General features: G+C 46.7%; 84 protein-coding genes and 7 tRNA genes. 50 read left to right on the top strand and 41 right to left on the bottom strand.

Annotated features, from left to right (window positions below; all coding sequences use genetic code 11):
* Positions 1–44 precede the first annotated feature (44 nt).
* The 14 genes from FC652_RS15140 (at position 45) to luxS (ending at position 11,745) form a co-directional block, all read left to right on the top strand.
* Positions 45–121, top strand: a tRNA-Arg gene (locus FC652_RS15140).
* Between the two features lie 90 nt (positions 122–211).
* A tRNA-Arg gene (locus FC652_RS15135) sits at positions 212–288 on the top strand.
* Positions 289–332: 44 nt separating this feature from the next.
* A tRNA-Arg gene (locus FC652_RS15130) sits at positions 333–409 on the top strand.
* 95 nt (positions 410–504) lie between these two features.
* A tRNA-Arg gene (locus FC652_RS15125) sits at positions 505–581 on the top strand.
* A gap of 42 nt (positions 582–623) precedes the next feature.
* Positions 624–700: transfer RNA gene (locus FC652_RS15120), tRNA-Arg, on the top strand.
* Positions 701–1,204: 504 nt separating this feature from the next.
* Positions 1,205–1,462: an oxaloacetate decarboxylase subunit gamma gene (locus tag FC652_RS15115; protein ID WP_176299262.1), complete on the top strand. Its 258-nt coding sequence runs from the start codon at positions 1,205–1,207 to the stop codon at positions 1,460–1,462.
* A gap of 31 nt (positions 1,463–1,493) precedes the next feature.
* Positions 1,494–3,278 carry a sodium-extruding oxaloacetate decarboxylase subunit alpha gene (gene oadA, locus FC652_RS15110; RefSeq protein WP_176299261.1) on the top strand — a complete coding sequence of 595 codons (1,785 nt, stop codon included), beginning with the start codon at positions 1,494–1,496 and terminating at the stop codon, positions 3,276–3,278.
* 9 nt (positions 3,279–3,287) lie between these two features.
* A complete protein-coding gene (locus FC652_RS15105; protein ID WP_017421179.1) occupies positions 3,288–4,418 on the top strand; it encodes a sodium ion-translocating decarboxylase subunit beta in 1,131 nt (376 codons plus the stop codon).
* 119 nt (positions 4,419–4,537) lie between these two features.
* A complete protein-coding gene (locus FC652_RS15100) occupies positions 4,538–5,488 on the top strand; it encodes an NADP-dependent oxidoreductase (RefSeq protein WP_176299260.1) in 951 nt (316 codons plus the stop codon).
* Entirely contained in the window at positions 5,482–5,943 is a 462-nt protein-coding gene (locus FC652_RS15095) for a YqaA family protein (RefSeq protein ID WP_011079533.1), read from the top strand. The genes FC652_RS15100 and FC652_RS15095 overlap by 7 nt, the downstream gene beginning before the upstream one ends.
* 9 nt (positions 5,944–5,952) lie before the next feature.
* Positions 5,953–8,811 carry a pitrilysin family protein gene (locus tag FC652_RS15090; protein ID WP_176299259.1) on the top strand — a complete coding sequence of 953 codons (2,859 nt, stop codon included), beginning with the start codon at positions 5,953–5,955 and terminating at the stop codon, positions 8,809–8,811.
* A 156-nt stretch (positions 8,812–8,967) separates the two neighbouring features.
* The gene (gene gshA / locus FC652_RS15085; RefSeq protein ID WP_176299258.1) at positions 8,968–10,533 is read left to right on the top strand and encodes a glutamate--cysteine ligase; all 1,566 of its coding nucleotides are present in this window, start codon (positions 8,968–8,970) and stop codon (positions 10,531–10,533) included.
* Positions 10,534–10,570: 37 nt separating this feature from the next.
* The gene (locus tag FC652_RS15080) at positions 10,571–11,176 is read left to right on the top strand and encodes a hypothetical protein (protein ID WP_237286869.1); all 606 of its coding nucleotides are present in this window, start codon (positions 10,571–10,573) and stop codon (positions 11,174–11,176) included.
* A 50-nt stretch (positions 11,177–11,226) separates the two neighbouring features.
* Complete coding sequence (gene luxS, locus FC652_RS15075) at positions 11,227–11,745, top strand: S-ribosylhomocysteine lyase (RefSeq protein ID WP_176299256.1); 519 nt, start codon at positions 11,227–11,229, stop codon at positions 11,743–11,745.
* Positions 11,746–11,804: 59 nt separating this feature from the next.
* On the opposite strand, the gene FC652_RS15070 is transcribed toward luxS, so the two are convergent.
* A complete protein-coding gene (locus FC652_RS15070; protein ID WP_176299255.1) occupies positions 11,805–13,082 on the bottom strand; it encodes an HlyC/CorC family transporter in 1,278 nt (425 codons plus the stop codon).
* Positions 13,083–13,170: 88 nt separating this feature from the next.
* Positions 13,171–13,965 carry an inner membrane protein YpjD gene (locus FC652_RS15065; RefSeq protein ID WP_176299254.1) on the bottom strand — a complete coding sequence of 265 codons (795 nt, stop codon included), beginning with the start codon at positions 13,963–13,965 and terminating at the stop codon, positions 13,171–13,173.
* A gap of 213 nt (positions 13,966–14,178) precedes the next feature.
* On the opposite strand from FC652_RS15065, the gene ffh reads away from it, so the two are divergent.
* From ffh to rplS, 5 genes are all read left to right on the top strand, one after another.
* A complete protein-coding gene (gene ffh / locus FC652_RS15060; protein ID WP_176299253.1) occupies positions 14,179–15,555 on the top strand; it encodes a signal recognition particle protein in 1,377 nt (458 codons plus the stop codon).
* Positions 15,556–15,813: 258 nt separating this feature from the next.
* On the top strand, positions 15,814–16,062 hold the full coding sequence (gene rpsP, locus FC652_RS15055) for a 30S ribosomal protein S16 (protein WP_011079541.1): 249 nt from the start codon (positions 15,814–15,816) through the stop codon (positions 16,060–16,062).
* A 15-nt stretch (positions 16,063–16,077) separates the two neighbouring features.
* On the top strand, positions 16,078–16,626 hold the full coding sequence (gene rimM / locus FC652_RS15050; protein ID WP_011079542.1) for a ribosome maturation factor RimM: 549 nt from the start codon (positions 16,078–16,080) through the stop codon (positions 16,624–16,626).
* Positions 16,627–16,653: 27 nt separating this feature from the next.
* Complete coding sequence (trmD, locus tag FC652_RS15045; protein WP_176299252.1) at positions 16,654–17,403, top strand: tRNA (guanosine(37)-N1)-methyltransferase TrmD; 750 nt, start codon at positions 16,654–16,656, stop codon at positions 17,401–17,403.
* A 41-nt stretch (positions 17,404–17,444) separates the two neighbouring features.
* A complete protein-coding gene (gene rplS, locus FC652_RS15040; protein WP_176299251.1) occupies positions 17,445–17,798 on the top strand; it encodes a 50S ribosomal protein L19 in 354 nt (117 codons plus the stop codon).
* A gap of 208 nt (positions 17,799–18,006) precedes the next feature.
* Here rplS and yacG read toward each other — a convergent pair whose 3' ends face one another.
* From yacG to nadC, 8 genes are all read right to left on the bottom strand, one after another.
* The gene (yacG, locus tag FC652_RS15035; RefSeq protein ID WP_038941426.1) at positions 18,007–18,201 is read right to left on the bottom strand and encodes a DNA gyrase inhibitor YacG; all 195 of its coding nucleotides are present in this window, start codon (positions 18,199–18,201) and stop codon (positions 18,007–18,009) included.
* Positions 18,202–18,287: 86 nt separating this feature from the next.
* Complete coding sequence (zapD, locus tag FC652_RS15030) at positions 18,288–19,028, bottom strand: cell division protein ZapD (RefSeq protein WP_176299250.1); 741 nt, start codon at positions 19,026–19,028, stop codon at positions 18,288–18,290.
* A 32-nt stretch (positions 19,029–19,060) separates the two neighbouring features.
* The gene (gene coaE, locus FC652_RS15025) at positions 19,061–19,669 is read right to left on the bottom strand and encodes a dephospho-CoA kinase (protein ID WP_176299249.1); all 609 of its coding nucleotides are present in this window, start codon (positions 19,667–19,669) and stop codon (positions 19,061–19,063) included.
* The gene (locus tag FC652_RS15020; RefSeq protein ID WP_176299248.1) at positions 19,669–20,541 is read right to left on the bottom strand and encodes an A24 family peptidase; all 873 of its coding nucleotides are present in this window, start codon (positions 20,539–20,541) and stop codon (positions 19,669–19,671) included. The genes coaE and FC652_RS15020 overlap by 1 nt, the downstream gene beginning before the upstream one ends.
* Before the next feature lie 92 nt (positions 20,542–20,633).
* On the bottom strand, positions 20,634–21,860 hold the full coding sequence (locus FC652_RS15015; protein WP_176299247.1) for a type II secretion system F family protein: 1,227 nt from the start codon (positions 21,858–21,860) through the stop codon (positions 20,634–20,636).
* 46 nt (positions 21,861–21,906) lie between these two features.
* On the bottom strand, positions 21,907–23,595 hold the full coding sequence (gene pilB / locus FC652_RS15010; protein WP_176299246.1) for a type IV-A pilus assembly ATPase PilB: 1,689 nt from the start codon (positions 23,593–23,595) through the stop codon (positions 21,907–21,909).
* On the bottom strand, positions 23,595–24,032 hold the full coding sequence (locus FC652_RS15005; RefSeq protein ID WP_176299245.1) for a prepilin-type N-terminal cleavage/methylation domain-containing protein: 438 nt from the start codon (positions 24,030–24,032) through the stop codon (positions 23,595–23,597). The genes pilB and FC652_RS15005 overlap by 1 nt, the downstream gene beginning before the upstream one ends.
* Before the next feature lie 257 nt (positions 24,033–24,289).
* Positions 24,290–25,177: a carboxylating nicotinate-nucleotide diphosphorylase gene (gene nadC / locus FC652_RS15000; RefSeq protein ID WP_176299244.1), complete on the bottom strand. Its 888-nt coding sequence runs from the start codon at positions 25,175–25,177 to the stop codon at positions 24,290–24,292.
* A gap of 92 nt (positions 25,178–25,269) precedes the next feature.
* Here nadC and ampD point away from each other — a divergent pair, with 92 nt between their 5' ends.
* The 5 genes from ampD to lpdA all read left to right on the top strand — a co-directional run bounded on the left by ampD (position 25,270) and on the right by lpdA (position 33,318).
* On the top strand, positions 25,270–25,842 hold the full coding sequence (gene ampD, locus FC652_RS14995) for a 1,6-anhydro-N-acetylmuramyl-L-alanine amidase AmpD (protein ID WP_176299243.1): 573 nt from the start codon (positions 25,270–25,272) through the stop codon (positions 25,840–25,842).
* A 388-nt stretch (positions 25,843–26,230) separates the two neighbouring features.
* Positions 26,231–26,998, top strand: a complete 768-nt coding sequence (gene pdhR / locus FC652_RS14990) for a pyruvate dehydrogenase complex transcriptional repressor PdhR (RefSeq protein ID WP_176299242.1) — start codon at positions 26,231–26,233, stop codon at positions 26,996–26,998.
* A 53-nt stretch (positions 26,999–27,051) separates the two neighbouring features.
* Positions 27,052–29,712, top strand: a complete 2,661-nt coding sequence (gene aceE / locus FC652_RS14985) for a pyruvate dehydrogenase (acetyl-transferring), homodimeric type (RefSeq protein WP_176299241.1) — start codon at positions 27,052–27,054, stop codon at positions 29,710–29,712.
* 19 nt (positions 29,713–29,731) lie between these two features.
* Positions 29,732–31,633 carry a pyruvate dehydrogenase complex dihydrolipoyllysine-residue acetyltransferase gene (gene aceF, locus FC652_RS14980; protein ID WP_176299240.1) on the top strand — a complete coding sequence of 634 codons (1,902 nt, stop codon included), beginning with the start codon at positions 29,732–29,734 and terminating at the stop codon, positions 31,631–31,633.
* A gap of 257 nt (positions 31,634–31,890) precedes the next feature.
* A complete protein-coding gene (lpdA, locus tag FC652_RS14975) occupies positions 31,891–33,318 on the top strand; it encodes a dihydrolipoyl dehydrogenase (protein ID WP_176299239.1) in 1,428 nt (475 codons plus the stop codon).
* 131 nt (positions 33,319–33,449) lie between these two features.
* Here the strand turns inward: lpdA and FC652_RS14970 are convergent, their stop codons facing one another.
* Positions 33,450–34,064, bottom strand: coding sequence for a LuxR/HapR/OpaR family quorum-sensing transcriptional regulator (locus FC652_RS14970; RefSeq protein WP_176299238.1), 615 nt, complete (start codon positions 34,062–34,064; stop codon positions 33,450–33,452).
* A gap of 390 nt (positions 34,065–34,454) precedes the next feature.
* Between FC652_RS14970 and hpt the strand changes: the two genes are divergently transcribed.
* Entirely contained in the window at positions 34,455–34,985 is a 531-nt protein-coding gene (hpt, locus tag FC652_RS14965) for a hypoxanthine phosphoribosyltransferase (protein ID WP_176299237.1), read from the top strand.
* Positions 34,986–35,079: 94 nt separating this feature from the next.
* Here the strand turns inward: hpt and can are convergent, their stop codons facing one another.
* Positions 35,080–35,748 carry a carbonate dehydratase gene (can, locus tag FC652_RS14960; protein WP_013571146.1) on the bottom strand — a complete coding sequence of 223 codons (669 nt, stop codon included), beginning with the start codon at positions 35,746–35,748 and terminating at the stop codon, positions 35,080–35,082.
* Positions 35,749–35,989: 241 nt separating this feature from the next.
* Here can and FC652_RS14955 point away from each other — a divergent pair, with 241 nt between their 5' ends.
* The 3 genes from FC652_RS14955 (at position 35,990) to FC652_RS14945 (ending at position 39,523) form a co-directional block, all read left to right on the top strand.
* On the top strand, positions 35,990–37,660 hold the full coding sequence (locus tag FC652_RS14955) for a SulP family inorganic anion transporter (RefSeq protein ID WP_176299236.1): 1,671 nt from the start codon (positions 35,990–35,992) through the stop codon (positions 37,658–37,660).
* A 167-nt stretch (positions 37,661–37,827) separates the two neighbouring features.
* Positions 37,828–38,751: an ABC transporter ATP-binding protein gene (locus FC652_RS14950; RefSeq protein ID WP_176299235.1), complete on the top strand. Its 924-nt coding sequence runs from the start codon at positions 37,828–37,830 to the stop codon at positions 38,749–38,751.
* A gap of 1 nt (position 38,752) precedes the next feature.
* Complete coding sequence (locus FC652_RS14945) at positions 38,753–39,523, top strand: ABC transporter permease (protein WP_013571148.1); 771 nt, start codon at positions 38,753–38,755, stop codon at positions 39,521–39,523.
* A gap of 97 nt (positions 39,524–39,620) precedes the next feature.
* Here FC652_RS14945 and panC read toward each other — a convergent pair whose 3' ends face one another.
* The 7 genes from panC to sfsA all read right to left on the bottom strand — a co-directional run bounded on the left by panC (position 39,621) and on the right by sfsA (position 45,526).
* Positions 39,621–40,526, bottom strand: coding sequence for a pantoate--beta-alanine ligase (gene panC, locus FC652_RS14940; protein ID WP_176299234.1), 906 nt, complete (start codon positions 40,524–40,526; stop codon positions 39,621–39,623).
* A gap of 13 nt (positions 40,527–40,539) precedes the next feature.
* A complete protein-coding gene (gene panB / locus FC652_RS14935) occupies positions 40,540–41,334 on the bottom strand; it encodes a 3-methyl-2-oxobutanoate hydroxymethyltransferase (RefSeq protein ID WP_176299233.1) in 795 nt (264 codons plus the stop codon).
* Between the two features lie 23 nt (positions 41,335–41,357).
* Positions 41,358–41,843 carry a 2-amino-4-hydroxy-6-hydroxymethyldihydropteridine diphosphokinase gene (gene folK, locus FC652_RS14930; RefSeq protein ID WP_176299232.1) on the bottom strand — a complete coding sequence of 162 codons (486 nt, stop codon included), beginning with the start codon at positions 41,841–41,843 and terminating at the stop codon, positions 41,358–41,360.
* Positions 41,840–43,207 (bottom strand): polynucleotide adenylyltransferase PcnB, encoded by a 1,368-nt coding sequence (gene pcnB, locus FC652_RS14925; RefSeq protein WP_217904639.1) that lies wholly within the window; start codon positions 43,205–43,207, stop codon positions 41,840–41,842. Before pcnB ends, folK begins: the two co-directional genes overlap by 4 nt.
* Positions 43,208–43,287: 80 nt before the next feature.
* A complete protein-coding gene (gluQRS, locus tag FC652_RS14920; RefSeq protein WP_176299230.1) occupies positions 43,288–44,169 on the bottom strand; it encodes a tRNA glutamyl-Q(34) synthetase GluQRS in 882 nt (293 codons plus the stop codon).
* A 61-nt stretch (positions 44,170–44,230) separates the two neighbouring features.
* The gene (gene dksA, locus FC652_RS14915) at positions 44,231–44,677 is read right to left on the bottom strand and encodes an RNA polymerase-binding protein DksA (protein ID WP_176299229.1); all 447 of its coding nucleotides are present in this window, start codon (positions 44,675–44,677) and stop codon (positions 44,231–44,233) included.
* A gap of 132 nt (positions 44,678–44,809) precedes the next feature.
* Positions 44,810–45,526, bottom strand: a complete 717-nt coding sequence (sfsA, locus tag FC652_RS14910; RefSeq protein ID WP_176299228.1) for a DNA/RNA nuclease SfsA — start codon at positions 45,524–45,526, stop codon at positions 44,810–44,812.
* Positions 45,527–45,592: 66 nt separating this feature from the next.
* Between sfsA and hrpB the strand changes: the two genes are divergently transcribed.
* The 4 genes from hrpB (at position 45,593) to acnB (ending at position 55,681) form a co-directional block, all read left to right on the top strand.
* The gene (gene hrpB / locus FC652_RS14905) at positions 45,593–48,055 is read left to right on the top strand and encodes an ATP-dependent helicase HrpB (protein WP_176299227.1); all 2,463 of its coding nucleotides are present in this window, start codon (positions 45,593–45,595) and stop codon (positions 48,053–48,055) included.
* A complete protein-coding gene (gene mrcB, locus FC652_RS14900; protein WP_176299226.1) occupies positions 48,052–50,421 on the top strand; it encodes a penicillin-binding protein 1B in 2,370 nt (789 codons plus the stop codon). The genes hrpB and mrcB overlap by 4 nt, the downstream gene beginning before the upstream one ends.
* Positions 50,422–50,521: 100 nt before the next feature.
* Positions 50,522–52,813: a patatin-like phospholipase family protein gene (locus FC652_RS14895; RefSeq protein WP_217904641.1), complete on the top strand. Its 2,292-nt coding sequence runs from the start codon at positions 50,522–50,524 to the stop codon at positions 52,811–52,813.
* A 270-nt stretch (positions 52,814–53,083) separates the two neighbouring features.
* Positions 53,084–55,681: a bifunctional aconitate hydratase 2/2-methylisocitrate dehydratase gene (gene acnB / locus FC652_RS14890; protein ID WP_176299224.1), complete on the top strand. Its 2,598-nt coding sequence runs from the start codon at positions 53,084–53,086 to the stop codon at positions 55,679–55,681.
* A 62-nt stretch (positions 55,682–55,743) separates the two neighbouring features.
* Here the strand turns inward: acnB and FC652_RS14885 are convergent, their stop codons facing one another.
* The 3 genes from FC652_RS14885 to FC652_RS14875 all read right to left on the bottom strand — a co-directional run bounded on the left by FC652_RS14885 (position 55,744) and on the right by FC652_RS14875 (position 59,444).
* Complete coding sequence (locus FC652_RS14885; RefSeq protein ID WP_176299223.1) at positions 55,744–56,880, bottom strand: glycerate kinase; 1,137 nt, start codon at positions 56,878–56,880, stop codon at positions 55,744–55,746.
* Positions 56,881–56,894: 14 nt separating this feature from the next.
* Positions 56,895–58,160, bottom strand: coding sequence for a GntP family permease (locus FC652_RS14880; protein WP_011079576.1), 1,266 nt, complete (start codon positions 58,158–58,160; stop codon positions 56,895–56,897).
* A gap of 87 nt (positions 58,161–58,247) precedes the next feature.
* Positions 58,248–59,444 (bottom strand): sugar diacid recognition domain-containing protein, encoded by a 1,197-nt coding sequence (locus FC652_RS14875; RefSeq protein ID WP_176299222.1) that lies wholly within the window; start codon positions 59,442–59,444, stop codon positions 58,248–58,250.
* 70 nt (positions 59,445–59,514) lie between these two features.
* On the opposite strand from FC652_RS14875, the gene FC652_RS14870 reads away from it, so the two are divergent.
* From FC652_RS14870 to FC652_RS14845, 6 genes are all read left to right on the top strand, one after another.
* Positions 59,515–59,883, top strand: coding sequence for a YacL family protein (locus tag FC652_RS14870; RefSeq protein ID WP_176299221.1), 369 nt, complete (start codon positions 59,515–59,517; stop codon positions 59,881–59,883).
* A 191-nt stretch (positions 59,884–60,074) separates the two neighbouring features.
* Positions 60,075–60,413 carry a P-II family nitrogen regulator gene (gene glnK, locus FC652_RS14865; protein ID WP_176299220.1) on the top strand — a complete coding sequence of 113 codons (339 nt, stop codon included), beginning with the start codon at positions 60,075–60,077 and terminating at the stop codon, positions 60,411–60,413.
* A gap of 27 nt (positions 60,414–60,440) precedes the next feature.
* Positions 60,441–61,670: an ammonium transporter gene (locus tag FC652_RS14860; RefSeq protein ID WP_176299219.1), complete on the top strand. Its 1,230-nt coding sequence runs from the start codon at positions 60,441–60,443 to the stop codon at positions 61,668–61,670.
* 153 nt (positions 61,671–61,823) lie between these two features.
* Positions 61,824–62,837, top strand: a complete 1,014-nt coding sequence (locus FC652_RS14855; protein WP_176299218.1) for a Fe(3+) ABC transporter substrate-binding protein — start codon at positions 61,824–61,826, stop codon at positions 62,835–62,837.
* 99 nt (positions 62,838–62,936) lie between these two features.
* Positions 62,937–64,562, top strand: a complete 1,626-nt coding sequence (locus tag FC652_RS14850; RefSeq protein WP_176299217.1) for an iron ABC transporter permease — start codon at positions 62,937–62,939, stop codon at positions 64,560–64,562.
* Positions 64,562–65,590, top strand: coding sequence for an ABC transporter ATP-binding protein (locus FC652_RS14845; RefSeq protein WP_176299216.1), 1,029 nt, complete (start codon positions 64,562–64,564; stop codon positions 65,588–65,590). The genes FC652_RS14850 and FC652_RS14845 overlap by 1 nt, the downstream gene beginning before the upstream one ends.
* 67 nt (positions 65,591–65,657) lie before the next feature.
* On the opposite strand, the gene FC652_RS14840 is transcribed toward FC652_RS14845, so the two are convergent.
* The 14 genes from FC652_RS14840 to hemL form a co-directional block, all read right to left on the bottom strand.
* Positions 65,658–67,070 (bottom strand): phosphoglucomutase/phosphomannomutase family protein, encoded by a 1,413-nt coding sequence (locus tag FC652_RS14840; protein ID WP_176299215.1) that lies wholly within the window; start codon positions 67,068–67,070, stop codon positions 65,658–65,660.
* 70 nt (positions 67,071–67,140) lie between these two features.
* Positions 67,141–69,546 carry a N,N'-diacetylchitobiose phosphorylase gene (locus FC652_RS14835; protein ID WP_176299214.1) on the bottom strand — a complete coding sequence of 802 codons (2,406 nt, stop codon included), beginning with the start codon at positions 69,544–69,546 and terminating at the stop codon, positions 67,141–67,143.
* Positions 69,547–69,638: 92 nt separating this feature from the next.
* Complete coding sequence (locus tag FC652_RS14830; RefSeq protein ID WP_176299213.1) at positions 69,639–71,558, bottom strand: beta-N-acetylhexosaminidase; 1,920 nt, start codon at positions 71,556–71,558, stop codon at positions 69,639–69,641.
* A gap of 9 nt (positions 71,559–71,567) precedes the next feature.
* Positions 71,568–72,458: an N-acetylglucosamine kinase gene (locus FC652_RS14825; RefSeq protein WP_176299212.1), complete on the bottom strand. Its 891-nt coding sequence runs from the start codon at positions 72,456–72,458 to the stop codon at positions 71,568–71,570.
* 1 nt (position 72,459) lies between these two features.
* Entirely contained in the window at positions 72,460–74,181 is a 1,722-nt protein-coding gene (locus tag FC652_RS14820; protein WP_176299211.1) for a glycoside hydrolase family 9 protein, read from the bottom strand.
* A 75-nt stretch (positions 74,182–74,256) separates the two neighbouring features.
* On the bottom strand, positions 74,257–75,252 hold the full coding sequence (locus FC652_RS14815; protein WP_176299210.1) for an ABC transporter ATP-binding protein: 996 nt from the start codon (positions 75,250–75,252) through the stop codon (positions 74,257–74,259).
* A 37-nt stretch (positions 75,253–75,289) separates the two neighbouring features.
* Positions 75,290–76,273: an ABC transporter ATP-binding protein gene (locus FC652_RS14810; protein WP_176299209.1), complete on the bottom strand. Its 984-nt coding sequence runs from the start codon at positions 76,271–76,273 to the stop codon at positions 75,290–75,292.
* A gap of 2 nt (positions 76,274–76,275) precedes the next feature.
* Positions 76,276–77,301: an ABC transporter permease gene (locus FC652_RS14805; protein WP_176299208.1), complete on the bottom strand. Its 1,026-nt coding sequence runs from the start codon at positions 77,299–77,301 to the stop codon at positions 76,276–76,278.
* 2 nt (positions 77,302–77,303) lie between these two features.
* Positions 77,304–78,290: an ABC transporter permease gene (locus FC652_RS14800; RefSeq protein WP_176299207.1), complete on the bottom strand. Its 987-nt coding sequence runs from the start codon at positions 78,288–78,290 to the stop codon at positions 77,304–77,306.
* A gap of 168 nt (positions 78,291–78,458) precedes the next feature.
* On the bottom strand, positions 78,459–80,132 hold the full coding sequence (locus FC652_RS14795; RefSeq protein ID WP_176299206.1) for an ABC transporter substrate-binding protein: 1,674 nt from the start codon (positions 80,130–80,132) through the stop codon (positions 78,459–78,461).
* 812 nt (positions 80,133–80,944) lie between these two features.
* A complete protein-coding gene (locus FC652_RS14790; RefSeq protein ID WP_176299205.1) occupies positions 80,945–84,334 on the bottom strand; it encodes a response regulator in 3,390 nt (1,129 codons plus the stop codon).
* A 245-nt stretch (positions 84,335–84,579) separates the two neighbouring features.
* Entirely contained in the window at positions 84,580–85,602 is a 1,023-nt protein-coding gene (gene rsmC, locus FC652_RS14785) for a 16S rRNA (guanine(1207)-N(2))-methyltransferase RsmC (RefSeq protein ID WP_176299263.1), read from the bottom strand.
* Positions 85,603–85,675: 73 nt separating this feature from the next.
* Positions 85,676–86,761 (bottom strand): AI-2E family transporter, encoded by a 1,086-nt coding sequence (locus FC652_RS14780; RefSeq protein ID WP_176299204.1) that lies wholly within the window; start codon positions 86,759–86,761, stop codon positions 85,676–85,678.
* A gap of 249 nt (positions 86,762–87,010) precedes the next feature.
* Positions 87,011–88,306, bottom strand: coding sequence for a glutamate-1-semialdehyde 2,1-aminomutase (gene hemL / locus FC652_RS14775; RefSeq protein WP_176299203.1), 1,296 nt, complete (start codon positions 88,304–88,306; stop codon positions 87,011–87,013).
* Between the two features lie 287 nt (positions 88,307–88,593).
* On the opposite strand from hemL, the gene erpA reads away from it, so the two are divergent.
* The 3 genes from erpA (at position 88,594) to FC652_RS14760 (ending at position 93,354) form a co-directional block, all read left to right on the top strand.
* A complete protein-coding gene (gene erpA / locus FC652_RS14770) occupies positions 88,594–88,935 on the top strand; it encodes an iron-sulfur cluster insertion protein ErpA (RefSeq protein WP_176299202.1) in 342 nt (113 codons plus the stop codon).
* A gap of 131 nt (positions 88,936–89,066) precedes the next feature.
* On the top strand, positions 89,067–90,161 hold the full coding sequence (locus FC652_RS14765) for an efflux RND transporter periplasmic adaptor subunit (protein WP_176299201.1): 1,095 nt from the start codon (positions 89,067–89,069) through the stop codon (positions 90,159–90,161).
* A 10-nt stretch (positions 90,162–90,171) separates the two neighbouring features.
* The gene (locus FC652_RS14760; protein WP_176299200.1) at positions 90,172–93,354 is read left to right on the top strand and encodes an efflux RND transporter permease subunit; all 3,183 of its coding nucleotides are present in this window, start codon (positions 90,172–90,174) and stop codon (positions 93,352–93,354) included.
* Between the two features lie 61 nt (positions 93,355–93,415).
* On the opposite strand, the gene FC652_RS14755 is transcribed toward FC652_RS14760, so the two are convergent.
* A complete protein-coding gene (locus tag FC652_RS14755) occupies positions 93,416–94,708 on the bottom strand; it encodes a peptidoglycan DD-metalloendopeptidase family protein (protein WP_176299199.1) in 1,293 nt (430 codons plus the stop codon).
* A 127-nt stretch (positions 94,709–94,835) separates the two neighbouring features.
* Here FC652_RS14755 and tyrS point away from each other — a divergent pair, with 127 nt between their 5' ends.
* Complete coding sequence (gene tyrS / locus FC652_RS14750; RefSeq protein ID WP_176299198.1) at positions 94,836–96,023, top strand: tyrosine--tRNA ligase; 1,188 nt, start codon at positions 94,836–94,838, stop codon at positions 96,021–96,023.
* A gap of 44 nt (positions 96,024–96,067) precedes the next feature.
* Here tyrS and FC652_RS14745 read toward each other — a convergent pair whose 3' ends face one another.
* The 3 genes from FC652_RS14745 to FC652_RS14735 all read right to left on the bottom strand — a co-directional run bounded on the left by FC652_RS14745 (position 96,068) and on the right by FC652_RS14735 (position 99,085).
* Complete coding sequence (locus FC652_RS14745; protein WP_011079603.1) at positions 96,068–96,484, bottom strand: YbaN family protein; 417 nt, start codon at positions 96,482–96,484, stop codon at positions 96,068–96,070.
* Positions 96,485–96,558: 74 nt separating this feature from the next.
* Entirely contained in the window at positions 96,559–97,986 is a 1,428-nt protein-coding gene (dacB, locus tag FC652_RS14740) for a serine-type D-Ala-D-Ala carboxypeptidase (RefSeq protein WP_176299197.1), read from the bottom strand.
* A 94-nt stretch (positions 97,987–98,080) separates the two neighbouring features.
* Positions 98,081–99,085, bottom strand: a complete 1,005-nt coding sequence (locus FC652_RS14735; protein ID WP_176299196.1) for a porin — start codon at positions 99,083–99,085, stop codon at positions 98,081–98,083.
* A 551-nt stretch (positions 99,086–99,636) separates the two neighbouring features.
* On the opposite strand from FC652_RS14735, the gene greA reads away from it, so the two are divergent.
* The gene (gene greA / locus FC652_RS14730; RefSeq protein ID WP_176299195.1) at positions 99,637–100,110 is read left to right on the top strand and encodes a transcription elongation factor GreA; all 474 of its coding nucleotides are present in this window, start codon (positions 99,637–99,639) and stop codon (positions 100,108–100,110) included.
* A 73-nt stretch (positions 100,111–100,183) separates the two neighbouring features.
* On the opposite strand, the gene yhbY is transcribed toward greA, so the two are convergent.
* Complete coding sequence (yhbY, locus tag FC652_RS14725) at positions 100,184–100,480, bottom strand: ribosome assembly RNA-binding protein YhbY (RefSeq protein WP_176299194.1); 297 nt, start codon at positions 100,478–100,480, stop codon at positions 100,184–100,186.
* A 138-nt stretch (positions 100,481–100,618) separates the two neighbouring features.
* Between yhbY and rlmE the strand changes: the two genes are divergently transcribed.
* The 7 genes from rlmE (at position 100,619) to FC652_RS14690 (ending at position 106,394) form a co-directional block, all read left to right on the top strand.
* Positions 100,619–101,248: a 23S rRNA (uridine(2552)-2'-O)-methyltransferase RlmE gene (gene rlmE, locus FC652_RS14720; RefSeq protein WP_176299193.1), complete on the top strand. Its 630-nt coding sequence runs from the start codon at positions 100,619–100,621 to the stop codon at positions 101,246–101,248.
* A 107-nt stretch (positions 101,249–101,355) separates the two neighbouring features.
* Complete coding sequence (gene ftsH / locus FC652_RS14715) at positions 101,356–103,308, top strand: ATP-dependent zinc metalloprotease FtsH (RefSeq protein ID WP_176299192.1); 1,953 nt, start codon at positions 101,356–101,358, stop codon at positions 103,306–103,308.
* A gap of 57 nt (positions 103,309–103,365) precedes the next feature.
* Positions 103,366–104,196 (top strand): dihydropteroate synthase, encoded by an 831-nt coding sequence (gene folP, locus FC652_RS14710; RefSeq protein WP_176299191.1) that lies wholly within the window; start codon positions 103,366–103,368, stop codon positions 104,194–104,196.
* A gap of 29 nt (positions 104,197–104,225) precedes the next feature.
* Positions 104,226–105,566: a phosphoglucosamine mutase gene (gene glmM / locus FC652_RS14705; RefSeq protein ID WP_176299190.1), complete on the top strand. Its 1,341-nt coding sequence runs from the start codon at positions 104,226–104,228 to the stop codon at positions 105,564–105,566.
* A 261-nt stretch (positions 105,567–105,827) separates the two neighbouring features.
* Positions 105,828–106,160 carry a preprotein translocase subunit SecG gene (gene secG / locus FC652_RS14700; protein WP_176299189.1) on the top strand — a complete coding sequence of 111 codons (333 nt, stop codon included), beginning with the start codon at positions 105,828–105,830 and terminating at the stop codon, positions 106,158–106,160.
* Positions 106,161–106,177: 17 nt separating this feature from the next.
* A tRNA-Leu gene (locus tag FC652_RS14695) sits at positions 106,178–106,261 on the top strand.
* 56 nt (positions 106,262–106,317) lie between these two features.
* Positions 106,318–106,394: transfer RNA gene (locus tag FC652_RS14690), tRNA-Met, on the top strand.

Genomic DNA, 106,394 nt, shown 5'->3' with positions numbered 1-106,394 from the left:
TTATTTGTGATAGACTTCACAACTCTCTTGGTAGAGAACATTGCGCGCTCGTAGCTCAGCTGGATAGAGTACCTGGCTACGAACCAGGCGGTCAGAGGTTCGAATCCTCTCGAGCGCGCCATCTCTTCTACTGGAAATTTCTTTTACAGAATAAAGGGGCTAAGCTCCTGATATTGGAATAGCGAAAGCGGTTTTGATATCAAACACCTGCGCGTCCGTAGCTCAGCTGGATAGAGTACCTGGCTACGAACCAGGCGGTCAGAGGTTCGAATCCTCTCGGACGCGCCACTTTCTCTTTTGAAGGTGAAAAGGTAAATCAAAGAATATATTGCGCGCTCGTAGCTCAGCTGGATAGAGTACCTGGCTACGAACCAGGCGGTCAGAGGTTCGAATCCTCTCGAGCGCGCCATTTCTTCAAATGAATATTCTTTTAACGATTAAAGGGGCTTCGCTCCTGATATTGAAATAGTGTATGCGATTTTTTTTTTGATATCAAACACCTGCGCGTCCGTAGCTCAGCTGGATAGAGTACCTGGCTACGAACCAGGCGGTCAGAGGTTCGAATCCTCTCGGACGCGCCACTTTCTCTTTCGAAAGTGACAAGGTGAACAACAGATTATTGCGCGCTCGTAGCTCAGCTGGATAGAGTACCTGGCTACGAACCAGGCGGTCAGAGGTTCGAATCCTCTCGAGCGCGCCATCCTTGAAAACCCTGCATGAAAATGCAGGGTTTTTTCTTATTCCTCATTTTTGCACCCGCGAGCATTGGATTTTTAGGATCCCTCAGGCCTTCACTTCTGGACAATCGATTTATTCTTAGCGCGTCTTTCTCTTCTCATTGATCACCACCACTCTTTACAACGCTAAAAAAACAATGGGCATTTAAATGTTTCTAGATTGTTAATTTTTTGTTGTTTTTAATTCTTACAATTCAAAAGCTTATTGGTGTTCTTTTATCTCTATCGCAGTTTTGTTCGAACTTCTGCAGTAAATTGATGAATGTCCATATTAAGTATCAGGAATTTGGGCGAATATTTTAGTTTATGTGATCTATGTGGTGAAAAAAGCAACCAATAGTGTGGGAAGCTCTGAAACCTTTTTAAACAAAATTGACAATATTTAACCAATCTAGATAATCGGTTGGTCGGGATTGTGTATAAATCATGTCCTGCGTTATGTCAGGATGACACAGAAAGGAAGCAAGATGACAAATATTGGAAGCCTCTTAGTTGATGCGGCAGCCCTAATGGTAACAGGAATGGGGGTCGTATTTATTTTTCTTACTATTCTTATTTTCCTCGTTCGCTTGATGTCAAAAATGGTACCGCAAGAAGTACCACCACCGATCGCTACACCCAAAGCGGTAAAAAATCAAACCAATCACACTTCAACAGTGAGCCCACAGGTCGTCGCGGCAATTTCTGCTGCGATTCATCAGCATCGCGCCTCGGTTGCGAAGTAGTACAACAAAGGAATAAAAGGAGTTTATGAGCATGTCTAAGCCACTAGCAATTACTGACGTGGTCCTACGCGACGCCCATCAATCACTGTTTGCGACCCGAATGCGCATTGAAGACATGCTGCCTATTGCAGCAGAGTTGGATAAAGTGGGTTATTGGTCGCTCGAAACCTGGGGTGGTGCCACCTTTGATGCGTGTATCCGTTTCTTAGGGGAAGATCCGTGGGAGCGTTTACGTGAACTGAAGAAAGCGATGCCGAATACACCAATGCAGATGCTACTGCGTGGTCAAAACCTGCTGGGTTATCGTCACTATGCCGATGATGTGGTTGAGAAGTTTGTTGAGCGTGCTCATGCCAACGGTATGGATGTTTTCCGTATCTTTGATGCGATGAACGATGTGCGTAATTTCCAAAAAGCGGTTAAAGCGACGGTGGATGTTGGTGCACATGCGCAAGGGACGCTTTCTTACACCACCAGCCCGGTTCACAATACTGACACTTGGGTCGATCTTGCCAAACGTTTAGAAGACTTGGGTTGTCACTCGCTTTGTATCAAAGATATGTCTGGCTTACTTAAGCCTTATGAAGCGCAAGAATTGATTACGCGTATTAAATCCTCTTGTGATATCCCATTGGCGCTGCACTGCCATGCTACCACAGGGTTATCAACCGCGACGGCGATTAAGGCGGTAGAGGCTGGCATCGATATTTTGGATACCGCGATTTCATCCATGAGCTGCACCTACGGTCATACTCCAACGGAAACCGTGGTGGCGATGTTGCAAGGTACCGAGCGTGATACCAATTTAGACCTTGCTCAAATTGAACCTATTGCCGCGTATTTCCGTGAAGTCCGTAAAAAGTACGCTAAGTTTGAAGGTCAATTGAAAGGGGTGGATTCTCGCATTCTGATTGCTCAAGTTCCTGGTGGTATGCTGACCAACATGGAAAGCCAATTGAAAGAGCAAGGCGCGGCGGATCGTATCGACGAAGTTCTTGAAGAGATCCCTCGCGTTCGTGAAGATCTTGGATTTATTCCATTGGTGACCCCAACCTCGCAAATTGTCGGCACTCAAGCGGTCATTAACGTCCTGACGGGCGAGCGTTATAAGAGCATCACCAAAGAAACGGCAGGCGTTCTCAAAGGCGAATATGGCGCTGCACCAGCTCCTGTGAATGCGCAGTTGCAAGCACGTGTACTGAGCGGTGCTGAAGCTGTCACGTGTCGACCTGCTGATTTACTTGAAGCGGAATTGCATACACTGACAGACGAACTGCTGGCAAAAGCACAATCAGAAGGCATTCAATTGGCTAAAGAGAGTGTTGATGACGTTCTCACTTACGCACTCTTCCCACAAGTTGGCCTGAAGTTCCTTAAGAATCGTGGCAATCCTGATGCATTTGAGCCAGCACCGACTCTTGAGGTGGCTCAGCCAACGGCGACGAAAGCCGTTAATGGTGCCGTTGAAGCTTACAGTGTTCGTGTTGATGGCCAGGTATTCCATGTTGAAGTAGGGCCAGAAGGTCAATTGACTTCGGTGACACCAGCCGCTGCGCCAGCGAGTACTCCTATCGCGGCTCCTGTTGCGGCAGTACCAAGCGATGCAGAGGCTGTATCGGCTCCGCTTGCAGGCAACATCTTCAAAGTTCATGTTCAAGCAGGAAGCTCGGTTGAAGAGGGCGATATTCTGCTGATCCTCGAAGCGATGAAAATGGAAACTGAAGTCCGCGCTGCTCGTAGTGGTGTGGTGCATGAACTGAATGTGAAAGAGGGAGATGCCGTGACAGTAGGCTCACCTCTACTGAGTTTGGCGTAAGGATGTACCATGGATGGATTAATCACGCTTTGGTCTGAAACGGGGATTGCCCACTTTGAACTTGGGCAAATCTGTATGATCGCAGTCGGTTGTGTACTGCTGTTTTTAGCCATTAGTAAAGGCTTTGAGCCTTTACTTCTGTTACCTATTGGCTTTGGTGCCATTTTGGCTAATATCCCGAATGCGGGCTTTACCGAGCCGGGTGGATTGCTTTACTACGTGTATTACATTGGTATTGAATCTGGCGTTTTCCCACTGCTTATTTTTATGGGCGTTGGGGCAATGACGGATTTTGGTGCCTTGATTGCCAACCCTAAAACCTTATGGCTCGGTGCCGCCGCGCAGTTTGGTATTTTTGCCACGCTGTTTGGTGCGATTCTATTGAACTATGTGCCGGGCATGGAGTTTTCCATGGAGGATGCGTCATCCATCGCCATCATTGGTGGCGCGGATGGCCCAACAGCCATTTTCCTCGCCAGCCGTCTCTCTCCTGATTTATTGGGGGCGATTGCCGTAGCGGCATACAGTTACATGGCTTTGGTTCCTATTATTCAGCCGCCGATCATGAAGGCGCTCACGACGCCGGAAGAGCGTAAGATCAAAATGGCTCAACTTCGCCATGTCGGAAAAGTGGAGAAAGTGCTTTTCCCGTTGGCGGTATTGGTGATGACCATCTTGTTCCTTCCTTCTGCAACGCCGTTGGTAGGGATGTTCTGTCTGGGTAACTTGATGCGTGAAGCCGGTGTGGTGGAGCGTTTGTCAAAAACGGCACAAAACGAGCTGATCAACATTGTGACTATTTTCCTTGGCTTAGGTGTAGGCTCGAAGTTACAAGCTGAGCACTTCTTGAATGTGGAAACATTGGGCATTCTTGCATTAGGTGCTGCTGCGTTCAGCATTGGTACTGGCGCGGGCGTGCTGATGGCGAAGCTACTCAACAAGTTCTCGGAAGAAGACATCAATCCGTTGATTGGTGCCGCTGGAGTGTCAGCTGTGCCTATGGCGGCTCGCGTGGTCAACAAAGTGGGGCTGGAAGCAAACCCACAAAACTTCTTGTTGATGCATGCCATGGGGCCGAATGTGGCGGGTGTACTGGGCAGTGCAGTCGCCGCCGGTGTGCTGTTGGCTCTGGTTGGATAACTTCGCTGTGAAATGTAAGTCAAATTGTGTCATCACAATTAACTTCGGTTAACAAAATGGTTTATAGTCAAAGGGATGCTTCGGCATCCCTTTCTTTTTGTCCTTAGGAACGGCTGATTATGGAAAATAAGCAAATTGTTATTACAGAGTTTGGAGGCCCTGATGTATTGGCCATCCGTTCAAGTCAAATGCCTGAACCAAAATCTGGTCAGGTCGTCATTAAAGTCTATTTTTCAGGTATTAATCCTATCGATGTTAAAACGCGTGCAGGACTGGGGTGGGCAGCGGCACAAAATAAGGACAAATTGCCTTGGGTACCCGGTTATGACATTTCTGGCAAAGTGGTTAGTTGTGGTGAGAATGCTGAGCGCTTTGTCAAAGGCGATACCGTTGCTGGTTTTGTCGGTTTCCCATTAGAAGGTGGTGGTTACAGCCAGTATCTTTGTGTGGAGGAAGGTGCATTGAGCCTAGTACCAGATTCGATCACCTTAGAGGCGGCGGCGGTACTCCCACTAGCTGGGCAAACGGCAGCCCAAGCGCTGAACAAAGCCCAAGTGAAAGAAGGGGAGCGCGTGCTCGTTCTTGCTGGCGCAGGAGGCGTTGGCCATTTGGCCGTGCAAATCGCCGTGGCTGCGAAAGCCGAAGTGTATACGACGTGCAGTGAACGCAATTTAGATTACATGGCAACGTTGGGTGCTCATGCCATCAATTACCAATTTGCTGCTGCTTCAGAGCGTTTGAGTGATGTGGATGTATTGATTGATCTGATTGGTGGTGATGTTGCCCTTGATGCATTGAAGTGTTTAAAAGACAACGCCAGAGTCGTGACGGTGCCGACGCTGAGTGCTGAGATGATCTGTGAAAAAGCCAAACTGCTCGGGTTTGAGGCGACGGGGATGCTGGTGGAGCCCGATCCTCAGCAGTTGGATACATTGCTGTATATGGTGGGCGTTGGCTTACTTAAAACAGAAATTCAGCGTATCTATCCGATGCATGAGGTCAGTGATGCGCACAAACAAATCGAAACAGGGCATACCCGAGGAAAAGTACTACTGGATATGCAATGTTAGAAACCTTTAATGGATGGTTTGCAGAGGCGGCATTGTGGTTTTCCGACTCTGCACTTTGGGTATTGTTTTTCACTGGTTTTCTCAGTGCAACCTTATTACCTGGAGGCTCAGAGGCGAGTTTGATCGCGACCTTGTCTCTTAATCAATTTCCTATTTCACACATCATTATTGTCGCGACGCTAGGAAATACTCTTGGTGGGTTAACTAACTATTGGTTAGGTTTGCTGTTACCAAATCGAACTCAACAAGAAAAACATGGTCATACCGCTTTGAGGTGGTTAGCCAAATACGGCTATTGGGGGCTGTTTTTTAGTTGGCTTCCTGTGATTGGTGATCCTCTCTGTTTAGCGGCCGGTTGGCTGCGAATGAAATTTCTTCCTTGTCTGGTGCTTATCGCACTGGGGAAAGCGGTACGCTACAGCGTGCTGGCTATGCTTTATATCGGACTATTCTAAGGAAAAAGCATGAAAAAACTGATGCTGAGTGCCTGCTCTCTTTTTGTCCTCGCTGGTTGTTCTTCCGTAAAATCGGTTTCTGTGCCGTTTTTTTCTTCATTACCAGAAGGGGTGACTCTGATTGAAGAGTCGTCAGCGCAAGCGGGTAAAGTCAAAATCCCGTATGAAAAATATCGTTTAGAAAATGGCTTAACCGTCATTTTATCACCCGATCACTCCGATCCCTTGGTACACGTTGACGTCACTTATCATGTCGGCTCGGCTCGAGAAGAGATTGGTAAGTCAGGCTTTGCGCATTTCTTCGAGCATATGATGTTCCAAGGTTCGGAAAATGTGGGTGATCAGCAACACTTCAAGATCATTACGGAAGCCGGCGGAACACTAAATGGCACAACAAACCGAGATAGAACCAACTATTTCGAAACCGTACCAGCGAACCAACTTGAGAAAATGTTGTGGTTAGAGTCGGATCGTATGGGCTTTCTACTTGATGCCGTATCGCAACGTAAGTTTGAGGTGCAACGTGACACGGTGAAAAACGAGCGTGCGCAGCGCTACGACAATCGTCCGTACGGCCTGATCTGGGAAAAGATGGCCGAAGCGATGTATCCAGAGGGACATCCATATTCGTGGCAAACTATCGGGTATGTTGACGATCTTGACCGTGTAGACGTCAATGACCTGAAAGCATTTTTTTTGCGCTGGTATGGACCTAATAATGCGGTGCTGACCATTGGTGGTGATATCGATAGTGATCAGACATTGGAGTGGGTTAATAAGTATTTTGGCAGCATTCCACGCGGGCCAGAGGTTAATAACGCACCTAAGCAGCCTGCAAAACTGGATGAAAATCGCTTCATCACGCTGGAAGATCGTATTCGTCAACCAATGGTGATGATTGGCTGGCCAACGAGCTACAAAGGTGAGGAGCAAGAAGCTTCACTGGACGCTTTAGCCAGCTTGCTTGGTGAAGGGAACAACAGCTTGTTGTACCAAAACTTAGTAAAAACGCAAAAAGCCGTCGATGCTGGCGCCTTCCAAGATTGTGCTGAATTAGCCTGTACTTTCTACGTGTATGCGATGGGCGATTCTGGTGATCGAGGCGATTTATCCGGACTCTACCAAGAGCTGATGCATACGCTTGATGAGTTTAAGCAACAAGGTGCCAATGCCCAGCGGTTGGAGCAGATTCTCGGCAAAGCAGAAGCCGATGCCGTGTTCTCATTACAAAGCGTCAGTGGCAAAGTGAGTCAGTTGGCCGCCAATGAAACATTCTTTGCGACCCCTGACCGCATCGAATACCAACTTGATCAGTTACGTGCAGTAAGCACCGAATCAGTCAATCAAGCCTATCAGCAGTTTATAGATGGCAAAAACAAGGTCACATTAAGTGTGGTACCTAAAGGGAAAACAGAACTGGCGGTGCAAAAAGCCAACTTTGTGACGCCAAAACGCGATTTACCAGAATACGACAAAATTTCGGATGAACAACTCGCTTACCGAAAAGCTGAGGCGGATTTTGATCGCTCTGTGATGCCTTCGGCTGCCAAAGCAGTGAAAGCTGAAATGCCAGAACTGTATAAGCTTCATTTTGATAATGGCAGCGAGTTACTCGGCGCTGTCAGTGACGAGACTCCGACTGTATTAATGCAGTTCCGCTTTCCTGCAGGCAGCCGATTTGAAGTGTTAGGCAAGGAGGGGTTAGCGAAATTGACTGCATCCATGATGCAAGAGGGCACAACAAAACGCAGCGCAGAAGAGATCCAAGCGGAGCTGGATAAGTTAGGTAGTACCATTAGTGTTTCCGCGGAACGCTACAGCACAATGGTGACACTATCCGCTCTTGAGAAAAATTTGCCAGCAACTTTGGAAATTTTTCAGCAGATGATCCGGTCCCCTGCCTTTAACGAAGATGATTTCGCACGAGCGAAAAAACAGATGATTGAAGGCGCGGTCTATGAGCAGCAGCAACCAAGCTGGATGGCCTCACAAGCAACACGTCAGGTTCTTTACGGAGACTCACTGTTTGCTCGCTCTAGCGATGGCACTATGGCGTCATTAAACAGCTTGTCGTTGGATGACGTAAAGGCGTTCTACAAAGCGCACTATACACCGCAAAGCGCACAAATCGTTGTGGTGGGGGATTTAAATCGTCGTGATATGGCAAAGCAACTTTCATTCTGGAAAGAGTGGCAAGGTGAGGCTGCGCCGCTGTATCGTCCACAAGTTTTGAGGCCATTAAGTGAGTCAAAAATCTACTTGGTGGATAAGCCGGGAGCGCCGCAAAGCGTGATTCGTATGGTTCGTTTGGGCCTACCGTATGATGCTACGGGAGAAATGTTTTTGAGCCAGTTGGCGAACTTTAATTTGGCGGGTAATTTCAATAGTCGCCTAAATCAAAATTTGCGTGAAGATAAAGGCTATACCTATGGCGCACAAGGCTACTTTGCCAGCAATCTCGAAACTGGTGTTGTGGTGTTTGATGCGCAAGTGCGCGCTGATGCAACCATTCCTGCGTTAATGGAGATGGAGAATGAACTGAATGAGTTTTCTCAATCTGGAATGACGGATGACGAGTTACGCTTTATGCGCCAAGCGGTCGGTCAGCAAGATGCATTGAAATACGAAACGCCAAGCCAAAAAGCACAGTTGATTGGTAATATCTTGCACTACAGCCTGGATGAGGATTACCTCAAGCAGCGTAATGCTATTGTCGACAGTGTCGCTAAGGCGCCGTTGAACGATTTGGCTGAAAAATGGTTCGATCCTAAGGACTATCAGATGATTGTGGTGGGTGATGCGAAAACGCTTCGCCCACAATTAGAAAAGCTAAATAAACCTATAGTAGAGCTTGAAATCATCCGATAGAGTACACATTTAGTAGCGAAGAGAACTCCTCTTCGCTACTTGTTGTTGGTCTGGATACCCTTTTGTTCATCAGAAGGGTATCCAGACCAATTCGATTTCTGACAACTCAGTTTGCAGGTGTGACGCTGCAAGCTTCTGATATAAGTGAATTTCATTTTGACTGATTTTGCTGCGCGACTCGAGTTAGTTGCAAGAAACCCAGAAGTGTTTAAACAGTTTGGCCGTGGTGTGGAGCGTGAAACATTGCGCTACAGCCAAAATGGCCGTATTGCGACCACCATGCATCCTAAGTCACTTGGCTCTGCGTTTACCAATCAGTGGATTACCACAGACTTTGCTGAATCTTTGCTAGAGTTCATTACGCCCGTTTCCAACGATATTGATGTGCTATTGAGCCAACTAGAAGATATTCATCACTTCACCCAAACTCAGCTTGGGGAAGAGAAAATGTGGCCGATGTCGATGCCCTGTTTCGTGGAAAATGAAGATCAAATCGCTTTGGCGCAATACGGCAGTTCAAACTCGGCCAAAATGAAAACCTTATATCGTGAAGGCTTGAAGCGTCGTTATGGCAGCCTCATGCAGATCATTTCCGGCGTGCACTTTAACTTCTCATTTCCAGAGAGTTTTTGGGATGCGCTGCATGGTGAACAGACAGAAGAAGATCGCCAAGCAACGAAGTCTGATGCTTATTTTGGCCTGATTCGTAACTATTATCGCTTCGGTTGGTTGATCCCTTACTTCTTTGGTGCGTCACCTGCCATGTGTTCCTCATTCCTTCAAGGTCGTAAGACCTCTTTGCCTTTTGAAGCGTTGGGGAAAACCTTATATTTACCTAAGGCGACGTCACTACGCTTGAGTGATTTGGGTTACACCAATAGCGCTCAAAGTGTCCTGACGATTGGCTTTAACAGCATTGATGAATACCTAGAAGGGCTAAGTAAAGCCATCCGTACACCTTCGGCTGAGTTTGCCAAGTTGGGTGTGAAGGAAAATGGTGAGTACCGCCAGTTGAACAGCAATATTCTGCAAATTGAAAACGAGCTTTATGCTCCTATTCGCCCCAAACGTGTGACCCAAAATGGTGAGAAGCCATCCGAGGCATTAGCTCGTGGCGGTGTGGAATACATTGAAGTACGCTCGCTGGATGTGAATCCATTTACGCCAGTGGGTATCACGGAAACTCAAGTGCGTTTCCTCGATTTATTCTTAACATGGGCTGCCTTATCTGAGTCGCAACCAATGGATCAATGTGAACTGGCTTGTTGGCGGGAAAACTGGAACAAGGTGGTGGTATCTGGCCGTGAGTATGGCTTAGAGTTGCAGATCGGTTGTAAAGGTGAAAAGCTCAGCTTACAAGCTTGGGCGCATCGCGTGTTTACAGAGCTGCGTCAGTTAGCGGAAATCATGGACAGTGCTCATGGTAACAATCAATACAGCCTCGTTTGTAGTGAGCTAGAACAGTGGATTGATCATCCAGATAAAACCTTGTCTGCACAGCTGCTTACTTTGATTCAGCAAAATGGCAGCTTGGGCGCAACGGGATGCGAGTTGGGTCGTGAATACCGTGAGAAAAACTTAGCGCATCAATATCGCCACTTCTCTTTGCAGAAAATGGAGCAAGAGGTTGAGCTCTCTCTCATGAAACAGAGCCAAGTTGAGCAAGCCGATAAGGTCGATTTTGATACCTATTTGGCCAATTACTTCGCCTACTTGAAATAGGGTATCGGCAATGACTCGTGCCTCCGTTGAAAGAGGGATGGTGAAGATTGCTCGTTGTATGCTGTTGTTCGGTGTGGTGTGGTTATCCGGCTGTGCAACTACCCCGCCAGCACAGCAAAATAACTTATGTGACATTTTCCGTGAGAAACCTCGCTGGTATAAAGATGCCTTAGCAATGGAAAAGGAGTGGGGTACCCCGATTCAAGTCGCGATGGCGTTTGTCAAACAAGAGAGCAGTTTTCGCCACGATGCAAGGCCACCAAAAGACTATATACTTGGGTTTATTCCTTGGGGACATGTGAGTAGTGCGTACGGTTATGCTCAAGCGCAAGATCCGGCTTGGGAAGATTTTCAACGTGCGACAGGACATGGTGGCTCACGGACTAACTTTGATGACTCATTGATGTTCATTGGTTGGTATACCAGTGAAACACGTAAGCAGTTGGGCGTCTCCTTATGGGACCCTTATAACCAGTATCTCGCCTATCATGAAGGAAGAGGTGGGTACAAACGCAAGACATACCAAAAGAAACCTTCGTTGATCAAGGTCGCTCGCAAAGTGGAGCAACAGACCAAGGATTATGGTTGGCAGCTAAAGCAATGCCGCCAAGAATTGGAAGATAATCGAAGCTGGTTTTTCTAAGCCAGTAAAGTCCTCTGAGCATCAAGGACGAATAGAGCAGGAGAGAAGTAATGCCGTTATTAGATAGTTTTACCGTTGACCACACTCGCATGCATGCACCCGCTGTGCGTGTGGCAAAAACCATGCAAACGCCAAAAGGCGACACCATTACCGTGTTTGACCTACGTTTCACCGCCCCCAACAAAGACATTTTGTCTGAAAAAGGTATTCACACTCTAGAACACCTGTACGCTGGTTTTATGCGCAAGCATCTCAATGGTGCGTCGGTTGAGATTATCGATATTTCTCCGATGGGGTGTCGTACCGGTTTCTACATGAGCTTAATTGGTGCGCCGAGCGAGCAAGATGTGGCATCTGCGTGGACGGCTTCGATGGAAGATGTGTTGAAAGTGGAAAGCCAAAACAAGATCCCTGAGTTGAACGAGTACCAGTGCGGTACCGCGGCCATGCACTCTCTGGATGAAGCGAAGCAAATTGCTCAAAATATCTTAGTGGCTGGCATCTCAGTCAATAAAAACGATGAGCTTGCCTTGCCAGAAGCCATGTTGAAAGAGCTTAAAGTCGATTAATTCAGTTCATCATAAAAAGTTAAAGGCCCAGTGTTTCCTCTGGGCCTTTTTGATCGTCATTAGGCTGTTTTGCGTTTGCGCTTAGGAAACACCTTAACCAATTTTATTCGGTTCCCTTCCAGTTGCACAATCTCCATCGCATGCCCTTCAATTTTGATGCTCAAGTGGTTATCTGGAATATGTTCTAAGTGTTCCAAAATCAAGCCGTTCAAGGTTCTTGGACCATCGGTGGGAAGTTTCCATTTTAATCCTTTATTAATATCTCTGATATTGGTACTGCCCTCAATGAGAAAGCTTCCATCGCTTTGAGGCGTAATATCATCGGAGAAACTAGGTGCGATCGAGGTGGTAAACTCCCCAACAATTTCTTCAAGAATATCTTCAAGCGTCACTAGACCAATAATGTCACCATATTCATCGACGATAAGGCCAATACGTTCTTTATTGCGTTGGAACTTCAGTAACTGAACATTGAGCGGGGTGCTCTCAGGAATGAAATAGACTTCATCGGCAGCACGCAACAAGGTTTCCTTGTTGAACTCATTTTTCTCCAACATCAAACGATAGGCTTCTCGCAATCTCAACATACCCACAGCTTCATCAACTTTGTCGCGATAAAGAACAATACGACCATGTGGGGAATGCGCCAATTGGCGTACGATCGATTTCCAATCGTCATTGATATCGATACCAGTAATCTCATTGCGCGGGACCATGATGTCATTCACAGTGACGTGTTCGAGATCCAAAATGGAGACCAGCATATCTTGGTGTCGCTGAGGGATCAGGCTACCCGCTTCGTTCACCACAGTGCGCAACTCTTCAGAGCTCAGATTGTCTTCACTGTTATGTTGTGCTTTAAGACCAAGTAAGCGAATAAAACCATTGGTAATAAAGTTCACTAACATCACTAGTGGTGAAAGGATCTTCATCAGCGCAACCAACAGAATGCTGCTGGCATAGGACACACGTTCAGGATAGAGAGCTGCAACGGTTTTTGGGGTAACTTCCGCAAAAACCAACACGACTAAGGTGAGAGCACCGGTGGCAATCGCGACACCCAAATCACCGTACAAACGCATGCCGAGAATGGTTGCAATGGCTGAAGCGAGAATGTTGACAAGGTTGTTGCCGATTAAGATTAAACCAATCAGTCTGTCTGGGCGACTCAATAGCTTTTCAACACGCTTAGCCCCTTTGTGGCCAGAGTTAGCAAGGTGCTTCAAGCGATAGCGATTCAGTGACATCATCCCTGTCTCTGAACCAGAGAAATAACCTGAAATGACAATAAGACACGCGAGTAGCGCAAATAAGATACCCGTAGATATGTCGTTCAAAACTTAATTTTTCCTTTTACTGTTTCGAATAATCATTGCTTGATTGCAAACCGAAGTGCGACGACGTAGTCGCACACGTTTTGTCAACTTAGCTAAGAATGATCTCTTTAACAAAGCGACTGCCAAAGTAGGCCAGTGTAAGCAAGGTTGCGCCCGCTACGGCAAACCACGTGACCTTTTTTCCTCTCCACCCTTTCTGATAATGGCCCCAAAGAAGGATTGAGTAGACTAACCAAGCAATAAACGAAAGTATCGCTTTGTGTGCTTTGCCCTCTGCAAACATGTCGTACACAAAAACAAACCCAGTTGCCAACGTTGCGGTTAATAACAAGTTGCCAATTAAGATAATTTTAAATAATTGTCTTTCCACCATGAGTAATGGTGGCAAATTGGGGTTCATTATCAACGATTTCTTGGCCTTTAATTTGTAGTCAAGCCAAGCCAGTTGCAGGGCATAGAGTGCTCCTATTGTTAGCGTGGCGTAGGAAAATAGTGCCAAAGATATATGGAGCAGTAGCTTAGGTTCGTTTTCTAAGTGCTTGATGAACGTGCTGGGTAGAAACGCAGCAGCAGAGAGATTAATAACAGCAAAGCTATAGACAACAGGTAATAGGAACCACAAGCGATTTTTAAGCATAGCCGCGCTCATCACTAAAGAAATGATGAAACTGATTAAGGAGGCCACATTTAAGATACTGAGGTTTTGCCCGTAGCCGCCAAAAATGAGATCGCTTAACAGCCAAGCGTGAAAAAATAACGCTAAAGAAGCACTGACTAAAACGGTTTTGGCTTTTATCCCCGTTTGGTGGGCAAGTCCCGGAATAATCATAGCGATGGCTAAACCGTAGAGAATCGCTGCACCAATGGCAATTATGCTGTCCATATATCCTGAGTGTTGGGCAAAAGAATGACGCAAGTATACCTTGCAACGAGGTTCTGGGCTACGTGCAATGTTTAACAATACTGAGAGTTGAGATGTTGAAATGAATAACTTATCCCCAATAGTGTGGAATAGAGCCGTTTCGCGGGTATCTCTGATTCCGTGGCTAAGGTATACTCACCCCAATTTATCGCCGAATTTAGCGTAGAGAACCAAATGTTTGAGAATTTAACGGATCGATTATCCAGAACGCTGAAAAACATCAGCGGCAAAGGTCGTCTGACAGAAGACAATATCAAAGATACCCTGCGTGAAGTACGTATGGCACTACTGGAAGCCGACGTCGCTTTACCTGTAGTGCGTGATTTTGTTGCACGCGTAAAAGAAAAAGCGGTAGGTGTCGAGGTTTCTAAATCTCTGACTCCTGGCCAAGAGTTTATCAAGATCGTTCAAGGCGAACTTGAAGCGGTCATGGGTGAATCGAACGAAGCACTTAACTTAGCGGCTCAACCACCAGCGGTTATTTTGATGGCGGGTCTACAAGGTGCGGGTAAAACCACCTCCGTCGGTAAACTATCGAAGCTGTTAAAAGAGCGCGATAAAAAGAAAGTGTTGGTTGTGTCGGCCGACGTTTACCGCCCTGCAGCAATCAAGCAGTTGGAAACATTGGCAAGTGACATTGGTGTCGACTTCTTCCCTTCGTCTGCTGACCAGAAACCCATTGATATCGCCAATGCCGCTATCGATCACGCGAAAAAGAAATTCTTTGATGTCTTGATTGTCGATACCGCAGGTCGCTTAGCGATTGATGAAGCGATGATGGGCGAGATCCAACAGCTTCACAGTGCAATTAACCCAGTGGAAACACTGTTTGTGGTTGATGCCATGACGGGTCAAGATGCCGCCAATACCGCCAAAGCGTTTGGTGATGCGCTGCCACTGACGGGTGTGATTCTGACCAAAGTGGATGGTGATGCACGTGGCGGTGCGGCGTTGTCTGTGCGCCATATTACGGGTAAACCAATCAAGTTCTTGGGTGTGGGTGAAAAGACTGACGCACTAGAGCCATTCCATCCCGATCGTGTTGCTTCACGTATTCTAGGCATGGGTGACGTCCTGTCGCTGATTGAAGATCTGCAACGCAACGTTGATACTGAAAAAGCGCAGAAACTGGCGCAAAAGTTCAAAGAGAAAAAAGGCTTTGATCTTGAAGATTTCCGTGAACAGCTTGGTCAGATGCAAAACATGGGTGGCATGATGGGGATGCTAGACAAGCTACCTGGCATGTCTCAGTTGCCAGCTGACATCAAAGATAAAGTCGACGACAAGATGTTCAAGCAGATGGAAGCGATCATTAACTCCATGACGATGAAAGAGCGCCAAAACCCTGATCTTATTAAAGGATCGCGTAAAAAACGTATTGCAGCGGGTTCTGGTACTCAAGTGCAGGATGTCAACCGTCTTCTTAAGCAGTTTACCCAAATGCAGAAGATGATGAAGAAAATGCAAAAAGGCGGCATGAAAGGCATGATGCGCAACATGCAAGGTATGATGGGCGGAATGGGTGGTGGTTTTAACCCGTTTGGTCGCTAATCACATTTAGGCCCTAGTCTTCACTAGGGCCTAATTATTTTCTATCTCCAATTTCTCATCCCCGCCTGTTTTTCAACCTGTTATCTCCATCACAAATTGAAAATTGAATTTATGTTGGTGAAAAAGTAACAACCCCCTTGCAATACAGCTTAATAAGAGTAAAATTCCGGAGCTTTATTTTGGCACGAGACCCCAAACTGTTTAGTGATAGATGGTTTCTGGGGTTAATTTTATTTTTGAGAAAGCAAAGAGGACGACATGGTAACCATTCGTTTGGCACGTCACGGCGCTAAAAAGCGTCCATTTTATCAAATCGTAGTAGCGGACAGCCGCAATGTTGCAACTGGCCGTTTCATCGAGAAAGTTGGTTTCTTTAACCCAACTGCACAAGGTCAAGAAGAAGGTCTACGTATCGATCTAGATCGCGTTAACCACTGGGTTGGTCAAGGCGCATCTCTATCTGACCGTGTTGCTAAGCTAGTTAAAGACGCTCAAAAAGCGGCTTAATTAAGAAACTAGTGTATGTCGATGAAAGGTAAAGAAACAATGAGTGATGAGCGTATTGTTGTTGGTAAATTTGGTTCTACTTACGGCATTCGTGGTTGGCTCAAAGTTTTTTCCTACACAGACAATGCCGAAAGCCTATTTGATTACAGCCCTTGGTACGTTAACCAAAAAGGCGAGTGGGTCGAGTTCAAGGTTGAAAGCTGGAAGCGCCATAACAAAGGTATGGTGGCAAAGCTGGAAGGTCTCGATGTTCGCGAAGACGCGCATCTCCTGACTAACCTTGAGATCGCTATTGACCCTGCTGTACTACCTGAATTGTCAGAAGATGAATTCTACTGGCGAGAATTGTTTGGAATGCAAGTGGTAACCACCAATGGTTACGATCTGGGTGTCGTTACAGACATGCTAGAAACGGGCTCAAACGATGTTCTCGTAGTAAAAGCAAATCTAAAAGATGCTTTTGGGCAAAAGGAACGTTTAATTCCGTTCCTTGAAGAGCAAGTGATCATCAAAGTTGATCGCGAAGCTCAACGGATCGAAGTTGACTGGGATCCTGGATTCTAATCTCCAAAGCTACAGAGCGAGATAAACATGTGGGTTGGCGTCATTAGCCTGTTTCCTGAAATGTTCCGTTCTGTTACTGATTTTGGAGTAACAGGTCAAGCGGTTAAAAAAGGTCTTTTATCGATTGAGACTTGGAATCCTCGCGATTTCACTCACGATAAACATCGTACAGTTGATGACCGACCTTATGGTGGTGGCCCTGGTATGTTAATGATGGTTCAGCCTTTGCGCGATGCCATTCATGCAGCCAAACAAGCCTCACCAGGCAAGACGAAAGTCATTTACCTTTCTCCTCAAGGTCGTAAGCTCGACCAAAAAGGAGTGGAAGAATTGGCAACCAATGAGAACTTGCTTCTGATTTGTGGCCGATATGAAGGGGTAGATGAGCGCATCATTCAATCTGAAGTTGACGAAGAATGGTCAATTGGGGATTTTGTGATGACGGGTGGTGAAATACCAGCCATGACGTTGATTGACTCTGTCTCTAGGTTTGTTCCTGGGGTATTAGGGGATTTTGCGTCGGCAGAAGAAGATTCTTTTGCTAATGGCTTGTTAGATTGCCCTCACTATACGCGTCCTGAAGTGTTGGATGGCAAAGAAGTACCTGAGGTACTGATGTCCGGCAACCATAAGGAAATTCGTCGTTGGCGACTGAAACAGTCGTTAGGCCGCACCTGGCTAAGAAGACCAGAGCTCCTGGAAAACCTAGCTCTGACTGACGAACAGGAACAATTACTTGCTGAGTTCATTCAAGATACTCACTATAAGCGCAAGTAACCTATTTAATTTAGTATCAGTTTATTCTAGGAATTTTAAAAATGAGTAACATCATCAAAGCTCTTGAGCAAGAGCAAATGAAGCAAGACCTACCTAAATTTGCACCAGGTGACACTGTTGTTGTTCAAGTTAAGGTAAAAGAAGGTGACCGTGAGCGTCTACAGGCTTTTGAAGGCGTTGTAATCGCAATCCGTAACCGTGGTCTACACTCTGCATTCACTGTTCGTAAGATCTCTAACGGTGAAGGTGTTGAGCGTACGTTCCAAACTCACTCTCCAATCGTTGCTAGCATTGAAGTGAAACGCCGCGGTGCAGTACGTCGTGCCAAACTGTACTACCTACGCGATCTATCTGGTAAAGCTGCTCGTATCAAAGAGAAGCTTACTAAGAAGTAATGCTATAACTCGCATTCTCATAGTGTTAGCGGAGGCCATTAGGCCTCCGCTTTTTTATGTTTGCCAGTTCGTCAGCATGTCGAAATGGAAAAATAAAAAAAGGTTGATGCGAGAACATCAACCTTCTTTAATCACTAGAAACCTAGAAACCTAGAAACCTAGAAACCTAGAAACCTAGAAAACTAGAAAACTAGAAAACTAGAAAACTTTAATATTGCTCTTCAGACCAACCGTCACTGTCAGACATATCTGGTGCACCAGGAATGGTATTTTCTTCATCTGCCCATTCACCAAAATCAATCATTTGGCATTTTTTGCTGCAAAAAGGGCGGTGAGGGCTTTGCTCGCCCCATTCGACATCGGTACCACACTGTGGGCATTTTACGATGGTGATTTTTGTCATAAATAATAAAACCGGTATTCAATCTATTGATTAGCAAGAAAAGGGTTAGTAAACATAAAATAAAGCGAGGTGACTGAGCGTCAAATCTAACTGCATATCGCCAGTTCAAAGCCAACATCTTGGCTACAAGCTTGGCCAGTTTCGAAACTGATAAATTTGATGGCAAAGCGATTTTTGTGGCCCGAAATCATCGGGTAAACACCAAATTCCATTGGAATATGTAAGCGAAGAATATTGGCCTCTTCTGCGTCACTTTGGAAAAAGCCATTGCGCGCGATTTGCTTTCTAAAATGTCCAGTTTCTCGTGCCAGTTTCAACCAGAGGTGAAGTGCATCGGACAAAGGCTTGAGGCTACCAAGCCACTTTTGAGCATCTTGTCTCTTACGTTCGATAGGCAAGTGCAGCCAGTAATGTAATGCAGGTAAATCAAAGCAACACGAACCACCAGGCAAACTAAAACGCTGGCGAATAGAACTGAGAAAGCGATCTTCTTTTAAGGATTGGCCAAACCTAGGTGCTTGCATCAACCCAGCATGAGTGCGATCGGCATCATTGAGCAGAGCTTGCAAAGTGGCTTGATCGACACCGTCAACATCTAGCCAACTGCGATAAAGCAGCCTTTGCTTTTCAATGTCTTTGGCTAACTCACTTTTGAGTTGAATCTGTTCAAAAATTTCGACGAGATCAAAGATAGATCGAAAGAACAGCTGATGTTGATGTGGCTCTGAAAATGAGGCGGCACTGTTTGCCTGTTGAAGCAGTGATTCGACTCTCAAGTAAATACGAGTCTTTTCGTTGAGTGGATGTTCGAATTTATGCGTGGTCATCTAGCGGGCCTGTCGTCGTCTCTGAGTTATTGTCACCGATTTTGCGCACTCATGGCTAGGTACTTTTGGTGTAAATCTGTGATTTGCTGCAAAAGATTTCGGTCTGTTGGCTCGTTTTTAACCACATCGTCCGCCAAGGCAAGGCGCTCTTGCCGAGAGGCTTGCGCGTTCAGTATGGCCCGGACTTGTTGTTCGTCTACACCATCACGTAACATCGTTCGCTCAAGTTGTGTTTTTTCCTCAACGTCTACCACTAAGACGCGATTACACAGCGTTTGCAATTGGTTTTCTACCAGTAAGGGGACCACTAAAAGGGCGTAAGCTGAGGTGACGGATTTGAGTTGCTCCACCATCTCATTGCGGATCATTGGATGTAGCAGTTGATTGAGCCAAGTTTTCTCGTCTGGATGACGAAATATCTGATCTCTTAGTTGTGCACGATCCAGTTCGCCATTTTCTGTCAAAATGTTAGGTCCGAAATGATCAACGATCGCCTTCAAACCTAGACTGCCCGGTGTTACCACTTCTCTTGCGACAATGTCTGCATCGACAATATCAATGTTAAACTGCTGGTGAAAGAGATTGGCGACGGTGGTCTTTCCACTGGCGATACCACCCGTTAAACCTACAACAAAAGCCATTATGACATTCCCATAACGCTATTAAGATACCAAGAGATAATTTGCTCCCCCCACATCAGTGCTACCCATCCAGCAATGGCCAGATAAGGCCCAAATGGAAAAACCATCTCAACGCCTTGTCTTTTCATCCTGAGTTGAATGAGACCAAAGATCAGCCCGACAACCGAAGAAAGCAAGATGATCATCGGCAGATACTGCCAGCCAAGCCATGCTCCAAGCGCTGCGAGCAGTTTGAAGTCGCCGTAGCCCATGCCTTCTTTTCCTCTCAGCAAAAGGAAAAGGTGATAAACGCTCCAAAGGCAGAGATAACCCGCCATTGCACCGATAACCGCATCTTGCAGAGTTACTGGGCTTATCCCTAGTAACGCCAACGCGATGCCTGCCCAGGTGAGCGGTAGGGTCAGCTGATCGGGCAATAACATGGTGTCTAAGTCGATGAAGGTGGCGGCGATCAACACCAGAGTAAAACCAATCAGTGCCACGGTCATCGCTGTATAACCAAATTTCCAAGCCACGAGACCACACAATAAGGCGCTTAGTGCTTCGACAATAGGGTAACGAACACTGATCTTGGCTTGGCATTGATGACATTTGCCTCTTAGCATCAGCCAGCTTAGCACTGGGATATTGTCTCGAGCTCGTATTGGGGTATGGCACGAAGGACAGCTTGAACGCGGCGTGCTTAATGTTAGGGATTCTGTCGGCGGTGATATTTTGTATTCAGGAAAGGATTCCGCACACTCTTGGCGCCACTCCAGTTCCATCATTTTTGGAAGACGATAGATCACGACATTAAGAAAACTGCCTACCAGTAGACCAAACAGGGAAGCTAAAGCAATGTAAAGCCAAGGGTAGTATTGTAACGCGTCCATATATCGTCGTTCTCTTTGTGGTTTGGGCTAAAATAGCTCAAGCAAGCCAATAGCTTGCTTGATATGACAGAAGGTAAGCAGTGGGGGTTATCTTATCCCATAACACTCATTAAGTTAAAGATCGGTAAATACATAGCTGCGACCAGACCACCGACGACGATCCCGAGAAAAACGATGATCAAAGGCTCAAGGATCTTACCCAAGTTATCCACGGTATTGTCGACTTCAAATTCATAGATGGTGGCAATTTTGTTCAACATGTCATCCATCCGTCCCGACTCCTCACCAATCATCACCATCTGTAACACGAGTTCAGGAAAGGCGGCACTGTTGCGCATGGCGATATACATCGGCATCCCAGCGGCGGTGTCACGATAAACATCCTCAATGGCGTATTGATAATGGAGATTGCCTGATGTCTTGCTGGTATTTTTTAAACTGGTGAGGATCGGAATACCTGCACTGAAGCTGGTGGCCAGTGTGCGGCTAAACTTGGCAATTGCCGCTTTGGACAAAACACCGCCGATCACTGGAATTCTTAAACCCAAGCGAGATAGTCGTAAGCGAAACTGCGGCGATTTCTTGCTGATGCCACGAAGAAGATAGATTGAAGTGAGTAACGTGATAAAAAACCAACTGCTGTAGGCTTGGACAAAATCGGAGATATCGAGCACTTTCTGGGTAAACCAAGGGAGATCCGCGCCAAATCCAGTGAACATTTTGCGAAACTCGGGAATGACTTGGGTCAACATCAAATACGACACCCCTAATGAGACCAAGACCACCATGCAAGGATAAATCAGCGCTTTGATTACTTTCGAGCGTAGCTGCTCATTTTTCTCACGATAAAACGCTAGGCGCTCAAACACCTGAGGAAGATTGCCAGACTGTTCTGCCGTGGCAACGAGATCAACATAGATGCCGTCAAAAAGTGGACTGGCACTGCGTAGTGCTTTAGAGAGCGGTGTGCCTGCTTCAACCGCTTTGCTGACATTGGCTAAAATGGATTTCATTTCCGCTTTACGGTGGTTGTCGGACACCAACTTGAGCGATTGCAAGATAGGGACGCCAGTGGTCAGCATGGTAGCCAGTTGCCGAGTGAGGATGGTGATGTCTTTGCCTTTCACTTTGTGGCTTAAACGAGTAAAAACCGACACACTGGCTTTTTTGATCTTTTTAATCTGGATCTGCTGCATTTTCAGCTTGTCACGCACTTCCAGCTCGGTGAGTGCCAGCGTATTGCCGGACACTTTTTTCCCAGAGCTGTTGATCCCTTTCCATTGATAGTTTTTGATTTGTGAATGGGTTTTGAGCTTCATATCGCTTCCTTTCAGTGGCGATGACTAACGAATGACAAAAATAACATTACAAATAAAGCACGCGTTGCAACTCTTCTAGGCTAGTGATGCCTTGCTTGAGCTTTTCGATGCCCGATTCTTTCAGCGTCATCATGCCTTTTTGTTGTGCAAGCATTTCGATGCTTTGTACCGAAGCATTTCTGACAATCGCTTCGGCTAAGGCGTTATCAAATGGCATCACTTCGTAAATGCCAATACGCCCAGCGTAACCATTGGTGCAGTGGTGACATCCTTGCTTATTGGCCTGATAAATTTGATCTTGCCGAGTGAGGTGGAGTGATTCCAACAGTGCGTCATAGGGATGAGGCTGTTTGCAATGGCGACACAATCGGCGAGCGAGGCGCTGCGCGATGATCAAACTCAACGAAGACGCTAAGTTGAAGCTGGCAATTCCCATGTTGGAGAGACGAACGATGCTTTCTGCTGCGGAATTTGTGTGCAACGTAGAAAGCACAAGGTGGCCCGTTTGCGCGGCTTTGACCGCGATTTCTGCGGTTTCGAGATCGCGGATTTCACCCACCATGACGATGTCGGGGTCTTGGCGTAAAAAAGAGCGCAGCGCTTCGGCAAAACCAAAGCCGATTTTTGGCTTCACTTGCACTTGGTTGATACCAGGGAGGTTAATCTCGACCGGATCTTCAGCGGTGGATATGTTGACCTCCGGCCGGTTAAGCAAACTTAGGCCAGTATAGAGCGAAACGGTTTTGCCGCTGCCGGTGGGGCCTGTCATCAAAATCATCCCTTGCGGCTTGCGCAAGGCGTTAAGGTAGAGCTGTTTTTGCTGTGGGTTATAACCCAGCTTATCAATGTCTAGGCTGCTGCTTGAACTGTCGAGCAATCGCAACACAATTTTTTCACCAAACAGGGTCGGTAAAGTGGAAACGCGCATATCAATGGCGGTGTCTTGGTTTAAGCGCAGCTTGATGCGGCCATCTTGTGGTAAGCGCCGCTCGGCAATATCAAGTTTGGAAAGAATTTTGAGCCGAGCCGACAAACGACGACTTAAATGGCTCGGCGGTTGTTGTATCTCCACCAAAATACCGTCGCAGCGCAAGCGCACGCGGTATTGGTTTTCGTACGGTTCAAAATGAATATCGGATGCGCCTTTGCGCACCGCATCGAGCAAAATCTGGTTGATAAAGCGGCTCACTGGCGATTCATCTTGGCTTAAGTCTTCAATCGATTCGACTTCGTCATCGGAGACTTTAACCAAGTTAGCCAGTTCATCTTGATGGATCTCTTTGAGGCCACTTTCTTGGCTCTGTTTGATGCTTTTTCCGTACAAACGGCGAATTGCGGCTTGCAGTTCTAGGTTGTCGGCAAGAACAATCTCCACTTGCAAGCCAGTAGCAAAGCGAAAGTCATCTTCGGCTTGATTATTGGTCGGGTCGGCCACTGCGAGGATTAAACCAGCGCTGCTTTTTTGCAGTGGCAGTGCTTGGTGGCGGGTGATCAGCTCACGTAAGCCAAGTTGATTGCACAGTTCTTGATAGTTGTAGCGATTCAGGTCGGTTGGCGGCAAACCAAAAATGGCGCTGAGTTGCTCGGTGAGCTCATCGGCTTGGAAAAAACCCAAATGTAACAAAGCTTCCGGTGCGGTTACACCAGAAGCTTGCATAGTTTCTCGACACGCTTGTTCTTGCGTTAGGCTAAGTTGGTTGGCCTGACGGAGAATGGTGGCAAGGTTAGTTTGCATTATGGAGTAGTTTTAGGACAGCTATCTGTTGCAATTTCTTCTGCGCTTACAGTGCAGCTCCAACCTGCCGTACTTCTTTCATAGGTAATGGTTGTGTTAGCGGCAACCGCAGAGGTACTACCAAACTTAAACTCCAATTTATTATCTGCCGCTAGCGAGAGCGTCCCCAATTTGTTTGAGGTTGAAGCTATGCCTAAATGTTCCAAAATTTTAGTTTCGTCAGTCTTTTTAAATGAACCGTTTTCTTGATACCACAGCTCAGATGCTGTGATTAATGACTTCATCGTCGCCAATGCTGATGCGCCTTCAGATTTTTTTACATAATCTTTATAAGCTGGAACAGCAATTGCTGACAACACACCAATAATCGCTACCACAATCATCAATTCAATCAAGGTAAAACCTTGTTGTTTCTTCGACTTATTTATCTTTTTCATCATGATTTCCTTCAATCTATGAAATTCGCTCCATGAGCTTATCGATAGAGTATTCAAGGAAACCCTGTGCTGAACATCGTGCTAGAAATGGCTTTCGAGTGAATTAAAACTCTTTCACTTTTTGTTTCACTCTGTTGCTGGCTGAATGTGAGATTGATATGAAATTTATAGAATGAATGTAAGGGCCTCGTTGGCCCTTATCATTTCTTCGCTCCACTTAATGGGAGCGCTTCAGAGGTGCGATTGACGAGAGGGCGTTATTGAAAACGCATCGATAAATCCATCGCTTTGACATGCTTGGTCAGGGCGCCAACCGAAATGTAATCCACACCGGTTTCTGCGTATTCTGCGATGGTTTCTAATGTCACGTTGCCTGAGTTTTCCAGTGCTGCGCGGCCTGCGTTAATTTCCACCGCTTGTCGCATCATCTCGGTGGTGAAGTTGTCGAGCATAATGATGTCAGCACCCGCGTGAATGGCTTCACGCAGTTCATCGAGATTCTCTGTTTCCACTTCCACGGGCTTTCCTGGTTGCAGCTCTTTTGCTTTGGTGATCGCTTGAGTGATGCCACCGCAGGCAATGATGTGGTTCTCTTTGATTAGGTAAGCGTCAAACACGCCAATTCGGTGGTTGTAGCCACCGCCACAGGCCACTGCGTATTTTAAGGCGCTGCGTAGGCCCGGGATGGTTTTGCGTGTATCTAATAAGCGACACTCGGTATGGGCAATTTTCGCGGCGTATTGCGCCGTAATGGTAGCGCAGCCAGACAGGGTTTGAATAAAATTCATCGCGTTGCGCTCACCTGTGAGTAAATCACGGGCAGGGCCTGTGAGTGTGCAAAGCGTTTGATTCGGTTCGACGTTGTCGCCATCTTTTACGTGCCACTCAATGGTCACTTTGCCGCCGAGCTGTTTGAACACTTCATCCGCCCATGCTTGGCCACAAAATACGCCGTGTTCGCGAGTGATGATGGTCGCTGTATTCATGGCCTCTGCTGGGATAAGTGCGGCCGTCACATCATTGTCAGCGTTTAGCGAACCGCCCAAGTCTTCTTTCAGCGTGTCGGTAACCGCTCGGGTGATTTCGATAGGGAGCTGTTGCTTCAAATAATCAAGGCGTTCTTGGCTGTTATGTGTGTTCTTCATCGCAAATCTTATCTTGAAAGGGGAATTGCAACGCATGATACTCTGCATAGGTAACAATTTCAGCAGTTAATTGACAAACCCATGGAGATGATATGCAAGCTGTGATCACGCAAGGATGGTTGGAGGGAGTTAAGCGAGTTTCGTCGCCGTTTTTTGATGCGAGGCCACAAGGAAAGCCAATTTCTCTGCTGGTGGTGCACAATATTAGCCTGCCTCCCGGTCAGTTTGGTGGCCACTATATAGAGGACTTTTTTCAAGGCCAGCTTGACCCAAGCGCGCATCCTTTTTTCCAAGTGATTCATCAGATGCGTGTTTCGGCTCACTGCTTGATTAAAAGAGATGGGGAAGTGGTGCAGTTTGTCTCTTTTGATGATCGCGCTTGGCATGCGGGCGCATCCAGCTTTGCCGGGGTTGAGCGCTGTAATGATTATTCGATTGGTATTGAGCTTGAGGGCAGTGATTTTGTCGCTTATACCGAAGCGCAGTATCAAGCGTTAAGCGAGCTCACCAGAACCTTAATGCGCCAATACCCGCACATTACCCTTCCTCGAATTACTGGGCACCAATACATTGCACCGCTGAGAAAAACCGATCCCGGTTTAAGTTTTGACTGGCGTTATTATCGCACTTTACTTTCTCAAGATGGGTTGGTTGCAAAAATGTAAACCCATCGCAAGGTTGTCACAAAAAGGTAAGCATCATGGCTTACCTTTTTTTATATCGAAAATTATTTCGTCTTGTTAAAAGTTAACTACGTTTAATCATGGGGTAAGCGACTTGAGGGGCAAATGAGGCACAATATTTTGTCTTTTTTTGTTTTTCTTTAACCGTTTTGCTAGCACGCCCTTTCCCCATCTGTTTACTATTTGTAATTGGTAAGACCAATTCTATTGCCGTTTTAATGAGCGAATGTTAGCAAAGTGTTGAAGCGTGAGCTGTTCTATGATTTAGGTCAATTTTTGGCTGGACAGTTGCGTTTTAATTATGTTAATTTCTGCACCAACTTAGAATTGGTATTACCAATTAACAGCAAAGAGAAAAAGAATAATAAATATGGCTTATCAAAGGATTCGTCAGCCGAAACTTTCTGATGTGATTGAACAAGAGTTGGAAAGACTGATCGTCGAGGGAATATTGGCACCAGGGCAGCAATTGCCGCCAGAACGCGAACTGGCCAAACAGTTCGAGGTGTCACGTCCTTCTGTTCGTGAAGCGATTCAGCGCTTGGAAGCCAAACGTCTGCTTACTCGCCGTCAAGGTGGTGGCACGTTTGTCAGTGAGAACATCTGGAAAAGTTTTTCCGATCCTCTGCTAAATTTATTGTCTAGCCACTCTGAAACACAGCTTGATTTACTTGAATCGCGCCATGCGATGGAAGGTATTTCTGCGTATTTCGCTGCGTTGCGTGGTACCGAGCAAGACTTCGCTCGTATTCAGGCTTGCCTGGAAAAAATTAGCGCTGAGCAGGCAAAAAAAGATGTAGAAGCGGAAGCGGCCGCGGTGATGGCGTTTTTGGTTGCATTAACCGAAGCTTCACACAATGTCGTGCTACTGCATATTGTTCGTAGCCTCTCGCCGTTACTCGAGCAAAATGTCTTACAGAATCTGAAATTGCTGCACCGCCGCGCTGAAGTGGTGGAAAAAGTCAGCAAACATCGGGCTAATATTGTGGATGCGATTGTTTCTGGTCAGCCAGAAAAGGCGCGTGAAATGTCCCATTCGCATTTAGCGTACATCGAAGAAACATTGTTGGATTTGACTCGTGAAGAGTCACGTAGAGAACGCTCTTTACGTCGAATTCAACGAGGTAATGAGTCTTAATCAGACTCATTGCAAGTTTAACGTAGATCCAACCAACAGAAGGATAGATCGCCATGTCTGATATGAAGCATGACGTAGACGCACTTGAAACTCAAGAATGGTTACAAGCACTTGAGTCAGTAGTTCGTGAAGAAGGTGTAGAACGTGCACAGTACCTACTAGAGCAAGTTCTAGACAAAGCTCGCCTAGATGGCGTTGATATGCCGACTGGCATCACAACCAACTACATCAACACGATTCCAGCGAACCAAGAACCAGCTTACCCTGGTGATACTACGCTTGAGCGTCGTATCCGTTCCATCATCCGTTGGAACGCAATCATGATCGTTCTACGTGCTTCTAAGAAAGACCTAGAGCTAGGCGGCCACATGGCGTCTTTCCAGTCTTCTGCAGCATTCTACGAAACCTGTTTCAACCACTTCTTCCGTGCACCAAACGAGAAAGATGGTGGCGACTTGGTTTATTACCAAGGTCACATCTCTCCAGGGATCTACGCACGTGCGTTCGTTGAAGGTCGTCTAACTGCTGAGCAACTAGACAACTTCCGTCAAGAAGTGGACGGCAAAGGTATTCCATCATACCCGCACCCTAAACTAATGCCTGAGTTCTGGCAGTTCCCAACCGTATCTATGGGTCTTGGTCCGATTTCTGCGATCTACCAAGCGCGCTTCCTGAAATACCTAAATGGCCGTGGTCTGAAAGACACGACTGAGCAACGTGTATACGCGTTCCTAGGTGACGGTGAGATGGATGAGCCAGAATCACGTGGTGCTATCTCTTTCGCTGCACGTGAGAAGCTAGACAACCTATGTTTCCTAATCAACTGTAACCTGCAGCGTCTCGATGGCCCTGTAATGGGTAACGGTAAGATCATTCAAGAACTTGAAGGTCTGTTCAAAGGTGCTGGCTGGAACGTAGTGAAAGTAATCTGGGGTAACAACTGGGATTCACTACTAGCTAAAGACACCACGGGTAAGCTTCTTCAACTGATGAACGAAACCATCGACGGTGACTACCAAACATTCAAATCGAAAGATGGCGCGTACGTACGTGAGCATTTCTTTGGTAAGTACCCTGAAACTGCAGCGCTAGTGGCAGACATGACTGACGATCAAATTTTCGCGCTTAAGCGTGGTGGTCACGAGTCTTCTAAACTGTACGCAGCATTCAAAAATGCGCAAGACACCCAAGGGCGTCCAACGGTTATCCTAGCGAAAACCGTTAAAGGTTACGGCATGGGTGAAGCGGCGGAAGGCAAGAACATCGCGCACCAAGTTAAGAAGATGGATATGACTCACGTGCTACATCTACGTGATCGCCTAGGTCTTCAAGACATCCTAACGGACGAAGCAGTAAAAGAACTTCCATACCTAACTTTGGAAGAAGGTTCGAAAGAATACGAATACCTACACGCTCGTCGTAAAGCGCTGAAAGGTTACACGCCACAGCGTCTACCTAACTTCACCAAAGAGCTCGTGATTCCAGCTGTTGAAGAGTTCCAACCTCTGCTAGAAGAGCAGAAGCGTGACATCTCTACAACCATGGCGTTTGTACGTACTCTAAACGTACTGCTTAAAGATAAGAACATTGGTGAAAACATTGTTCCTATCATTGCTGACGAAGCGCGTACATTTGGTATGGAAGGTCTGTTCCGTCAAATCGGTATTTACAACCCACACGGCCAGAACTACACACCACAAGACCGTGACATCGTTTCTTACTACAAAGAAGCAACGTCAGGTCAAGTACTGCAAGAAGGTATCAACGAACTCGGTGCTATGTCTTCATGGGTTGCGGCGGCAACGTCATACTCGACCAATGACCTACCAATGATCCCGTTCTACATCTACTACTCTATGTTCGGTTTCCAACGTGTTGGCGACATGGCGTGGATGGCGGGTGACCAACAAGCTCGTGGTTTCCTATTAGGTGCTACAGCAGGTCGTACAACGCTAAACGGTGAAGGTCTACAGCACGAAGACGGTCACTCACACATCATGGCAGGTACTGTACCGAACTGTATCTCTTACGACCCAACATTCGCTTACGAAGTGGCGGTTATCCTACAAGACGGTATCCGTCGTATGTATGGTGATCAAGAGAACGTGTTCTACTACCTAACTCTGATGAACGAGAACTACGCAATGCCAGCAATGCCAGCAGGCGCTGAAGAAGGCATTCGTAAGGGTATCTACAAGCTAGAAACTTACACAGGTTCGAAAGGTAAAGTTCAGCTGTTGAGCTCTGGTACTATCATGAACGAAGTGCGTAAAGCGGCTCAAATCCTAAGCGATGAGTACGGCATTGCGTCAGACGTTTACTCTGTAACGTCGTTCAATGAAGTGACTCGTGATGGTCAAGCGTGTGAGCGTTACAACATGCTTCACCCAGAAGCAGAAGCGCAAGTACCTTACATCCAAACTGTAATGGGTACTGAGCCTGCAATTGCGGCGACTGACTACATGAAGAACTACGCTGAGCAGGTTCGTGCATTCATTCCTGCTGAATCTTACAAAGTGCTGGGTACTGATGGCTTTGGTCGTTCAGACAGCCGTGAAAACCTACGTCGTCACTTCGAAGTGAACGCAGGTTACGTCGTGGTTGCTGCGCTAACTGAACTGGCGAAACGTGGCGAAGTTGAGAAGTCTGTGATTGTGGAAGCAATCAAGAAGTTCGACATCGACACTGAAAAAACTAACCCGCTATACGCTTAATTGAAGGTAGGAAAGAATAATGGCAATCGAAATTAATGTACCTGATATCGGTGCGGATGAGGTTGAAGTTACTGAGATTCTTGTAAGCGTTGGCGACAAGGTTGAAGAAGAGCAGTCTCTCATTACGGTAGAAGGCGACAAGGCTTCTATGGAAGTACCAGCATCTCAAGCGGGTATCGTAAAAGAAATCAAAGTTGTTGCTGGTGATAAAGTAACAACAGGTTCACTTATCATGATCTTCGAAGAAGCGGGCGCAGCTGCGCCTGCTCCAGCGGCAGAAGCGGCTCCAGTAGCTGCACCTGCAGCTGCGGCAGCAAGTGAACTGAAAGAAGTTTGTGTACCGGATATCGGTGGCGACGAAGTTGAAGTCACTGAAATCCTCGTGGCTGTTGGCGATTCAATCGCTGAAGAGCAATCTCTACTGACAGTAGAAGGTGACAAAGCTTCAATGGAAGTACCAGCGCCATTCGCAGGTACTCTAAAAGAAATCAAAGTGGCAGCAGGCGATAAAGTATCGACAGGCTCACTAGTGATGATCTTTGAAGTAGCAGGTTCAGGCGTAGCAGCACCTGCACCAGTTGCAGCAGCTCCGGCGGCGGCTCCAGCAGTAGTCTCTGGAGCCGGAACGCCGGAACGTAAAGAAGTTAACGTTCCTGATATCGGCGGCGACGAAGTTGAAGTGACTGAAATCATGGTAGCGGTTGGCGATACAGTAACTGAAGAGCAATCTCTGATTACTGTAGAAGGCGACAAAGCATCTATGGAAGTACCTGCACCATTTGCTGGTACTGTTAAAGAAATCAAAGTAGCAGCTGGTGACAAAGTTTCTACTGGTTCTCTAATCATGGTGTTCGAAGTTGCTGGCGCAGCGCCAGTTGCAGCAGCGGCACCTGCTCCAGCAGCAGCTCCAGCAGCGACCGCTCCTAAAGCTGAAGCAGCGAAACCTGCAGCAGCTCCAGCGGCAACTGAGTTTGAAGAGAACAATGTTTACGCACACGCTTCACCAGTGGTTCGTCGTCTAGCACGCGAATTCGGTGTAAACCTAGCGAAAGTGAAAGGTTCTGGTCGTAAGAGCCGTATCCTGAAAGAAGACGTTCAAGCTTACGTGAAAGACGCACTTAAGCGTCTTGAGTCTGGTGCAGTTGCAGCAGCGTCTGGTAAAGGCGATGGCGCAGCGCTTGGTCTACTACCATGGCCGAAAGTGGACTTCAGCAAGTTTGGTGAAACAGAAGTTCAGCCACTATCTCGCATTAAGAAGATCTCTGGTGCAAACCTACATCGTAACTGGGTCATGATCCCTCACGTTACACAGTGGGATAACGCTGACATCACTGAGCTAGAAAACTTCCGCAAAGAGCAAAACGCGATTGAAGCGAAGAAAGACTCGGGCATGAAGATCACGCCACTTGTGTTCATCATGAAAGCGGCTGCTAAAGCGCTAGAAGCGTTCCCAGCGTTCAACTCTTCACTATCAGAAGATGGTGAGAGCTTGATTCTGAAGAAATACGTGAACATCGGTATCGCAGTCGATACGCCAAATGGCCTAGTGGTTCCTGTCTTTAAAGACGTGAACAAGAAAGGCATTTACGAGCTGTCTGAAGAGCTGATGGTGGTTTCTAAGAAAGCACGTGCTGGTAAGCTGACTGCAGCGGATATGCAAGGTGGCTGTTTCACGATTTCAAGCCTAGGTGGTATCGGTGGTACTGCGTTTACACCAATCGTAAACGCGCCAGAAGTGGGTATCCTTGGTGTATCTAAGTCTGAGATCAAGCCTGTTTGGAATGGTAAAGAGTTCGCTCCTCGCCTACAACTGCCGCTATCTCTGTCATACGACCACCGTGTGATTGATGGTGCAGAAGGTGCGCGTTTCATTACTTATCTAAACGAGTGCCTATCTGACATTCGTCGTTTGGTTCTGTAATCAACGTGAACATTGAGAGGCGGCCTAACAGCCGCCTCTGTTAATAGAATTATCGGACAATTGGATGACAAGCGAGCACGCGTGTGTTTTTTGTCCATCGAATTGTCGTCTGGCTCACAGGCTAAATTGATTTACTTTTCACACCATTAACATCTCTGTAAACTGTTGGCGGTCTGAAAATGTTTAAAACAAACCACTCTTAAACAAAAATCAAAACTCACTCAGCCTGTTAGGGATAATGACTACAAGAGGTCAAAATGAGCAAAGAAATTAAAGCCCAGGTGGTAGTACTTGGTGCCGGTCCTGCTGGTTACTCCGCTGCATTCCGTTGTGCAGACTTAGGTCTGGACACTGTTCTTATTGAACGTTACAACACCCTTGGTGGTGTGTGTCTGAACGTGGGTTGTATCCCATCGAAAGCACTGCTTCACGTTGCGAAAGTGATCGAAGAAGCAAAAGCGCTTGCTGAGCACGGCATCGTATTTGGCGAGCCTCAAACAGACATCGACAAAGTTCGTCTTTGGAAAGAAAAAGTAATCAACCAGTTGACTGGCGGTCTTGGCGGTATGGCTAAGATGCGTAAAGTGAACGTGGTGAATGGCTTTGGTAAATTCACTGGCCCTAATACGATTGAAGTCGAAGGCGAAGACGGTAAAACCGTGGTTAACTTCGATAACGCGATCGTTGCTGCAGGTTCTCGTCCAATCAAACTGCCATTTATCCCACATGAAGACCCACGTATTTGGGACTCAACTGATGCGCTTGAACTGAAAGAAGTACCAGGAAAGCTGCTGATCATGGGTGGTGGTATCATCGGCCTAGAAATGGGTACCGTTTATCATTCGCTAGGTTCACAGATCGACGTTGTGGAAATGTTTGATCAAGTGATTCCAGCGGCAGACAAAGATATCGTCAAGGTTTACACCAAGCGTATCAGCAAGAAATTTAACCTAATGCTGGAAACGAAAGTAACGGCAGTTGAAGCGAAAGAAGATGGTATCTACGTTTCAATGGAAGGCAAAAAAGCACCAGCAGAAGCTGAGCGCTACGATGCCGTTCTTGTGGCTATCGGTCGTGTACCAAACGGCAAACTGATCGACGGTGAAAAAGCGGGTCTTGAAATCGACGAGCGCGGTTTCATCAACGTTGACAAGCAAATGCGTACTAACGTTCCTCACATCTTTGCTATCGGTGACATCGTTGGTCAACCAATGCTAGCGCACAAAGGTGTGCATGAAGGTCACGTTGCTGCAGAAGTTATATCTGGTAAGAAGCACTACTTCGATCCTAAAGTCATTCCTTCAATTGCGTACACTGAGCCAGAAGTGGCGTGGGTTGGTAAGACTGAGAAAGAAGCGAAAGCAGAAGGCATCAACTACGAAGTGGCTACTTTCCCATGGGCAGCATCGGGTCGTGCAATCGCCTCTGATTGTGCTGACGGTATGACTAAGCTGATCTTTGATAAAGAAACGCATCGCGTTATCGGTGGTGCTATCGTTGGTACCAACGGTGGTGAACTGCTTGGTGAAATCGGCCTTGCTATCGAGATGGGTTGTGATGCTGAAGATATCGCACTAACTATCCACGCTCACCCAACGCTGCACGAATCTGTTGGTCTAGCGGCGGAAGTGTTTGAAGGTACAATCACTGACCTACCAAACGCGAAAGCGAAGAAGAAAAAGTAATCTTCTGAAATAGTCTAAAGAAAAACCGCTGAATCATCAGCGGTTTTTTATTTTCCTCAAAAACGGCCCCACGTTTATCCGGGCATAAAAAAGGTTGGCCGTGGCCAACCTTGATGTGAGGTTACTGGCGATTAGTGCTCGCGTTTATAGATGCATAGCATGTCTAAGTAGCTGCTGACCAGTTTGCTCAGTTCTGCGGTATTGTTGGTACGATTTGCCTGAACAAACAACGAGTAACAAATGCCGTGGAACAGATTCGCCAAATCTTCTGGGTTGTGTTGATCACACACTTCACCGCGCTCAATGGCTTTGATGAACATATTTTGTACCAGCAATTGATTAGTACGGTTGGTGGTGACAAACAGAGGCCAAACTTCATCACGCGTCGACGCACTCCACTCGAACCAAACTTTCAACCAGTGGCTGTCTTGAACCACAAGCTCAATCATGGCGTTAGTGATGTTGGCGATGTTTTCTTTCGCATGGAGATCCAAATCGATGTTGTCAGATAGGAAGTTAGAAAACTGACGAACAACATGGTTAAGCACTTCGTCTACAAGATCTTCGCGAGTTGGGAAGTAGTTGAAGACGGTCGCCACAGAAACTTGTGCAATTTCAGCGATGTCTGCATGACCTCCTCGTCCAATGCCACGACGTGCAAACACTTCCAAAGCAATTTCCATCAGCTGTTGTTTGCGTCTTATCGGAGATAAACGCGTTCGCGCTCTCTTAGCAATTGAATCCATAATTATTTCCTTACCAATGAGTTGTCTTTATATAAAATGGAACGGCTTAGCGGTTCCTATTGATTGTTTTAATAATTGCGTTTAAGCCTCATGAGTGTAATGGTGCATATGAATTGGGTCAATAACTTGTGGTGAATAAATGAACAGTAATATCAATATTGATATCTCTCTCGAGCAACTTTTATGTAAACTGGTAGCAAGATCTCGTTATTGATGCGTTAGTAGATAGCAGAAGGAAGGAGAGCAACTTCGCTGTTTAGGGGTTAAAGATTGCTTTATGGAGTGATACACTACGCAAGAATTTCAGGTGAACGTTTGCGTCTTGACCTCAGCGATTCTTAGCTCGGGTACGAAACTCACCATTAGTAACGATAAAACATTGAGTACAGTATGAAACATACAGTAGAAGTTATGATTTCTGAGCAGACCGTTCAGGAACGAGTTCGTGAATTAGGTAGACAGATTACTGAGCATTATCAAGGTAGTGAAGATCTTGTGCTAGTCGGCTTGCTACGTGGTTCGTTTGTTTTTATGGCGGATCTTGCTCGTGCCATTGAACTCACGCATCAAGTCGATTTTATGACGGCTTCTAGCTACGGTAATACAATGGAAAGCTCGCGTGACGTTCGCATTCTGAAAGATCTCGATGATGACATCAAAGGTAAAGATGTCTTGATCGTTGAAGACATCATCGATACAGGCAACACACTGAACAAGATTAAAGAGATCCTGTCTTTAAGAGAGCCGAAGTCAATCGAGATCTGTACACTACTCGATAAACCTTCTCGCCGTGAAGTACCAGTTCCGGTGAAGTGGGTCGGTTTTGAAATTCCGGACGAATTTGTTGTCGGTGTGGGCATCGATTATGCGCAGAAATACCGCCATCTGCCCTTCATTGGTAAAGTCGTTCCACAAGAGTAAGTGGTACTGATAAATAATAATGGCCCGCTGATACAGTGGGCCATTGTGTTTCTATCTCTAAAACACGGATTGTGTCGGTGGTCTAACGATGGCGCTATTCGTGGAACTTCATCACATCGCTATTGAGGATTTTTGCCATCGCAGCTTGGTAGTTGACTTCGAGTGACTCTCTGCTGTAGCAACGTACGCCAATGTCTTGTAGGCGGCCATCACCAATGCCATAGACAACGCCGTGAATTTCCACATCTTGTCCGCGCTCCCAAGCGCTTTCCATAATCGTAGAATTACCTAAGTTGTAGACCTGCTCTGCGACGTTAATTTCACACAGTTTGTCGCCCCATTTTTCTTTTGGTAGTTCACCTAACCAATTGCGATGTTTGAGGTAGAGATCGCGGATGTGTAGTAGCCAGTTATTGATCAAACCAAGGCGCGGGTTTTCAATCGCTGCGTTCACCCCTCCACAGCCGTAATGGCCACAGATGATGATGTGTTTAACTTTCAACACGTCGACGGCGTATTGCACAACCGAGAGGCAGTTTAAATCGGTATGGATCACTTGGTTTGCCACATTACGGTGAACAAATAGTTCACCCGAATAAAGCCCGGTCAAGCGTTCTGCGGGAACGCGACTGTCGGAACACCCAATCCAGAGAAAGCCGGGGTTTTGCCCTTCTTCTAACTTGGAAAAATACTCCGGTTGATGCGATTTGATCTCTTCGGACCATTTTGAGTTGTTTTCAAATAATTGCTTGATTTCCGGCATGTTGCATCTTACTTCCCTAAAAATTCTTGCATCACTATACACAATGTTACAATTTACCGCCCGAAATAAATTGGCAGAAAAGTACTCATCTGACTAGTTATGGCATAAAAAATCATAAACTTAGCCGTTAACCAAACCATAAGTTATATGGTGTAACTTATGAGATCTAATTAACACTTAACGAAATAGGTTAACTTTTGCTAAAGTTGCGCGATTTATGTTTTTTACAGGGAGCTGAGTGATGTTTGGAGATCGTTTTAACGATATCAATCTGAAAGGGGATCTGTTTGGTGGGGTCACCACCGCCATTATTTCTCTGCCGCTGGCATTAGCATTTGGTGTGGCCTCTGGAGCTGGGGCTGAAGCCGGTTTGTGGGGAGCGATTTTAGTCGGTTTATTTGCAGCGTTATTTGGTGGTTCATCAACCCTCATTTCTGAACCAACCGGGCCAATGACGGTGATCATGACCGCGGTATTAACCAGCATGGTGGCGAAATACCCAGAATCTGGCATTGCCATTAGTTTTACCATCGTCATGATGGCTGGTGCCTTTCAGGTATTGATAGGCACATTGAAGTTAGGCAAATACATTACCCTAATGCCGTATAGCGTGGTGTCGGGTTTTATGTCTGGCATCGGCGTGATACTGATCATTTTGCAATTGTCCCCGTTACTTGGCCATGCTGCGCCAGCCGGTGGGGTTCTTGGCACACTTTCTGCGTTGCCTGAGACGATTTCCAACATGAAGTTTAGTGAGTTTTTCCTTGGCTTACTGACGTTGGGCATTCTGTTCTTTTTCCCTAAGCAGTACCGCAAATATGTTCCTGCGCAATTGGTCGCGTTGGTGGCGGTCACGCTACTTTCTGTCATTGTTTTTGATTTTGACGATGTGCGCCGAATTGGCGAAATTCCAACGGGCTTGCCTTCTCTTGTCGTGCCTGTGATTAATGGCGAAATCTTCACCGCGATGGTGATTGATGCTTTGGTGCTGGGCACGCTCGGTTGTATTGATACCTTACTGACGGCCGTGATTGGCGACTCTTTGACGCGTAAAGAGCATGATTCAGATAAAGAGCTACGCGGGCAAGGTTTGGCGAACATGATCTCGGGCCTGTTTGGTGCATTGCCTGGTGCGGGCGCAACTATGGGGACAGTGACCAATATCCAGGTGGGGGCGCGTTCTCCGTTATCTGGCGTGATTCGTGCCTTGATTCTGGCACTGGTTGTACTGGTCGCGAGCGGGTTGACCGAGCCTATCCCCATGGCGGTCTTGGCGGGGATTGCGGTGTACGTCGGTTTCGGCATTTTGGACTGGAGCTTCATTCAACGCGCGCACCGTGTGAGCGTGCAAGGCATGGCGATCATGTATGGCGTAATGCTCCTAACAGTGTTTGTTGACCTGATTGTGGCGGTGGGGCTGGGTGTCTTCATTTCCAACATCCTTATTATCGAGCGCCTCAGTCGCGTGCAAGCCAAGCAAGTGAAAGCAATCAGTGATGCGGATGAAAACGACGTGCCATTAACCGACAGTGAACGTGGCCTGCTTGACCGCGCCAATGGCAAAGTGCTGTTCTTTTACCTGTCTGGCCCGATGATTTTCAGTGTCTCGAAAGCGATCTCGCGTCAGCACAGCAGTATTAGTGATTATGAAGCGATGATTCTCGATTTGACCGACGTACCGATGATTGATGTCACCGTTGGGCTTGCATTAGAAAACGCCATTAAAGATGCGCAAGAAGCCCAGTGTGATGTCTACTTACTCTGCCCGAATGAACGCGTGCGTGAGCAGCTTGAAAAGTTCCACGTGCTGGATTTGGTGCCGGATGAAAATACCTTTAAGTTCCGCTATGAAGCACTTAACGCTGCGGTGAAAAAAGTAGAGCAAGATGAGCACCAAGGCGCGTTTGTTTAAACGTGTAAAGCATATGAATGAGTCGCCGAAAAACGCAGAGGTCTTCCTCTGCGTTTTTATTTTCCGTGTAGGCAGTTTTTTATGATTAATTGCTAATGTAGGGTTGAAAAGTCGCCACTCAAGCGTCATTTGATAGGCATCATAGAGAAAAAGAGCAATACAAAATTATGTATGCATTACAAATTGAGCAGCTACGAAAAACGTATGCTGGGGGCTTCGAGGCGCTAAAAGGCATCAGTTTAGCCGTGCAAGAAGGCGATTTTTATGCGCTGTTGGGGCCAAATGGCGCGGGGAAATCCACCACAATAGGCGTGATTTCTTCTCTGGTGAACAAAACATCGGGCAACGTCAAAGTCTTTGGTTACGACATTGATCGCGATTTGGAGTTGGCAAAGCAACATCTTGGATTGGTGCCACAGGAATTCAACTTCAATCAGTTTGAAACCGTGGAGCAGATCGTGTTGCAGCAGGCGGGTTATTACGGTGTGTCGCGTGAACTCGCCAAGCAACGAGCAGAGAAGTATCTGACCAAGCTCGATTTGTGGGAAAAGCGCAAAGAGCGAGCAAGAAATCTTTCTGGTGGGATGAAGCGTCGTCTGATGATCGCACGTGCTCTGATGCATGAACCTAAACTGTTGATTTTAGATGAGCCAACGGCGGGTGTTGATATCGAGCTGCGTCGTTCAATGTGGGAATTTCTCAAAGAGATCAATCAAAAACAGGGCATTACCATCATTTTGACCACTCACTATTTAGAAGAGGCCGAAATGCTGTGCCGCAATATCGGCATCATCAACCGAGGTGAGTTAATTGAAAACACCACGATGAAGTCTTTGCTGGCTAAGTTAGACGTGGAAACGTTCATTTTGGATCTTGCCCCAAATTCGCCGATGCCTTGTTTGGAAGGTGTGGTGTCATCTCGTGTTGAAAATGATTCTTTAGAGATTGAAGTGGAGAAAACCCAGCCGTTAAACCATGTGTTCAGTCAGTTGAGTGAGCAGGGGGTAATGGTCATGTCGATGCGCAATAAAGCCAATCGCTTAGAAGAGCTGTTTGTGAACATCGTGCGTGAACAGGCGAAGGAGAAATAATATGTATCGTCTATATTGGACGGCTTTTTGTAGCCTGTTAACCAAAGAGATTAACCGCTTTACTCGTATTTGGGTCCAAACCTTGGTGCCGCCAGCTATTACCATGACGCTTTATTTTATTATTTTCGGGAGCTTGATTGGTTCGCGGATTGGTGAAATGAACGGTTTCAGTTACATGGAATATATCGTACCTGGTTTGATCATGATGTCGGTGATCACCAACTCGTATTCCAATGTCGCTTCATCATTCTTTAGTGCCAAATTTCAGCGCAATATCGAAGAGTTGCTAGTGGCACCCGTGCCAAATTACGTGATTATTTTTGGTTTTGTTATGGGCGGTGTCGCTCGTGGTTTGCTGGTGGGCGCCATGGTTACCATGGTCTCTTTGCTGTTTGTTGATTTGCAAGTTGAACATTGGGGAATAATCATTGCGACGGTCTTTTTGACGTCGGTGGTTTTTTCGTTAGGTGGTTTGATCAACGCTGTTTTTGCCCGAACGTTTGACGATATTTCGATTATTCCGACGTTTGTGCTCACACCATTGACCTATCTTGGCGGTGTTTTCTACTCCATTCAGTTATTGCCCGAGTTTTGGCAAGGGGTGTCGCAGATCAACCCGATTGTTTATATGGTTAACGCGTTTCGTTATGGTTTCCTTGGCGTTTCTGATGTGGGGATCGCCACATCGTTTACGGTGCTAAGTGCGTTTGTTGTCTTACTTTATGGCGTGGCGCACTACTTAGTGACGCGAGGTATCGGCTTGCGTTCTTAACGAAAACGAATGTTCAGTTCACAGATAGCAAAAAGGGATTGCCGATGGCAATCCCTTTATTCTTTGTACGGGAAGTGTTTAGGTCAGTGATGAGACATCAGTGACTGTTTTCACTTTCTGATTCGATGCTGTCGACTTCTTCTTTGCTGTCTTTCACTAATTCCACAACTTGATTGTCGATTAGGCGAGCTTTACCCAAGAAAGCGGACATCAGAATAACGGCTTGCGTGCTCTCCGAGTTGACCGCTTGTAGAGTACGTGCATCACGGATGAAGATTTCATCAGGGTGCAAGCCTGCGGCGCGCAATTGATCGCTGGCGTCTTCGATGATTGAAGCAAAGTCGTCACGGCCACCACGGATCGCACTGCTGATCCAACGCATGGTGCGAGCCAAGACGGGCGCACGTTGGCGCTCATCAATGGTCAATAAGCCATTGCGTGAGCTCATGGCAAGGCCATCCATCTCACGCACGGTCGGAACACCAATAATCTCAATGTCCATTGCCAAATCGGTGGTCATTTTGCGAATGATAGCGAGCTGTTGGAAATCTTTCTCACCAAAACATGCGACATCAGGTTGAACAATATTGAATAGCTTGGTCACGATGGTGGATACACCGCGGAAATGGCCTGGGCGTGACGCACCTTCGAGCATTGTCGATAGCCCTGGAACTTCAACGACAGTCTGTTTATCCAACCCTTCTGGGTAGATCATTTCTGGTGTTGGTGTAAAGACCAGTTCAACTGCTTCACCATTGAGTTTGCTGAGGTCTTCTTCCAAGGTTCTTGGATAATTATTTAAATCGTCAGCGCGATCAAACTGCATTGGGTTAACAAAAATACTGACAACCACGATATCAGCGTGCTCACGTGCTTTACGCACGAGTGTTAAGTGGCCTTCATGTAAGTTGCCCATGGTTGGAACAAAAGCAATTCGACGTCCTTCGCGTTTGAACGCTTTGAGCTGTTCGCGAAGAGTTGAAATTTCGGCAAAGGTTTGCATTTACATTAGTCCTCTAAGCAATAGTATGCGCGTCATCAGGGAAGGTGCCCGCTTGTACTTGCTCCATGTACAGCGCCACCGCTTTGCGCATATCGCCTGTTTCTGCCAGGAAGTTCTTCGAGAATTTTGGCATGTAATTGGCTGAAATTCCAAACATATCGTGCATCACGAGGATTTGACCGTCGGTGACATTACCAGCACCAATGCCAATCACCGGCACATCCAACACCTGAGTAATTCGCGCAGCTAACTCTGCTGGCACACACTCAAGTAGGACGATTTGTGCGCCTGCGGCTTGCAGTGCAAGTGCGTCTTTGACCATGCGATCCGCTTTTTCTTGGTCGCGGCCTTGCACTTTGTAACCACCAAAAATGTTCACGGATTGTGGCGTCAAGCCTAGGTGTGCACACACTGGAACCGCACGCTCTGTGAGCATTTTCACCGTATCAACCAGCCAGTCACCACCTTCGATTTTGACCATGTTAGCCCCTGCACGCATCAACTGTGCAGCGTTCTCACACGCTTGCTCTGGAGTGGCGTAACTCATAAATGGCATGTCGGCCATTAACAAACAGTTTGGGCTACCGGCGCGAACACAGCGTGTGTGGTAAGCAATGTCTTCAACTGTCACTGGAAGCGTGTCATTTTTGCCTTGCAATACCATGCCAAGAGAGTCACCGACCAGTAGTACTGGCATTTCTTGGCTCTCAAAAAGTTGCGCAAAGCTGGCATCGTAGGCCGTTGAAGTTGCAAATTTACGACCTTCCTGTTTCCACTTTAGCAGGTCATTGATGGTAATTTTTTTCATGATTGTTCCTTAGCAGGATTTGGCTATGAGTGCCAAATACCGAGGCCATTTCTATCCACCGTAGTGAGAAGTTGAGATAGCTCGGTCCCATCAGGGAGGGTTAAATTTGGTGCGATTTCAGCGAGCGGGTAGAGCACAAATTCGCGCTCTTTCATTCCATAGTGAGGAACAGTCAATCGCTCGGAATCGATCACCTCATCGCCGTAAAGAATAATATCCAAGTCGAGAGTTCTTGGCCCCCAACGTTCTTCTTTACGGACACGCCCTTGGTCTAGTTCAATTGCTTGGGTGCAATCAAGCAGTTCCAAGGGTGTTAATTCGGTTTCAATCGCTGCGACAGCGTTGATGTAGTCTGGTTGATTTTGCGGTCCCATTGGCGTGCTGCTATACAGCTGCGATGCACAAAGAAATCGTGACTTCGGCAGCTGCTTTAGCGCGTCAATGGCGTTTTTTGCCTGCACAACGGGATCTGCAAGATTACTGCCGATAGCGATATAGACAGTGATCATGATTGGCTTCTGCTCTTTTTCTTGTTGAAGGGGCGACGTTTACGGCCAGATTTGGAACCACCTGTAGGACCGTCTAGATCGTTCACCATCGCTAGGCGCATTTCACGGCCAGCATTTTGGAACGTGCCCCACCATTTAGCTAGTTTGGCCGTTTCGCCACCTTCAATTTCTCCACGCATTTCGAGGAAATCGAAGCCAGCACGGAACTTATTAAGTTCCATTAAGCGGGATGCACGTTTACCGTTGCGACGAGGTAGACGCAGTTGCAGTTGCCAAATTTCACGAATGGTTGCGGTGTGGCGACGTGGAATGGCGATTGTGCGCACCTGTTCATCGAGGATCAAGTTGCTCGCTTCCATCACGGCATCGTAGTGACACAAGTTGTGGCTATCCATCAACTTGTCCGCCAGCTCAAGCAGTGGGTACCACAGCATAGCGGCAAACATGTAAGCAGGATTGATGCGTTTGTCTTCTTCAACACGAATGTCGGTTGAGTCCAGCACTAAGTCCAACATCTTTTCAGTGTTTGATGAGTAATCATCGGTGAAATAGGTGGAAATAGCCGGGAACATCTGTTGAAAGAGATTGTACTCGCGCATCAGATGGTAGGTTTCAAGGCCATATCCTGATTGAAGCAGTTTGAGTGACTCTTCGTAGAGGCGTGCGGCTGGAATCTCTCTCAATAAATGCGCCATCTCTTCGATTGGGGCTGCGGTATCTTCTTCGATATCGAAGTCGAGCTTGGCAGCAAAGCGCACCGCGCGAAGCATACGCACTGGGTCTTCACGATAACGTGTTTCAGGGTCACCGATTAAGCGTACCAAGCGATCTTCCAGATCCTCGACGCCACCTGCGTAATCGTGGATCGAGTAATCTGCAATGTTGTAATACATCGCATTGATGGTGAAGTCACGTCGCTCTGCGTCTTCATCGATGGTGCCGTAGACGTTATCTCGTAGCAGCATGCCTTCCTTTGACTGTTGAGACGTAGGAGAGTTCGCGTCTTGGTGGTGACCACGAAACGTGGCCACTTCGATGATTTCACGACCAAACATGATGTGTGCCAGTCTAAAGCGACGACCAATCAGGCGGCAGTTACGGAACAACTGCTTTAGCTGCTCTGGTGTTGCGTTGGTTGCAATATCAAAATCTTTTGGGCTTTGTCCCAGCAGTAAATCACGTACGCCACCGCCGACAAGAAAAGCGTCGAAGCCCGCGCCGTGAAGACGGTACAGGACTTTTAGCGCATGGTCGCTGATCTGTTTGCGCGAAATGTTGTGCTCTTGACGAGTAATGACATTTAAAGCAAGTTCCGGACAAGTGTTAGAACTGCATGTTGTATATTCGTTTTTATTCATGTGCATCTGGCAACAGTGAATGGGCATCACTTTGCATGGGTTAGTTTTTTACGCCGATTTGGCCTGAATTTGCGCTCTATAATAGCTCACGCCGTGCCATTTGAGAATCGCGCTGTGATTTCTAGTGAGTCTGGTAACTGGTTTATCCGCCAATTTTGTACTCCCCAAGTAAGAATCTCATCAATATTGGCGTGAGTGAGCTCATGGGGAACAACGAAACCTAAAAACGTCATCGCTTCAAGAATCATAGAAGCTGGATGTGTCAAATCAATGCCAGTGGCATGATTTTGTTTAGAAAGTTTGTTGCCATTCTTATCCATCGCCAAGGGGAGGTGGAGATATTTTACGGGCGTTTGACCGAGCATTCTGTACAAACTGATTTGACGACCTGTAGGCTCAATTAAATCAGCACCACGAACCACTTCGGTGACCCCTTGGTCAATATCATCGAGCACCACCGCCAAATTGTAAGCAAACAAACCATCTCGGCGTTTAATGATGAAATCTTCTTGCGCGAGTTCAAGAGGAATGTGCATCTGCCCATGACGAAGATCGTCAAAATGGGTGATGGGTTGTGTCATTTTAAGGCGAATAGCCCCTTCATTGAGATGCTGCTCTTGGCAATGGCCGTTGTAATAGCCACCCATTTCTTTGATCTGTTTGCGACTGCACTGGCAGAAATAGGCTTGCCCACTGTTTAACCAGTGATCGATTTGATGTTGGTAAAGCGCGTGACGTTGACTTTGATAGACCACTTCACCATCCCAAAACAAGTGATAATGTTCGAGAGTTTTGAGAATGAGTTCTGATGCGCCAGGCATTTCTCTGGGAGGATCGAGATCTTCGATACGAACTAACCAGCTTCCTTGTTGGGATTTCGCTTGGAAATAGCTGCCAAGCGCAGCGATTAAAGAACCAAAATGCAGCGGACCGGAAGGGGATGGTGCAAAACGACCGATATAGCTCATGGATATCATCTCAAAACAAAAAGGGAGCATCAGCTCCCTTAAAAACAGTATACAGTGGTGATTAACCCTGCATTTGTTTCTCTTTGATCTCTGCAAGTGTTTTACAGTCGATACAAAGGTCTGCAGTTGGGCGCGCTTCTAGACGGCGAATGCCAATCTCAACACCACAAGATTCGCAAAAACCAAAGTCATCCTCTTTGATCTTATCAAGAGTCTTTTCAATCTTCTTGATCAAGCGGCGTTCGCGGTCGCGGTTACGCAACTCAAGGCTGAATTCTTCTTCTTGTGATGCACGGTCAACGGGATCAGGAAAATTGGCTGCTTCGTCCTGCATATGATGCACAGTACGATCAACTTCTTCTCTTAGCTGATTGCGCCAAGCTTCTAAAATTTTTCTAAAATGAGCCACTTGGTCTGGTGACATGTATTCTTCACCAGCTTTTTCCTGATATGGCTCCACCCCTGCAATGGCTAGGATGCCTAGCGTTTTTTTCTTCGATTCTGGCATACAGCATCTCCTACTTACACCTAGTCAACTGCTAAGCAGCTAATTTAAGGCGGGTATCTATAGCAGAAAGAGGCGGTGCTGGCAAACTATCAATCGTAAACTTAACGTCAATGTGAAGACCACATCATTTTTCTAACTATTGATAAATTCAATAGCAGAATTGAGTTTGATTTCAGTATTGCTGATCTCTGCTTTATAGCAGAGAACTTCAACTCCGGCTTTTTGTGCTTGTTTGAGTAATTGGGAATAATTGGCGTCTATATGGAGCGCCGCAGCAACTTTTTCAATCCCTGAATGCAAAACAGCAAATAAAAGTATGGCTCTACTTCCATTTTGTGCCATTTCTGTGAGTTCTCTCAGATGTTTTTGACCACGAGTTGTGACGGCATCAGGGAAATAGCCTTGCCCAGCCTCGATGTTGTCGAGCAAGGTGACGCTTTTCACCTCTATATAACACGCGGCTTGGTCCGTTGCGCTGAGCAGGATATCAATTCGGCTATTTTCACTGCCATATTTCACTTCAGTTTGAAGTCGCTCATACCCTGAGAGCTCTTTAATCCAGCCTTGCTCAATGGCTTCCACCGCGAGCTGGTTGGCGCGAATGGTATTGACACAGATAAGATGACCCTGCTGCGTTTCTGTGATTTCCCAACTGTGGGGATATTTTCGTTTGGTGTTGTTGGAAGTGGAATACCACACTTTATCACCAGGGGTTGCGCAACCAGTCATGGCGCCGGTATTGGCACAATGAATCGTGCCTGTATCGCCGCTTTGATAGGTCACATCGGCGAGAAAGCGTTTATAGCGTTTTTGTAATAGGGCGCAATCTAGCGCGGGTTCGAAATGCATTTGCTTATTTAGACGAGCGGGTTTTTATGTACAATGTGGCCGCCATTTAAGCATAAGGACTCAACATTGTCACAATTGCCTATCCACGCCGTGATGCCACAACTGCTTCAAGCGGTCTCGCAACATTCACAAGTCATACTCAAAGCCGCACCTGGTGCGGGCAAATCCACATATTTCCCTTTGCAGTTGCTGCTGAGTAATGAATTCACCGGAAAAATCGTGATGCTTGAGCCACGACGCTTAGCGGCACGCAATATCGCTCGCTATTTGGCGCAGCAACTTGGCGAAAAAGTTGGTGAGAGAGTGGGGTATCGCGTTCGTGGCGAAAGCAAGGTCAGCCACGCGACCCAGCTGGAAATCGTTACCGAAGGGATCATGACGCGCATGATCCAAAGCGATCCAGAGCTGAATGGGGTTGATGTACTGATCTTTGATGAATTTCACGAGCGTAGTTTGCATGCCGATATTGCTTTGGCGCTTGCTCTTGAAGTGCAAGAAGCGCTGCGTGACGATCTGAAATTGGTGGTGATGTCGGCCACACTTGAGCAGCATGCTTTGCAATCTCTCATGCCTCAGGCCAGTTTTATTGAATCTCAAGGTCGCAGTTATTTGGTTGAGCAGCGCTATCAGCCGCTAAAAACGAACGACTTTTTACCCAATGTGATGGCGAAAACCATCGAGCATCTACTGGCAACGGAAACAGGCTCCTTGCTGGCGTTTCTGCCAGGGGTGGCAGCGATCAAACAAGTGGCTGAGCGTTTAGACCATCTCAGTGAGCAAGTGGTGATCTGCCCGTTGTACGGCCAGCTCTCTTTTGCTGAGCAGCAAAAGGCGATTGAGCCTGCTAAAGCCGGTGAGCGAAAGGTGGTGCTAGCAACCAACATTGCCGAAACGTCGTTAACCATCGAAGGGATCTGCTTGGTGGTCGATAGCGGTTTAGAGCGGGTGGCAAAGTTTGATTTGAAAACGGGGATCACCAAATTAGAGCAAGTGCGTATCGCACAATCGTCGGCCATTCAGCGCGCTGGGCGTGCGGGTCGAGTGGCAGAGGGGATTTGTGTACGCTTGTATTCTGAAAGCCAGTACCAGCAAATGGCGAGTGTGCCCCTTCCTGAGATCATGCAAGCCGATCTTGCTCCGCTGATGATGGAGCTGGCGCAATGGGGTGTAAGTGAGCCAGAACAAGTGAAGTTATTGGATATCCCCTCTTCGGCAGCGGTGCGTCAGGCCAAGCAACTGTTGCAGCAATTGGGATTAATTTCTGGGCAGCAATTGACGAGTGAAGGACAGCTGGCGCAGCGGCTTGGTGTTGAGCCGCGTATTGCCGCCATGTTGATCGGTGCTCAGCAACGCGATGAGACGCTTTTCGCCTCAGCCTTGGCCGTCGCGGTGATGTTGGAAGAACCTGAGCGTAACATCAGCAACGTTTGTCACAGCTTACACCGTTGGCAGCAAAGTAAGCACAGTAAGACGGCGCTACTCACTCAGCGTGCCAATGCACTGGCGAATAAACTCAATGGCACTTTCTCTTTAAAACGGGTGACCGAATCGGCCTGTGCCATTGCCGCTAGCTTGGCGTTTCCCGATCGCATTGCTCAAAAACGAGGCCATCAGTATGGTCGATATTTGATGGCCAATGGTCATGGAGCCGAACTGCGTGAGGATGACCCTTTGGGGGGAGAAGAGTACCTTGTGGTGCTCGATCTGATGCGTGGCCAAAAAAATGCCAGCCAGATCCAATTGGCTATCCCGCTAGACCTATCGGCTTTGCAACAAGGCAATCCAAGTTGCCTTGTGAGCCACGAGCACATTGATTGGGACGAAACCAAAGGGCGTTTATTAGCAGAAAAGCAGCGAAAAATCGGTGAACTGGTGGTGAGCAGAGAAACACTTGCTCAACCCGGAAAAGAAAAAATGACGCAAGCTTTACTCTCCTATGTCCGAAGAAAGGGGCTTGCGGTATTAGACTGGAGCGAAAACTCCCAATCGCTACTCGAGCGTATTCGTTGTGCCATTGAGTGGTTGCCGGAACAGGCCTGGCCAGCGATGGATGATGCCAGCTTGCTCAGCGAGTTAGAGCAATGGTTGGAGCCGTATATGGCGCACGTCACAACGGTGAAAGATCTGGCTAAAATCAACCTCTGCGAAGCATTGAATGCTCGCCTTGGCTGGCCGTTGAATCAGCAATTGGATGAGTGGTTGCCTAAGTACTACACCTTACCAACCGGTACTCAGCAAATTATTCGCTATCAACAAGGTGCTAACCCCGTGCTTTCGGCGCGTATGCAAGAGATGTTCGGTGAGCAAAGTTCGCCAACGGTGGCGCAAGGACGAGTAAAGCTCACCTTAGAGCTGCTTTCCCCTGCGCGTCGTCCTTTGCAAGTGACGCAAGACCTAGCCGGTTTTTGGGCTGGCGCTTACAAAGAAGTGCAAAAAGAGATGAAAGGTCGTTACCCTAAGCATGTTTGGCCTGACGATCCTGCCACTCACCAAGCAACCAATAAAACCAAAAGACAGTTACACTCATGACCCAAGAAAAGAAAACGGCTGACAGTAAGAAAGCCGCGACAATAAAGAAAACCGCTAAACGGACTGTGCGTAAAACGGCGAGCAAACGTCAAGGCGCAACGAGTACTCAGCGCAACTGGCTGAAAAATATTTGGTCTTTCAGCTGGAAAGCGGGCGTTGCTGTGGTTGCGGTGCTGCTGTTCGTTGGCATTTATCTCGATAGCGTGGTCAAACAACGTTTTGAAGGTCAGCTGTTTCAATTGCCAACCGTGGTTTATGCGCGCATTCAAACCTTGTATGCAGGAGAAAATGTCTCCCGTCCTGAGTTGCAAAAAGAGCTCGATATTCTCAACTATCGAAAAGTAAGCCAACCAAAGTATCCGGGAGAATACTCTTCCTCTTCGAGCAAAATTGAGCTGATTCGTCGCCCGTTTGAATTTGTTGATGGTCCAGAGGCTGATCGTCATGTGATGTTGCATTTCGATGAATCGAGTCTGACTCGCATTCAGTCGCTAGAGTCGCAAGGGGATCTTGGCTACTTGCGCCTTGAGCCTAAGATGCTGGGGATGCTGGAAAAAGACAGTGACGAGCAGCGATTGTTTTTACGTCGTGAACAATTTCCCGAGATCATGGTTGATGCGCTATTGGTGACTGAAGATCGCGATTTTTACCAACATGAAGGCGTATCTCCGCTCGCGATCGGCCGCGCGTTGTTTGTTAATTTGAAAGCGGGTAGAACGGTGCAAGGGGGCAGTACGCTAACACAACAGTTGGCAAAAAACTTATTCCTCACCCAAGACCGCACCTTGTGGCGGAAAGTGCGTGAGGCGTATATCGCGCTGATTCTGGATTACCGCTACAGCAAAGATCGCATTCTAGAGGCCTATCTCAATGAGGTCTATTTAGGGCAGAGTGGTAAACAAGCTATCCACGGTTTTGGTTTGGCTTCTCGTTATTACTTTGGTCAACCGATCCAAGAGTTGCGTATTGATCAGTTGGCGATGCTGGTGGGGATGGTGAAAGGCCCGTCTTACTACAATCCAGTGCGCTTTCCTGAGCGCACCAAAGAGCGTCGTGACTTGGTGCTGCGTCTGATGATGCAGCAAAACATGCTCACCGCCTCGGAATATGACCAAGCGGCCAGCCGTCCACTTGATATTCAGGATGTCCCACGAGTTGCCAGCCGTCAACCTGCTTACTTTCAACAGCTCTCAATGGAGCTGAAACAGAAAGTTGGCGATGCGTTCCGTGGTGAATCTGGACTAAGAGTGTTCACTTCACTGGACCCAATTTCTCAAGATAAGTTGGAAAAGGCGATCAGTAAGAAAGTCCCTGAACTGGCGACAGTGGCGGGGGATGAACTTGAGGCCGCTGCCGTTGCCGTGGATCGTACCAGTGGTGAAATTCGCGCTATGGTCGGTGGTAAGCGCACTGGATACGATGGTTTTAACCGCGCGATCAACGCCAGCCGCCCAATTGGTTCTTTGGTGAAGCCGGCCGTGTATTTAACCGCACTAGAGCAGCCAGAGAAATACACCTTAGCCACCACGTTGCAAGATACACCATTGAGCTTGAAAGGCAGTAAAGGCTCGGTGTGGGAGCCACGTAATTTTGACCGAAAATTTCGTGGTGACGTGCCACTGTATATTGCTTTAGCTCAATCGCTTAATGTACCCACGGTACGTCTGGGGATGCAGTTAGGCATTGAGCCTGTGTCAGAAACCTTGGCAAGATTGGGCGTCAATCGTAATGAAATTCGTCCAATGCCATCGATGTTTTTGGGCGCATTTTCCTTGACGCCTATCGAAGTCGCGCAGATGTATCAAACCCTCACCAACTCGGGGCGTAAAGCGCCATTGACCGCGCTGCGGTCGGTAGTCGACTTAGAGGGCGATGTACTTTATCAATCGTTACCCAAATCCTCCCCTGCGGTGAATGAACAGGCAGCATGGCTAACCACATACGCGATGAAACAAGGGGTGGCACAAGGGACGGGGCGTTATTTGCAAAACCAATTTGCGTGGGCGGCACTGGCGGGCAAAACCGGCACCAGTAATGATAGCCGAGACAGTTGGTTTGTTGGGGTGGATGGTCGTGAAGTGACCACGATTTGGTTAGGGCGAGACGACAACCAGCCGATAAAACTGACGGGTGCGAGTGGGGCGTTGCGTGTCTACGCTGAATACCTTAAACAGCGAACACCAGAGAAACTGATCCTACCTTGGCCAAAGCAGATCTCGACGTTGGGCTACAAACAGCAAAGTGATGGCGAGTTACAAATCGACTGCAGTAGTGCTTTCACCCTTCCCGTTTGGGACAAACAAGGGGATTTGAAACAGCAGTGTGAGAAATCAGGTAACTGGTTGAATAAATTACTCAGTTGGTAATTGTTCCCGGATACAATTGGGTGTAAAACTGTTCAACATAACGTGAAAACATAGGGAGAGTGAAAGCGTGGCACGAGTTAATAAAAGGTGGTTCGATAGCCTGACATGTTGTGTCGTCTTAGCCTGTTTTCTCAAACTACCTACGGTTTTCGCTCAATCACTCTCTGTTGATGAAGAGCAACGACCTAAAGTGGCGGTGGTCTTAGCAGGCGGTGGCGCTAAAGGCGCGGCGCACATTGGTGTGTTGAAAGCACTGGAAGAGATGCAGATCCCGGTGGATTACATCACGGGCACCAGTATGGGGGCGTATGTTGGCGGTTTATACGCTACCGGTATGAGTGCAGATGAGATTGAAAGCTTTATCTACAGCATCGATTGGAACAGTGGTTATCGTGATCGCGTCGATCGCAGCCAGCGTCGTGTTAGAGATAAAGAGTCTGAAGACCGCTACCAGCTAAGAACCGATATTGGTTTGCGTTTTGGCGAAGTGCACGCGCCACGGGGGTTTGTGCAAGGGCAAAACATGCTGCGCATTTTGCGTGAAACCACCGGTAACCTGAACGAATTCGACTCGTTTGATGATCTGGCTATCCCGTATCGTTCTGTCGCGACGGACATCGTAGAGCTACAACAAGTGGTGATTGATAAAGGGCAGTTGGTGGATGCCATGATGGCCAGTATGTCCGTGCCTGGTGCGTTACCTCCTTACGAGCTTAATGGGCGCATGCTGGTCGATGGTGGCGTTATTAACAACATGCCGGTGGATATTGCCAGAGACATGGGGGCTGATATTGTTATTGCTGTTGACATCAGTACCGATTACAAGCAGAAAGAAGACTTTACCAGCATGCTGGTGGTTGCAGACCAGCTGTCTAACTATCTTGTACGTCGCAGCACCCAACAGCAAGCAGAAAGCTTAGGCGGGCAGGATGTCTACCTCAGGCCTAATGTTGGTCAAATGGAAACCACCGAGTTTGCTAAGATGCCCGATGCGTATGAAGCTGGGTATCAAGCAACCTATCAAATGAAAGAGAAATTGAAGGCTCTGCGACTTAATGGCCGCCAATATCAACACTATATTGATGGTAAGCAGCAAGCACGAAAAACGCTCAACTATGGTGACCAAACTCGCGTCGATCAAATTGTGGTGATCAATAATACTCACTACAGTGCTGGGTTGTTGACTCGTCGTCTTGACTTGGATACTGGCCGAGTACTGAAAACGGATGAAATCGAAGCGGCGATAGAAAACCTCTATGCCTTGGATCGCTTCGAGTTGATCTCTTATCACTATGAGGAAGTGGACGGGATCAACCAACTCGTGGTGGTGGTGGATGAAAAATCATGGGGGCCAAATTACGTTAACTTTCGCTTTTTCCTTGAAGATGATTTCACCACAGACAGCCAATATGGTGTTGGCCTCTCGACCAGTTTTACGGATTTAAACTCTCAAGGTGGCGAGTTAACGGTTAATTTAGATATGGGAACCGATAAGCTGGTTGAAATGGAGTTTTACTCTCCGGTTTGGTTTGGACAAGAGTTTTTTACCACAACGAAATTGGCTTACAGCAGCGAAAAGCGCAGTATACCTTTTACCCTTGATGAGATTGTCGAGCCGCCGCTTGAAAGTGCTTACGACTATTTCCCCATAACCTATGGTCAGTTCATCGGTGAAATTGCGTTTGGTTATCAGCCTGCTTTGTGGCAAGAGTTTAAACTCGGTGGCCGATACACTAAAGGGGATATTGAGTTGACGACCATACAATCGGCAGGTTCGAGTGAGTTTGAACGCCGAGGTGTATTTGTCCAATATCGATTAGATACATTAGATAATTTTGCGCTGCCCACACGAGGTATTTATCTCGATCTGGAGTATTTGGTTTCCCACGATGAAAGCCATGATGTGTTCGAAAACGGCTTTGCTTCCGAATCTCAAAGTGACACGGTTCATGAATTTTCAATCGTAGGGCGGTTTGCAAGCACATATCAGCGTCATACTTTGGTCGGATCGGCTGATTACGAGTTCGTTGAAAGTAAAAACAAATATTTCCCCCTCGATCCCAAATCGATCGGTGGTTTCCTAAACTTGTCGGGTATTCCTCGTAACAGTTTGATCGGACAAAACAAATTTTTTAGCAGTTTGGTCTATCGCTACCGTTGGTTCGACAATGACTTTGGCATGTTCGAAGCGCCTGTTTATCTTGGGGCATCTTTGGAGCACGGTGGAGTCTGGTCTGATACGACACTGAGCCTCAGTCAAGCACCACTCTATAACGCCGCGAGTATCTTTGCAGGCATTGATTCACCGATAGGCCCCATTATGTTTGGTTATGGCCGTACGGAAAGTGACCTAAGTGCATTCTATTTGATCATTGGTACATCGTTTCGCTAGTGGTGAAAAATTGAACAAAAAAGACGAATAAATAGCTAAATTTAATGGGACTTTAGTCTTAAGTTGCTATGTTGGTCAAAGTGATGAGATTTTAATTTATCGTTAAATTTGCTATTCTGTCGCCCACAGTTTGGCCTCTGCGGCGCTGTTTCTCAATCATAATTGAATGAAAACATGGGCAATAGGGAGCCAAGTTTCCAAGGATGTTCACTCCTTTACTTTGAATCATAGTAATAACAAAAGGAGGAACCGCAATGAGAGGAAAAAGTCGTGCTTGAAGCCTACCGTAAACACGTCGAAGAGCGTGCAGCAGAGGGAGTTGTTCCAAAACCTCTAGATGCAGAACAAGTTGCTGGACTTGTTGAACTTCTGAAAAATCCCCCACAAGGTGAAGAAGCGTTTCTTCTAGACCTACTTGAAAATCGCATTCCCCCTGGTGTTGATGAAGCCGCGTATGTGAAAGCGGGTTTCCTTGCTGCGGTGATTCGTGGTGAAGCAAGCTCTCCGCTTGTCAGCCGTGAGCATGCGGCAAAACTGCTTGGCACCATGCAAGGTGGTTACAACATCGAACCATTGGTGGCCTTGCTTGATGATGAAGCTCTGGCGCCAATCGCCGTTGAAGCGCTGTCTCACACGTTACTGATGTTTGACGTTTTCTATGACGTTGAAGAAAAAGCGAAAGCTGGTAATCAATATGCGCAACAAGTGCTTCAGTCATGGGCTGATGCAGAATGGTTCTTGTCAAAACCTGAGCTTGCCGAAAAAATTACGTTAACCGTCTTTAAAGTCACGGGTGAAACCAACACCGATGATCTGTCTCCAGCTCCGGATGCTTGGTCTCGCCCTGATATTCCTGTTCACGCTTTAGCGATGCTAAAAAATGAGCGTGAAGGCATTGTGCCAGATCAGCCTGGCAGCATTGGCCCGATCAAACAGATTGAAGCGCTAAAAGAACAAGGTCACCAACTTGTTTATGTTGGTGATGTCGTTGGTACAGGCTCATCGCGTAAATCAGCAACCAACTCAGTGCTTTGGTTTATGGGTGATGACATTCCTTACGTACCAAACAAACGTGCTGGTGGTTATGTCTTGGGTGGCAAAATTGCACCTATCTTCTTCAACACCATGGAAGATGCGGGTGCGCTACCTATCGAAGTTGACGTGTCCAAGCTCAATATGGGCGATGTGATTGATGTCTACCCATACCAAGGTAAAGTGGCTAACCATGCTACCGGTGACGTTCTTGCTGAATTCTCACTAAAAACCGATGTCTTGATTGATGAAGTTCGTGCAGGTGGCCGTATTCCACTGATCATCGGTCGTGGTTTGACAGAGAAAGCGCGTCAATCACTAGGTTTAGCGCCGTCTGATGTCTTCCGAAAACCAGCGGATGTTGCAGATTCGGGCAAAGGCTACACGCTTGCTCAGAAAATGGTGGGTAAAGCATGTGGCGTAACGGGCATTCGCCCAGGAACCTACTGTGAACCTAAAATGACCACCGTTGGTTCACAAGACACCACTGGCCCAATGACGCGTGATGAGCTAAAAGACCTTGCTTGTCTTGGCTTCTCTGCGGATCTTGTGATGCAGTCTTTCTGTCACACCTCTGCGTATCCAAAACCTGTCGATGTGAACACACACCATACTCTGCCTGATTTCATCATGAATCGCGGCGGTGTGTCACTGCGCCCAGGCGATGGTGTTATCCACTCATGGCTAAACCGCATGCTGTTGCCTGATACTGTCGGTACAGGTGGTGACTCGCATACTCGTTTCCCATTGGGTATTTCATTCCCAGCAGGTTCTGGTCTCGTTGCGTTTGCGGCCGCGACCGGTGTCATGCCTCTGGATATGCCTGAGTCAATCTTGGTGCGCTTTAAAGGCGAAATGCAGCCAGGTATTACGCTACGAGATCTGGTACATGCCATTCCTTACTACGGCATCAAGCAAGGTCTACTGACCGTTGAGAAAGCTGGCAAGATCAACGAATTCTCTGGTCGTATTCTGGAAATCGAAGGGGTGGAACACCTCACGGTTGAGCAGGCATTTGAACTGTCTGATGCGTCAGCTGAGCGCTCTGCAGCAGGCTGTACGGTGAAACTGTCTCAAGCATCGATCGAAGAGTACCTCAACTCGAACATCGTGATGCTGAAGTGGATGATTTCAGAAGGTTACGGTGATCGTCGTACTATTGAGCGTCGTATCGTTGCGATGCAAGAGTGGTTAGCAAGCCCAGAACTGATGTCGGCAGACAGTGATGCAGAATACGCACACGTGATTGAAATTGATCTAGCGGAAATAAAAGAGCCGATTCTTTGTGCGCCGAACGATCCAGACGACGCTCGTTTGCTCTCAGATGTTCAAGGCACGCAAATCGACGAAGTGTTCATTGGTTCGTGTATGACCAACATTGGTCACTTCCGTGCAGCGGGTAAGTTGCTAGAGAAGTTCAAAGGCCAGCTTGATACGCGTCTGTGGATTGCACCACCAACTAAGATGGACCGTGACCAACTGACGGAAGAAGGTTACTACGGTATTTACGGTCGCGCTGGGGTTCGTATTGAAACTCCGGGATGTTCGCTGTGTATGGGTAACCAAGCGCGCGTGGCAGACAAAACCACGGTGATGTCGACCTCAACACGTAACTTCCCGAACCGTTTAGGTACGGGTGCGAACGTGTATCTATCCTCAGCAGAATTGGCGGCAGTCGGTGCGATTCTTGGCCGAATCCCAACGGTAGAAGAGTACATGGAATACGCGAAACAGTTGGATGCAACGGCGGCGGATACCTACCGTTACCTCAACTTCCACCTGATGGGGCAGTACACCAAAAAAGCCGACACAGTGATTTTCCAACAGCCGGCTTAATAACATCTTCGATAATAAAAAACCGCTGAATTTTCAGCGGTTTTTTTTACGTTAAGTAAAGTTTAACGGCGAGTCATACAAAAAGCAGCGGCAACGTTTCTTGCCGTTAGTTCTACGTTTTCCGCGGCTTCTGCCAACGCGGTTGGCAGATCAACGGAGCGATTGACCACGGCGAAAACGGCATCGAGGCCATGCTCATGGACCACTCCGCAATCGGCCGACAGACAACCCGCGATGCCAATCACTGGCAAGCCGTGCTTTTTCGCTGTGCGCGCGACACCGATTGGGGTTTTGCCATGAATGGTTTGGCTGTCGATGCGACCTTCTCCGGTGATCACCAGATCCGCATCAGCAACGATTTCATCTAAGCGAACCGCGTCCATGACAATCTCAATACCAGGGCGAAGCTCGGCGTTAAGCAAGCCTAGCAGCGCTGCGCCCATACCACCGGCTGCGCCCGCACCTGCCATATCACGAACATCCACGCCAAGTTGCTGTTTAATGACTGTGGCATAGTGTGCCAAGTTTTCATCCAAGATCGTAACCATCTCGGGTGTTGCCCCTTTTTGTGGCCCAAAGACGGCGGAAGCGCCTTTTGTTCCACATAGTGGGTTATCAACGTCACACGCGACTTCGAGGCGAACTTGAGCCAAGCGAGAATCAAGTTGAGAGCAGTCAATCGTTGCCAATTTCGCTAGCTCACCGCCACCATGGCCAAGCGCGTTCCCGTGCGCATCAAGCAGTTTGATGCCGAGAGCCTGTGCCATGCCAATGCCGCCATCGTTGGTCGCGCTGCCGCCGATGCCAACGATAATGTGTTCCACACCGTGGTCGAGGGCGGCTTTGATCAACTCTCCCGTCCCCAGCGTTGTGGTGATGAGAGGGTTGCGCAGCTCTGGTGATACAAGGTGCAAGCCAGAAGCCGCCGCCATCTCGATGACTGCGGTTTTGCCTTCGCCAAGCAAGCCAAAAAAGCCATCAACATTCTGGCCAAGTGGGCCAGTAACGGTGTGTTCGATGATGGTGCCACCAGTGGCGTCAACCATCGATTGCACCGTCCCTTCTCCACCATCTGCCATAGGGAGCTTCACGTAGTGTGCATCGGGTAAGACTTGCTTAAATCCTTTTTCAATCGCGATTGCCACATCCATGGCAGTAAGGCTTTCTTTATAGGAATCTGGAGCAATTATAATTTTCATGTTTACCTCAATGCTTATACAAACAGACCAAATACGCCGAACATCATGACAGAGACAAAAGCGATCATTAAGCCAACCGCAGACTCATAAGGAATCAGTTTTAAGCGCTCACGAATGTCCATATGAACAGCACCGCCCGTTGCGTGGAAGAAGCTACCATGTGGCATATGGTCAAGAACAGTGGCACCAGAATGAATCATGGCTGCCCCCGCTAATGCAGGTACTCCCAGTTCAAGAATGGTGTGACTAAATACGTTAGATGCAACGGCGGTTCCTGCTGTGGTGGATGCTGTTGCAAGTGACATCATTGCACCGGAAATCGGGGCAAGGAGATAGGACGGTAAACCCGAAGCGGTGAGAATATCGATCAAGCCATTTTTAAGCCCTGAGTTCGCGATAATACCTGCGAGAGTACCTGTACCAAGCAGCATGACGGCAACTGGCGCCATGCGCGAAAGGCCAGAGACTGCAAAGTGGTTGGTATCGGCGAATCGACCCATCACCACGGCACCGAGCAAACCGCCTAAAGGCAAGGCGATGAGCGGATCAACGTTGATGCCGGCAATTGGGCGCAAAGCCAATAGTGCAATTGCCACCAATGGCGCGACAATGGCAGCGCCAAATTTTGGCAGTTTGCTGTGATCCACTGCGATGACTTCACTGGCTGCGACTTTAGACCCCTTATTGACCAGACGTTTCGCAATGAAATACGCCAATACCAAACCACAAAGACCAGGAATTACACCAGCTGCCATCACAGAGGTTAATGGCACATTAAAGGCATCAGCGGCTGCGATTGCATTGGGATTTGGCGACATTACGTTACCGGCTTTACCGCCCCCGACCATGGCAAGCAAAATCGCGGTTTTAGAGATATCAGCACGGCGAGCAATCGCCAACGCAATCGGAGAAACCGTAATGACGGCGACATCAACAAAAACGCCAACGGCAGTCAGAATCATGGTCGCCAATGCCAGGGCGAGAAGCGCGCGTGTTTCCCCCACTTTTTTGACGATCGTCTCTGCGATCGATGTTGCTGCGCCAGATTCAATCAAGACGCCAGCCAAAACACCGGCGGCAAGAATACGTAAAACCGCGGTCACAATACCTTGTGCGCCGCCGATCATTAGAGAAACTGTGTCGGTCAGTGAAACACCACCAATCACACCGCCGATAAGAGCGCCAATGATCATGCCGTACGCGGGTGGGACTTTTTTCAGTATGAGCGCAATGGCCACCACTAAGGCAGCTAAGGCTCCGAGGGTAGAGACTTCAATCATGTTCCATTTCCATATTATTGATAAGAGTATTTTTTGCTCGAATATAGAGATGGAATCTGATCGGGTCTTTAGTCGTTACAACAAATTTCACCCAGCTGACTGCTTTGTTTTTTGTGCATCTGCACAATTTCTTTGTTTTGAGGAGAACAACTCTAGCGCGATATAGAGTTGGAAGGTGTTATTTAAGTTATTGAAATTTAATGATGTTATATCTTCAATCTTTTCAATTCGATAGCGGAGGGTATTACGATGGATATGAAGCGCTTGGCAAGTTCGACATGCATCACAGTTCTGAGAAAAATACGCGGTGAGGGTTTTGAGTAGCACGCCTTTGCTGTCTTTTTTTTGCAGTTTCAGTAATGGAGCCTGTAATTGTTCGGCTTTCCAAGGTTGTGAAAGGAGATCGCTCATCAACACAGGTAGCTTATGATCTTGGTAGAAGAAAACCGTGCCAGATTGCTCAGCCATCAATTGCATGGTGAGTTTGGCGGTTTCAAAAGATTGGGCTAATCCTGCCAATCCCTCAAAGTAGTCTCCGAGCGCAATTTTGATTGAGAAGTTCCCTTCTTTACTTACCCTCTTTAGCAACTGGTTGATGCGCTTGGTTTCCACCTCTTTGGACCAACCGTTGTCGGTGAGGCTTATCGGTTTTAACACCACCACCTCGTTATTAGAGACAGATAAAATACCAACGAGATTGTCACGTTCAGGATACTCAAGTAGGTGAACGATCTGTTGTAAATGCTCCAACGAGAGTGAGGTTTGTTTATCAGGAAAAACCTTGACCACAGCAGCTATTCTCGGCTCACTCAAATTTAAGCCAAGTCGCTCAGCGATGGAATTCAACTGGTTGTCATTCAGCGTCGCGCCAGAGATAAGCTGCAGAACTAGTTCTTCCCTGTGTCGCTTATTCCATTGCACTTGAGACATGAGGGCGGCTTGCTCAACGATGAGCTCTGCGGTCATCTTAACCAGTTCGCCATAATGCTTCACTTCGTCTGGTGCGCCGGATACGCCAATGACGCCAATGACTTGTTCTAGAAAAAGGATCGGTAAGTTGATCCCAGGTTTAACCCCTTTAAGATGGCTAGCGGTGGCTTTATCGATCTCAACCACTCGACACTCCGTAATTGCGAGCACGGCACCTTCATGTTTTTGTTGCAGTCGCGATGGATCCCCTGAACCAATAATCCTCCCTTGATCGTCCATCACATTGACGGAATAGGGGATGATCTTCATGGTGCGTTCGACAATTTGCCGTGCAATAGTTTCGTTCAGTTTCATGCTTGAGAGTGGAGTCCAAGTGGGAATTTGTCGATAATAGTACCTGATCTCGTTATCAATAGAGAAAAACATGGATTACGAATTTAAGAAAAACATCCTAGATGGCAACTATTACTGCCATTGCTCAATGGACCATGAAATTGTCGGCCGTTGGCTTCAAGAAGAAATCAGCAAAGAGAGCACTAAAATCGCCCAAGTGCTGGCTTTAATTGCCGCAGCAAGAAGTAACCCGACAGAAGAGCTTTGCTTAAATGGCACCGAAATCAGCTTGATGATTTGTGGCGATGAAGTCACTGTGCAAGACAATGCGTTGCTGCACAGTTACGCGCTTGAGGCAGAGAGCGAGTTCGAACTGTATGACTGTGAGAGTGTCGCATGTTGTGGTTTAGAAGACTTTGAACAGCTCATTCAGCAGTGGCAGTTGTTCGTTCGTCGTTGATGGATAGCTTGTTGCACGTTTATTGAACACTTGCTTTATATTTGTGAATAGAGCGCACTATTATGGTGCGCTCTATTTTTATTTTTGTAACTTTTAAAATTAATTTTATTTAAAAACAATAAGATAAAAAGTTGGCACGTTGCTTGGATTATCTAAAGCGTTACAGGATGAACGCTTTCAGAGAGGATGCAATGAAACTAATTAACGCCATTATCAAACCTTTTAAGCTCGATGATGTTCGAGAAGCGCTGGCGGATGTAGGTATTGAGGGAATGACCGTTTCCGAGGTCAAAGGCTTTGGTCGTCAGAAAGGCCATACTGAACTCTATCGAGGTGCAGAGTACCAAGTGGATTTCTTACCCAAAGTGAAACTGGAAATTGCTACTCAAGCGGAAAATGTCGATCGCGTGATCGATGCTATTACCAAAGCGGCGCACACCGGAAAAATCGGTGACGGCAAAATCTTTGTTTATGACTTGAGCCATGCCGTACGTATTCGTACTGGCGAAACTGACGTTGAAGCACTTTAACGATTCAAAGGATTGGAGAGATACATTATGGAATTAACAACAACAGTCTCGGAACTACGCTACGCGCTCGATACCTTTTTCTTCCTTATTTCTGGGGCGCTGGTGATGTGGATGGCAGCAGGTTTCGCCATGCTGGAAGCGGGGTTGGTTCGTTCAAAGAACACCACGGAAATCTTAACTAAAAACTTCTGTCTGTACGCGATAGCCTGTACCACGTATTTAGTGGTGGGCTACAACATTATGTACGTGGATAACAGTGAAGGCGGTTGGTTGCCTTCGATTGGCGCATTAATTGGTAGCCAAGCAGAAGGGGCCGATCACTCACTTGAATCAGATTTCTTCTTCCAAGTGGTGTTTGTGGCAACGGCGATGTCAGTGGTGTCTGGCGCGGTAGCGGAGCGTATGAAGCTTTGGTCTTTCCTACTGTTCTCTGCCATTTTGACTGCCTTTATCTATCCGGTAGAAGGTTATTGGACTTGGGGTGGTGGCTTCTTGTCAGCGGCGGGTTTTAGTGACTTCGCGGGTTCGGGCATTGTGCACATGGCTGGTGCATCAGCGGCTTTAGCGGGTGTACTGCTGCTGGGGGCGCGCAAAGGTAAGTACGGCAAAAATGGCGAAGTGTATCCCATCCCAGGATCAAACATGCCATTAGCAACGTTGGGTACCTTTATTCTGTGGTTCGGCTGGTTTGGTTTTAATGGTGGCTCACAGTTAATGGTGTCTGACTTTGAAAACGCGACGGCGGTTGGGCAAATTTTCCTAAACACGAATGCTGCAGCTGCAGCAGGGGCCATTACCGCGCTATTGGTGTGTAAAACAACGTGGGGCAAAGCCGATTTAACCATGATTCTCAACGGCGCGCTTGCTGGTTTAGTTGCGATTACTGCGGACCCTCTTTCACCATCACCTTTGTATGCGGTGGCGATTGGTGCGGTAGCGGGTGCCTTGGTTGTGTTCAGTATTGTTGGTCTCGATAAACTAAAAATTGATGATCCAGTGGGTGCGATTTCGGTTCACGGTGTGTGTGGCTTCTTTGGTCTCATGGTTGTGCCAATCAGCAACGGTGATGCGAGCTTCCTTTCACAACTATTTGGTGCAGCAGTGATTTTTGCTTGGGTATTTGGTGCAAGCCTTGCGGTTTGGGCGGTACTGAAAGCCACCATCGGCATCCGAGTCTCTGAAGAAGAAGAGATGGAAGGGATGGACATGCACGACTGCGGTGTTGGCGCGTACCCAGAATTCGTCACGGTAAAATAAGTCAACCAAGACATACTTGTTTACAAATAAAAATATCAAAAACCTGCTCATACCAGCAGGTTTTTTTGTTTTCCGTCATTGTGTTCTAAACTATGATGAATATAATAACGCTACTGATAAACGTTATCATTACGAATCTAAAGGATTGAATCAATGAAAAAGCTGCTTACTCTTTCTGCGCTTGCATGTGCGACGCTTGCTCCTACAGCAATGGCTGCTGAAGAGGTCAATGTTTACTCTTACCGTCAACCTTTCCTTGTTGAGCCAATGTTCAATGAGTTCACAAAGGAAACCGGTATCAAAGTAAACGTGATGTTTGCAAAAACTGGTATTGCAGAAAAACTCGCGCAAGAAGGCGAGTACAGCCCTGCTGACGTAATTCTAACCGTAGATATCAGCCGCCTTGCTGAGCTAACAGACAAAGGTCTTGTTCAGCCAGTTAACAGCGAAATCATTGAAGCCAATGTTCCAGCTCAATACCAAGACAAAGAAAACGAGTGGTTTGCACTCACCACGCGTACTCGTAGCGTTTACTCTTCTCGTGATCGCGTTGGTAAGCTAGGTGAATCTTTCACTTACGAAGATCTTGCGAAGCCAGAATTCAAAGGCAAAATCTGTACTCGTAGTGGTAAGCACCCTTACAACATCTCTTTGGTTTCAGCGATGATCGCACATCACGGTGAAGCAGAAACTAAGAAATGGCTAGAAGGCGTAAAAGCCAACCTAGCACGTAAACCTCAAGGTAACGACCGTGGTCAAGTGAAGGCAATTAAAGAAGGCCTTTGTGATGTTTCTCTAGGTAATAGCTACTACCTAGGCGCAATGGTTAATGATCAAGAGCAGAAAGCGTGGGCGGAAGCGGTTTACATTAACTTCCCTAACCAGCAAACCACGGGTACACACGTGAACATTTCTGGTATGGCGATGGCGAAATACGCACCGAACAAAGCCAATGCACAAAAGCTAATGGAATTCCTAACTGGCGACAAAGCACAGCACATGTATGCGGAAGTGAACTTTGAATACCCAGTAAAAGCGGGTGTAGAGCGTTCTGAGCTTGTGGCTTCTTGGGGTGACTTCAAAGCAGATACCATTTCTCTTGATGACATCGCATCACACCATGCAGCTGCAATCAAACTTCTTGATGAAGTGAAATTTGACCTTTAAATGAAACTAGGGGTATAACTATACCCCTATTTATTTAAGTGATATGAGATGTATTTGCAAACGCATCTGTGTTTCATACGCCCTTGCAGTTATTAGGCGATGAAAGAAAAAAAATACACATGGAAAACCAGTAGTGGAGTGTTGGCTCTGCTGCTGGTTTTGCCGATCTTGGCGATCTTCTATACTGCTGTTGGCCACACGGATGAGTTGTTTGCTCATTTGATGTCAACGGTGATGCCTTCGTACATTTTAAATACCATCCTTTTGACGACTGGCGTGTTAGTTGTCTCTCTCATTTTGGGTATTCCAAGTGCGTGGTTTATGGCCATGTGCAAACTTCCCACTGAAAAATGGTTGCAATGGGCATTAGTGCTGCCACTGGCTATGCCGGGCTACATTATTGGCTATATTTTTACTGATTGGTTTGATTTCGCAGGTCCAGTTCAAATTCTCTTGCGCGATATAACGGGATGGGGTCCTGGAGAGTATTGGTTTCCTGATATTCGAACGGTAGCTGGGGCCACCTTCGTGCTGTCGCTCGTGCTTTACCCGTATGTTTATTTGCTCTGTCGCGCTGCCTTTATGGAACAAAACGTCTCTTTGTTGCAAAGTGCTCGCTTACTGAAGTGCAGCGCATGGGAGAGTTTTTGGCGTATTTCTATGCCGCTTGCGCGCCCTTCTATTGCGGTGGGGTTGTCGTTGGTGGCGATGGAGACGATTGGTGACTTCGGCACCGTCAGCTATTTTGCGGTCAACACGCTTACCACTGCGGTGTACGACACTTGGCTCGGTTACTCTAACTTAAACGCGGCGGCAAAAATTTCAGCCTTAATGCTACTGATTGTCATCTTATTACTCAGTGCTGAGCGTTATAGCCGACGTAAGCAAAAGCTCTTTCAAGCGCAGTTCAATAGCCACGAAGATTTCCGTTATCAACTCAAAGGTTGGAAAAAATGGGCTGCACTGACTTGGTGTTGGGGGCTGGTGTCTATTGCCTTTATTTTCCCGCTGCTGCAGTTGGTGGATTACTCGATCACTTATTTTGAACAGAGTTGGACCAACGACTTCCGTCGCTTTGCGATGAACAGCTTAAAAGTCTCAACTGCAGCGGCAGTGGTGGCGGTATTGATTGCTTTAGTGGTGAACTTCAATCACCGTCTACACAATCAGAAAACCAGCTTGGCGTGCATTCGCTTCTCGTCCTTGGGGTATGCAGTGCCAGGTACCGTATTGGCGATTGGTATCATGGTGCCGGTGTTGTCTATGGACCACTTAGTCAATGATGTCGCGAAGTACATGGGATGGGGCAGACCCGGCCTGATTTTTTCAGGAACTATATTTGCGATTATTTTTGCCATGGTGGTGCGTTTTTCTGCGGTGGCGATTGGCAGCATTGAAAGTAGCTTGAACAAAATCTCCCCTTCGCTTGATATGGCATCACGTACTATGGGCTGCCATGCCAATGCTATGTTATGGCGTGTGCATTTCCCGCTGATCAAACGCGGCATGCTGATTGCGGGATTGTTGGTATTTATTGAGTCGATGAAAGAGCTGAATGCAGCGCTACTATTGCGCCCATTCAACTTTGAAACCTTGGCCACCTATGTTTACAACTATGCCTCCGACGAGCGTTTGGAACTGGCTGCATTACCGGCGGTGTTGTTGGTGTTGGTTGGATTGATCCCCCTTGTTATCGTTAACCGTTCACTGGAGCAGAGTCACTAATGAGTTGCGCACTATCGATTAAAAACCTGACTTGTCAATACGATGCTCAAACGGTGCTTGAGTCACTCTCTCTGGAAGTAGAACAAGGGCAGATTGTTTGTTTACTTGGGGCCAGTGGTTGCGGAAAAACCACTTTATTGAAAGCCATCGCAGGGCTGCTGCCTCTCTCAGCCGGAGAGATGAGTTTAAACTGCATGATGATCGATAATGGTGAACATTGGGTGCCACCTGAGCAGCGTAATATCGGCATGATTTTCCAAGATTATGCGCTGTTTCCTCACCTGACTGTGGCAGAGAATGTGGCGTTTGGATTGCGTGGCATCAGCACAGATGCACGCCAAAGCAAAGTCAAAGAAATGCTAGAGTTGGTTCATTTGTCTCCTTTTGCCGATCGTTACCCGCATCAGCTCTCGGGTGGCCAACAGCAACGAGTGGCGATTGCGCGTTCGTTGGCGTACAAGCCAGATTTGCTTCTGCTCGATGAACCCTTTTCGAACATCGACACACAAGTACGCCATGAACTGATTGCAGAGATTCGTAAAATCTTTAAGCAGCAAGGCGTAACAGCAATTTTCGTTACGCACAGCCGAGAAGAAGCGTTTGCTTTTGCCGATAAAATGGCGGTGATGAATCACGGTGTGATTGAACAATATGGCACCGCTTCTGAGCTTTATTACAAACCATCGAGCAAGTTTGTCGCAGATTTCCTTGGCGGCGGCAGTTACCTTCCAGCCAAGCGTTTGTCGGAATCCGAGTTTGAAACCCATTTGGGCGTCGTTGAAGCCACAGCGCAGCAATCGATTTTGATTAATGATCAGTGTGAGTTGTTGTTGCGTCCTCAGCACATTCAAATCAGTGCCGCAGAGGAAAGCAGTATCCGTATTATGGAGCAGCAATTTATGGGTGATCACTGCCGCTATGTGATCGAAGCCAATGGCAATAAGTTATTAGCCAGTTCGGCAGAGGCGCTCAATATCGGACAAATGGTCTCGGTGAAAGTTGATACCCAAGGCATCTTAGCGTTTTAAACGAAAAAAGCCCGACCTAAATTGGTCGGGCAATGGTACGTTATCTCACTGTTCCGGAAAACAATGCTTAAAGGGCTAAAAACTCTTTAAATTGATTAACGACCAGTTCGGCAGTCTCTTTATCCTGCATCTCAGCAAAAATTCGCAGCAAAGGTTCAGTACCGGAGAAGCGAGCAATGACCCAGCCTCCGTTTTTGAAGTACACTTTCGCTCCATCGTCATAACTGACTTTTTCAATCTCAAAGCCAAATTCAGGCAATTGTTTTTCGACATAAATTTTGTCGTACAACGACTGTTTAGCCGCTGGTTTGAACTTGCAATCACCTTCAGCCATGTAGGCATAGCCGTACTTGCTGTAGATCTCTTCTAATAGCTCAGAAAGCTTTTTGCCCGTCACGGAAATCATTTCAACTAATAGGCTCGAGGCAAACACGCCATCTTTGCCTTTGATATGACCACGGATGGTTAAGCCGCCAGAACTCTCACCACCGATCAAAGAGTCGTCGGCTTCCATTTGTGAACTGATGTGTTTAAAGCCCACAGGCACTTCAAAACACTTCTCACCATGGTCTGCAGCGATTTTATCCAGCAGGTGCGTGGTGGCGATGTTACGAACCACAGAACCTGTCCAGCCTTTGTATTTGAGTAGGTAGTAATACAATAGGATCAACACTTCGTTCGGATGAATGAAGTTGCCTTTTTCATCGATAATGCCCAAACGGTCTGCATCGCCATCGGTACCAATACCAATGTCATAGCCTTGTGCCGCCACAAGGTGCTTCAGACGATAGAGGGTCGCAGCGCTTGGGGATGGCATTAAGCCACCGAAGTCTGGGTTCTTGCCATCGTTGATCACGTCGACATCACAGCGCCCATTGATCAATACCGTTTGCAGCGCGTTCTTCGCCACCCCAAACATCGGGTCGATCAGCACGCGTAGATTGGCCTTTTTGATTGCTTCGATGTCGATGAAGTTGATGATAGAGTCCACAAACTCGTTCATCGGGTTGATGATGACGATCTGTTTATCTTCAACGGCTTGCTCGAAATCGACGCTTTTCACTTGATCTAGTGTCAGGTGGGCAATTTGTGCTTCGATTTTTTGTGTGATCACTTCGTCTGCATCACGTCCGCCTTCAATAAAGATCTTGACTCCATTGTAGTCGGCCGGGTTGTGTGAGGCGGTAATGCACGCAGAGTAAGCGCAGCCCATTTCTTTGGCTTTGAACATGACGATAGGTGTTGGGACAAACTTGTTGATGAAGCTCACCACAATACCATTAGCGGCAAGGACTTCAGCAAACCAAGCACCAGCTTTATCCGACAAGAAACGACGGTCGTAGCCAATCACAAACCCACGTTCTGCAACTTGTTCGTTATTGATGATATTGGCGACGGCTTGAGCAACAATGCGAACGTTGTCTTTGGTGAACTCTTCACCAATAAAGGCACGCCAGCCACCTGTTCCAAATTTGATCATTCTTCGATCTCCCTTAGGAAGCGGCCTTTCGGCCACTTCCCAATCTATTTGCTAGCGTTGGAATTGAGGCTTAGCCCAACACCACCACGACTTCGTTTACACTGCCCTCTGCTTGCGCAGGAACGGCACCTTCAATCGCTTGACCGTTAAGGGTGATGGATTTCACGCCTTTCGATACGCCTTGTGGGTTTTCCACTTTGATCTGGTAAGTCGCGCCACGCCATTGACGAGTCACTTCAAAACCAGGCCATGATGTTGGAATACATGGGTCGATTTCAAGTGAATCAAAACCAGTACGAACACCGAGAATAAAGTTGGTGGTCGCGTAGTAAGCCCAACCCGATGTACCTGTTAACCATGGGTGGTTAGCGCGGCCATGATCTTGATGATCGCGGCCCATGATGAACTGAACATACGAGTAAGGTTCTGCAATGCGCGTTTCAATACTTTCGTTTTGATTGTATGGGTTTAGAGAATCGTAAAGCTCCATTGCGCGATCACCACGGCCTAGTTTCGCTTCCGCTACCCAAGCCCATGGGTTTGGATGAGAGAAGATAGCACCGTTCTCTTTTACGCCTTGGTATACGCGAGTCACGAAACCGATGTCATCGTTTGGCGTAGCAAATGATGGTGCGTTTAGGTGTAGGCCGTATTTCGAGAATAGGTACTCGTAGACCGCATCCATCGCCTTGATGCCGCGCTCGTGGCTGACTGCGCCAGAAAGGACGGCCAGTGAGTTTGACTCAAGGTGCACTTTACCTTCCACTTGGTCAAAGGTACCAATCTTGTCGCCATCTTTGGTCAGGCCGCGAATGTACCATTCACCTTTCTCGTCCCATAGGTGAGTTTCACACGCTTCACGAACACCGTCCGCCATCGCTTGGTATTTGTCTGTCGCCGCTTCATCATTGCGGAAACGAGAAAGCTCTAGGAAGGCTTCTAGTGCCCAGAAGTGTAGGAAGGACACCATGGAAGACTCACCACCACCTAGGTTTAGACAGTCGTTCCAGTCTGCGCGTAGACCCTTACAGATACCCGTTTGACCAACGTATTCTGCGGAGAAATCCAGCGCTGCCATCATGTGTTCATACACCGTTGCGTTGCCGCCATCTGCGTACGGGATGACTTCATCGATGAAGTTGATATCGCCGGTCTCTTTCACATAGTTCAAGATGGTTGGCACGATCCATAGGTGATCGTCTGAACAGGTGTCCTTGATACCGTGGATCTTGTCATCGTCAGATGGCGTTGGGACAACGGTAGGTGATTTTGATGGTTTCACATCGGCTTTTGCTGGATCGAACCAATCTGGATCAAATAGGTGCAAACCGTATCCGGCTTTCACTTGGCCGCGAAGCAGATCAACCAAACGCTTACGCGTCATCGCTGGGTTGGTGTGAGGGACCGAAATTGCATCTTGTGCAGTATCACGGTAACCCAAGCCAGTGCGGCCGCCAACTTCAATGAAAGAGGCAAAGCGAGACCACACCACACACGTTTCAGCTTGGTACAGAGTCCATGCGTTGATCATGGTATCCAAACCTGCGTTCGGTGATTTCACTTGGAACTTCTCACAACGCTCATCCCAGTGTGCTTTAATGCCAGCAAAGGCTTGATCGACTTTGGCAAGATCTTGGTACTTCTCGCGCAGTTTCGCGCCGTTCCCTTTACCAACACCTAGGATTACTGCAAAGCGTACTTTTTCGCCAGGTTGTAGAACGAATTGTTTGTGCAAAGCGCCACAGTGGTTGTAACAGGTTTGTGCAGTGTTAGAACACTTACCTTGTGCCACAGCGATTGGATTTGCTTCGTCACGGTACATACCTAGGAAGACATCGCGTTGGCCGTCGTAGCTGTCAGCATCAAATGTGGCGGTTAGGTAGTAGAAACCTAGGAAGTCGTCCGTGTTGTAGTAAAGATCGTATTCAATCACGCCGTCTTTGTATTCGGTACCTGCAGAGTACAACGACATCTGATGGTTTTGGTTGTCCGATTTAATGTGGCTGAAAGAAAACTCAACGTAGTTGAAGGCACTGATGGTGCGTACTTCGTCAGAGGTGTTCTCGATTTCAACGTCCCAAACTTCCGCGTCTTCACCTTTTGGTACGAACAGGGTTTTGTTGGCAACGATGCCATTGTATTCACATTTGAATTTTGAGTAAGACAAGCCATGACGTACTTCGTACTTAGCTTGTTCCAGGCTTTTCGCCACTGGTTGCCATGAAATTGACCAGTAATCACCCGTTGCATCATCACGTAGGTACACATAGTGCCCTGGACGATCTTGAGTAAAGTTTGGACGGAACTTGGTCACACGGTTGTACTCAGGAGAGTGATAGAAAGAGTATCCCCCTGCGTTGTGTGAAATAACCGTACAGAATTTCTCTGTGCCGAGGTAGTTAGTCCAAGGTGCCGGAACATCCGGACGAGTGATGACGTATTCACGATTGTCATTATCGAAATAGCCGTATTTCATTGTCATTTCCTTTTTAACAAACTGCGCTTATATGGCAGTCAAAAAACTAAAGCTAGTGAAAACTGGTGAAAGCAACGCTTTCATTCGGTTGTTCATTTCCATGGATGACGGTATTTCACGCCTTGCTTATCAAGTAAGGGCAAATGACCTTTCAACCTAGATAAAAAGTCTCCCCAGTCGCGATGTTCCTTATGAGTCCAACACGCTTCTGCGAGAGCAATCACGCGAGGGAAGATCATGTAGTCCATTCGCGCGGGGTTATTGACGATTTCGCACCAGAGAGCCGTTTGGATTCCCCAAATTCGTTTATGAATCGGGTCGTCAGCCGGAATATTGGCAAGCGGCTCGTAGTTGTAGGCTTTTTCGAGTGGCAGTGGATTGGCCCAATCTACCCCCGGCTCTTCTGGTGCGTAATCTTGTGTCATGTCGAGATAAGTGGTTTGTGCTGGCTGGAGCACAACATCAAAGCCTTGACGAGCGCAGTTCACCGCAGCGTCTTCACTTAACCACGAGTAAATCACGGTGTCTTTACTCACTTTGTCACCGTGTTGTGCTTCTTCCCAACCCAGCATGCGTTTACCAAGGCTACGAAGCTTCTGCTCTGCGTGACGCAGTAGGTGACCTTGTAGCTCTTTGTAATCCTGATAACCATGTTTTGCCATCAATGCTTGGCAGCTTGGGCTGTTTGACCAAACGCCATGTGGTACTTCGTCGGCACCAATATGGACGTAAGGTGCTGGGAACAGTTGAGCGATCTCCTCCAATACGCGTTCAATGAACTCGTATGTGGTCGCTAAACCTGGGTTTAGGACGTTATCAGAGTAGTTTTGAATACTGCGATATTCAGTTGTGTCTTCAGCTTCGACCAACATATGTGGCAGTGACTTGATGGCTGCACGGCAATGACCAGGTACATCGATTTCTGGGATCACAGTGATACTGCGTTGCGCTGCGTACGCAACCACTTCTTTGATCTCTTCTTGGCTATAAAAACCGCCATAACGCTGAGATATGTGGGTGTATTGTGGCTCAATCGCCTCATCGACCCCGCGCCAAGCGCCAACTTCTGTTAGCTCAGGGAAGGCTTTGATTTCAATGCGCCAGCCTTCATCATCGGTTAAATGCCAATGGAACGTATTGAACTTGTAATGTGCAAGAAGATTAATTAGACGTTTCACTTGTTCTACGGAGTGAAAATGACGTGAACAATCGAGCATCATGCCGCGATAGCGAAAACGAGGACTATCAGAAATAGAGCAACAAGCGATTTGTGCTTGGCCGTCGTCCTGATTGTAATCCAAGAGCTGGATCAAGCTCGCAGCCGCGTGAACAAATCCTGCAGATGAGCCCGCTTCGACTTTGATCTCACTGGGAGTGACATTCAGATGATATGCCCCTTCATCCAACGTTGGGTTGCTGCGGAAAACAATGCCTGCCCGTTGGTCGGTGGTTAGATCGAACTGATGGATACGAGTCAGCTCTTCAGTCAACCAAGTAACCGCAGAATCCGCGAGTGCAGAAGTGCAAGCAATAGAAGTTGATGCGTTCAGAGTAAAGTGCCCTGAATCAACTTTCAGTGCATTAACTTTAGGTAACAAGGCGTAACCGCTGGCTAACGTTTGTGGCACGCTTACACGCTCTTTATAGGGAGAGGCGAGAACGATAGGCGTGACATCAACGTTTGACCTAACCAAGCTGCCGTTTTGGTAGAACTCAACAAAAGCCGCGTTAAGGCCATCGGAATAAAAACGGAACGGGTTGGTTAATACGGTGAACTCACAATAAAAATGGTGGTTGGCCGGCAGCACCATTGAATCTGGCTTGAGTTGGCAGAAGCTACCGATTTGCGTCAAATGACCATGAGAAATACTGCCAGGTTGAATAAATCGGTTGAAGGCAAAGGTCAATGACCAGTTTGGTAGGTCTTGATCGCTGAGATTGTGCAACGTCATACCAAAACGGCAGTTTTGTTTCTGCTCTGAAAGGACAACAAGGTCGATACGATATTCCATAAGTGATTCCTAATTTGTTGCCACTGTATAAAGATTGTGTTCGCTTTTGCCTGCAAACATAATCGCACCTTCGATGGCATCGAATTGTGCTTCAACAACCCATTTCTGAACCGGGGGAGATAGCCATTTAACAATGCGTTCGGCAATACTGCCCATGAGACAAATACGATTTGCGCCACGCTTGTTTAAGGCGATCAAAAACATTTCAATGTCTTGTGCGGTTTGCTTCAACATTTCAACCGCCAGCGGATCGTTTTGCTCAGCAAATTGGAAAATGGCAGGCGAAAACTGCCCGTAGTCTCTTGGCAGCGCGCTCTTAGACCATTCGACAATCGCATCAATATCTTGATTGAAATGCGTCATAACATGCTCACATAACGGTGTGTTTTCGCGAATGCCGTCTTGAGCTAGGAGTACTTGTTGAATAAGACGAAGGCCCATGACTGCACCACCACCCTGATCGGAAATTGGAAATTCACGACCACCCACCACATGTTGAGTAGTGCCTTGTAAATAGATGCCACAAGAGCCCGTACCTGCAATCATGATGGCGCCGTCTTGGCCATTATGTGCGCCAATACAGGCGCCATAGGCATCGGTGTTGAGAGTCATGCTGGCAAAGGGATGCGATTGCTGCATAAAACTCTGCCAAGAGGCTTTATGTTCTGCCCCCGCCAATGCCAATCCAACATGCATGCGAGAAAAATCTTGTGCTGATAAGCCGCCTTGTGCTGCTGCTTCCTGAATAGCGGAGAGAATCGATTCCATCGCCACAGAAGCGCCCAGCATAATGTTGGCACTGCCACTTTTCGCTTCGCCCACAAAATTTCCTTCTGCATCGCGAATTCGAGCGCGGCATGAGGTGCCGCCACCATCTATCCCCACATAAAAATTAGTCATATTAGTTTCCTAGCCCAGCTGAATGGTGTTTTGTCTGGCTCATTACTGCTAGGAGATACCATGCACCGTGTGGAATCCACTGCTCTCCCCAGCGCCAGTTTTGTAGTAAATCGTCTTTTTGTTTCTCTGGATTGAAAGCAATGTCATTTTCATCATCAAAACCAGAAGTAATTCCGTTACAGACGCCGCCCTTAGCGTTATAGAAACCAAGGTGCGGGAGGTAATCAGGATTGTTTCTACCGTGACCATCAAGCATGCACATGTCATAGGGGTTAAGGCCTAAAATCCAGTCCAATGCTCGTTGAGCAAGTTCTGCCATATCCGCTTTTAGTGTCTCATCATCAAGGTGAGGTTGGACTAAGTAGCCCATGGTGGCGATAGAGGCTAAACGAGCATTCTCACCTTGCCACCAATAGCCCGATTCATTGTTCTGTGCGACAAAAAACGCATCGCGTTTCTTCTCGTTAACTCCTTTAACGTACTGTCTTGGGTAGCTGAACGGATTGTTGACTTTGTGGGTGATACTCAACTCAAACTGACATGCTTGGCGAACGATCTGCGTAATTTTTTCATGTTCAGAATAGTCGTGTTCGATCGCCAGATATTCACACAGGGCAATCACCGGAAGTCCGGCTTCGGCGGCGTGGAAATAAGGGCGAGAACCATCCTGATTGGCTGACCAATAATGAGTGAACCGTTCATCACTTTGCTGTCGAGCAGAGAGGCGTGATGCCCAAATGCGGCTTTCTGTGAGATAGCGTGGTTCTTGCGTTGCGCGGAAAAGTTCAACAACCGCAAGCAGAGCGCAATACTCGTCGATGATATTTTCTTGTCCATCGTTAAGGTACTGAGAGTTGTACTCTTTGAGATGCCAGTAACCATTCTCTGCTGCATTGAGGTATTTCTGTTGGTCAAATTCACCGTGCACATCGAGACGCGAGGCGGCGGCTAGGGCTGCGATGCTGACACCGCCGCCTTGACGAAAGCCTGCTTGGTAATCCGCCAATTTGTGACCCTTCTGGGTTTCATAAGAACAGATCTCACGTTGTTTAATGTCCTTACTCCACTTGTCAAAAACTGTGGTATAGAAGAAGCCTTGACTATCTTGCATGCGAACTAAGAAGTCCGCACCGTGCAGGGCTTCTTCTTTCAGACGTACTTGGCTAAATGCAGCTAGGGTAGAGTGGCCGCCCAGTAGCTCTAACCCTTTCAACATGTTCCAAACCACCATTGGGGTTTGTTGTGGATTAAGGTAGTTTGCGTAAGAAAGATGGCTCAGATACTTGCTCACGTCGCCAGAGGCATCGTACCAACCACCGTGCACATCAGCGGTTTTATCACTGTCTAGTAGTGGAATTGCGTGGTCTTGACGATCAAATATCCCCCCGCAACGTTGCGACTTAAAGTAATGCAACACATCAGAAAAAGTGCGTTGCATGAGTAGGGATTCGCCCACCGTAAAATTGGCAGAACGATGGTTATCGAAGCGAATGTAGAACTCACCGCTTTGCTGAAAGTCTGAAAAGTTAATGGTATAAAAATGGCCTTGATGCCAGTTAGCAACTTTGCCCACTTTCTCAATTTCTAATGATGCCACGGTCTGATGACCATTCGCACAGACCAATAAGGCAGTATAAGACGACAAGCGCGACTTATTACTTTGAATGACGGCATGCTTGGGTCCATTCAATTCATAGCCTAGGTGGTTGGTGAGTAGCAGCATTAAAAATCTCCGACAAATAGCAAAATCAAGGGTAGCAACAGTTTGAGCCAAGGCAACGCCTTGGCTCAGAGTGGTTTAGTTTTCGAACAAGTAACAACGTACAAAGTGGTTTTCAGATAGCTGAGTAACCTCAGGTAGCTTCTCACGACACTTCTCAGTTGCGTGTTCACAGCGACCTGCAAAAGGACAACCGACCGATTCAGGTGTCCACAACGGGATCTCACCTTTGTTGCCTTTTAACTTGGTGTGAATCGACTTTGATGGATCCGGCACTGCAGAAACAAGCAGCTGAGTGTATGGGTGCTGAGGATCGTGGATGATTTCGTCAGTATCCCCCCATTCCACCATGTGTCCGACATACATAACCGCCAGATCTTCAGCGATGTAACGCGCTGTCGCGATGTCGTGCGTGATGTATAAAAGAGACATTTGCTTTTCAAATTTCATCTCTTCCATCAAGTTAAGGACGCCAGCGCGAATCGATACATCCAGCATTGAAGTCGGCTCATCGGCAAGCACCACTTCTGCGCCGACGGCAATGTTACGCGCCAAGTTGACACGCTGACGCTGACCACCAGAAAGCTGATGAGGAAACTTTTCTGCAGTGGCTTTCGGTGGAATCAAGCCCACTTGCTCAAGCAGGTCATACACACGTTCTTCCAACTCTTTCTTGTTGCTCGGATCGACCTTCTTATGGATCAACAGCGGACGAGCAATGTGGTGAAAGATATTGTGTGTTGGGTTCAGTGAACCGAATGGGTCTTGCCAAACCATCTGGATCCCTTCGCGATAGCTCATGAGATCTTTTCTTGAGGTGATCTCCTGAATATCACGTCCCTTGTACTCGATAACACCTGCACTGGGGGCGTACATTTTCGCGATCATTTTTGCTGTGGTGGATTTACCTGAACCCGATTCACCCACGACAGACAGACCACGTGCCTTGTACATTTTGAACGATACGTCGTTGAGTGCGCGCATCTTGGTTTGCTTTAGAGCATTACTATTTAAGGGAAAGTCTTTGACGACGTTTTTACCTTCAATCAGCAGCTCGCCATATTCTTTGCTCATAATTGTCTCCAGTCTTCTTACTGCTTATTTCGTTGTGTTACTGCTTGGTTTGAGCAATCGTTTCGCCATAGAGGTGGCAGTTCGAGAAACGGCCTGGCTCGATTTGTCTTAAGCTAGTAGCGACTTTGGTACAGGTGTCATGCACTCGTTCACAACGGGCCTGGAAACGACAACCTTGAGGAACCTCTAGTAGGTTAAGAGGGTTCCCAGGGATGCCAGTTAACTTGGTTTTTGGACCAGTTAACGGAGGGAAAGAGCTACCCAAACCTTTGGTGTAAGGGTGGTAAGGACTTTCCAAAATTTGTTTAGCGGGAGCGACTTCAATCAACTCACCAGAATACATGATGCCAATGCGGTCTGAGAATTCGACCATTAGAGACAAGTCATGGGTGATGAACAGGATCGAAAAACCAAACTCTTCTTTCAGTGCGTAGATTTTTTGCAATATTTCGCGCTGTACTACCACGTCTAGAGCGGTTGTGGGCTCATCCATAATGATCATTTTTGGATTCAATGCCAGTGCGATTGCAATCACCAGACGCTGACGCATGCCACCAGAGAACTGGTGAGGATAGTCATGAAGACGGCTTGGGTGAATATCAACAATCTCCAGTAGACCTTCTGCACGGCGTTTTGCCTGTTCACGTGTCATGTTGGTGTGACGCATAATCACATCACAAAACTGATCTTCCATCGTCAGTACTGGGTTGAGTGCGTTCATCGCGCTCTGGAAAACCATCGACATTTCGCTCCAGCGGAATGCCTGCATGCGCTCATCGCTGTACTGCAGAATGTTCTCACCATTGAAGATCACTTCTCCACCAGTGATAAACGCGGGCGGCTTATGTAGGCGCATCAGCGAAAATGCAACAGTTGATTTACCACAGCCTGATTCACCTGCTAGGCCAAAGACTTCGCCTGGTGCAATATCAAAGCTAACGTTGTTACAAGCGCGGACATCGCCCGCGTCTGTGATGTAGTCAACGCAAAGGTTGCGGATTGAAATAAGTGGTTCGGTCATGATTATTTATCTCCGCTCCAAAGTGCATTTTGCGGTGCCAGTTCAGGCTCACGTTCTTTCTTGTCTTGCTTAGCAAGTTTCATCCAGCGCTTCATTCCTTTGTGAGAACGAAGTTGTGGGTTAGCAATTTCGTCTACGGCAAAGTTCAATAGAGCTAGACCAGTAACCAGTAGAGTCAAGGCAATACATGGCGCAATAAGTTCCCACCACGCCCCAATCAACATTGAAGATGAGGTTTGCACGTTGTAGAGCATGATGCCCCAACTGATGGTGTTTGGATCGCCCAGACCAAGGAACGAAATGATCGATTCCATAGTGATGGCGTACATTACCGAGCCGATGAAGCTCGCACCAACGATAGGTACAAGGTTTGGCAAAATTTCAACAAAGATAATACGGAACGACGATTCACCTAGCACTTCAGCAGCTTTCACGAACTCTTTTTCGCGTAGGGCAAGCGTTTGTGAGCGCACAACCCTCGCACCCCAAGCCCAGGAGGTACAGCCGATGATAATGGCGATGGTCATTGGTCCTGCTTCACCGATGAAGGCTGCGAGAACAAATAGCAGTGGGTATTGTGGAATAACCAGCATGATGTTCATCGCTGCGGTGAGGATGTCATCAACACGCCCCCCGAAGTAGCCTGCTGAGATGCCAATCACGGTTGCTAAGAAACACACGGTGATACCAGCACCGAAGCCAACAGCGAGTGAAACTCGTGCGCCGTAGGCAAGCTGTGACCACACGTCACGGCCCATGCGTGATGTACCTAATATGTGATCCGCTTTCTTGGAAAGCATCAAAGTACGGCGGTCATCCGCTAAGTTGGTCGCAATCCAACCATTTGGGTCTGCTTTCGCTGCTTTTACTACGAAGCTAGGATATTCATGAGGATTACCCGTGCGCTTATCTGGTGCATGTTTGGTGATCAGTGGCGCAGCCACAGCCATAAAAATGAATAGGCTAACGATGACCAGACCTACACGTGCGATAGCGTTGCCAAGAATCAGCTTAAATAAATTGTTCATGATTATTTGCCTCCCTTGCGTAGGCGAGGATCGAGTACGACATACAGCATGTCGGCAATTAGGTTAAATGACAGCATAAACAGAGTCATGATTAACAATTGGCCTTGTAGTACTTGGTAGTCACGTGCGTTGATTGCATCAAGCAGGACTTTACCCAAACCAGGGTAGTTGAAGATGATTTCAACAATCAGTTGACCACCGATGGCCATACCGAGTGACATGGATAGGGCTGTTACACTAGGTAATAGTGCGTTACGCGCAGCGTAGTTAAACACCACGCGGTTTTCGCTCAAGCCTTTACCTTTTGCCATCGTGATGTAGTCTTCTGCTAGCAGGTTGATCATGTTGTTACGCATGTTGACCAAGAAGCCACCGATCTGAACGATAGAAGCACAGAAAAGAGGTAGTATGGCGTGGTAAGCGACGTCTTTATAGTAGTCCCAGCTAGTCCAATCTGGCAGAGTTCCTGGCGTGTATGCATAGCCTGTCGGGAACCAACCAAGGCCGATTGCAAAGATAAATAGCGCGAGCATTGCGATAACCACCTGAGGTACAGCTTGAATAATCAACATACCTGGAGTGATGAATGCATCGTACTTACTACCACGACGCCATGCTGCGAAAATACCGAGAATAGAGCCTATTGAGAATGAAAGAATTACCGCAGTTCCTGCTAGGAATAGAGACCAACCAAATGCGCTGCCTAGTAGGTCATTCACACTCAGTGGGTAGAATTTGATAGAAGTACCAAGTTCCCAGCTAAGAATACTCTTGATATAAGTGAAATACTGAATATAGAGAGGACCATCCACGAAGCCAAGTAGCTTCTTCATCGCCTCAATACGCTCAGGTGTCACTTGCGTGGTTGCATTAGCGAACATCATGGTAACAGGGTCACCAGGCATTGCTCGAGGAATAATAAAGTTTAATGTTGCCGCGACTAGCAGCGCAATCATATAGAACGACAAACGTCTTAAAAAATAACCCATAACTCACACCTTACTCACCCAGACTTTTTCCCTGTTTCTGGTTTCAGGTCGCTCGTGACCAAATTCAGAGCGAAAAATCCCCTGACGACTGGCGCCATAAACAAACTAGGTCTGAGAGGGATTTTATAGCGGCGCACGGGATGCGCGCCGCGGGAGATGAACTTCTACTTATTTAACTGGTTTTAGGTCCAGTACGTGTAGTAGACGCTCTGGGATGCCAGCCCAAATGTTTGGACGGCCCTTCGGATTTTCTTCTGTCCACCAACCAGTGAAGCGAGTGGTGTTGTATTGGTACATGTAAGCACCAGACATGACAGGGATAGTCACTTGATCCGCAGCGATGATTTGCTGGATACCGTGAGCGATAGCTAGCTGCTCTTTCTTGTCAGCAGTCTTGTAGAAGCTGTCAAGTAGGTTGTCCAGTTTTTCATTTTTGTAGAAGTGCATTGCAAAACGTGGCATACCGTCACCTTCCTGCAGTGCTGAGTTGTATGCACTGTTCCAGTATAGGTGTGGATCCGCACCGTGGAAGTAGTTGGTGTACGCAACGTCGTAAGTGCCTTCAAGCATTGCTTGGTTGTACACTGCGAACTCAGGAGTACGCGCACGAGCTTTGATGCCTACTTCAGCAAGCTGCTCAACTGCTAGTTGAACTGTGTTGTTGAAGTCAGTCCAACCGTTTGGAGATTGGATGAGTAGCTCAAATGACTTACCAGATGGGGTGTCAACGAAACCGTCTTTGTTCACATCTTTAAAGCCAGCTTTCGCTAGAAGTTTCTTCGCGCCTTCAACGTTGTAAGTGTTGTAGCCTTTGTACTTGTTGTGAGTCTTTTCGTCAGACCACGCTTCGAATGCATAGCCAAGGCCAGATGCGAAGTCATTTACTGTACCGCCACCGTAGAATGCGATGTCGATGATAGTTTGACGGTCAAGAGCCATTGAGAATGCACGACGGAAGTCAACGTTAGTCAACGCTTCATTTTTCGCTGCATCTGGGTTCTTAAAGTTCACAACAAACGCTTGAGTACCAGCTGCTGGGTACCAGTAGTGGTGGTTAGGACTTGCTGCTGCGTAAGTACGGTCGATGTCTGGAATGAACGAAGAAGTCCAATCTAGTTCAGAGTTAACGATTTTACCCAAAAGTTGGTCGTTGTTTGCGATCTGAGGTACACGTAGACAGTCTACTTCTAGGTTCGCAGCATCCCAGTAGTTCGGGTTACGACACTGAATGTATAGCTGAGGAGTGAAGGTGTCGATAACTGTAAATGGACCAGTACCTACAGGATTTTCGTTAGTGAAAGACGCTGGATCTTTCACATCTTTCCATACGTGCTCAGCAACGATAGGAACAACTGAGATCTCGTATGGTACGTTTGAGTTAGCTTCAGCTAGACGGAAACGAACTTGGTAGTCATTCAGTTTCTCAACGCTTGTTACCCACTTGTTGATACCACGTTGATCAAGCTCAGGCTTGTTCTTAAGCATTGAGTAAGTGAAAACAACGTCATCCGCTGTAAACGCTTGACCGTCAGACCATTTAACACCTTTACGGATGTCAAAAGTTACGCTCATTAGGTCGTCAGACATGCGGAAGTCTTCAGCAAGACGCATTACTGGTGTGTTACCGTGCATCTCATTGAAAACAACAAGTGGCTCGTAAATGAAGTCTGTTGTTGTTGCAAGGTTTGTCGCCAAGTACGGGTTAAAGTTTTTGACGAATGTAGGGTAAAAGTTTGGTACTACAGTCAACTCACTGCGAGCTGCTGCTGGTGCTGAAATGCTGGTCGCAGCTGCAGCGATTACTGCAGTAGCTAGAGCTGTTTTTTTAATATTGGCAAGCATAGCTGTTCCTTACTATTTTGCTTTCATTTCACAATGTTTGGAATGTCATCAATTGATAAACACTCTCCAAGACCTACCTCTGATACTCGTTACCAAAGTGGCCTGTAGGCCTTAGGCAAGGCTAAGAAAACACGTTAGCGAGAAAATAATCAAATGGCATTCTCGTTAAAAACGTTAAAACTACTTAAAACTCCGTTATAAACGGCATTTTTTTTATCTGAGTTGGTTTTTTGAGCAAAAAATGGACATTGATGTGTGTCGCATACTGGGTGTTTTTGCTGAGTTAGTGTTAGTGGTTACTAACTCCTTGCGTTAATGATATTAAGGTTACCATCGCATTTTTGATAAATCAGGATCCCGCTCACATGTCAGATTTACGTTAATTTTTTAGCCGAAATTTAATCTGCCGTTCTGTTGTGATAGATCTCGCAATATGGTTCAAAAGTCCACAATTTACTTATGATTAAAGCTTGGATTGATGAATAACGACAATTTGATGGCCTATCAAATGTGGTTTTTTTACACGGGAAAGAAAGTTGTTTTGCAGCAATCTCTGGGCTTCTATCATCGTTCTTTCTAGACGAATATAGATGAAATAAGAAGGGAATACCGGCTGGACGCACTGGTTGTCTAACGCGATAAACGCCATGGCTACGCTAATTAAAGAACGCTTGTGGCAGCGATGATTCGGTCATGTGTGGCACGTTACCGTACCAATAAGAAGTAACGTTGTGTGTGTTCGTTTCAAAGCGATAAAAAAAGCCCAAATCACTCGATTTGGGCGTTGAAAGTGGGAGCAACGTACTGTCACATTAGCTTGTTAGTAGACGTTGAAGTTTGTCTTTTTGCATTTCAATATAAGTTCGCTCCGGGCTTTGCTCTTTACAATGATCCAAAATATAGTCAATTGAGCTTAACACCGTGCGCCAGCGAGGGGTTTTGGGCAGAGTTTCAATACGCATGTACTTGTCCAAAGTACGTGTTTGTAATGTGCTTCTGTCTAGGTATACTCGCCATAGGCCACTTTGCTCAGCAAAAGAAAACTTATCCTCACCTGTTACAGACTCCCAATAGTCAAGAGCGTGTGTCATGAGGTCGACCAATACTTCCCTCATTAGCTCTTGCTTATTCTTGTTTGTACCTAAAGCTTTATCCGCGAGGCGTGTAAACTCACCACCAAGCTCTTTTAGACTTTGTAGGCGCTCTTTATCACCATCGAAAGCATAACTGGATAGCACTTCCACCGCTGTCTCAAGGTTGTGTACGCGTGAAGCGGTTGCTCCTCCACCTACGTTAAAGATAAACATAGCGTCAAGCCCTGAACCTTCAGGCAGTTTCAAAATATCGGTTTCAATATGTTGCCTTACATCATCAACGTAGATATCAATGTTGCCACAATAGTGCTGTTGTTTAACGGTTAGGTATTTCGGCGCAATAAGCTCTTCGGCACTTGAACGTTTCAACTGCTCCAAACTACGCTTGAATAGCTTGCATGCGGCGTCGTTGGCAAAACGAATACGCTTATCTTCACGGATACAGATGATGGCTTCTGGTGCTGACTCTAACTGTTCTAACAGTCTCCCCTGAGTTTCAAGCAAACTGGCTTCTACCATCGCTCGTTGATGAAGCTCGGCTTCTAATCGATTGTTTTCCAATCGTCTTTCTTCCGCCTTACTCGCCATTAAGTGCGCTTTGATTCGAGCGGCAAGCTCTTGTTTGTTAAATGGCTTGGTCAGATAGTCGTTCGCGCCCGCTTCAAATCCTCGTACTCTGTCTTCACTCTGACTCAACGCAGTGAGCATGATGATTGGCAACTCTGCGATATCGTAGTGTTGTCTCAGTTGATGACATACTTGATAGCCACTCATGCCAGGCATCATGATATCGAGTAGTAATAATGCCGGTTTTTCTTGACTGATTAGGTCAAGAGTTTCGGGGCCATCAGAGGCCGTTTTAACTCGGTAACCTTCGATTCTAAGGAAGCTTTCGAGTACTCTCAGGTTGACGGGTTCGTCATCAGCAACAACGAGCAATGCGCCATTTGGATTCTCAGGTAAAGAAGAGTTATCTAAGTGAACCAGTTCACTATTTTCTGGCGCTTGGAAGTGATTCTGATGAAGCATTCCTTCAGCGGCGTTAACCTCTTCGTTTGTTGCCAGTGGAAGGGTAAAACTGAAGGTGGTGCCTACCATCGGTTGGCTGCTCACGTACAATGAACCACCCATCAACTCAATTAATTGTCGGCTAATAGAAAGTCCCAAGCCCGCGCCTTGGCGGTATCGGCCGGAATCTTGCCCAGCTTGAATTAATGGCTCAAAGATGTGCTCCAGTTGTTCGGCTGGAATGCCTTGCCCAGTATCAACTACTTGGACTCGCACTTTGTCATCAACCAAATTTGCTGAGATGACGATTTTTCCTTCCGTTGTATATTTGATAGCGTTGCCTATTAAGTTGTACAGCACCTGCTCTAAACGCTGTGGATCAGCGGAAACAGACGGTACATCGTTAGAGACTTGGTTGATGATGCGAAGGGTCTTGTTGCCTAATAAGTGGTTGGATAGCTCCAAGACGAGTTTCGTGGCACTCGAAAGATTAACGGCGGATTTTTGAATATCCAAGCTGCCGTAACGCATCTTATGATAATCAAGTAAATCGTCGACCAGTGTCGCAAGGCGTTGACCACTTTTGATAATAATATCCAGCTGATATTTTTGATTGGAAGGGAGAGGCCCATTAGCTCCAGAGATCAAGGTTTCTGCAATACCAATCATGCCATGCAGCGGCGTACGCAACTCGTGAGATGTGGTGGCTAGGAACTCATCTTTTAGTTTGTCGGCAAGTTGCAACTCTTCGTTTTGCTTTTGAATCAGTTGCAGGTTTCTCTCGAGTTCGGCGTTTTGAGTTTTAATTAGTTGAATTTTGTCTCTGATGCTGCGTTGCATTCTTTCAAAGCTGACCGCTAATCGTCCTATTTCATCTTTTCGTTCGGTGTTGATCATGCTCTCGTCGAGATCGCCCGCAGAAACTCGTTCAGCAGCCCAAGTAAGTTTAAGAAGAGGTGACGTGATGAAATTAGACAGATAGTGAGAGGAGATAAACACCAATACGATCGCAATCAGCATCGCGATGACAAACAGCTTCTCTAACTGATGGATTCGAGCAAACGCTTCTTTTTCTGGAAGTTGAACAACGAGCGCCCAAGTCTGCGTTTTCAACGCAATAGGTGCATACGCAGCGATGGTCGCTTCTCCAGTGGTATTGGTATAGGTGCCAACGTCGGTCAGCCCTTCAAGTGCTTTATTGACGACCTCAATACTGCTCTCGATGTCGATGGCTTTTGTTGTCATTGTCCTAGGAAGATGATCGCTTCCTACGAGTAGCGTATGCATTGCGGCATCTTTGTTAATGTCGGCAATTAACTTGGTGATTCCATTGTTTGGTAGCCGGAACATCGCGTAGCTATGAAGATGCCCTTGTTGAATTATAGGAGCGCCAAGCCAAGCGACTGATTTGCCATCTTCTATTGAGAAATCCGAAATGTAGACAGGGGTGTAGTCTTCATTTTGTTTCCTTTTCTCGGAGACATCGGCTGCAAGTAAACGGAAACTTTGTCCCAACATACTGTCTTTGAATGGACCTGTATTGAGGTTTGTTCCAAAGTTTTCATGTTTGTAGATTGAGTAAGTGACATTACCATCTAAGTCTACTAAGAGGATGTCATCGAAGTCGGAACGCTTAAGCAGTTCTAAGTAGGCCCAATGGTAACGCTTATGGAGCAGGCGGTAACGTTCGCTGCCCACATAAGAGCTCGATTCAGGCAAAATAGATGTCTTTATTTGGTCACCCGAGCCTTGGATATAGCGTTGCTGCGCATTATCTCGAGCTTGCTCTATGTCGATGCCCAAGCTCTTAAAGGCATTGACCAAACCATAAAAACGTCCACCACTGGCATAAGCCAGTTCAGAACGTACAAAACCCATTACTTCGGTCTCTTGAGCTTGGAAGTAGTCTAGAATTTGCTGCTGTTTGGTGTCGCGAACGGACAGCAAGTGAGAGGTACTTTGCTCTTGTAGATCTTTACTGTGTGATTGCAAAAAGAAAATGGCAGTGATGGTTAGTGGTGTAAGGCTCAACACCAAAAACGCAGTCATCAGCGTACTTTGAAGACGTTTAAACTTCTGTTTGCGATAAAACTTAAACATACGATTTCGTTAATGTTAATGAAGAAGGACTCGAATCGAAGTCGTGAATGCACAATGCTGCTCAGTTACTCTTAAGTGTGTTGGCAAAATAAGAGCAAAAGGATTCAAATTTAACGAAATTAACGAGTTTTTTTACTTTGACAAGTAAGTTGTCACTAATTCGTGGAGAGTGGCGCAAAAATCGCGACAGGAGACGATGGAGTGTTGAAAATCAGCACAGCAAGGCGCTGTGCTGGGTTAAATAACTACTTCGTTGCGTGATAAATCGAGAACTTATTGGTCTTATTTAGAGTCGCGCAATTACTGAATGCTTTGTCAATAATGGGTGGGTACTTTAAGAAATTATTGGCCACGATAATCAGTTCGCCGACATGATTTAAGTGCTGAGGTGCTTGGCCAAGCAGTGTTTCCGCAGCATTGTAGTTTGTTTCTAGACCACTATGAAACGGTGGGTTAGAGACAATGAAGCGATAGTCATCCGCTGTATCGGAGTATATGTCAGAAGCAAAAACACGGCCTTGTAATTGATTAGCCTTTAATGTTGCTTGGCTAGAGGCTAACGCGTAAGCGTTAATGTCACACATTTCCAGTTGAATCGAAGGATTATTCTTCGCCATATAGGCTCCGATAACGCCTGCGCCACAGCCAAAGTCGAGCACTTTCCCTTGTAACGATGGAAGACTCTCAATCAGTAGTTTACTGCCCAAATCAAACTCACCATGACTAAAGACACCAGGAAGGCTTTTTACACTTAGTGTCTGCTCATTGATAGTGATTTCGTAACTGCGGAACCAATCAGATTGCTTAAATGGCGCAGGCTGGTTGATACACTGTCCCCAATAAAATGAGCAGCGCCGCGCAGAATCGTACTTGTTCACGGGGCCGTAGGCGTTGAACATTTTTTCAATACTTTTGATACCAGAACGGTTCTCGCCAACCACCACAATTTCGCATCCTTTGCCCAACTTGCTCATCAACATCGACAATAAGTATTCTGCTTCCGCTTTGGCTTTCGGCCAATAAAGCAGCAATAAGTCTGCATTTGTTTCTGAATCAAATTCACTGCCAAAGTAGCTGGTCACGTTAGTGTTAGATTCAATTTGACGAAAGTAACTGTAGTTTGACGTAAAGAGAGTGACTGATTCACAGTGTTTGCTGAGCGAGAGAGGAAACAAATCTTCGATTTCACCCGCGACAAGAACGTGTTTTCCGTGAAAGTAATCAAGTTGGCGCTCAGCAATTTGGCTTGGGGCAGTATAGGCAGACATGGGATGGTATCGGTTGGAAATAAAGTGGGCAGATTCTCGCATACTCTGCCCACAACGTGAAGTAGCGTGTGGGTTAGCTATTATCCTGCCGATTCAGGAAGCCTTGGAACTCTTCCTCGTAAATATTAAAGAGCACCATGGTGACGGCGAAGATCAATGGGCCATAGATTAAGCCTATGAGTCCGAATAATTGAATACCGCCCAATAACGAAAAGAAAATCATCAGAGTATTCATCCCAGCACTACCTTGCATTAAGAACGGGCGGAGTAAATTGTCGATCGAGCCCACAATCGCAATGCTCCAAATCGTAAGGAAGATTGCCCATCCAGTTTCGCCAGTTAGGAACAAGTAGATGGTCGCTGGAATCCAGATTAACGCGGTGCCGACCACGGGAATAAAGGAAGCAAAGCCCATCATGGTGCCCCAGAACAATCCTGGGAAACCGGCGAGCCACATCCCCAAACCGCCAGCAATACCTTGTGCAATCGCGGTGAGAAAAGAGCCCATTACTGCAGACTTAGAAACATTTTCAATCTCGCTCAATAGCTTATCTTCTTGGCTGCGCGAGAGCGGAAGAATATGCCGAATGGCACTGATGATTTTGTCGTGATCGCGCAATAAGAAAAAGAGCACAAACAGCATCAAGAAAAAATCCATCAGGAAGTTGGTTGCGTCACCGAGTATTTTTGCGCTGATGGCGACAAGGTTTGAACCAAATGAGGTGGCGAGTTGACCAATTTTTTCAGCAATCGATTTGGCGTCAATATTGTCAAAGGGTAAGTACTCATTCACTAACTTCAAGCCCTTAACAATCCATGGATGGCCAAGAACTTGTTGTATGCCACCATGCGTGACCCATTGATAGGTGTTTTGAGAAAAAACAGACCCTTGCTGTACGATAGCTGCGAAGACAAACAATAGAGGCACAACAATAATAAAGGTTAACACAACGCAAGAGAGCAGAGACGCGACATTGCGGTGTTTAGGCATTTTGCTTTCAAACCAGTCGTGAATGGGAAACATCAACAGCGAAATAATGAAAGCCATGATAATGGAGTTGATGTACGGCTCGACAAGAAGATAGCAAGCCATCCCTGCGGCTAAGAGTGCGACGATCAAGACCCAGTGGCTTGAACTCATTTTTAGTTTATCTGGCACAGTGGCAATCCAATTAGTTGCAGTTTGTCGTTATAATGACCTTAAATTCAATGGTTATCAATGCAATGGGAAGAATATGGGGTGTTGTAATAATGAGACAAGTTGCCAAGAGCAAAACCATTCTGTTCAGAAGCGCTGCCGAACAGTGCCATGGTTTACTTTGACCATGTTGCTCCTTGCGGCTCTGACCGCATTTTACTGGCAATAAAAAGGGCCGCACTGCGACCCTTCTGTTCATGCTAAATACACTTATTTGCTTTCTGCTACCAAAATAGCAAAACAGCGATCAGCGGCTTCAAGTGTGGCTTCGATTTCTTTGCTGCCATGTGCCAAAGACGTAAAGCTGGCTTCGAAAGCGGAAGGTGCCAAATAAACACCGTGATCAATCATCAGGTGGAAGAAACGCTTAAAGCGCTCAATGTCGCACTTGGTGACATCTTCATAGCAAGTGATCTGCTCTTGCTCTGTAAAGAAGAAGCCAAACATGCCGCCCACTTGGTTCACAACCAGTGGAATACCATGCTTTTCTGCCAGCGACTTAAAACCATCCGCTAGTTGTTTGGTTTTTGCAGCAAGACGTTTTTCATTGCCTTCTTCACGCAACAACGTTAGACAAGCGTAGCCGGCTGCCATCGCTACAGGATTACCTGATAGTGTACCTGCTTGGTAAACCGGACCTGTCGGAGCAATGTATTGCATGACTTCTTTACGACCACCAAATGCGCCCACAGGCATACCCCCACCAATGACTTTACCAAGCGTGGTCAAGTCTGGTTTGATGTTGTAGTGAGCTTGTGCACCACCAAGCGCAACACGGAAACCGGTCATCACTTCGTCAAAAATCAGTAGTGCGCCTTCTTGATCACAGATTTCGCGCAGCCCCTCGTGGAAGCCTGCCACTGGAGGAATACAGTTCATGTTGCCCGCAACCGGCTCAACGATGATACACGCAATTTCACCTTTGTTTGCTGCAAACAGCTCTCGTACCGAATCGAGATCGTTAAATGTAGCGGTTAGGGTATGTTTTGCAAAATCAGCAGGAACACCAGGAGAGCTAGGCTGGCCAAGAGTTAGTGCACCTGAGCCAGCTTTGACAAGCAAGCTGTCTGCATGTCCATGGTAACAACCTTCGAACTTCATGATTTTGTCACGCCCAGTATAACCACGAGCGAGACGAATCGCACTCATGGTTGCTTCTGTGCCTGAACTGACCATACGCAGTTGTTCCATAGAAGGAACCAGTTCAGAAACCAGTTCCGCCATTTTGATTTCCATTTCAGTCGGCGCACCGAAACTCAAACCACGTTGAGCTGCGTCAATCACCGCTTCACGAATCACCGCATGATTGTGGCCAAGAATCATAGGACCCCATGAACCGACATAATCGATGTAAGCTTTGCCATCCGCATCAAAGATGAAAGCGCCGTCGGCTCTTTCGACGAAAATCGGTGATCCGCCTACGCCGTTAAACGCACGAACGGGAGAGTTAACGCCACCAGGAATGGTTTGCTGGGCTTTTTGATACAGCTCGGCTGATTTGGTCATGGGATTATCCTCTTCTGATTGCTCGGACCAAGTGGCGGGCATTGTAACGCTCTAAACCGCAGTTAGGAATATTTTGCTTCGGTTTATGACTTCATTCACGGGTTTTATAAAAATGATCTGTTTAGATAACGAGTATTTGGTAAATCATTGTAGACAATGACGTGGTGAATACTTGAACGTCTTGGTCAGGTATTGGATAATCGAGCGAAAGCTAAAACAATACCATTGTCTGTGTGCTCTTATTTTAAAGAGCCTCTGGCAGTAATACACGAGTGAGAGAGGTCGTCGTGAGCGATATGAATCTACCATTATCTTTTTCTGATGCAGCAGCGGCGCGCGTTAAAATGTTGATTGCTGAAGAAGAAAATCCAGCGCTGAAATTGCGTGTTTACATTACTGGCGGTGGTTGCAGTGGCTTCCAGTACGGCTTTACTTTCGATGAGAGTGTTAACGAAGGCGATACCACAATTGAAAATAGTGGTGTGACTTTGGTCGTTGACCCAATGAGTCTGCAGTATTTGATTGGTGGTGTGGTTGATTACACTGAAGGGTTAGAAGGTTCGCGCTTTTTTATTGATAACCCTAATGCGACGACAACCTGCGGTTGTGGTGCATCGTTTAGCGTGTAATGTCAGTTTAACGCTGATCTTAAAGGTGATTGGGTATTAATCCAATCACCTCAGCCTAACGTATTAGGATGTCATGTTAGGCTTGCTCCAGATTCTATCTTGCTGAGCATAAAAATCAAAAAGGACTTACTATGTCTATAAAACAACAGGGGCGTCAGTTCATTCAACGCCCGTGGTTAGTGTCAGTTGCTATTATCGTTATTTTGGCTATTTGGTTAAGCGTTGGTGGGACAAACGCTCAAGAGTCAGCCCCAGACAAAGCGTCACAAGACATCCCTCTAGCAAGCGTTGTTACTCAAACGTTTGATGCAAAGCCGACTTCCCGAAGCTTGGAGCTTTATGGTCGCACGGCTCCCAACCGCCAAGCTCGTTTAGGCGCTGAAATTGCGGGCAAAATTATTCGTTTAGAAGTCGATAAAGGCCAGTTTGTTCGCAAAGGGCAGGTGATAGCACTAATCGATAAGCGTGATTTGGACTATCGTTTACAACGAGCCAAAGCTATGCTCGAAGTGAAACAAAAAGAGTTCAAGGCCGCTCAATCTTTAAAGAGTCGAGGCTTGCAGGGAGAAGTCGCCTTTGCAACCGCAGAAGCCGCACTCGTTGATGCCAAAGCGAACTTGAGTAATGTGGAAACTGAGCTAAGTAATACCGAAGTTAGAGCTCCTTTTGACGGCATTTTGGACAGCCGATTTGTCGAAGTGGGTGATTTCGTGGGGATTGGTGATCCTGTAGCAACGGTGATTGACTTACAGAAGTTACTGATTGAAGCGGATGTCAGTGAGCGTCACGTTCAATATCTTCAAGCGAATCAAACGGCTCAAATTCGTTTGATTGGCGGGCAACTCCTCAACGGTAGTATTCGATACGTCGGACAAGTTTCCTCCCAAACCACCAATACTTTCCCGATCGAAATTGAGGTGGATAATAGCCAACACCGCATCCCAGCGGGAGTGAGCGCTGAGGTGCAATTGACCTTAGACGAAACTTCGGCCATCAAAGTCACCCCCGCGATGCTAGCACTGGATGAAAGCGGTAACTTAGGTGTGAAAACAGTAAAAAACAGTTACGTACGTTTTGTTCCCATCCAGCTGGTTAAGGCAGAACAAGATGGTGTATGGCTCTCTGGTTTAGGAGAACGTGCAGATATCATTGTGTTAGGACAAGGCTTTGTCCGAGATGGTGATCTGGTCAATGCGCAGCTAAACACAGACATCGTGAACGATTAAGGAGAAAGCCATGTTATCTGTCATAGATGCGGTTCTTTCTCGCTCACGTACCATGATGACGCTGTTAGTAATGATTTTATTGGCAGGGGTCGTCACCTATATGACCATTCCGAAGGAATCGAGCCCTGATATTACCATTCCCATTATTTATGTATCGGTAGGTCATCAAGGCATTTCACCTGCAGATGCTGAACGCTTGCTCGTGCGCCCAATTGAACAAGAGCTTCGTTCAATTGAGGGGGTTAAAGAGATGACTTCAACTGCAGCGGAGGGGCACGCTTCGGTCATGTTGGAGTTTACGGTTGGGGTGGATCTTGCCAAAGCGATGGCGGATGTACGCGACGCCGTAGATTTAGCCAAGCCCAAATTGCCTGCCGACAGTGATGAGCCTACCGTTAATGAAGTTACTTTGGCTTCGGAAGAGCCGGTACTGTCAGTGGTGCTTTATGGCACTCTACCAGAGCGCACCATTGTTCAAATTGCTCGCCAGTTACGTGATAAGTTAGAGAGTTATCGCCAAGTCCTTGAGGTTGAGATTGCTGGTGATCGCGAAGACATCGTTGAGATCATCGTCGATCCCTTATTGATGGAAAGTTATGGTCTCGATCAAGGTGACATATACAACCTGATCGCGTTAAACAACCGAGTGGTCGCGGCGGGTTTTGTTGACACTGGTTATGGCCGTTTCTCGGTTAAAGTCCCTTCGGTGTTTGATTCATTAAAGGATGTCTTAGAACTACCAATCAAAGTGGATGGCAAGCAAGTCATTACGTTTGCCGATGTGGCGACGGTGCGTCGTGCGTTTCGCGATCCAGAGTCTTTCGCTCGGCTAGATGGCAAGCCAGCAGTCGTATTAGATGTGAAAAAACGCGCGGGTGAGAACATCATTGAAACGGTGGAACTGGTTAAACGCGTGATTGAAGAAGGACAAAAACGCGCAGAATGGCCAGATAACTTATTGGTGAAGTACACTTGGGATCAATCGGAAGACGTTGAGTTGATGCTCAACGATCTGCAAAACAATATCTTATCGGCAATTATTTTGGTGGTGATTGTTATTATCGCCATCTTAGGGGTAAGAACCGCACTGTTGGTCGGCATTTCGATTCCTGGGTCATTCCTAACGGGATTATTGGTGTTAGCTGTGTTCGGCTTAACCGTGAATATCGTGGTGCTGTTTTCCCTGATCATGGCGGTAGGCATGCTGGTGGATGGTGCAATCGTCGTGACAGAGTTCGCCGATAGACGAATGCAGGAAGGCGTTGAGCGCAAAGAAGCCTACCGAGATGCGGCTAAGCGAATGGCATGGCCAATTACCGCATCAACAGCCACGACGTTAGCTGCGTTTGCACCACTGCTTTTCTGGCCAGATATTACAGGCGAATTCATGAAGTATTTGCCGCTAACACTTATCGCAACCTTGGCGGCCTCGTTGATCATGGCCTTGCTTTTTGTGCCTGTGCTTGGCGGGCTTATTGGTAGGCCACAGAATGTCTCGCGTGAAAATCAGCGACGAATGGTGGCACTGCACAATGGTGAGTTTGATAAAGCGACGGGTATTACCAAGCTTTACTATCAAACCTTGGCTATCGCTGTGCGACACCCCCTTAAAATTCTCCTTAGCGCGATTTTAATGGCGGGTGGTGTAGGTTTTGCCTACAACAAGGCTGGATTAGGTGCTGAGTTTTTCCCCGAAGTGGATCCGCCTTTCTTTACTGTGAAAGTCCGCTCTTATGGTGATCTGTCGATTTTTGAGAAAGACATCGTGATGCGTGATATCGAACAAGTGATGCTTGGTCATGATGAGTTTGAAAGCGTCTACACCCGAACCGGTGGCGATGACGAAATTGGCCAGATACAAATTACACCAGTAGACTGGCAATACCGTCGTAAAGTCAAAGAGATTATTGATGAGTTAAAACAAACTACATCCACGTTCTCTGGGGTTGAGATCGAATATAAATTTCCCGATGCAGGGCCACCTGTTGAGCATGACCTTGTCATCGAAATGTCTTCTCGAAAACCAGAATTATTGGATGATGCCGCGAAGCTCGTTAGGCATTGGGCAGATAACAACCCAGCTCTGACCAACTTGAGTGATAGTTCCAGCAAGGAAGGGATCGATTGGCAAATAGATATCCGCCGAGATGACGCATCGCGTTTTGCTGCTGATGCTACTTTAGTTGGTAACACCGTCCAATTTGTCACTAATGGTTTGAAAATTGGTGATTACTTACCGGATGACGCCAATGAGGAAGTGGACATTTTGGTTCGCTATCCAGAGGAAAAACGCGATATTGGACGCTTTGATCAGCTTAGAGTGAAAACTCAAGCAGGTCTGGTTCCAATTACCAATTTTGCTCAAATTAAGCCAGAGCCGAAGCAGGACACCATCAAGCGCATTGATGGTCAACGAGTAATCAATGTAATGGCGGATATGGTAGAAGGTTACAACTTAGCGCTTGAACTGCCAAAGATTGAGCAAGCGCTCAGTCAGCTTGGTCTACCAGAGGGGGTAGAGTTTCGGATTCGAGGGCAAAATGAAGAGCAAGAACACTCTTCAGCCTTCTTGCAAAATGCCTTTATGATCGCGTTGGCCGTAATGGCACTTATCTTGATCACTCAGTTTAATAGTTTCTATCAAGCGTTTTTGATCCTCAGTGCTGTACTCTTTTCCACGGTTGGGGTTTTTGCTGGGCTGTTGATTTTCCAAAAACCGTTTGGCGTCATTATGTCGGGGATTGGGGTTATTGCCTTGGCGGGTATCGTGGTGAACAATAATATTGTGTTGATTGATACCTATAACCAGTTACGCCAGAGAGGTTTAGATAAGGAAGAAGCGATCTTGCGCACAGGGGTTCAGCGTTTAAGGCCGGTGATGCTCACTACGGTGACGACCATACTTGGCTTGTTGCCGATGGTGCTTGAAATGAATATCGATTTGATTAATCAAAAGATTGAGTTTGGCGCGCCAAGCACCCAATGGTGGTCTCAGTTAGCCACTGCTGTCGCGGGGGGGCTTGCTTTTGCTACGGTACTAACGTTAGTACTGACACCCTGTATGCTGATGTTGGGGCGAGAGCACCGAGTGATGAAAGAAGAAAACGTTGCGGAGGATGAGGTAGTTGAGGACGTTCATACTGATATTCCACCAGCAGCGAACTCTGAATCTGGAAAAGTCGTCGGTCTGTAATCTCCAACTTCTATTAAGCAAAAGAGAGGCAAACCTTGCCTCTCTTTTGTTTTTAAGTGGGTTAGTTCATTGCCAGTAACTTACTGTAGCGCTCTAATTTATCGAGACGCAGTTTAGAATTGGCGATGAAGGTCTCTTTTGCTTGTCCGCTCAACGATTGAGCTTGAGGTAAGCTGACCGTTCTGGGGTTTTTATGAACCCCGTTAACCAAGAATTCATAATGCAAGTGAGGGCCCGTTACACGGCCTGTCCCGCCTAGAGTACCAATACTTTGACCTTGTTTGACTCGTTGTCCGGTTTTGACTAATTTCTTTTGTAGATGCAAATACTTCGTCAGATAAGTGTTGCTGTGGCGGATAAACACATAGTTGCCGTTAAATTGGTTGTACCCTGCTTGTTGTACGACACCATCGCCTGCTGCCCAAATTGGTGTGCCGACGGGCGCAACGTAATCGGTACCTCGGTGCGCTTTGACTTGTCCGGTGACGGGATGTAGTCGACGAGGATTGAAGTTAGAGCTTACGCGTCGGAAATCGATAGGTGCCCGCAAGAACGCTTTCTTCATTGCTCGCCCGTTCTCGTCGTAATAGTTGCCTGTTTTGTCATCATAGATAGCGGTGAAGGTATCGCCTTGGTTGTGGAAAATGGCTGCAATAATTCGGCCACGACCGATGACTTCGCCCTCCACAACCTGTTCTTGATAAAGCACGCGAAAGCTGTCGCGTTCACGAATGTCTTGAGCAAAGTCGATATCCCAGCCAAAAATTCCGGCGAGCTCCATGATTTGGTTCGCAGTCAGGCCTGCGCCAATCGCGGCGTTCCAAAAATTTGATGTAATGGCCGCTTCAGCATAAGCGAACTGGTAGTTCACTTCTTTGTTGTTGAGTTGAGAAGTATATCCAGCGGCGGTTCGGCTGATTTCGAAAGTTTCAAACGCGCTCAACTGGCGTCTGAGCTTGACGAGTTGATCCTGTGCATCAAAGCCAAACTGCAATAGATCACCTGGCTTCAAGCGAGATAATTGGTTTTTGATCTCATCATTGGTTGTGATCAGCTGATGAAGCAAAGATGCTGATAATCCGATTCGCTGGAACAAAATCGCAGCGCTTTCCCCTTCATTGACACGATATCGTTCCCATCGATGTACTGAGGACTCTGCCGATAAAGCAGGGCTAATGGACAAGCGTTGCATCTCGATATCAACAGGGTAGTGACGCCCCAATTCCAAACGGTTCTCTTTAGGACGTAACTCACTGGCGTTAGGCAAAAGAAACAAGGCGACAAAAATCATCGCGCTAAAAAAGCCGATCAGCACTTTGTGCAATATGGGAAGACGGGCAAAAATTGAAAGCATATCGAGTTTATACGGTTGATGAAGACAAAATTAACAACGGAACAGTCTAACTTGTTTCAAAAATCATCGCTATTCAAGTAAGATGTCCAGCTATTATATTTTGCCAAATTTGTGGGAGTGAACAAGCATGGCGAGCATTGAAGCCGCTTTAGCCGAGATTAAGCGCGGTGTTGAAGAGCTGATTCCAGAAGAAGAGTTAATCGCAAAACTAAAAGAAGGTCGTCCTCTTCGCATTAAATTGGGTGCCGATCCAACTGCGCCTGATATTCACTTAGGTCATACCGTCATTTTGAATAAGCTGCGTGCATTTCAAGATCTTGGCCATGATGTGACATTTTTGATTGGTGACTTTACTGGTATGGTCGGTGATCCAACGGGTAAAAACTCGACGCGCCCACCGTTGACTCGTGAAGATGTGCTACGCAATGCTGAAACCTATAAGCAGCAAGTGTTCAAAATTCTTGATCCTGCGAAAACGAAAATTCAGTTTAACTCTGAATGGTTGTCTGAGCTTGGTGCCGAAGGCATGATTCGTCTTGCGGCAAACCAAACTGTTGCACGTATGCTAGAGCGTGATGATTTCAAAAAACGCTATGCAGGTGGTCAGCCAATCGCGATTCATGAGTTTATGTACCCACTTCTACAAGGCTATGACTCTGTAGCGATGGAAACCGACGTAGAGCTCGGTGGTACTGACCAGAAGTTTAACTTGCTAATGGGCCGTGAACTGCAAAAAGCGAACGGACAAAAACCGCAAGTGGTATTGATGATGCCTCTTCTTGTTGGCCTAGACGGCGAGAAGAAAATGTCAAAATCAGCCCACAACTACATTGGTGTTAGCGAAGCACCAAGCGAGATGTTTGGTAAGATCATGTCCATCTCAGACGATCTGATGTGGAGCTACTACGAGTTGCTTTCTTTCCGTCCATTGGAAGAGTTAGCTCAGTTCAAAGCGGATGTTGCAGCAGGTAAAAACCCACGTGATATCAAAGTACTGTTAGCAAAAGAGATCATTGCTCGTTTCCATAGTGAAGCCGATGCGGATGCGGCAGAGCAAGAGTTCGTGAACCGTTTTGCGAAAAATCAGATCCCTGATGAAATGCCGGAGTTTACTTTTGCTGTAGGCACGCCAATGGCGAACTTGCTAAAAGAAGCAGAGCTATGTTCATCAACATCGGAAGCGATGCGTATGGTGAAGCAAGGCGCGGCTAAGATGGACGGTGAAAAAGTAGAAGATGCCAAAGCAGAACCAGCCGTTGGCACCTATGTGTTCCAAGTAGGTAAACGTAAGTTTGCTCGAATCACCATTGCGTAAGACGATCTTTTAGGTCATCTCAACTGTTATTGAAAAGCGCCTTCTTAAAGGCGCTTTTTTTCTGCTTGTTGATAGGTTTTGAAACGTAATATAAACCAAGTTTCAAAGAGGAGAAGTGACAAAATGGCGTACTGCCAATGCGTACCGTAAGCCACAAAAAATAATACGCTGAGCATGGATACCCAAATCAACAGCAAAGAGTGAATTTTTTCTCGCCGCGTTAAACCTTGTTTCTTGTTAAGGCGCTGTGCTAAAGGGCCAAGCTTAGGATGGTTGAGTAGCCACTGTTGAAAAACAGGGGAAGATTTCCCGAAACAGTAAAGTGCCAATAGGATAAAGGGCACCGTGGGTAACAGTGGTACTGTGATGCCAATCGTGCCTAGAATGACACACGTCCAGCCAATGCAGTTGTAACCTTTACGGCGAAAGGCTTCTTTGTCTTTTATTGGGTGATGTTTCATGATGATATTCCCCAGCCAAATATCAACAAGTATGGCTGGGGTTTAGCTTAAATGGTAACTTGTGCTGTTTATCGTTAGTTGTGTTTTACTTGTGTAAACTCAACTAAATCTCGATAAAACTCACGCTCAAAGCGTGTGATAGGCGCAACATTGCCACTCTCTTCTTTATCAGGGTAGTAATCGGTAATAAATTGAATGAAGGCGGCGCTTGGCTGTCCATTCTGATCTAACACAAATCCTGCCATATTATAGCTGCCATAAAGTGAGCCACTTTTAGCGACGATCTGCCCTTTAACTGGATCACTGCGCATGCTTTGGCGGTACTTGAGGGTGCCGGACTCTCCGGATTTGGGCATCAATGCCACTAAGCCGAGCTCTTTGTCGTGTTGCCAGATGTATTTCAAGATCGACATCATATCCATAGGGTTGATTCGATTATTACGCGACAAGCCCGAACCGTCGGCGAGTTGAGCGCGAGAAAGATCGATTCCCGCTTTGGAATAAAGGATCTGTTTCACCGCTTCAGTGCCATTGGCAAAGCTACCCGGTTGCAAGTAAAAGCGAGCCCCAATCGCTTTGGTAAGGTTGTCGGCAATAAGATTATCAGAGTCCTTTAGCATAGTGTCTAATAACTCTGGCAAGGTAGCTGAAGAGTGGCTGGCAATGACATTGGCTTTATTTGGCATGACACCAATTTTAATTTCTCCACCAAGTTCAATTTTGAGCTGTCTCAACAAGGTATATAAGGTTCGACTCGTGTATTGAGTTGAGTCTTGAATCGCGAACTTAAGGGGCAACGGTTTGTCTCTCTCAACCAGACAGCCTTGCAATTGATATTGGTTGTTATCCCCCGTCAACAGCTCTAAGTTGCAATGATTACTCTGCTGGATCGCTTTAGAGACGGTTTTCGCATTGGTTGTGACGTGAATCGGGTACTGCTCTGGCACGTAAACTCGAGTATTGCCATCGGCCAATGTGTAAATAGAGGCCTGAGCGCAGTTCTCATCTAATGTGATGGCACTTGAAGGAGCACTGTAGCAAACCCCCAAAATATCCCAAGGCCAACCCACAGCGCGCTCATAGCCTGTAAACACCGAGTTATCGAGCCAAAGGTCTCCACGAATGTTCGCGCCATTCTGCTGCTTGTAGGCTTCTAAAAGCTGTTTTAAATGTGCGGTTTTAAGCGTGGGATCGCCAGAGAAACGAATGCTGATGTCACGGCCATTGCTTAACAGTTCGGTGGTGAAGGCAAAGTCGTCTTCAAGTTCCAGTTTGGCCGCTAGGGCGGTGGCCAGTTTGAGTGTGCTTGCTGGCGGAAAAAAGCGGGTATTTTGCGCTAAGGTTTGCCAAGAGGTTTGGCTTTGTAAGTCTTCAACCCAAATACTGCTTCTACTGCCATCTGGGAGGTTGCTTAGCGGTGAGTATTCTTCTGCCTGAATGGTGGAAGAAGTAGCAAGCAAGAAGCAAAAGCTCGATGTGAAAAGTGAAGCGAGAAAACGCATAGTGACAACCCAATCTATCTAGAATGGCTTGATTATAGCGAGGATAAAAAACGCCCGCTAGTTGCGGGCGTTTGCGATTCAGTCAAGGCTGAAATTAGAAGTCGTAACGTAGACCTAGTGCTAGCTCGTCTTCTGCATCAACCTTAGAAGCTGTAGTGTTGCCACCAACTTTACCTAGCTTATCGCCAGAGTCGATTAGGTTAAAGTTGTAAGAAACGTAACCACGGAAGTTAGGTTTGAAGTAGTAGGTTGCGTCAATGGCAAAGTTATCAGCAGAAGTTTGGCTGTTCGTTTCTGCGTTGTTGTACGTAGTAGTGAACACGGTTTGACCCATAGTGTACTTAGCTGCTAGCTCGTAACCAGTGTAATCGCCGTCTTTCTTCGCTTTTTCGCCATCTGTGTAGATACCTGCAAAGTATAGGTCGCCCATAGTGTAAGACGCCGCTAGCATGTATTCATTTTGCTCGTCTTGATCAGCGTAACCACCACCAAGAGTTAGACCGGTTTGGCCGATAGCGTAGATAGCAGATAGAGAGTAACCATCTTGACCGTTATCCACATATTTACCAGCGTCTGCGCCAGTGCCTTCTGAACGGTCAGCAAAACGGTAGCTTGCTTTCACGCTAAGTGCGTCGAATTGGCCTTTGTAAGCGATCATGTTGTCTACGCGGTCAGCAACAGCGATTTTATCTGCCGCAGAGTTACCGTGGTAAGCCATGATATCGGTGAAGTCAGTGATTACGCCTAGTGCGCCATCGTTTTTACCGTAAGTCACTTCACCGAACTTGCCACCTAGACCCGCGTAAGTGTAACGATTGTCTAGGTTGTTGTTGGTTTTGTTTTCGCCTTCATCTGCAGTAGTGAATTCACCTTCGTAGAAACCAACGCCGTATAGGCCGTCTTGGATTTCTACTTTACCTAGGAAGTTAAGACGGATACGAGAGTTGTCTGCAACTTTACCATCTTTCATAGATAGGCGAGCTTCAGCACGGCCACCCATGTCTAGAGAAGTACCATCTTGGTTGTAAAGTTCAGCAGCGTTAACACCAGTTGCCACTGCAGCAGCAGATACAGAAAGTGCGATTAATGTCTTTTTCATTGTTTTGTTGTCCTAGTTTAGCTGTCCATAATCTTTTGGATTGTGAGAGCAATATCTCACAGATTATCACTATGGTTCTAGATTCATAAATGAGATGAATCTCAAATAGTCACACTAGAGTTATTGGTTGACGTCAATGTTGTACAACTAAAGTTCCTTGATCTGTTAGTAAAATAATATAAATTCCGATTTTGAACGGTGTTCAATTGTTTGGTTTATATCTTAAGTGTTTGTATTTTGCGGCTTATATTTGCCATGACACTCTGCTGACATTGGTTTTTTTTATGTTTTTTTAGTTAATTTTCCTCTCAAAAAGTGGTGTTGTTGGCGTTTAAATAAAGCCAAATAAAACTGATAAGTTACAGGAATGAGTTCTAGGAAATGGCTTTTTAGGTTCAGTGGCAAGGAGGAAATGGACACAATCAATTTAAGATGATCTAGACTGAAACTTTGTTTACACTAGACAAAATTAATCCGTTCCGTAACTACCCAAACCAGTGTTTGGGTAGGTTTTTTTTTGTCCAAAGTTGACTTTGGCATTGAGGTTGAAAATGGAAAAAGTTCCAATGACGGTTCGCGGCGAACAGTTGCTGCGCAAAGAATTAGATCGACTTTTAAAAAGACGCCCATTGATCACTGAAGCGATTGCAGAAGCTCGTGAACTTGGCGATTTAAAAGAAAATGCTGAATATCATGCAGCTCGAGAAGAGCAAGGTATATGTGAAGCGCAAATTCGAGATATCGAGTACAAGCTTTCCATGGCTCAAGTTATTGATGTCAGTAAAATGGATAACGCGGGTAAGGTGATTTTTGGTGCGACTGTCACTTTGATTGACTGTGATACTGAAGAAGAAAAAACCTACCAAATCGTGGGTGATGATGAAGCGGACATTAAATCTGGCCGTATCTCTGTCAACTCACCGATAGCTCGTGGCCTTATTGGCAAGATGGAAGGTGACGAAGTGGCCATTTCTACGCCTGGTGGCACGAAAGACTTTGAAATTGATAGCGTCGAATATTTGTAATTTGATGGCTCGCAGAATGAAAAAGGTCGCCAATGGCGACCTTTCTTTTGTGCTTTGAAGAAGCGTTAACGAATTACTTACGAGGAAGTTCGATTTTTCGCTCTTCTGATTGACGGAAAAGAACAAGTGTTTTTCCGATGACTTGAACTTTTTCTGCGCCTGTTTCGCGCACAATGGCATCAACGATCAGCAACTTTGTTTCACGATCTTCAGAAGCGATTTTTACTTTGATCAGCTCGTGGAAGTTTAGTGCGATCTCAATTTCGGCTAGCACGGCTTCAGTAAGTCCATTTGCGCCCATTAGCACAACAGGTTTTAAACTGTGAGCTAGGCCTTTTAGGTGCTGCTTTTGTTTGGTGCTTAGGTTCATTACGCCGCCATTTTTGTTTAAACTAAGGGTTGAAAAAACCTATTTTAACGCCATCTATTGCTGAAGACTATAATTTATTAATTAATAGGTTCTGCCTATTAAATTGATAACTCTGCAACTGGCTTTTTTGAGACTAGAATGAGTAAACAAAAACATTCAGCGAGCTCTGGCCGCTGGTTAAAAGAACATTTTGACGATAAGTATGCGAACGAAGCCAGAAGAAAAGGTTACCGTTCTCGTGCTATCTTTAAACTTGAAGAAATTCAACAAAAAGACAAATTGCTAAAACCAGGCATGACGGTCGTCGATTTAGGTGCAGCTCCAGGTGGTTGGTCTCAATACGCTATTGGTGTGGTTGGAGATTCTGGACGCGTAATTGCTTGTGATATCTTGCCGATGGATTCCATTGCTGGTGTTTCTTTCCTACAAGGTGATTTTAGAGAAGAAGCGGTACTGGAGGCGTTATTGAATCGCATTCAACCTGATATGGTAGATGTTGTGATGTCGGATATGGCGCCTAATATTGCCGGCAACAATTCAGTTGATCAGCCTCGTGCAATGTACTTAGTTGAATTGGCTTTAGATATGTGTCGACAAGTTCTTGCGCCTAATGGTAGCTTTGTTGTAAAGGTTTTCCAAGGCGAAGGCTTTGATGAATATGTCAAAGAAGTCCGAAACATGTTTAAAGTCGTAAAAATCAGGAAACCAGACTCATCGAGAGCGCGCTCACGAGAAGTCTTTGTCGTAGCCACTGGTTACAAAGGTTAACTATTTGCCTTCACAGGTAAAAGTTAACACTATAGATACAGGTTACAAACTGTAGTACCCTACCTTTAATTACAATTAGTTATCGAGAGGCTGACACCTTGAGTGACATGGCAAAAAATTTAATTCTGTGGCTGGTTATCGCTGTCGTGCTAATGTCGGTATTCCAGAGCTTCGGCCCTGGGGAAAATAATGGCAGAGCAGTGGATTACACCACATTCGTACAGGAAGTTGGTCAAGGCCAGATTCAAGAAGCGACATTTAAAGACGGTCAAATTACCTTCGTTAGACGTGGTGGTGGCGGTAAGTTTGTGACTTACATGCCAGTATATGACCAGAAGCTATTAGATGACCTGATCAACCAAAACGTAAAAGTACAAGGGACACCACCAGAAGAGCAAAGCTTGCTCGGTACTATCTTCATCTCTTGGTTCCCAATGATCCTCCTTATTGGTGTGTGGATTTTCTTCATGCGTCAAATGCAAGGCGGCGGCGGTAAAGGCGCCATGTCATTTGGGAAAAGTAAAGCCCGCATGATGAGCGAAGAGCAGATCAAAACGACATTTGGTGATGTTGCAGGCTGTGATGAAGCGAAAGAAGACGTTAAAGAACTTGTAGACTACCTACGTGATCCTAGCCGTTTCCAGAAACTGGGCGGTAAGATTCCAACTGGTGTGTTAATGGTTGGTCCTCCTGGTACCGGTAAAACGTTGCTAGCAAAGGCGATCGCTGGTGAAGCGAAGGTGCCATTTTTCACCATTTCTGGTTCCGACTTCGTTGAAATGTTTGTTGGTGTTGGTGCATCGCGTGTTCGTGATATGTTTGAACAAGCGAAAAAAGCCTCACCCTGTATCATCTTCATTGATGAAATCGATGCTGTTGGTCGCCAGCGCGGCGCAGGTGTTGGTGGTGGTCACGATGAGCGTGAGCAAACACTAAACCAAATGCTAGTTGAAATGGATGGTTTTGAAGGTAATGAAGGTATCATCGTTATTGCCGCCACTAACCGTCCAGATGTTCTGGACCCTGCATTACTTCGTCCTGGTCGTTTTGACCGTCAGGTTGTCGTTGGTTTGCCTGATGTGCGTGGTCGTGAGCAGATCCTAAAAGTGCATATGCGCAAAGTACCTTTAGCGGGTGATGTTGAGCCTTCGTTAATTGCCCGTGGCACGCCAGGCTTCTCTGGTGCTGACCTTGCAAACTTGGTAAATGAAGCAGCGTTGTTTGCTGCGCGTGGTAACAAACGTAATGTCTCCATGGTTGAGTTTGAGCTTGCTAAAGATAAAATCATGATGGGTGCAGAACGTCGCTCTATGGTGATGTCTGAAGAAATCAAAGAGTCAACAGCCTACCATGAAGCGGGTCACGCCATTGTCGGTCGCTTAGTACCGGAACATGACCCTGTTTATAAAGTTTCGATCATTCCTCGTGGCCGTGCTCTCGGTGTTACCATGTATTTGCCAGAGCAAGACCGAGTGAGTATGTCTCGTTTACATCTTGAATCTATGATTTCAAGTCTGTACGGTGGTCGTTTAGCGGAAGAGTTGATCTATGGTGTTGATAAAGTATCGACAGGCGCTTCCAATGATATCGAACGTGCAACAGATATTGCGCGTAAGATGGTGACTCAGTGGGGCTTCTCAGAAAAACTAGGTCCAATGCTGTATGCGGAAGATGAAGGCGAAGTATTCTTGGGCCGTAGCGTAACACAGACCAAACATATGTCTGACGATACTGCTAAGTTGATTGATGATGAAGTTCGCAAGTTAATTGATCGCAATTACGAGCGCGCAAGGCAGATACTGATCGATAATATGGATATCATGCATGCAATGAAAGATGCATTGATGAAGTATGAAACGATTGATGCTGGCCAGATTGACGATTTAATGGCACGCAAAGAGAGCATTCGTGAGCCTGCAGGCTGGGGCGATAAAGCGACCTCAGAGAAAACGGTACAAGCAGAAGCGAAAGCAGAAGAAAAACCGGCTGAAACTGATGCGGCTAAGCAGTCTCAAACTGAAGAAGCAGAGCAACCTACTGACAAGAAAGATGCAGAATAATAGGTTTCGTTAACTAGGAAAAACCCCGAGGTGACTCGGGGTTTTTGTGTTTTAAATATGATTCTATATTCAAACAACAAATCTTTAGACCTCTCTACCCCTGTTGTCATGGGGATTCTAAACGTCACGCCTGACTCCTTCTCTGATGGAGGAAAGTTCAATGCCCCCGCGGCTGCCCTTGCTCAAGCAGAAAAAATGATCAAAGCCGGAGTGAGTATTATAGACATCGGGGGGGAGTCTACTCGTCCTGGGGCACCAGAGGTTTTAGTGGAGGAAGAGCTTCAACGTGTAATTCCTGCCATTAAGGCAATTCGTGAAAAATACGATGTGTGGATTTCAATTGATACCAGTAAAGCGCAAGTGATGGAGCAAGCGATAGCCGCCGGTGTCGATTTGATTAATGATGTCCGTGCTTTGCAGGAGCCAGGGGCCCTTGCGGTTGCAGCAAAAGCCCAAGTCCCGATTTGCCTGATGCACATGCAAGGCCAACCTCGAAGCATGCAGCACAGCCCAAGCTATCAAGATGTGTTAAAAGAAGTTAGCGAATTTTTGGAAGAGCGTGTTGCAGCCTGTCAAGAGGTCGGTATTGCGAAAGAGCTGCTCATTCTTGACCCTGGGTTTGGTTTTGGCAAAACCATTGAACACAATTATCATTTGTTAGCGCATTTAGAGGTGTTTCAGCAATTAGGTTTGCCTATTTTAGCGGGCATGTCTCGTAAATCGATGGTTTTTAAATTACTGGACAAAAAGCCTGCAGAGTGCATGGTGGCTAGTGTAACATGTGCGACGATTGCTGCTATGAAAGGCGCTCAGATCATTCGTGTTCATGACGTTGAAGAAACCGTTGAAGCGATGCGAGTCATTCAAATGATGCATAAAAATATCTGAGTTAAATAAGAATATAAGAAGGAATAAATATGTCGGATAAAAGACGTTATTTTGGTACAGATGGTGTTCGTGGAAAAGTAGGTCAGTATCCTATTACTCCCGACTTTGTACTAAAACTTGGCTGGGCTGCAGGTCGCGTTTTGGCGAAGCAAGGAACCAAAAAAGTTATTATCGGTAAGGATACTCGTATTTCCGGTTACATGCTTGAGTCTGCACTCGAAGCGGGTCTGGCTGCTGCGGGGTTAAAAGCAACATTTACCGGTCCAATGCCGACACCCGCTGTCGCTTACCTGACACAAACATTTCGTGCGGAAGCAGGCATCGTTATTTCTGCTTCACACAACCCATATTATGACAATGGCATCAAATTTTTCTCTTCCGAAGGGACTAAATTACCCGATGATATTGAGCTCGCAATTGAAGCAGAACTCGATAAAGAGATAGAGTGTGTTGAATCTGCCGAACTGGGTAAAGCGACGCGCCTCAATGATGCAGCAGGACGTTACATCGAGTTTTGTAAAAGTACTTTCCCTTCCGCCCTTAGCTTGTCAAAACTTAAAATCGTTGTCGATTGTGCAAATGGTGCCACCTACCATATCGCCCCGAGCGTATTTACCGAGCTTGGTGCGGATGTGATTGCTATGGGCGTAACACCAAATGGAACGAACATTAACCATGAGGTAGGTGCGACCGATGTCCGCGCTCTTCAGGCACGTGTACTCGACGAAAAGGCCGATTTAGGCTTGGCGTTTGATGGCGATGGTGACCGAATTATCATGGTCGATCACTTAGGTAATAAAATCGACGGCGACCAAATTGCTTATATTATTGCGCGAGATGCATTGCGTCGTGGTGAGCTAAAAGGGGGCGTCGTAGGCACCCTAATGACAAACCTTGGTATGGAAAACGGATTAAAACAACTGGGCATTCCGTTTGTACGCGCTGCGGTTGGCGATCGCTATGTGATGGAAAAACTGTTGGAGAAAGGTTGGAGAATTGGTGCTGAAAACTCTGGTCACGTTATCCTATTGGATAAAGTGACGACGGGGGATGCAATTGTAGCCGCGCTACAAGTTCTTGCTTCGGTAGTTGGTAGCGAACTCTCCCTAAATGAGCTTTCTAAAGGTATGAGCCTGTACCCGCAAGTATTAGAAAACGTACGATTCACTGGCGATAGCAACCCATTAGAAGCGGACGCGGTGAAACATGCAGTAGCAGAAGTCGAAACAACACTAGGCACAAAAGGTCGAGTTCTACTGCGTAAATCAGGCACCGAGCCACTAATTCGTGTGATGGTAGAAGGCGAAGATAGTGAACTTGTACAAAACAGCGCACTTAAAATTGCACAAGCAGTGAAAGACAACTGCTAAATTATCACAAGCTTATCTTCTAGAATGTGAAAGGAGCTACTTTGAAAGTAGCTCTTTTTTTCGGTTAAAATTGATATTTTGCCCCTTTTTTGACCGTTCAGTGCATTGTGTTCTTTTTTTTGTATTTTTCGCTTGTCATGAATGACACCTTTCGTTAGTATTGCTCGGCCTTCAGTTAGGAGGATGCTAGCCTTGTTCTTGAGTGTCTAATTGGGACGTGAGAACGGCGCTGGCTCAACAATTTGGAACATAGGTGGAAAAATGTTTAGCGTTCTACTTGTGATTTACCTGTTGGCAGCGCTTGGTGTAATTGGCCTTGTGTTGATTCAGCAAGGTAAAGGCGCAGATATGGGAGCCTCGTTCGGAGCAGGTGCATCAAACACAGTTTTTGGTGCTGGCGGCTCAGGTAATTTCCTAACCCGAACAACTGCTATTTTAGCAACAGTATTTTTTATCGTGAGCTTGACTCTTGGTCGTATGTCTACACATAAAACTGAGTCTCAGTGGATTGACCCAACACAAGGTCAAGTTATTGAACAGGTTCAAGATAGCACGAGTGAAACTCCTGCTCAGTCAGATGAGATTCCTCAATAAGCGAAAGCTTTGAATTTGCCGAGATGGTGAAATTGGTAGACACACTAGCATGAGGTGCTAGCGCCTATGGTGTGAGGGTTCGAGTCCCTCTCTCGGCACCATTGTTTTACAAACTTGTAAATAACTGTGTTGAGCGTATAATGCTCAGCTAGTCGGACGCGGGGTGGAGCAGCTTGGTAGCTCGTCGGGCTCATAACCCGAAGGTCGTCGGTTCAAATCCGGCCCCCGCAACCA

Origin of the sequence: Vibrio sp. 05-20-BW147 (genome assembly GCF_013369385.1) — a bacterium.
Classification (GTDB): domain Bacteria; phylum Pseudomonadota; class Gammaproteobacteria; order Enterobacterales; family Vibrionaceae; genus Vibrio; species Vibrio floridensis.
Note: the sequence above shows the minus strand (reverse complement) of the source record. Positions and strands in the feature narration are given on the sequence as shown.

Bases quoted from the DNA above. Each gene is read 5' to 3' on its own strand.
- coaE (WP_176299249.1), bottom strand. From the start codon at position 19,669: ATGGCTTTTGTTGTAGGTTTAACGGGTGGTATCGCCAGTGGAAAGACC.
- FC652_RS14840 (WP_176299215.1), bottom strand. From the start codon at position 67,070: ATGATCAAATTTGGAACAGGTGGCTGGCGTGCCTTTATTGGTGAAGAG.
- rplS (WP_176299251.1), top strand. From the start codon at position 17,445: ATGAGTAACATCATCAAAGCTCTTGAGCAAGAGCAAATGAAGCAAGAC.
- FC652_RS15105 (WP_017421179.1), top strand. From the start codon at position 3,288: ATGGATGGATTAATCACGCTTTGGTCTGAAACGGGGATTGCCCACTTT.
- oadA (WP_176299261.1), top strand. From the start codon at position 1,494: ATGTCTAAGCCACTAGCAATTACTGACGTGGTCCTACGCGACGCCCAT.
- zapD (WP_176299250.1), bottom strand. From the start codon at position 19,028: ATGACCACGCATAAATTCGAACATCCACTCAACGAAAAGACTCGTATT.
- yhbY (WP_176299194.1), bottom strand. From the start codon at position 100,480: ATGAACCTAAGCACCAAACAAAAGCAGCACCTAAAAGGCCTAGCTCAC.
- FC652_RS15080 (WP_237286869.1), top strand. From the start codon at position 10,571: ATGGTGAAGATTGCTCGTTGTATGCTGTTGTTCGGTGTGGTGTGGTTA.
- can (WP_013571146.1), bottom strand. From the start codon at position 35,748: ATGCCGGAAATCAAGCAATTATTTGAAAACAACTCAAAATGGTCCGAA.
- aceF (WP_176299240.1), top strand. From the start codon at position 29,732: ATGGCAATCGAAATTAATGTACCTGATATCGGTGCGGATGAGGTTGAA.
- luxS (WP_176299256.1), top strand. From the start codon at position 11,227: ATGCCGTTATTAGATAGTTTTACCGTTGACCACACTCGCATGCATGCA.
- FC652_RS14830 (WP_176299213.1), bottom strand. From the start codon at position 71,558: ATGGAATATCGTATCGACCTTGTTGTCCTTTCAGAGCAGAAACAAAAC.
- lpdA (WP_176299239.1), top strand. From the start codon at position 31,891: ATGAGCAAAGAAATTAAAGCCCAGGTGGTAGTACTTGGTGCCGGTCCT.
- FC652_RS14755 (WP_176299199.1), bottom strand. From the start codon at position 94,708: ATGCTTTCAATTTTTGCCCGTCTTCCCATATTGCACAAAGTGCTGATC.
- FC652_RS14825 (WP_176299212.1), bottom strand. From the start codon at position 72,458: ATGACTAATTTTTATGTGGGGATAGATGGTGGCGGCACCTCATGCCGC.
- FC652_RS14860 (WP_176299219.1), top strand. From the start codon at position 60,441: ATGGAATTAACAACAACAGTCTCGGAACTACGCTACGCGCTCGATACC.
- aceE (WP_176299241.1), top strand. From the start codon at position 27,052: ATGTCTGATATGAAGCATGACGTAGACGCACTTGAAACTCAAGAATGG.
- mrcB (WP_176299226.1), top strand. From the start codon at position 48,052: ATGACCCAAGAAAAGAAAACGGCTGACAGTAAGAAAGCCGCGACAATA.
- FC652_RS14855 (WP_176299218.1), top strand. From the start codon at position 61,824: ATGAAAAAGCTGCTTACTCTTTCTGCGCTTGCATGTGCGACGCTTGCT.
- ffh (WP_176299253.1), top strand. From the start codon at position 14,179: ATGTTTGAGAATTTAACGGATCGATTATCCAGAACGCTGAAAAACATC.
- rimM (WP_011079542.1), top strand. From the start codon at position 16,078: ATGTCGATGAAAGGTAAAGAAACAATGAGTGATGAGCGTATTGTTGTT.
- FC652_RS15015 (WP_176299247.1), bottom strand. From the start codon at position 21,860: ATGAAGCTCAAAACCCATTCACAAATCAAAAACTATCAATGGAAAGGG.
- pilB (WP_176299246.1), bottom strand. From the start codon at position 23,595: ATGCAAACTAACCTTGCCACCATTCTCCGTCAGGCCAACCAACTTAGC.
- FC652_RS14790 (WP_176299205.1), bottom strand. From the start codon at position 84,334: ATGTTTAAGTTTTATCGCAAACAGAAGTTTAAACGTCTTCAAAGTACG.
- folK (WP_176299232.1), bottom strand. From the start codon at position 41,843: ATGATCACTGTCTATATCGCTATCGGCAGTAATCTTGCAGATCCCGTT.
- rpsP (WP_011079541.1), top strand. From the start codon at position 15,814: ATGGTAACCATTCGTTTGGCACGTCACGGCGCTAAAAAGCGTCCATTT.
- rsmC (WP_176299263.1), bottom strand. From the start codon at position 85,602: ATGTCTGCCTATACTGCCCCAAGCCAAATTGCTGAGCGCCAACTTGAT.
- rlmE (WP_176299193.1), top strand. From the start codon at position 100,619: ATGAGTAAACAAAAACATTCAGCGAGCTCTGGCCGCTGGTTAAAAGAA.
- FC652_RS14800 (WP_176299207.1), bottom strand. From the start codon at position 78,290: ATGGGTTATTTTTTAAGACGTTTGTCGTTCTATATGATTGCGCTGCTA.
- FC652_RS14970 (WP_176299238.1), bottom strand. From the start codon at position 34,064: ATGGATTCAATTGCTAAGAGAGCGCGAACGCGTTTATCTCCGATAAGA.
- nadC (WP_176299244.1), bottom strand. From the start codon at position 25,177: ATGAAGAACACACATAACAGCCAAGAACGCCTTGATTATTTGAAGCAA.
- FC652_RS14870 (WP_176299221.1), top strand. From the start codon at position 59,515: ATGGATTACGAATTTAAGAAAAACATCCTAGATGGCAACTATTACTGC.
- FC652_RS14845 (WP_176299216.1), top strand. From the start codon at position 64,562: ATGAGTTGCGCACTATCGATTAAAAACCTGACTTGTCAATACGATGCT.
- trmD (WP_176299252.1), top strand. From the start codon at position 16,654: ATGTGGGTTGGCGTCATTAGCCTGTTTCCTGAAATGTTCCGTTCTGTT.
- dacB (WP_176299197.1), bottom strand. From the start codon at position 97,986: ATGCGTTTTCTCGCTTCACTTTTCACATCGAGCTTTTGCTTCTTGCTT.
- ampD (WP_176299243.1), top strand. From the start codon at position 25,270: ATGCAAGCTGTGATCACGCAAGGATGGTTGGAGGGAGTTAAGCGAGTT.
- secG (WP_176299189.1), top strand. From the start codon at position 105,828: ATGTTTAGCGTTCTACTTGTGATTTACCTGTTGGCAGCGCTTGGTGTA.
- greA (WP_176299195.1), top strand. From the start codon at position 99,637: ATGGAAAAAGTTCCAATGACGGTTCGCGGCGAACAGTTGCTGCGCAAA.
- pcnB (WP_217904639.1), bottom strand. From the start codon at position 43,207: ATGCACATGAATAAAAACGAATATACAACATGCAGTTCTAACACTTGT.
- pdhR (WP_176299242.1), top strand. From the start codon at position 26,231: ATGGCTTATCAAAGGATTCGTCAGCCGAAACTTTCTGATGTGATTGAA.
- panB (WP_176299233.1), bottom strand. From the start codon at position 41,334: ATGAAAAAAATTACCATCAATGACCTGCTAAAGTGGAAACAGGAAGGT.
- hpt (WP_176299237.1), top strand. From the start codon at position 34,455: ATGAAACATACAGTAGAAGTTATGATTTCTGAGCAGACCGTTCAGGAA.
- glmM (WP_176299190.1), top strand. From the start codon at position 104,226: ATGTCGGATAAAAGACGTTATTTTGGTACAGATGGTGTTCGTGGAAAA.
- FC652_RS15100 (WP_176299260.1), top strand. From the start codon at position 4,538: ATGGAAAATAAGCAAATTGTTATTACAGAGTTTGGAGGCCCTGATGTA.
- glnK (WP_176299220.1), top strand. From the start codon at position 60,075: ATGAAACTAATTAACGCCATTATCAAACCTTTTAAGCTCGATGATGTT.
- FC652_RS14745 (WP_011079603.1), bottom strand. From the start codon at position 96,484: ATGAAACATCACCCAATAAAAGACAAAGAAGCCTTTCGCCGTAAAGGT.
- sfsA (WP_176299228.1), bottom strand. From the start codon at position 45,526: ATGCATTTCGAACCCGCGCTAGATTGCGCCCTATTACAAAAACGCTAT.
- FC652_RS14815 (WP_176299210.1), bottom strand. From the start codon at position 75,252: ATGAGCAAAGAATATGGCGAGCTGCTGATTGAAGGTAAAAACGTCGTC.
- FC652_RS14880 (WP_011079576.1), bottom strand. From the start codon at position 58,160: ATGATTGAAGTCTCTACCCTCGGAGCCTTAGCTGCCTTAGTGGTGGCC.
- FC652_RS14885 (WP_176299223.1), bottom strand. From the start codon at position 56,880: ATGAAAATTATAATTGCTCCAGATTCCTATAAAGAAAGCCTTACTGCC.
- hemL (WP_176299203.1), bottom strand. From the start codon at position 88,306: ATGACCAAATCAGCCGAGCTGTATCAAAAAGCCCAGCAAACCATTCCT.
- FC652_RS14820 (WP_176299211.1), bottom strand. From the start codon at position 74,181: ATGCTGCTACTCACCAACCACCTAGGCTATGAATTGAATGGACCCAAG.
- FC652_RS14950 (WP_176299235.1), top strand. From the start codon at position 37,828: ATGTATGCATTACAAATTGAGCAGCTACGAAAAACGTATGCTGGGGGC.
- FC652_RS14765 (WP_176299201.1), top strand. From the start codon at position 89,067: ATGTCTATAAAACAACAGGGGCGTCAGTTCATTCAACGCCCGTGGTTA.
- FC652_RS15115 (WP_176299262.1), top strand. From the start codon at position 1,205: ATGACAAATATTGGAAGCCTCTTAGTTGATGCGGCAGCCCTAATGGTA.
- FC652_RS14850 (WP_176299217.1), top strand. From the start codon at position 62,937: ATGAAAGAAAAAAAATACACATGGAAAACCAGTAGTGGAGTGTTGGCT.
- dksA (WP_176299229.1), bottom strand. From the start codon at position 44,677: ATGCCAGAATCGAAGAAAAAAACGCTAGGCATCCTAGCCATTGCAGGG.
- FC652_RS14835 (WP_176299214.1), bottom strand. From the start codon at position 69,546: ATGAAATACGGCTATTTCGATAATGACAATCGTGAATACGTCATCACT.
- FC652_RS14735 (WP_176299196.1), bottom strand. From the start codon at position 99,085: ATGAAAAAGACATTAATCGCACTTTCTGTATCTGCTGCTGCAGTGGCA.
- FC652_RS14945 (WP_013571148.1), top strand. From the start codon at position 38,753: ATGTATCGTCTATATTGGACGGCTTTTTGTAGCCTGTTAACCAAAGAG.
- tyrS (WP_176299198.1), top strand. From the start codon at position 94,836: ATGGCGAGCATTGAAGCCGCTTTAGCCGAGATTAAGCGCGGTGTTGAA.
- folP (WP_176299191.1), top strand. From the start codon at position 103,366: ATGATTCTATATTCAAACAACAAATCTTTAGACCTCTCTACCCCTGTT.
- FC652_RS14805 (WP_176299208.1), bottom strand. From the start codon at position 77,301: ATGAACAATTTATTTAAGCTGATTCTTGGCAACGCTATCGCACGTGTA.
- FC652_RS15095 (WP_011079533.1), top strand. From the start codon at position 5,482: ATGTTAGAAACCTTTAATGGATGGTTTGCAGAGGCGGCATTGTGGTTT.
- FC652_RS14795 (WP_176299206.1), bottom strand. From the start codon at position 80,132: ATGCTTGCCAATATTAAAAAAACAGCTCTAGCTACTGCAGTAATCGCT.
- FC652_RS15065 (WP_176299254.1), bottom strand. From the start codon at position 13,965: ATGGACAGCATAATTGCCATTGGTGCAGCGATTCTCTACGGTTTAGCC.
- ftsH (WP_176299192.1), top strand. From the start codon at position 101,356: ATGGCAAAAAATTTAATTCTGTGGCTGGTTATCGCTGTCGTGCTAATG.
- FC652_RS14955 (WP_176299236.1), top strand. From the start codon at position 35,990: ATGTTTGGAGATCGTTTTAACGATATCAATCTGAAAGGGGATCTGTTT.
- FC652_RS15020 (WP_176299248.1), bottom strand. From the start codon at position 20,541: ATGGACGCGTTACAATACTACCCTTGGCTTTACATTGCTTTAGCTTCC.
- yacG (WP_038941426.1), bottom strand. From the start codon at position 18,201: ATGACAAAAATCACCATCGTAAAATGCCCACAGTGTGGTACCGATGTC.
- FC652_RS14760 (WP_176299200.1), top strand. From the start codon at position 90,172: ATGTTATCTGTCATAGATGCGGTTCTTTCTCGCTCACGTACCATGATG.
- FC652_RS14810 (WP_176299209.1), bottom strand. From the start codon at position 76,273: ATGACCGAACCACTTATTTCAATCCGCAACCTTTGCGTTGACTACATC.
- FC652_RS15090 (WP_176299259.1), top strand. From the start codon at position 5,953: ATGAAAAAACTGATGCTGAGTGCCTGCTCTCTTTTTGTCCTCGCTGGT.
- panC (WP_176299234.1), bottom strand. From the start codon at position 40,526: ATGCAAACCTTTGCCGAAATTTCAACTCTTCGCGAACAGCTCAAAGCG.
- FC652_RS14875 (WP_176299222.1), bottom strand. From the start codon at position 59,444: ATGAAACTGAACGAAACTATTGCACGGCAAATTGTCGAACGCACCATG.
- FC652_RS15005 (WP_176299245.1), bottom strand. From the start codon at position 24,032: ATGAAAAAGATAAATAAGTCGAAGAAACAACAAGGTTTTACCTTGATT.
- gluQRS (WP_176299230.1), bottom strand. From the start codon at position 44,169: ATGAGCTATATCGGTCGTTTTGCACCATCCCCTTCCGGTCCGCTGCAT.